Annotated in this window: 114 protein-coding genes and 2 tRNA genes (2 of these 116 running past the window's edge); 91 read left to right on the top strand and 25 right to left on the bottom strand. The window is 44.9% G+C overall.

Going from position 1 to position 113,031, the window contains the following annotated elements:
- Both yidC and jag read left to right on the top strand, forming a co-directional pair.
- On the top strand, positions 1–1,489 hold the 3' portion of the coding sequence (gene yidC, locus ACQY3M_RS01140; RefSeq protein ID WP_428065424.1) for a membrane protein insertase YidC. The gene continues 113 nt to the left of window position 1, outside the view; the window shows 1,489 of its 1,602 coding nt (coding positions 114–1,602); the start codon falls outside the window, past its left edge; the stop codon is at positions 1,487–1,489.
- Positions 1,490–1,498: 9 nt separating this feature from the next.
- Positions 1,499–2,971 carry an RNA-binding cell elongation regulator Jag/EloR gene (gene jag / locus ACQY3M_RS01135; protein ID WP_428065422.1) on the top strand — a complete coding sequence of 491 codons (1,473 nt, stop codon included), beginning with the start codon at positions 1,499–1,501 and terminating at the stop codon, positions 2,969–2,971.
- A gap of 428 nt (positions 2,972–3,399) precedes the next feature.
- Here the strand turns inward: jag and ACQY3M_RS01130 are convergent, their stop codons facing one another.
- A complete protein-coding gene (locus tag ACQY3M_RS01130) occupies positions 3,400–4,713 on the bottom strand; it encodes a thymidine phosphorylase (RefSeq protein ID WP_428065420.1) in 1,314 nt (437 codons plus the stop codon).
- Positions 4,714–4,944: 231 nt separating this feature from the next.
- Here ACQY3M_RS01130 and ACQY3M_RS01125 point away from each other — a divergent pair, with 231 nt between their 5' ends.
- Positions 4,945–8,370, top strand: coding sequence for an acyl-[ACP]--phospholipid O-acyltransferase (locus ACQY3M_RS01125; protein WP_428065418.1), 3,426 nt, complete (start codon positions 4,945–4,947; stop codon positions 8,368–8,370).
- Between the two features lie 69 nt (positions 8,371–8,439).
- On the opposite strand, the gene ACQY3M_RS01120 is transcribed toward ACQY3M_RS01125, so the two are convergent.
- The gene (locus tag ACQY3M_RS01120; protein WP_428065416.1) at positions 8,440–9,078 is read right to left on the bottom strand and encodes a carbonic anhydrase; all 639 of its coding nucleotides are present in this window, start codon (positions 9,076–9,078) and stop codon (positions 8,440–8,442) included.
- Between the two features lie 251 nt (positions 9,079–9,329).
- On the opposite strand from ACQY3M_RS01120, the gene ACQY3M_RS01115 reads away from it, so the two are divergent.
- Positions 9,330–9,845 (top strand): peptidylprolyl isomerase, encoded by a 516-nt coding sequence (locus ACQY3M_RS01115; protein WP_428065758.1) that lies wholly within the window; start codon positions 9,330–9,332, stop codon positions 9,843–9,845.
- A 284-nt stretch (positions 9,846–10,129) separates the two neighbouring features.
- Here the strand turns inward: ACQY3M_RS01115 and ACQY3M_RS01110 are convergent, their stop codons facing one another.
- The 6 genes from ACQY3M_RS01110 to ACQY3M_RS01085 all read right to left on the bottom strand — a co-directional run bounded on the left by ACQY3M_RS01110 (position 10,130) and on the right by ACQY3M_RS01085 (position 15,229).
- Positions 10,130–11,149: a tyrosine-type recombinase/integrase gene (locus tag ACQY3M_RS01110; protein WP_428065414.1), complete on the bottom strand. Its 1,020-nt coding sequence runs from the start codon at positions 11,147–11,149 to the stop codon at positions 10,130–10,132.
- A 167-nt stretch (positions 11,150–11,316) separates the two neighbouring features.
- Positions 11,317–12,759 carry an ATP-binding protein gene (locus tag ACQY3M_RS01105; RefSeq protein ID WP_428065412.1) on the bottom strand — a complete coding sequence of 481 codons (1,443 nt, stop codon included), beginning with the start codon at positions 12,757–12,759 and terminating at the stop codon, positions 11,317–11,319.
- A gap of 31 nt (positions 12,760–12,790) precedes the next feature.
- A complete protein-coding gene (locus ACQY3M_RS01100; RefSeq protein WP_428065410.1) occupies positions 12,791–13,216 on the bottom strand; it encodes a hypothetical protein in 426 nt (141 codons plus the stop codon).
- An 8-nt stretch (positions 13,217–13,224) separates the two neighbouring features.
- Positions 13,225–14,064 carry a type I restriction enzyme HsdR N-terminal domain-containing protein gene (locus ACQY3M_RS01095; protein WP_428065408.1) on the bottom strand — a complete coding sequence of 280 codons (840 nt, stop codon included), beginning with the start codon at positions 14,062–14,064 and terminating at the stop codon, positions 13,225–13,227.
- A gap of 59 nt (positions 14,065–14,123) precedes the next feature.
- Positions 14,124–14,780 carry a S24 family peptidase gene (locus ACQY3M_RS01090; protein ID WP_428065406.1) on the bottom strand — a complete coding sequence of 219 codons (657 nt, stop codon included), beginning with the start codon at positions 14,778–14,780 and terminating at the stop codon, positions 14,124–14,126.
- Between the two features lie 119 nt (positions 14,781–14,899).
- Positions 14,900–15,229, bottom strand: coding sequence for a hypothetical protein (locus ACQY3M_RS01085; RefSeq protein ID WP_428065404.1), 330 nt, complete (start codon positions 15,227–15,229; stop codon positions 14,900–14,902).
- 10 nt (positions 15,230–15,239) lie between these two features.
- On the opposite strand from ACQY3M_RS01085, the gene ACQY3M_RS01080 reads away from it, so the two are divergent.
- The 45 genes from ACQY3M_RS01080 to nrdD all read left to right on the top strand — a co-directional run bounded on the left by ACQY3M_RS01080 (position 15,240) and on the right by nrdD (position 44,033).
- Positions 15,240–15,455 (top strand): hypothetical protein, encoded by a 216-nt coding sequence (locus ACQY3M_RS01080; RefSeq protein WP_428065402.1) that lies wholly within the window; start codon positions 15,240–15,242, stop codon positions 15,453–15,455.
- Positions 15,456–15,652: 197 nt separating this feature from the next.
- Complete coding sequence (locus ACQY3M_RS01075; RefSeq protein WP_428065400.1) at positions 15,653–15,835, top strand: helix-turn-helix domain-containing protein; 183 nt, start codon at positions 15,653–15,655, stop codon at positions 15,833–15,835.
- 8 nt (positions 15,836–15,843) lie between these two features.
- The gene (locus ACQY3M_RS01070; RefSeq protein WP_428065398.1) at positions 15,844–16,071 is read left to right on the top strand and encodes a hypothetical protein; all 228 of its coding nucleotides are present in this window, start codon (positions 15,844–15,846) and stop codon (positions 16,069–16,071) included.
- Between the two features lie 78 nt (positions 16,072–16,149).
- Positions 16,150–16,272 carry a hypothetical protein gene (locus ACQY3M_RS01065; RefSeq protein ID WP_428065396.1) on the top strand — a complete coding sequence of 41 codons (123 nt, stop codon included), beginning with the start codon at positions 16,150–16,152 and terminating at the stop codon, positions 16,270–16,272.
- Positions 16,273–16,425: 153 nt separating this feature from the next.
- Positions 16,426–17,025 carry an ERF family protein gene (locus ACQY3M_RS01060; RefSeq protein ID WP_428065394.1) on the top strand — a complete coding sequence of 200 codons (600 nt, stop codon included), beginning with the start codon at positions 16,426–16,428 and terminating at the stop codon, positions 17,023–17,025.
- Positions 17,022–17,813: a DUF1351 domain-containing protein gene (locus ACQY3M_RS01055; RefSeq protein WP_428065392.1), complete on the top strand. Its 792-nt coding sequence runs from the start codon at positions 17,022–17,024 to the stop codon at positions 17,811–17,813. The genes ACQY3M_RS01060 and ACQY3M_RS01055 overlap by 4 nt, the downstream gene beginning before the upstream one ends.
- Positions 17,814–18,218: a hypothetical protein gene (locus tag ACQY3M_RS01050; protein ID WP_428065390.1), complete on the top strand. Its 405-nt coding sequence runs from the start codon at positions 17,814–17,816 to the stop codon at positions 18,216–18,218. It abuts the gene before it with no gap.
- A gap of 9 nt (positions 18,219–18,227) precedes the next feature.
- Positions 18,228–18,500 carry a hypothetical protein gene (locus tag ACQY3M_RS01045; RefSeq protein ID WP_428065388.1) on the top strand — a complete coding sequence of 91 codons (273 nt, stop codon included), beginning with the start codon at positions 18,228–18,230 and terminating at the stop codon, positions 18,498–18,500.
- A gap of 266 nt (positions 18,501–18,766) precedes the next feature.
- Positions 18,767–19,246, top strand: a complete 480-nt coding sequence (locus ACQY3M_RS01040) for a hypothetical protein (RefSeq protein WP_428065386.1) — start codon at positions 18,767–18,769, stop codon at positions 19,244–19,246.
- The gene (locus ACQY3M_RS01035; protein ID WP_428065384.1) at positions 19,243–19,632 is read left to right on the top strand and encodes a VRR-NUC domain-containing protein; all 390 of its coding nucleotides are present in this window, start codon (positions 19,243–19,245) and stop codon (positions 19,630–19,632) included. The genes ACQY3M_RS01040 and ACQY3M_RS01035 overlap by 4 nt, the downstream gene beginning before the upstream one ends.
- The gene (locus tag ACQY3M_RS01030) at positions 19,629–20,333 is read left to right on the top strand and encodes a hypothetical protein (protein ID WP_428065382.1); all 705 of its coding nucleotides are present in this window, start codon (positions 19,629–19,631) and stop codon (positions 20,331–20,333) included. Before ACQY3M_RS01035 ends, ACQY3M_RS01030 begins: the two co-directional genes overlap by 4 nt.
- A gap of 3 nt (positions 20,334–20,336) precedes the next feature.
- A complete protein-coding gene (locus tag ACQY3M_RS01025) occupies positions 20,337–21,029 on the top strand; it encodes an ATP-binding protein (RefSeq protein ID WP_428065380.1) in 693 nt (230 codons plus the stop codon).
- A gap of 204 nt (positions 21,030–21,233) precedes the next feature.
- Positions 21,234–21,515, top strand: coding sequence for an ASCH domain-containing protein (locus tag ACQY3M_RS01020; RefSeq protein WP_428065378.1), 282 nt, complete (start codon positions 21,234–21,236; stop codon positions 21,513–21,515).
- Positions 21,512–21,682: a DNA N-6-adenine-methyltransferase gene (locus tag ACQY3M_RS01015; RefSeq protein ID WP_428065376.1), complete on the top strand. Its 171-nt coding sequence runs from the start codon at positions 21,512–21,514 to the stop codon at positions 21,680–21,682. Before ACQY3M_RS01020 ends, ACQY3M_RS01015 begins: the two co-directional genes overlap by 4 nt.
- A 29-nt stretch (positions 21,683–21,711) precedes the next feature.
- A complete protein-coding gene (locus tag ACQY3M_RS01010; RefSeq protein WP_428065374.1) occupies positions 21,712–22,803 on the top strand; it encodes a DNA cytosine methyltransferase in 1,092 nt (363 codons plus the stop codon).
- Positions 22,790–24,880 carry a Shedu anti-phage system protein SduA domain-containing protein gene (locus tag ACQY3M_RS01005; protein WP_428065372.1) on the top strand — a complete coding sequence of 697 codons (2,091 nt, stop codon included), beginning with the start codon at positions 22,790–22,792 and terminating at the stop codon, positions 24,878–24,880. The genes ACQY3M_RS01010 and ACQY3M_RS01005 overlap by 14 nt, the downstream gene beginning before the upstream one ends.
- 458 nt (positions 24,881–25,338) lie before the next feature.
- Positions 25,339–26,658, top strand: coding sequence for a DNA methyltransferase (locus tag ACQY3M_RS01000; protein WP_428065370.1), 1,320 nt, complete (start codon positions 25,339–25,341; stop codon positions 26,656–26,658).
- Positions 26,659–28,263: a hypothetical protein gene (locus tag ACQY3M_RS00995; protein ID WP_428065368.1), complete on the top strand. Its 1,605-nt coding sequence runs from the start codon at positions 26,659–26,661 to the stop codon at positions 28,261–28,263.
- Positions 28,241–29,209, top strand: coding sequence for a hypothetical protein (locus ACQY3M_RS00990; RefSeq protein WP_428065366.1), 969 nt, complete (start codon positions 28,241–28,243; stop codon positions 29,207–29,209). Before ACQY3M_RS00995 ends, ACQY3M_RS00990 begins: the two co-directional genes overlap by 23 nt.
- A 3-nt stretch (positions 29,210–29,212) precedes the next feature.
- On the top strand, positions 29,213–30,163 hold the full coding sequence (locus tag ACQY3M_RS00985) for a hypothetical protein (protein WP_428065364.1): 951 nt from the start codon (positions 29,213–29,215) through the stop codon (positions 30,161–30,163).
- A 153-nt stretch (positions 30,164–30,316) separates the two neighbouring features.
- Positions 30,317–31,012, top strand: coding sequence for a hypothetical protein (locus ACQY3M_RS00980; protein WP_428065362.1), 696 nt, complete (start codon positions 30,317–30,319; stop codon positions 31,010–31,012).
- Between the two features lie 3 nt (positions 31,013–31,015).
- Positions 31,016–31,441 (top strand): hypothetical protein, encoded by a 426-nt coding sequence (locus ACQY3M_RS00975; RefSeq protein WP_428065360.1) that lies wholly within the window; start codon positions 31,016–31,018, stop codon positions 31,439–31,441.
- A 4-nt stretch (positions 31,442–31,445) separates the two neighbouring features.
- Positions 31,446–31,607, top strand: a complete 162-nt coding sequence (locus tag ACQY3M_RS00970) for a hypothetical protein (RefSeq protein WP_428065359.1) — start codon at positions 31,446–31,448, stop codon at positions 31,605–31,607.
- Positions 31,594–32,442, top strand: a complete 849-nt coding sequence (locus ACQY3M_RS00965) for a hypothetical protein (protein ID WP_428065357.1) — start codon at positions 31,594–31,596, stop codon at positions 32,440–32,442. Before ACQY3M_RS00970 ends, ACQY3M_RS00965 begins: the two co-directional genes overlap by 14 nt.
- An 8-nt stretch (positions 32,443–32,450) precedes the next feature.
- Complete coding sequence (locus tag ACQY3M_RS00960) at positions 32,451–32,726, top strand: hypothetical protein (protein ID WP_428065355.1); 276 nt, start codon at positions 32,451–32,453, stop codon at positions 32,724–32,726.
- Entirely contained in the window at positions 32,726–33,202 is a 477-nt protein-coding gene (locus ACQY3M_RS00955) for a hypothetical protein (RefSeq protein ID WP_428065353.1), read from the top strand. Before ACQY3M_RS00960 ends, ACQY3M_RS00955 begins: the two co-directional genes overlap by 1 nt.
- A complete protein-coding gene (locus tag ACQY3M_RS00950) occupies positions 33,195–33,620 on the top strand; it encodes a hypothetical protein (protein ID WP_428065351.1) in 426 nt (141 codons plus the stop codon). The genes ACQY3M_RS00955 and ACQY3M_RS00950 overlap by 8 nt, the downstream gene beginning before the upstream one ends.
- Entirely contained in the window at positions 33,617–34,552 is a 936-nt protein-coding gene (locus ACQY3M_RS00945) for a hypothetical protein (RefSeq protein ID WP_428065349.1), read from the top strand. The genes ACQY3M_RS00950 and ACQY3M_RS00945 overlap by 4 nt, the downstream gene beginning before the upstream one ends.
- Positions 34,553–34,981 carry a hypothetical protein gene (locus ACQY3M_RS00940; RefSeq protein ID WP_428065347.1) on the top strand — a complete coding sequence of 143 codons (429 nt, stop codon included), beginning with the start codon at positions 34,553–34,555 and terminating at the stop codon, positions 34,979–34,981.
- Complete coding sequence (locus ACQY3M_RS00935; RefSeq protein WP_428065345.1) at positions 34,971–35,363, top strand: hypothetical protein; 393 nt, start codon at positions 34,971–34,973, stop codon at positions 35,361–35,363. Before ACQY3M_RS00940 ends, ACQY3M_RS00935 begins: the two co-directional genes overlap by 11 nt.
- A gap of 81 nt (positions 35,364–35,444) precedes the next feature.
- The gene (locus ACQY3M_RS00930) at positions 35,445–36,569 is read left to right on the top strand and encodes a hypothetical protein (RefSeq protein ID WP_428065343.1); all 1,125 of its coding nucleotides are present in this window, start codon (positions 35,445–35,447) and stop codon (positions 36,567–36,569) included.
- On the top strand, positions 36,569–37,201 hold the full coding sequence (locus tag ACQY3M_RS00925; protein WP_428065341.1) for a hypothetical protein: 633 nt from the start codon (positions 36,569–36,571) through the stop codon (positions 37,199–37,201). Before ACQY3M_RS00930 ends, ACQY3M_RS00925 begins: the two co-directional genes overlap by 1 nt.
- Positions 37,201–37,458: a hypothetical protein gene (locus tag ACQY3M_RS00920; RefSeq protein WP_428065339.1), complete on the top strand. Its 258-nt coding sequence runs from the start codon at positions 37,201–37,203 to the stop codon at positions 37,456–37,458. The genes ACQY3M_RS00925 and ACQY3M_RS00920 overlap by 1 nt, the downstream gene beginning before the upstream one ends.
- On the top strand, positions 37,448–37,894 hold the full coding sequence (locus ACQY3M_RS00915) for a hypothetical protein (protein ID WP_428065337.1): 447 nt from the start codon (positions 37,448–37,450) through the stop codon (positions 37,892–37,894). The genes ACQY3M_RS00920 and ACQY3M_RS00915 overlap by 11 nt, the downstream gene beginning before the upstream one ends.
- Complete coding sequence (locus ACQY3M_RS00910) at positions 37,881–38,207, top strand: hypothetical protein (RefSeq protein ID WP_428065335.1); 327 nt, start codon at positions 37,881–37,883, stop codon at positions 38,205–38,207. The genes ACQY3M_RS00915 and ACQY3M_RS00910 overlap by 14 nt, the downstream gene beginning before the upstream one ends.
- Positions 38,204–38,512 (top strand): hypothetical protein, encoded by a 309-nt coding sequence (locus ACQY3M_RS00905; protein ID WP_428065333.1) that lies wholly within the window; start codon positions 38,204–38,206, stop codon positions 38,510–38,512. Before ACQY3M_RS00910 ends, ACQY3M_RS00905 begins: the two co-directional genes overlap by 4 nt.
- A gap of 3 nt (positions 38,513–38,515) precedes the next feature.
- Positions 38,516–39,325, top strand: a complete 810-nt coding sequence (locus ACQY3M_RS00900) for a hypothetical protein (protein ID WP_428065331.1) — start codon at positions 38,516–38,518, stop codon at positions 39,323–39,325.
- Positions 39,322–39,858 (top strand): hypothetical protein, encoded by a 537-nt coding sequence (locus tag ACQY3M_RS00895; protein ID WP_428065329.1) that lies wholly within the window; start codon positions 39,322–39,324, stop codon positions 39,856–39,858. The genes ACQY3M_RS00900 and ACQY3M_RS00895 overlap by 4 nt, the downstream gene beginning before the upstream one ends.
- Positions 39,858–40,715 (top strand): hypothetical protein, encoded by an 858-nt coding sequence (locus tag ACQY3M_RS00890; RefSeq protein WP_428065327.1) that lies wholly within the window; start codon positions 39,858–39,860, stop codon positions 40,713–40,715. The genes ACQY3M_RS00895 and ACQY3M_RS00890 overlap by 1 nt, the downstream gene beginning before the upstream one ends.
- Position 40,716: 1 nt before the next feature.
- Positions 40,717–42,282 (top strand): hypothetical protein, encoded by a 1,566-nt coding sequence (locus ACQY3M_RS00885; protein ID WP_428065325.1) that lies wholly within the window; start codon positions 40,717–40,719, stop codon positions 42,280–42,282.
- Positions 42,279–42,545 (top strand): hypothetical protein, encoded by a 267-nt coding sequence (locus tag ACQY3M_RS00880; protein ID WP_428065323.1) that lies wholly within the window; start codon positions 42,279–42,281, stop codon positions 42,543–42,545. Before ACQY3M_RS00885 ends, ACQY3M_RS00880 begins: the two co-directional genes overlap by 4 nt.
- On the top strand, positions 42,538–42,972 hold the full coding sequence (locus ACQY3M_RS00875; RefSeq protein WP_428065321.1) for a glycoside hydrolase family protein: 435 nt from the start codon (positions 42,538–42,540) through the stop codon (positions 42,970–42,972). The genes ACQY3M_RS00880 and ACQY3M_RS00875 overlap by 8 nt, the downstream gene beginning before the upstream one ends.
- Positions 42,969–43,280 carry a hypothetical protein gene (locus ACQY3M_RS00870; RefSeq protein WP_428065319.1) on the top strand — a complete coding sequence of 104 codons (312 nt, stop codon included), beginning with the start codon at positions 42,969–42,971 and terminating at the stop codon, positions 43,278–43,280. Before ACQY3M_RS00875 ends, ACQY3M_RS00870 begins: the two co-directional genes overlap by 4 nt.
- Complete coding sequence (locus ACQY3M_RS00865; RefSeq protein ID WP_428065317.1) at positions 43,264–43,782, top strand: hypothetical protein; 519 nt, start codon at positions 43,264–43,266, stop codon at positions 43,780–43,782. Before ACQY3M_RS00870 ends, ACQY3M_RS00865 begins: the two co-directional genes overlap by 17 nt.
- Before the next feature lie 26 nt (positions 43,783–43,808).
- On the top strand, positions 43,809–44,033 hold the full coding sequence (gene nrdD / locus ACQY3M_RS00860; RefSeq protein WP_428065315.1) for an anaerobic ribonucleoside-triphosphate reductase: 225 nt from the start codon (positions 43,809–43,811) through the stop codon (positions 44,031–44,033).
- A gap of 68 nt (positions 44,034–44,101) precedes the next feature.
- On the opposite strand, the gene ACQY3M_RS00855 is transcribed toward nrdD, so the two are convergent.
- The 3 genes from ACQY3M_RS00855 to ACQY3M_RS00845 form a co-directional block, all read right to left on the bottom strand.
- Positions 44,102–44,173, bottom strand: a tRNA-Asn gene (locus ACQY3M_RS00855).
- Positions 44,174–44,360: 187 nt separating this feature from the next.
- Entirely contained in the window at positions 44,361–45,437 is a 1,077-nt protein-coding gene (locus ACQY3M_RS00850) for an NAD(P)H-dependent amine dehydrogenase family protein (protein ID WP_428065313.1), read from the bottom strand.
- A gap of 134 nt (positions 45,438–45,571) precedes the next feature.
- Positions 45,572–46,672 (bottom strand): linear amide C-N hydrolase, encoded by a 1,101-nt coding sequence (locus ACQY3M_RS00845; protein WP_428065311.1) that lies wholly within the window; start codon positions 46,670–46,672, stop codon positions 45,572–45,574.
- A 206-nt stretch (positions 46,673–46,878) separates the two neighbouring features.
- Between ACQY3M_RS00845 and ACQY3M_RS00840 the strand changes: the two genes are divergently transcribed.
- The 5 genes from ACQY3M_RS00840 to ACQY3M_RS00820 all read left to right on the top strand — a co-directional run bounded on the left by ACQY3M_RS00840 (position 46,879) and on the right by ACQY3M_RS00820 (position 53,718).
- Positions 46,879–47,328, top strand: coding sequence for a type IV pilin protein (locus ACQY3M_RS00840; protein WP_428065309.1), 450 nt, complete (start codon positions 46,879–46,881; stop codon positions 47,326–47,328).
- A 167-nt stretch (positions 47,329–47,495) separates the two neighbouring features.
- Positions 47,496–48,143, top strand: a complete 648-nt coding sequence (locus ACQY3M_RS00835; RefSeq protein WP_428065307.1) for a CerR family C-terminal domain-containing protein — start codon at positions 47,496–47,498, stop codon at positions 48,141–48,143.
- On the top strand, positions 48,140–49,477 hold the full coding sequence (locus ACQY3M_RS00830; RefSeq protein ID WP_428065305.1) for a TolC family protein: 1,338 nt from the start codon (positions 48,140–48,142) through the stop codon (positions 49,475–49,477). Before ACQY3M_RS00835 ends, ACQY3M_RS00830 begins: the two co-directional genes overlap by 4 nt.
- 1 nt (position 49,478) lies before the next feature.
- A complete protein-coding gene (locus ACQY3M_RS00825; RefSeq protein ID WP_428065303.1) occupies positions 49,479–50,582 on the top strand; it encodes an efflux RND transporter periplasmic adaptor subunit in 1,104 nt (367 codons plus the stop codon).
- A gap of 13 nt (positions 50,583–50,595) precedes the next feature.
- Complete coding sequence (locus ACQY3M_RS00820; RefSeq protein ID WP_428065301.1) at positions 50,596–53,718, top strand: efflux RND transporter permease subunit; 3,123 nt, start codon at positions 50,596–50,598, stop codon at positions 53,716–53,718.
- A gap of 220 nt (positions 53,719–53,938) precedes the next feature.
- Here ACQY3M_RS00820 and ACQY3M_RS00815 read toward each other — a convergent pair whose 3' ends face one another.
- Entirely contained in the window at positions 53,939–55,483 is a 1,545-nt protein-coding gene (locus tag ACQY3M_RS00815) for an L-aspartate oxidase (RefSeq protein WP_428065299.1), read from the bottom strand.
- A gap of 8 nt (positions 55,484–55,491) precedes the next feature.
- Positions 55,492–56,655: an AlbA family DNA-binding domain-containing protein gene (locus ACQY3M_RS00810; RefSeq protein WP_428065297.1), complete on the bottom strand. Its 1,164-nt coding sequence runs from the start codon at positions 56,653–56,655 to the stop codon at positions 55,492–55,494.
- Between the two features lie 55 nt (positions 56,656–56,710).
- On the opposite strand from ACQY3M_RS00810, the gene ACQY3M_RS00805 reads away from it, so the two are divergent.
- Genes ACQY3M_RS00805 through ACQY3M_RS00790 form a run of 4 tightly spaced genes read left to right on the top strand, consistent with a single transcriptional unit; the run spans position 56,711 to position 59,899 of the window.
- Positions 56,711–57,562 (top strand): CBS domain-containing protein, encoded by an 852-nt coding sequence (locus tag ACQY3M_RS00805; RefSeq protein WP_428065295.1) that lies wholly within the window; start codon positions 56,711–56,713, stop codon positions 57,560–57,562.
- A 7-nt stretch (positions 57,563–57,569) separates the two neighbouring features.
- Positions 57,570–57,992 carry a dUTP diphosphatase gene (gene dut / locus ACQY3M_RS00800; protein ID WP_428065293.1) on the top strand — a complete coding sequence of 141 codons (423 nt, stop codon included), beginning with the start codon at positions 57,570–57,572 and terminating at the stop codon, positions 57,990–57,992.
- 10 nt (positions 57,993–58,002) lie between these two features.
- Positions 58,003–59,247: an aminoacetone oxidase family FAD-binding enzyme gene (locus ACQY3M_RS00795; RefSeq protein WP_428065291.1), complete on the top strand. Its 1,245-nt coding sequence runs from the start codon at positions 58,003–58,005 to the stop codon at positions 59,245–59,247.
- Positions 59,210–59,899: a toxin-antitoxin system YwqK family antitoxin gene (locus ACQY3M_RS00790; RefSeq protein WP_428065289.1), complete on the top strand. Its 690-nt coding sequence runs from the start codon at positions 59,210–59,212 to the stop codon at positions 59,897–59,899. Before ACQY3M_RS00795 ends, ACQY3M_RS00790 begins: the two co-directional genes overlap by 38 nt.
- 216 nt (positions 59,900–60,115) lie before the next feature.
- Here the strand turns inward: ACQY3M_RS00790 and ACQY3M_RS00785 are convergent, their stop codons facing one another.
- Both ACQY3M_RS00785 and ACQY3M_RS00780 read right to left on the bottom strand, forming a co-directional pair.
- Positions 60,116–61,282, bottom strand: a complete 1,167-nt coding sequence (locus ACQY3M_RS00785) for a hypothetical protein (RefSeq protein ID WP_428065287.1) — start codon at positions 61,280–61,282, stop codon at positions 60,116–60,118.
- A 190-nt stretch (positions 61,283–61,472) separates the two neighbouring features.
- A complete protein-coding gene (locus ACQY3M_RS00780; RefSeq protein ID WP_428065285.1) occupies positions 61,473–61,631 on the bottom strand; it encodes a hypothetical protein in 159 nt (52 codons plus the stop codon).
- 143 nt (positions 61,632–61,774) lie between these two features.
- Here ACQY3M_RS00780 and ACQY3M_RS00775 point away from each other — a divergent pair, with 143 nt between their 5' ends.
- From ACQY3M_RS00775 to ACQY3M_RS00690, 18 genes are all read left to right on the top strand, one after another.
- Entirely contained in the window at positions 61,775–62,788 is a 1,014-nt protein-coding gene (locus ACQY3M_RS00775) for a hypothetical protein (RefSeq protein WP_428065283.1), read from the top strand.
- 434 nt (positions 62,789–63,222) lie between these two features.
- Complete coding sequence (locus tag ACQY3M_RS00770) at positions 63,223–63,759, top strand: OmpA family protein (RefSeq protein ID WP_428065281.1); 537 nt, start codon at positions 63,223–63,225, stop codon at positions 63,757–63,759.
- 127 nt (positions 63,760–63,886) lie between these two features.
- The gene (mnmE, locus tag ACQY3M_RS00765; protein ID WP_428065279.1) at positions 63,887–65,233 is read left to right on the top strand and encodes a tRNA uridine-5-carboxymethylaminomethyl(34) synthesis GTPase MnmE; all 1,347 of its coding nucleotides are present in this window, start codon (positions 63,887–63,889) and stop codon (positions 65,231–65,233) included.
- Positions 65,234–65,238: 5 nt separating this feature from the next.
- Positions 65,239–67,011 (top strand): tRNA uridine-5-carboxymethylaminomethyl(34) synthesis enzyme MnmG, encoded by a 1,773-nt coding sequence (gene mnmG / locus ACQY3M_RS00760; RefSeq protein ID WP_428065277.1) that lies wholly within the window; start codon positions 65,239–65,241, stop codon positions 67,009–67,011.
- Positions 66,995–67,645: a 16S rRNA (guanine(527)-N(7))-methyltransferase RsmG gene (locus ACQY3M_RS00755; RefSeq protein ID WP_428065275.1), complete on the top strand. Its 651-nt coding sequence runs from the start codon at positions 66,995–66,997 to the stop codon at positions 67,643–67,645. The genes mnmG and ACQY3M_RS00755 overlap by 17 nt, the downstream gene beginning before the upstream one ends.
- Positions 67,646–67,648: 3 nt before the next feature.
- Entirely contained in the window at positions 67,649–68,788 is a 1,140-nt protein-coding gene (locus tag ACQY3M_RS00750; RefSeq protein WP_428065273.1) for a peptidase MA family metallohydrolase, read from the top strand.
- Positions 68,785–69,666 (top strand): 16S rRNA (cytosine(1402)-N(4))-methyltransferase RsmH, encoded by an 882-nt coding sequence (gene rsmH, locus ACQY3M_RS00745; RefSeq protein ID WP_428065271.1) that lies wholly within the window; start codon positions 68,785–68,787, stop codon positions 69,664–69,666. The genes ACQY3M_RS00750 and rsmH overlap by 4 nt, the downstream gene beginning before the upstream one ends.
- Positions 69,663–69,941 carry a hypothetical protein gene (locus tag ACQY3M_RS00740; protein WP_428065269.1) on the top strand — a complete coding sequence of 93 codons (279 nt, stop codon included), beginning with the start codon at positions 69,663–69,665 and terminating at the stop codon, positions 69,939–69,941. The genes rsmH and ACQY3M_RS00740 overlap by 4 nt, the downstream gene beginning before the upstream one ends.
- Entirely contained in the window at positions 69,916–71,571 is a 1,656-nt protein-coding gene (locus tag ACQY3M_RS00735) for a peptidoglycan D,D-transpeptidase FtsI family protein (RefSeq protein ID WP_428065267.1), read from the top strand. Before ACQY3M_RS00740 ends, ACQY3M_RS00735 begins: the two co-directional genes overlap by 26 nt.
- A complete protein-coding gene (locus tag ACQY3M_RS00730; RefSeq protein ID WP_428065265.1) occupies positions 71,568–72,917 on the top strand; it encodes a UDP-N-acetylmuramoyl-tripeptide--D-alanyl-D-alanine ligase in 1,350 nt (449 codons plus the stop codon). The genes ACQY3M_RS00735 and ACQY3M_RS00730 overlap by 4 nt, the downstream gene beginning before the upstream one ends.
- 9 nt (positions 72,918–72,926) lie before the next feature.
- Complete coding sequence (gene mraY, locus ACQY3M_RS00725) at positions 72,927–74,015, top strand: phospho-N-acetylmuramoyl-pentapeptide-transferase (protein ID WP_428065263.1); 1,089 nt, start codon at positions 72,927–72,929, stop codon at positions 74,013–74,015.
- A gap of 4 nt (positions 74,016–74,019) precedes the next feature.
- The gene (locus ACQY3M_RS00720; RefSeq protein WP_428065261.1) at positions 74,020–75,174 is read left to right on the top strand and encodes an FtsW/RodA/SpoVE family cell cycle protein; all 1,155 of its coding nucleotides are present in this window, start codon (positions 74,020–74,022) and stop codon (positions 75,172–75,174) included.
- A gap of 1 nt (position 75,175) precedes the next feature.
- On the top strand, positions 75,176–76,282 hold the full coding sequence (locus ACQY3M_RS00715) for a UDP-N-acetylglucosamine--N-acetylmuramyl-(pentapeptide) pyrophosphoryl-undecaprenol N-acetylglucosamine transferase (RefSeq protein ID WP_428065259.1): 1,107 nt from the start codon (positions 75,176–75,178) through the stop codon (positions 76,280–76,282).
- Between the two features lie 125 nt (positions 76,283–76,407).
- The gene (locus ACQY3M_RS00710) at positions 76,408–77,298 is read left to right on the top strand and encodes a DMT family transporter (RefSeq protein ID WP_428065257.1); all 891 of its coding nucleotides are present in this window, start codon (positions 76,408–76,410) and stop codon (positions 77,296–77,298) included.
- Positions 77,295–78,143, top strand: a complete 849-nt coding sequence (locus tag ACQY3M_RS00705) for an HAD family hydrolase (RefSeq protein WP_428065255.1) — start codon at positions 77,295–77,297, stop codon at positions 78,141–78,143. Before ACQY3M_RS00710 ends, ACQY3M_RS00705 begins: the two co-directional genes overlap by 4 nt.
- Complete coding sequence (locus tag ACQY3M_RS00700; protein WP_428065253.1) at positions 78,137–78,724, top strand: cyclodeaminase/cyclohydrolase family protein; 588 nt, start codon at positions 78,137–78,139, stop codon at positions 78,722–78,724. The genes ACQY3M_RS00705 and ACQY3M_RS00700 overlap by 7 nt, the downstream gene beginning before the upstream one ends.
- A 31-nt stretch (positions 78,725–78,755) precedes the next feature.
- Entirely contained in the window at positions 78,756–80,354 is a 1,599-nt protein-coding gene (locus ACQY3M_RS00695) for a hypothetical protein (RefSeq protein WP_428065251.1), read from the top strand.
- Positions 80,355–80,433: 79 nt separating this feature from the next.
- On the top strand, positions 80,434–82,887 hold the full coding sequence (locus ACQY3M_RS00690) for a hypothetical protein (protein ID WP_428065249.1): 2,454 nt from the start codon (positions 80,434–80,436) through the stop codon (positions 82,885–82,887).
- 347 nt (positions 82,888–83,234) lie between these two features.
- Here the strand turns inward: ACQY3M_RS00690 and ACQY3M_RS00685 are convergent, their stop codons facing one another.
- The 3 genes from ACQY3M_RS00685 to ACQY3M_RS00675 are packed head-to-tail and all read right to left on the bottom strand — an operon-like array spanning position 83,235 to position 86,920.
- Positions 83,235–84,041, bottom strand: a complete 807-nt coding sequence (locus tag ACQY3M_RS00685; RefSeq protein ID WP_428065247.1) for a TIGR00730 family Rossman fold protein — start codon at positions 84,039–84,041, stop codon at positions 83,235–83,237.
- A 12-nt stretch (positions 84,042–84,053) separates the two neighbouring features.
- Positions 84,054–85,904 carry a 1-deoxy-D-xylulose-5-phosphate synthase gene (gene dxs, locus ACQY3M_RS00680; protein ID WP_428065245.1) on the bottom strand — a complete coding sequence of 617 codons (1,851 nt, stop codon included), beginning with the start codon at positions 85,902–85,904 and terminating at the stop codon, positions 84,054–84,056.
- 14 nt (positions 85,905–85,918) lie between these two features.
- Positions 85,919–86,920, bottom strand: coding sequence for a polyprenyl synthetase family protein (locus ACQY3M_RS00675; protein ID WP_428065243.1), 1,002 nt, complete (start codon positions 86,918–86,920; stop codon positions 85,919–85,921).
- Positions 86,921–87,076: 156 nt separating this feature from the next.
- On the opposite strand from ACQY3M_RS00675, the gene ACQY3M_RS00670 reads away from it, so the two are divergent.
- A complete protein-coding gene (locus ACQY3M_RS00670) occupies positions 87,077–87,526 on the top strand; it encodes a hypothetical protein (protein WP_428065241.1) in 450 nt (149 codons plus the stop codon).
- Between the two features lie 76 nt (positions 87,527–87,602).
- Here the strand turns inward: ACQY3M_RS00670 and ACQY3M_RS00665 are convergent, their stop codons facing one another.
- On the bottom strand, positions 87,603–88,427 hold the full coding sequence (locus ACQY3M_RS00665) for a hypothetical protein (protein WP_428065239.1): 825 nt from the start codon (positions 88,425–88,427) through the stop codon (positions 87,603–87,605).
- 35 nt (positions 88,428–88,462) lie between these two features.
- On the opposite strand from ACQY3M_RS00665, the gene hydF reads away from it, so the two are divergent.
- The 3 genes from hydF (at position 88,463) to ACQY3M_RS00650 (ending at position 91,778) form a co-directional block, all read left to right on the top strand.
- Positions 88,463–89,662 carry a [FeFe] hydrogenase H-cluster maturation GTPase HydF gene (hydF, locus tag ACQY3M_RS00660; protein WP_428065237.1) on the top strand — a complete coding sequence of 400 codons (1,200 nt, stop codon included), beginning with the start codon at positions 88,463–88,465 and terminating at the stop codon, positions 89,660–89,662.
- A 102-nt stretch (positions 89,663–89,764) separates the two neighbouring features.
- A complete protein-coding gene (locus tag ACQY3M_RS00655; protein WP_428065235.1) occupies positions 89,765–90,763 on the top strand; it encodes a hypothetical protein in 999 nt (332 codons plus the stop codon).
- A gap of 139 nt (positions 90,764–90,902) precedes the next feature.
- Positions 90,903–91,778 (top strand): DMT family transporter, encoded by an 876-nt coding sequence (locus ACQY3M_RS00650; protein WP_428065233.1) that lies wholly within the window; start codon positions 90,903–90,905, stop codon positions 91,776–91,778.
- On the opposite strand, the gene ACQY3M_RS00645 is transcribed toward ACQY3M_RS00650, so the two are convergent.
- Genes ACQY3M_RS00645 through ACQY3M_RS00635 form a run of 3 tightly spaced genes read right to left on the bottom strand, consistent with a single transcriptional unit; the run spans position 91,765 to position 93,748 of the window.
- Positions 91,765–92,418, bottom strand: coding sequence for a phosphopantothenoylcysteine decarboxylase (locus tag ACQY3M_RS00645; protein ID WP_428065231.1), 654 nt, complete (start codon positions 92,416–92,418; stop codon positions 91,765–91,767). The genes ACQY3M_RS00650 and ACQY3M_RS00645 overlap by 14 nt on opposite strands.
- A complete protein-coding gene (locus tag ACQY3M_RS00640; protein ID WP_428065229.1) occupies positions 92,415–92,951 on the bottom strand; it encodes a flavoprotein in 537 nt (178 codons plus the stop codon). Before ACQY3M_RS00640 ends, ACQY3M_RS00645 begins: the two co-directional genes overlap by 4 nt.
- Entirely contained in the window at positions 92,948–93,748 is an 801-nt protein-coding gene (locus tag ACQY3M_RS00635; protein WP_428065227.1) for a type III pantothenate kinase, read from the bottom strand. Before ACQY3M_RS00635 ends, ACQY3M_RS00640 begins: the two co-directional genes overlap by 4 nt.
- Before the next feature lie 218 nt (positions 93,749–93,966).
- Between ACQY3M_RS00635 and ACQY3M_RS00630 the strand changes: the two genes are divergently transcribed.
- Positions 93,967–94,953: a hypothetical protein gene (locus ACQY3M_RS00630; protein WP_428065225.1), complete on the top strand. Its 987-nt coding sequence runs from the start codon at positions 93,967–93,969 to the stop codon at positions 94,951–94,953.
- A 70-nt stretch (positions 94,954–95,023) separates the two neighbouring features.
- Here the strand turns inward: ACQY3M_RS00630 and ACQY3M_RS00625 are convergent, their stop codons facing one another.
- Positions 95,024–95,749 (bottom strand): sugar isomerase domain-containing protein, encoded by a 726-nt coding sequence (locus ACQY3M_RS00625; protein ID WP_428065223.1) that lies wholly within the window; start codon positions 95,747–95,749, stop codon positions 95,024–95,026.
- 101 nt (positions 95,750–95,850) lie between these two features.
- On the opposite strand from ACQY3M_RS00625, the gene ACQY3M_RS00620 reads away from it, so the two are divergent.
- Genes ACQY3M_RS00620 through ACQY3M_RS00610 form a run of 3 tightly spaced genes read left to right on the top strand, consistent with a single transcriptional unit; the run spans position 95,851 to position 101,594 of the window.
- The gene (locus tag ACQY3M_RS00620; protein ID WP_428065221.1) at positions 95,851–96,999 is read left to right on the top strand and encodes an efflux RND transporter periplasmic adaptor subunit; all 1,149 of its coding nucleotides are present in this window, start codon (positions 95,851–95,853) and stop codon (positions 96,997–96,999) included.
- 10 nt (positions 97,000–97,009) lie between these two features.
- Positions 97,010–100,222, top strand: coding sequence for an efflux RND transporter permease subunit (locus tag ACQY3M_RS00615; protein WP_428065219.1), 3,213 nt, complete (start codon positions 97,010–97,012; stop codon positions 100,220–100,222).
- Complete coding sequence (locus tag ACQY3M_RS00610) at positions 100,215–101,594, top strand: efflux transporter outer membrane subunit (RefSeq protein WP_428065217.1); 1,380 nt, start codon at positions 100,215–100,217, stop codon at positions 101,592–101,594. Before ACQY3M_RS00615 ends, ACQY3M_RS00610 begins: the two co-directional genes overlap by 8 nt.
- 166 nt (positions 101,595–101,760) lie before the next feature.
- Here the strand turns inward: ACQY3M_RS00610 and ACQY3M_RS00605 are convergent, their stop codons facing one another.
- On the bottom strand, positions 101,761–103,551 hold the full coding sequence (locus tag ACQY3M_RS00605; protein ID WP_428065215.1) for an LTA synthase family protein: 1,791 nt from the start codon (positions 103,549–103,551) through the stop codon (positions 101,761–101,763).
- Positions 103,552–103,646: 95 nt separating this feature from the next.
- Here ACQY3M_RS00605 and thrS point away from each other — a divergent pair, with 95 nt between their 5' ends.
- The 7 genes from thrS (at position 103,647) to ACQY3M_RS00570 (ending at position 110,699) form a co-directional block, all read left to right on the top strand.
- Positions 103,647–105,392 (top strand): threonine--tRNA ligase, encoded by a 1,746-nt coding sequence (thrS, locus tag ACQY3M_RS00600; RefSeq protein ID WP_428065213.1) that lies wholly within the window; start codon positions 103,647–103,649, stop codon positions 105,390–105,392.
- A gap of 268 nt (positions 105,393–105,660) precedes the next feature.
- Positions 105,661–106,701 (top strand): hypothetical protein, encoded by a 1,041-nt coding sequence (locus ACQY3M_RS00595; RefSeq protein ID WP_428065211.1) that lies wholly within the window; start codon positions 105,661–105,663, stop codon positions 106,699–106,701.
- Positions 106,702–106,743: 42 nt separating this feature from the next.
- Positions 106,744–106,825, top strand: a tRNA-Leu gene (locus ACQY3M_RS00590).
- 126 nt (positions 106,826–106,951) lie between these two features.
- The gene (locus tag ACQY3M_RS00585; RefSeq protein WP_428065209.1) at positions 106,952–108,154 is read left to right on the top strand and encodes an ABC transporter permease; all 1,203 of its coding nucleotides are present in this window, start codon (positions 106,952–106,954) and stop codon (positions 108,152–108,154) included.
- Positions 108,147–108,812 (top strand): ABC transporter ATP-binding protein, encoded by a 666-nt coding sequence (locus ACQY3M_RS00580; protein ID WP_428065207.1) that lies wholly within the window; start codon positions 108,147–108,149, stop codon positions 108,810–108,812. Before ACQY3M_RS00585 ends, ACQY3M_RS00580 begins: the two co-directional genes overlap by 8 nt.
- Positions 108,813–108,894: 82 nt before the next feature.
- Entirely contained in the window at positions 108,895–109,701 is an 807-nt protein-coding gene (locus ACQY3M_RS00575) for a hypothetical protein (protein ID WP_428065205.1), read from the top strand.
- A gap of 164 nt (positions 109,702–109,865) precedes the next feature.
- Positions 109,866–110,699: a hypothetical protein gene (locus tag ACQY3M_RS00570; RefSeq protein WP_428065203.1), complete on the top strand. Its 834-nt coding sequence runs from the start codon at positions 109,866–109,868 to the stop codon at positions 110,697–110,699.
- A 1,349-nt stretch (positions 110,700–112,048) separates the two neighbouring features.
- Here ACQY3M_RS00570 and nifJ read toward each other — a convergent pair.
- Positions 112,049–113,031 carry the 3' end of a pyruvate:ferredoxin (flavodoxin) oxidoreductase gene (gene nifJ / locus ACQY3M_RS00565; protein WP_428065201.1) on the bottom strand. It continues 2,560 nt past the right edge of the window, so only the last 983 of its 3,543 coding nucleotides appear in the window; its start codon lies beyond the right edge, outside the window — the gene reads right to left on this strand; its stop codon occupies positions 112,049–112,051.

Below are 113,031 nucleotides of genomic sequence, written 5' to 3'. Positions count from 1 at the left end.
AGAAGAGCAGGCTGCTTCAAATAATCCAAAAATCAAAGTTACGGCTTCCAACTCCCAACAAGAGGAAGAGGAGCGGCTTTACACTTTGGAACTTAAAGATGCGGATATTACGTTTTCTTCCAAAGGTGCGGCGATAAAGACCTACGAGTTTAAAGACACGGTAGCTAAGCTCAATCTTACGCCATACGGCGGGGCGGGCTATTTCGCCACTATGCCGGAACTTAACTTCAAGAAGGTTGACGACGAGTCTTGGGATATGGCTTTTGAGGCCGTTTTGCAAGATACCTTGAGCGTTAAGAAGGGGTATTATTTCGATAAGGACGGCGGGTTGAACAAGCTGTCTTTGACGGTAAAGAACATAGGCGACAAGAATATCGAAATTTCCGATGTATTTGTCAATATGGGCCCCGGTTTGGCGACGGTGGAAAGCGAAATGAGCGAAAACTCCGCCAATATGCGCGCCATCTGCCTGATAAGGGAAGCGGGCAAAAAGAACGCCACGGTAAACGACATAACGGAAAAGATGATGCAGAAACCCGCCAAGCTGGAAGAAGAATGCTCAGGCTGGGAATGGGCGGGCATAGACAACCGCTATTTCCTTACCGCTTTTATTCCGCGCAGCTGGGAGCCTGCGGCGTCCGATTTGAAATTCAGCAAGCAATACGTATACAGCCAGCCTAGTTTTTATGGGCTTTTCGGGCAAAAAGCGGTAAAAGGGCCTAAGCTCGACATCAAACTGCCGATGAGCTTGGCCGCGGGGCAGGAGTTGACCTTCGACGCGGATTTCTATATCGGCCCCAAGGATTATGAAGAACTCTCCGCCGAGCCTTACGACTTGCAGCGTTCGATACAGTTTGGGTTCTTCGGACAGTTCGGCAAATGGGCGAGGAACTTGCTCGAATGGCTTTACGGATACACCCACAACTACGGCTGGGCGATAATCATAATGACTTTGATGATACAGCTGGTAATGTTCCCGCTGACGTACAAACAGCTTAAATCTTCGGCGGTAATGCAGAAGATACAGCCCCAGATGAAGCTTATCCAGGAGAGATACAAGAACGATCCTATGACGGCGCAGCGCGAGATGATGGCTCTTTACAAAAAATACGGTGCCAATCCGTTAAGCGGGTGTCTGCCGCTGTTTATCCAGCTGCCAATATTTTTGGCGCTGTTTAACGCGCTTAGGACTTCGTGGTCCCTGCACGGCTCGCCGTTTATATGGTGGATACACGATCTTTCGGCTAAGGATCCGTATTATGTACTGCCCATAGCTATGGGTATAATGATGTTTATCCAGCAGAAGATGACCATGCCCGATATGGCAAAGGACAATCCGTCGATGGCGATGATGAAGTGGATGCCTATATTTATGACTTTGATATTCTTAAACTTCCCGGCGGGTTTGACCTTGTACTGGTTCGTGAGTAACTGCATAAGTTTTGTTATAAATTTAATATTAAAGAAAAGGCTGGCTAAAGCCTTTTAGGAGATTTCCATGGCAAGAAGAGAAATACAATCTGAAGGAAAAGACGTAGCTACCGCTATAATACGCGGTCTTAACGAGCTTGGGCGCAGACGCGACCAAGTGGAAGTAACAGTAATACAGGAAGAAAAGAGCGGCTTTTTGGGCATAGGCGGCCGCCCCGCCATAGTGCGGATTATAGAGAAGAAATGGGATTCCGAACATTCCACGCCGATGAAACCCAGGAGCGCCTCGAAGGAAAGTTCGTTTGGCGGCGGCAAAGGGCGCGGCGGACGCAAAGGCGGCAAAGACTTTAAGAAAGGCGGCCGCAAGAGCAGAGCCGAAAGAGTCAAAACCCCCAAAGAGAACGAGCCTCAAAAGCTCCCTTCGGCCGAGATACAAAACGCCATAGTGCCCGAGGATATGAAACCCGCCTTGCAAAGCGCGAAGGAAACTTTGGGCAAAATGTTGAGTTCCATGGGTGTACAGGCCGAAAATCTCAACGTGTGGTGGGACGGCAAACAACAGAGGATTTTGCTTACTTTCGACTGCGACCACCCCGCGATAGTAATCGGCAAAGAAGGCAAGACTTTGGAATCGATACAATACATAATAACTTTGGTAGTCAGCCGCCAGTTCAATACGCCGATTTCGGTAATGGCCGATACCCAAAACTATTGGCGCAAACTGGAAGATAAGATAAACAATGAAATTGACAAAGCTCTTTCAATGGTAAAACGCACAAAACGCGTATACCGCTTCCGCCCGATGTCCGCGCAGATGAGGCGCTATATACACCGCTTCTTGGCCGATAATCTTGAGATAACGACGATATCGGAAGGCGAAGGCAAATGGCGCAAAGTGGTAATCAAACCCGAAGCGCGCCAAGCGCCCGCCGAGCAAGACAATACCAAAAAGGCTTTTGTCGAGCAGGAAGTCAGCGAGGGCGATATAGCCGCGCATTGCCACGACGGTGAACATGCTGAAGCCGCCCAAACGGAAGAAGTAAAAACCGAAGCGGCACCCGTTGAACAATCTTCCTGCGCCTGCGGCAATAAGGAAGGGGAAAACGCTTGCCCTGAATGCACTTGCGGCAAAGCCGAGCAAGCTCCCGCGGCGGAAACGGAAGTAAAAGCGGAAGAAGTTAAAGCCGAAGCGACACCCACGGTGGAAAATCTCCCCGCCGAGCAAGCGTCCGCACCCGCGGAAAATACTACCTGCGACTGCGTTTTGACGGCGGAAAGCACCTCTTGCGAATGTGCGGGCGGCGATAAGATCGAAAATGAAGCCTGCTCTTGCGGCAATAAGGAAGGGGAAAACGCTTGCCCCGAATGCACTTGCGGCAAAGCCGAGCAAGCTCCCGCGGCGGAAGTGGAAGTAAAAGCGGAAGAAGTTAAAGCCGAAGCGGCGCCTGCGGCGGAGAATACGCCCGCGGATCAAACTACGGCTGAAGCAGCACCCTCAGCAGAAGGGGAAGAAAAAGCTCAGCCTGCCGAAAATAAATAAAGTTTAATAAACTCGTTTAAATCCCCCGTTGAAAGCGGGGGATTTTTATTTTGCGTTAATTTGAAACTATAAAAAAGAGCAAAGACCTAAAATTATCTATTTATCTGGAATTACGTGTAAGAAGAATATATCTTAAGTATCAAATGAAGCTAATCTTTATCAGCCTTTAAAATATCCCAAGGCGGTGTAATAGAGAGTTTATCTTGCGTGTATATAAGGAGGAAACCCTTTGGATATTTCCGTAAATTTTACCTTATTCAATACGGATAATTATAAAACGGTTTAATATTTGTCCGATTGAAATCATTTAAAAATACTTTTAATAGCTTGTTTTTGAGGACTAAATCCCGCCAATCGCCAAAAGCGCCTAAAACGGCAATAAAAACCCCCGCCGTAAAGCGGGGGGAAAATATCGTTTGGAACCGAATTTATTTTATTATTTCTTTTACTATTGGCTCTTTCTTTACTTTTGCGTTCTTTATCGCAAGCGCTTTGTTAAAGAGTTCCACGCCCGCGGCAAGGCGCTTCTTGTCGGAAGCATAAATTTTGGCGATTACGTCGCCTTTTTTGACTTGGTCGCCGTATTTCTTTTCCAGCCAAATGCCTGCGTCGTAGTCGATTTCATCTTCCATTTTATCCCTGCCAGCGCCTAGCAGTACGGCGGCCTGTCCGCAGAGTTTTGCGTCCATCTCGGCGATATAGCCGTTCTTTTCCGCTTTGACAAGATGCTCAAACTTGGCGTTTTTAAGGTATTTTTCGGGATTGTCAACTATATCGGGGTTCCCGCCCTGCCATTTGATAATTTGTTTGAATTTTTCGGCCGCTTCTCCGTTTTGCAGATAGGTTTCCAAAAGCGCTTTTGCCTTTTTGACGTCTTTGGTTTTGCCGCTTATCAAAAGCATTTGGGCGGCGGTTTCCAAGAGAAGATCATAGAAGTCTGGCGCGATATTCTTATCACCGTTTAATATCTTTATGCTTTGCAGCATTTCGTTGCTGTTGCCGATAGCCCTGCCCAAGGGGCGGCGCATATCGGTAATCAGTGCGCGGCAGTTAAGGCCCATAAGTTTGGCCGTACGTACCAGGCCTTTGGCGAGTTTTTTGCTGTCTTCGTATTTCTGCATAAACGCGCCCGAGCCGAATTTAACGTCCATAAGCAGACTGTCGACGCCTTCGGCGTATTTCTTTGAAAGAATACTGGCGGTGATTAAGGGCCTGCTTTCCACCGTGCCGGTAGCGTCCCTGAGGGAATAGAGTTTTTTATCCGCGGGCGCCAAATCGGCCGTTTGCCCGAACATACAGACGCCTATCTCTTTTATCTGTTTGTATATTTGCTTTACCGGCGTTCTTACGTTAAAATTTTTAATAGATTCCAATTTATCCAGCGTACCACCCGTATGGCCAAGCCCACGGCCCGACATCATCGGCACCGCCACGCCCGCACAGGCTACAAGCGGGGCCAGCGGAATGGAAATGCCGTCACCTACGCCGCCGGTGGAATGTTTGTCTGTTTTTGGGATTTTGACGTCTTTGAAGTTAAGTCTGTCGCCGGAGTCGGCCATGGCTTTGGTAAACATCGCCGTTTCCTTGTCGCTGAGAGGATTTGCGAAAGCCGCCATAAGAAAAGCCGATAACTGATAGTCCGGTATGGTTCCTTTCGCCGCGCCTTGCGCTATAAGGTTGAATTCCTCTTGGTTCAGAGGAAGCCCGTCTCTCTTCTTGATGATTATGTCTAACATTCTCATAAATAAACGCTCCGTTGCTTTAAATAATAAACATTAACGACACTACCGGTAACAAGCAGTCTAACATTTATTTGCACAAATTACCACCCCCGACGTACTTCCCGTTGATAATTTGTGCAAAGCGGCAAGCTTCAAATTCTTGCGCTTAAAACAAAATGACGCCTGCAGTTTTTATATAAAGGAAGTTCTTTATTTTATACAATCTTATATAATAGTGGCAAGGGAGGACTCGTGCGCAAATTACTTAAGGTTTTTGTCAAAAAGGATTATATCTCTTTGTTTTGGGCTTGCTCGGCGGGCTCTTTCGGCGACAATATGCTTAGGACGGCTTTCGCCGCTTTTATAGCTTTCAATCTTAATTCCTTGGGATACAGACAATATACTTTTTACATAGCTGCGGCATTGATGTGTTATATGCTGCCGTTTTTTATTTTTTCTGGGCTTAGCGGGCAGGTGAGTGATAAATTTTCCAAGGCGAAGGTAATTCGCACCGTCAAGTTTACGGAGATACTTTCCGCCCTTTTGGCCGCTTTCGGATTTTATATAAAGAGCCCCGCCTTCCTGCTGGGCGTTATTTTTATACTAGGTATGCAAGGCGCGTTTCTTACGCCCGTAAAATACGCCGTAATCCCGCAGATAGTAAGGCGCGAGCAATTGGTATACGCCAACAGCATAATAGAGGCGGGGCGCTATCTTTCCATTTTGGCCGGGACATTGCTGGGGCTTTTGTTCGCCAAAAGCCCGAGTTTGGGCCTTAACGTTGCCTGCCCTACGATGATAGCGGTATCTTTTGCGGGTTTTGGCGCTTCTTTGTTTATGACGGCGAAAGAAGGTTCCAAGACGGATCTTCAGCTGGACGTAAATATCTTTAAAAGTTTGTACAAAACCGCAAAACTGTGCTTTAAGGATAAGAACATTTTTCTTTGTATGCTGGCCATAGGCTGGTTTTGGGTATTGGGCGCGATATTTATAATGCAGCTGCCGGATTTGTCCAAGAGTATTTTGCACGCTGACGATAAAGTGCTTAATTATATGCTGACCCTTTTTACGTGCAGCGTGGCTTTGGGCGCGCTTTTGTGCAGGAAACTTCTAAAAGCCTCAATAAGCGTTAAATATTTGCCTTTGAGTATGATAGTAATGTCGCTTGCGATGTTGGATTTGTCTTGGGCGATACTTAACGCGCAGAGTTCTATGGAAGTGATAAATCTGCGTTCTTTTATTTCCACTTTCGGCGGGCTTAGAATATCTTTGGATATATGTCTTATCTCTTTATGCGCCGGCCTGTATATAGTGCCTTTGATAAGTTTGCTCCAGGTCTTTTCTTCTTCCTCTATGCGGGGCAGAGTCTTTGGAGCGAGCACTTTTTTAAACGCTTTGGCGGTTCTTTTGGCCAGCCTGGCCAGTTTGATACTTTTGAGTTTCGGCTTTGGCACCCCTTTGATAATAGTTATACTGGCGTTTTTAAACATAGTCGGCGCGATATATATTTGCAAATTGCTGCCCGATTATGTTTTGCGCTCCGCGCTGTTCTTTATTTTAAACTCGCTTTATACGATAAAAGTAAAAGGTATGGACAATTACCGCGCGGCTGGCGGGCGCACCTTGATTATAGCCAATAACAACTCTTTTCTGGACCCTCTGATAATGGCCGCCTTCCTGCCCGATGATATTGCCTTTGTGGTTGACAGCACCGTCGCCAAGAGGTTTTGGGTGAGGATATTCCTGCGTTTTATCCGCCATTACCCAGTGGATCCGACGAACGCGATGTCGGTAAAGACGATAATAGACGAAGTGAAAAATGGCCGCAAGGTGATAATATTCCCAGAAGGCCGCATATCCACTACGGGCGGCGTGATGAAGATTTACCACGGCCCCGCTATGATAGCAGAAAAGAGCGGCGCCAAAATATTGCCTATGTTTGTTCAGGGTACGCAGTATTCCCGTTTTGCCTATTTTGGGCGCAAATTGAGGCATAGGCCCGATGTCGAGTTTTCCTTGAACATAATGCCCGCCGTCAAATTAGATTTGCCGGGCCACCTTAAGAGCAGGGAGCGCCGCTATAAAGCCGAAGATAAAGTTTACGATCTTATGACCGATATGCGTTACAGAAGCGCCAATATAGACATTACTTTGGTGCGCGCTCTTATGGAATCGACCGATTTCGCGGGAAGAGGCCTCAGAGCTTTGGAAGACGTCAACAGAAAAAGTATAGATTTCGCCACGCTTCTTACGGGTATGTTCCTGCTTGGCAAGAAATTTACCGCCTTTACTTCCGCAGGCGAATTTATCGGCGTACTTCTGCCCAACGTGAACGCCTGCGCCGTAACGATATTCGGGCTTATGGCTTACGGACGGGTACCCGCTATGATAAACTTCTCCTCTGGCGTAAAGAACATACTTTCAGCCTGCAAGGCGGCCGATATTAAGACTGTTATAACCTCAAAACTGTTTATAGTTAAAGGCGGATTGGAAAGCGTGCGCGACGCAATAGAAAATGCGGGCGTAAAGATGGTCTATCTTGAGGATCTTCAAAAGGAAATAACGCTGTTTGACAAGTTAAAGGCTTTGGTAAAATCCAATTTCCCGTATTTTTCCTACAAACGCGCCTGCAAAAATCAGGATCCAAACAGCCCCGCAGTAGTACTTTTTACCAGCGGCTCTGAAGGCGTGCCGAAGGGGGTGGTGTTAAGCCACCGCAACATAAACGCCAACAGGTGCCAGCTTTCAAGCGTAATATCTTACGGATTGGAAGATAAATTCTTCAACGCTCTGCCGATGTTCCATTCCTTCGGGCTGGTATGCGGCTTGTTTATGCCTTTGCTGAGCGGGGCCTCGGTATTTTTGTATCCTTCGCCGCTGCATTACAAAATAGTGCCGGAACTGGTATACGACAGGAACGCTACGGTAATTTTCGGGACGGATACTTTTCTCAACGCTTATGGGCGAACGGCGCATCCTTACGATTTTTACAGCTTAAGATACGCCGCCGTAGGCGCGGAAAAACTGAAAGATGAAACCTTCAAATTATGGTCGGAGAAGTTCGGCATAAGGATATTGGAGGCTTACGGCGCGACGGAGATGTCGCCCGGAATTTCCTTCACCACGCCAATGTATTTTAAGAGGGGGACCGTCGGAAGGATATTCCCGGGCATAGAGTACCGCCTGGAGAAAGTGCCCGGCATAGAAGATGGCGGACGCCTTTGGGTTAAGGGCGATAATGTAATGCTTGGATATTTGAAAGAAGACAAGCCCGGCCTAATACAACCGCCGGATGACGGTTGGTACGATACCGGCGACATAGTGGAATTTGACGACGACGGCTTTATAATCATAAAAGGCCGCGCCAAACGCTTCGCGAAGATAGCGGGGGAAATGGTGTCCTTAAGCGCGGTGGAAACGGCCCTTACCCAGCTTTGGCCGCAGTATATGCAGGCGGTGGTGCGCGCGCCAGACGCAAAGAAAGGCGAACAGCTCGTCGCCTATACCACCAATCCCGATGCCAAAACCGCAGATATACAGGAGTATTTTAAAGAAAACGGTTTTAGCGAACTTTGGGTGCCCAAACGCTTAAACATAGTGGAGAACCTGCCGATAATGGGCAACGGCAAAGTAGACTATGTGACCTTGCAGGAAAAGACCGATAAGGAAAACGTGTAAAAACGGCTTTAATATTAAAATAACCGTTTCTTGCCGCGTTCGGACTTTATGTTTGTCCGTGCGCGGCTTTTATTTTATAAGCTCAAAAACGTCTTTGGCGGGATCGTAAAGGCTTAAGGAAAATTCCTTTATATCGAACATCATCGCGTGTATTTGTAACTTCTTCTCTGCTGCGGCCTGCGCCACGCAAGGAAAAGTAAGAAGATTCTTTATGGATATTTTTAAGGCTTCCCGTTCGCATAATTCGGCTTTTTGCTCGGACGGCAAGTTCTTGTACGAAGATTCGGCCGCGGCCAAAGCGGGTTTTGCTATTTCCATCCACTTATCGATAAAATCCGTATGAGAATGCTCCTTATTTTGACGTTCTATTAAAGCCGCTATGCCGCCGCAGCCTTTATGGCCCATTATTATGATATGTTTTACTTTAAGGTGCAGTACGGCGTATTCTATGGCGGCGCTTGTCGCGTGATAGGAAGTGTGGCTGGTGTCATAAGGTGGGACAAGGCCCGCTATATTGCGGGTAATGAACATTTCGCCCGGTTCCGCCTGCATTATGATATTGGGTACAACTCTGGAATCACAGCAGGATATTACCAGCGTCTGAGGATTCTGTCCGAGATGCAAGTCATGAAAGAACTCCTTTCTTAAGGCGGAGTTTTCTCTAAAAGACCTGTATCCTTTTAACAACTTTGTAAAAGCGTCTTCCATAAATATATTTTACCTTTTATCTGCCATAATGCTGTGGGTTTTAATAAAAATATTAAATAAAAAGGGGAAAATATATATAATAAAATGATTGGGAGGTGCCTATGCATAAAACCATAAAACTTATTTTTGCGTTTTCTTTAATAGCCGTTATGACGGCGGCTTGTGCCAAAAAGGATAATGTCGCGCCTGCGGAAGAAAAGATTCCGGCCGCGGCTCAGGTACAAGCGGATAATAACGCGGAGGAGAATACAATGTACGTACTTTTAAAAACGAGTAAAGGCGATATAGTTTTGGAACTTGACTCCAAAAATGCGCCTGAAACTACGGAAAACTTCGTACAATACGTCAAAGACGGCCATTACGACGGTACGATTTTCCACAGAGTGATAAAGGATTTTATGATACAAGGCGGCGGAATGGACGCTCAAATGAAGGAGCGCCCCACCAGAGCCCCTATTATGAACGAAGCCGACAACGGCCTTAAGAACAATAAATATACCATAGCGATGGCACGTACTTCAGATCCAGACTCGGCGACGTCGCAATTCTTTATCAATACCAATGATAACGATTTCCTTAACTTTAAATCCCAAACGATACAAGGTTGGGGTTATGCGGTATTTGGCAAAGTGGTAAGCGGCAGCGAAGTCGTGGATTCGATAGAAGTTGTGCCTACTACCAGACGTTTCCCGCATGACGACGTACCCGTAGAACCGGTTGTAATTGAGAAAGCGGAAATACTTGAGGATTATACTCCCGCTAAATAATGCGTTTTTACAAGAAAATACCGCGCGCCTTATAATTGGGCACGCGGTATTTTTTATATAAGGAAAGGAAGAGGCTTTTTAGAAGAAAATAAAAAAGCCCGCCGTAATGACGGGCTTTTGAAATCTGGCTCCTCGGATAGGAGGGTTCCGTCGGAAAGTAAATCTTAGAGGAAAATAGCCTCTTAAACCTTGTTTTTCGTCGAGAATAATAAGGAATTTAAGGAAAGTAAAAAATACTAACTTATACTAACAACAGCCACACCTTACGGCCACACCTGTAATTGTTATAAAGAGGGTAAGCGATCTATGGTAGTTTCTGTTTTTATTTTGCCCAAGTGGCTGTATTTTTCCGTCATTTTAATGCTACTATGCCCCATAAGTTTGCTTAAGTCGTATAAATTACCGCCGTTTTGCATTATCAAGCTGGCAAAAGTATGCCTTAGTTTATGGATATTGCCGTTTATGGAAACATCTTCTCTTTGTAAAAAACGGGCAAAAAGCGTTGTCAGCTCGTCAGGGGTGTAAGGCCGACCGTCTTGTTTTGCTAAAACATAGAGACTTTGGGCTTTTTCTTTTAATGCCTTTAAATGGTTCCCCAGCTGTTTGGCAAGCGGAATATGACGGACTTCAAAATCTTTTGGGTGCCAATTATCTTTGGGTGTTATTGATAGAACAGCCTTTTTAAAATCTATATCTTGCCATTGAAGATTTGCGATTTCCCCGCGGCGCAAACCCGCTTGGCAACCAAGTAAAATTAGAGTCTTTTCAAACAGTTTAGCGCATTTAAGCATCTTTTTTAGTTCCGCAACAGTATAAAAAACCACGCGGTGTTCCACTTCCTTAAAACTGCCGACGCTTTGCCACTTTTGTGGGGGGATATAGCTCCAGTCTTCGGCTTTGCGCAACATCGTTTTTAAAGCCCTAAGCCAGCGGTTTATGCCAGCTTCGCCTTTGCCTTGTTCTTTCAGCTTGCTTTTTAATTGCTGTAATTTGAGGGGCGTTACTTCGTTTAGATATTTGGGGTTGATAATGTCTTCCAAATAAAAACAAGCCCGTTTAAAGTGATTTATGGTGGTTTTGGTGCGTTCCGGGGTAATTGTTTCTATAAATTTGTCTTTAAAGGCCTTCCAAGGAAGTTTTGAGCTGTTGCCTGAGAGAGCCTCCTTATTTTGTATGATCTCGGCAAATTTGATTTGGGCTATACGTTTATCGCGTGTGTGTAGAGACGGACGGCAACGTTTGCCGCTGTCGTCAAAGTAATTGGCGTGATATATGCCCGTTTTCGGGTGTTTAAATATGCCCATATATTATTGCCTTTTTAATTACATAACAGTTATATAAACTTTTTCGTCAGTAACAACCTAAAAAAATCTTGTTTTGTTATATAATAGTTACATAAGAATTCAGTGGGTTGTATAGGGGGCATAGCCCTTTAGAAATCTTTTCAGTTACATAACAGTTACATAAGAAATTATCCCCAAAATGGGATATATTTTGCATGCTTTCGTGATTTATTTGTTGGATCTGATAGCTTAATCTTCCCATCCGCTATTGTATCAGCGATAATTCTAGATATCATTGGATAATTCTTCTCTTTTATATGAAAACGTTCTCTTAAAGATTGATTTGTCATTCTTTCTCCGCTTTCAAATCTAAGACAACAATGTTGATAACATGCTCTGATTTTATCTGCTTTTTCCATGCCTCGCAGAGTAGTAGGGGCAAATAGAATCACTTTTACAAAATCATCCCCCGCAATAAAGTCGGGTGCTGGGAGGTGGACATCTTCAATAGCTTTAATAACCTTATCTACCCCACTTCCTCTTTCCTCACAAATACAGCATCGTCGCATTAAGGTTGCTAGTTTTTCGTTTCTAGAGCGGGGCGGATGATCAATAAAACGTAAGATGTCTATGATAGGTGTTCCAGGATTGGAAATTTCAATTCTATTGCTGAAAATTTCTACCATAGGCCCTGCTCCTGAAACATAGAAGTCTTGGTGAATTAATGCATTAGCTAATAATTCACGTATAGCTATTGGGGGAAAAGTATGGGAGGAATCTCGCAATGGGGAGGTTATATTTTCCTCTATGTTTAATGATAATAAATCAATAAAGCTATTTAAGCCAACAAAACCTGTTGCATAGCCTCTTTGACCGACTTGTTCTTTCAAAGTATGAGTTCTGTCTTTACCCTTATATAAGATTACTCTAGCTGCTTTGCGAGCCAAAGAAGGAAAGTCTTTTAGATTTTTAGCGAATAAAATTGCTCCTAAGTTGGTAATAGCAAAATGTTTCTTTTCCTTAACAACTAGTTGTTCTTGAATAAGTTTTTCTATAATGGATGTCAATTGGGTAGGTATAGGTTGTTTAGTAAGGTTAAAATAAGATTCATATTGTAATAAGTTGGGAATATCCTCTATATTTAGATTGTTTTTTGCTATACCGTTTTCAAAGGAGTGGGCGTTTCTTTTATCCCATAGTGTTTTTTCCTTTTCTGGATAGTCTTTAAGGCTTTGTTTAGAAGACCCAACTCTAATTTGTTCTTTCCCATTAAAACGGATAGGACCTTGTGTTGTTGCTGGAATAATAAAACAAACGATAGTTTTTCCATCATAATCAAGTTCTTCTATCCGAAAGTTAATTCGTGGCAATAATTGCCTTTCCAACCAAGCAATAAGTGGCATATTTCCTTTAGTTTCTTTTTGGGGAAGAAAGGACGTGCCAATTATTTGTTTGGTTTTATCTTGAATTCCGTATACTAAAAAGGCATTCTCTTTATCGTGTAGACAGGCTGAATTGGATAATGCAGAAATATATTCCCCGATTTCTTCAGGATTGTCATTATTTTCCTTAAATTCCAACCATTCGCATTCTTCGTATTGTAATAGACTATCAATATCATTTCTATCCATATTCTTCTCTTTTTATTCCCTTTTAAGCTATCTAATCTCGTACGGAGTAGGATCTTACAGTAGATGTCGAACCAAGAGTGTTAATGTAAGAATAGGGCTGAAGTTCTTTGTAATATGTAACGCCAAATAAATCGTTGTCTACCAGTCTTTTGGAAGAGCCCTCAAATATTATATGTTCAAAGTTATCGTCGCGGCACTGGCCGTATTCCCAACGATAGGTTATATACTTCTTAATTCGGCAAGCCAAGACTTCGTTAGGACCGATTACTTGTATTACTTTATATGGTATTTTGGCCAATTCGTAAGGGTATTCTTGCTTGACCGAAAAGGAATAGCCCGAAGGGGCTTCTTTCCTATATTGTTCTACTTTGGCTTTGTAAGTTTTATCTTTTGACAAAGCGAAAGGAAGGGTACACCCGGTAAGAAAAATCAAACTGATTGTTATAAGTTTTTTCATAATATCCTCTAATTACCGGTTGGGGTGGAATCATTGTCAGAAGAAGATGGGATGTTTTCCTCCTCGGAGTTATTCGGCGAAGCGGCTGGGGAGGCGTTTTCTTCCTGTTTTTTTGTTTGCTTTTTGTAAAAGCGTTTTATTTTGCTTTGTATCTTTGTAGCTTCTTCGCCTTCAAAAATATCACGCTTAAGAACTTCTTGTCGAATAATTTTTTCTATTTCCTCGGTATCTACTTTTAAGCCGTTGGCGAATTTGCGTATTTCCCGTCGTATTACGCTTATAACCGGTTCACTTAAGATAAAGCCGCCTATTACTATACGGTTTAGGCATTGCCTTTTTTCGTAATAATCTTCGCGAGTATCTTTTGATAATCCTTCTTTACATAGAAGGAAAAGTTTATCTTGGTCTTCCTCTTTTTTGGGGTTTATTTCCAAAATATTGATTTTGCAAACTAAGTCGTGGCTGATTGGTTGCTCGAATTTTATCTTATGAATTTGCCATTCTATTCCGTTGGTTAGCACAATCCACGGTATCCCGTAATTGGCGCCGTAGTTTGCGGCTTGGGTCAAATGATTGTCCTTTAGTTCCGTACCTACGGATTTACATTCAATAAGGTACTGAACTTTTCCGTCCGACTTTATCGCCAAATCGCAGAAAGTACCCCTAATGGCAAGTTCGCTGGTAACTTCCATATATTTATCATAACCAAACATATCAGCCAGCATATCGGTAATTATTGATACAGTATCGCTTTCGTTCCGATCTGCATCTTTTGCGTTTTGCAAAACATTTTGGAATTTTTTAATCTCTTTATTAAATCTCTCAATTACTCTTGCAGGTAAAGCCATTTTAAACCTCCATATTTGATTATAATTATTTTGTATTACTAATATTATATTATTTAATCCTAGTTGTTTCTTTCTTTCTTGGCGCGAACAGGGCGGTATACGTCTATAACCTTGCCGACGATAAAGGTGGCGCCGGTGCGAATTATCGGGGCATATTCGGGATTATCGGGAACAAGGCGGACTTCCTCGCCATGGCGGTACATACGTTTGACGGTGCTGTATTCGCCGTCTAATCGCGCGACGATTACATCGCCGTTGCGGGCCTCCACGTCGGGATCAACTATGACATAGTCGCCGTCATATATGCTATTGCGCGGATCGTCGGGATCTACCATACAATCGCCTACAATTTTGATAGCAAATTGATTTGGGCCGCTTTTTTTGAAAGGTAAAAAGGTTTCGGTTTCCTCGAGGATAAATTTCCCGCCGCTGGCCGACGATAGCCCGCGAACTGGTATATATGTAAGCTCTATTTTGCCATCTATTATATTGTTTTGGTTTTCTTTTTCTGCGTTGAAAATTTCTCTTATTTCCTCCTCTGATTTTTTAAAGATTTTTGCCATTTTTTTAATAGCCGCTTGTCCAGGTTTTAATTCCCCTTTGGCCCATCTAGAAACAGTTACTTCAGACACATTCATTTCTTTAGATAATTTTGCTTTTGCGCCGCGTAAAGCCTCATTATTCCAAGTTTCTAACATCTTTTCAAACTTTGTCATTTCTTTTTTCCTCGTCGTCAAAATAGGGAAAATAAAATATCCCTTGACTTTTAATCTAAACTTATCTAAACTTTAGATAAGAAAGGCGTAACCCAAGGTTTTAACCGGGTCTTTGAAAGTTAGAAAGTACCACCAACAAACACGGGTTTTACCCTTGTTGTTTTTTGGTCCAACTCTAAGGGAACGGTAAACGAAATACGGTTATATTCCGTTTGCTGTTTATCCTGTGCACTTTGGCCGGAAGAGCCAAGTTTAAGCACAGAGGCAACCCCTAAACCAATACCGCCTTCCGTTTTAGCGGTTTTGGAGTGAGTGGCCACGATGCCCAGTTCAAAGGATACTTGGATATGCCCTTGGCTGACATACTGGCCCTCCAACGCTTTACGGATTTGATCCAGCGTGTTTTTAACAAAGCATTCTACGCTGATTAAATCTTGTTCAGTTTTCATAGGAGGCTCCTTGTTTATTTTGTTTGCAAGCCAAGGAAAAATCCTTGGGGTCTTTCAAAGACAAAAAATAGTTTCGGCTATTTTCAACGGCAAGAAAAAACAAACCACCGTGATTTGTGAAATAGCAGGGAAAGAACAAATATTTATCTTTCCGTCCGAACTAAAAGATTTTACAGATTTCACTGTAAATCTTTGTGAAATTTTACCCCGGGTTAAACCGGGTTAAGCTTAAATCCGCAATGTGCGGCTTAGATATAGCAAATAGCAAATAGTTTTAAAATTTTTAGCCTGCCGCTAACAGGCTAAAGTGGAATCCAACAAGGAAACCGCAGCTATATCTAAGTCCGTATAGGCCCAACTTAAGAGAGGAAAGGCCTATACGGTTTTATTTTACCAAATTAAAGTAATTAAAGAAGGTTAAAAATGATTAACGAATATTTATCGACGAAGGAAGCGGCGCAATTGGTGGGGTTTACACCACAATGGTTGCGTTATTTGGCCAAGCTGGGCAGGGTGCCGGCCGTAAAGCCTTACCCCGGAGCGAGGAAGTACTTTTTTAAGCGTTCCGATATGGAAAATTTAAAAGTCTCGGCAAAGGTAATTTAGGGGGGAATATGAGGCCATACGATATAGAGCTTGATATAGGCGGCCTGACTCTTGAAGTGTCGGGTTATTACACCCCGCCGACTGCCGAGAATAAAAGCGGGCACCCCGATACTTGGGCGCCGGCAGAGGCCGGCGAATTAGAAGTTATGGAAGTTGCCGCCGAAGGCAAGCCGCTGAAATGCGATTTGCGCGCCTTTGAAGAGGCGTGGGGCGATTATATATGGGAAAAGCTGTAAGTTTTCTATTTGTCACGCCTTTTGGCGCGACGGTGAATGTAAGGCTTGCTTTTAAGTGGGCCTTTAAGGAGGGGTACGATGTTAAAAGCTATCAGCGATAGTTTAGAAAATATATTGGATTTTTTGATTATGGCGCTGACATTAAGTTTCGCCGTAAAAGGGTTAATACTGTTTGGTTTTGTTTTTGGATTTCTTCATTAAAACCCTCCTTAAACGAAGAAAGGCCGGCGGGCGGCCGAAAGCCCGCAAGATTGCTAAAAAGTAGAGCCCGAGGGCACGGGCGGATATAAATATGCTTTACGGACGCGAGCGGGGCGGCGTAATGTCCCGCACGATTAAATAAAGGAGATGAAAATGGAAAAAAAGATATATAAGGCCATTTTGGATACAATGTCCGATTTGGTCAAAGTGGGCATATCTAAGGATAGACGGAATGCCCAGCAGGGATATAACTTCCGAGGGATAGACGATATGTACAATGTCGTAAGCCCAATCCTCGTAAAGAATAAGATCGTGATTCTGCCCGAAGTCATTGAATGGAAGCAAACGGAACGAACGACTAAAAGCGGAAACGGTCTTATTTATACTGCAATAAAAGTTTCATACCACCTTATATGCACGGAAGACAATTCCGAGCATATAATTACCACTTACGGCGAGGCTATGGACAGCGCCGATAAGTCCACAAACAAAGCTATGTCGGCCGCATATAAATATGCCTTTATCCAAGTCTTTTGCATTCCCACAAAAGGCGAAGATAATGACGCCGATTCTACTACGGCGGAGGAAAGCCTTCCGCAGCTGCCTAAGGAGTTTTATCACGAGGCTGATCAAGCAAAAAGTCTAATTGAATTGCAGGCCGTGTGCGTTGAGTGGAAGAAACATCTATCTCAAGCCCAACTCTCGGCTCTGCGGGATTACTATCACAAACGTGAGCAGGAGGGATTAAAATGATGGAATTTAAAGTCGCGCTGGCGCCGCTGTCGCCAATTACGGCCAATTTGGCCGAAATAAAAGGATATTGCGAGAGAATATCCGCTAAATACGATAACGCCATATATGGCGAAGATGAAATAGCTTTTGCCAAGGCCGACAGGGCCGATCTGCGTCGTCTGCGCCTTGAAATAGACGAAAAGCGTAAAGAGGTAAAGAAGCAATGGTTAGTTCCTTATACTACGTTTGAGGCGCAAATAAAAGATATTTTATCCGTTTTAGATAAACCGATATTTCTGATAGATAAACAGATTAAAGAATCGGAAGCGCGCTCTTTGCAAAAGCGGACTGAGGAATTAAAAAAACATTTCGAGAAGATCAACAAAATGGGCGAAGTTATTTCGTTCGAGCGTTTTATCGCCGGGGAGAAATGGTTGTTGTCCTCTTACCGTCTTGCTCGCGCGCTAAACGAAATGAACGAAAAAATGGAAAAAACGCAGGCGGATATAGGGCAGCTTGAGCAAATTATCAAACCGGAGTTTCGCACGGAATGTCTGCACACATATTCAGAAACAATGTCTGTTACACAGACTTTGGCAAAACAAACCTTGTTAATCTCCGAAAAAGAAAAGCAAGAGGCCGCTTTGGGGGCAGTGGAAAATCCGCAGGAAGTTCAGCTTTTTAATGATTTCCCGCAAACGGAAAAGAGTGTGATTTTCCAATGTTCAATAACCGCTACTCCGAGCCAATTCGCCCAATTAAGAGCTTTCGCACGTTCTTTGGGGATAAAGATACGGGAGGTGGTTTAAATGTCGATAGTATTTGACATATCCTGCCAAAAAGAACTTGCCCCGCTTTGCTTAACGATTATGAAAGCGGTAAATAAGGGCAGATTCGTTACCTGCGAAGTAAAAAGCCGAGCAAGTAAGAGTATGGAGCAACTCGGCTACTATCACGGCGTTATATTGCCGAGGGTTAGGCGGTTCTTTAGAGAAGACGGTAACGAGTACAGCTTGGCGCAATTAAACACCTTTTTTAACGATTTGTTCTTTTATCGGGAAGAGGAAATCGCCGGAAGGTTGATAAAACTGCCGCGCAGTAAAAGCGGTGCAAGCAAAGACGAAATGGCGGAGTTTTTGGAAAAAGTGCTTCGCTGGTGCGGGGAACAGGGTATAGAGATTCCCGAACCCGATAAAACTTATTTTTTGAAATAGGAGAAAGAAATGGCAAAACCTTGTAAAAGTTATAAACTCGGCGCTATTGAATGTGCCGTATGGGCAAATCAGACTGCGGACGGGAAACCTTATTTTAGTTTTTCGTTCCAAAAATCTTACAAAGACGTAAACGGCGAATGGCAGCAAACTTCTTTTTTTAATAAAAGCGATTTGGCCTTAATCGCCGCGCTTACTTACAAAGCATGTTTGGCGGAAATAGATTCGAGGGTCCCGCCTAGTGGAGAATCCGAACAATCCAAAAACAGCGACGTTCCCTTTTAACGTCGCCGCGGGGGCGGAATCATCTCCCCGTCCCCGCGTATAGGAGAATATATGAAAATATCTAAAGAATCCAAACTCTTTTATCAAAAACAACAGGCGCAAACCATAGAATGGTGCCTGCGTCAAATTCTTACTCCGGGAAAGAAAAATGAAGCGTAATAAAAAAATCAATTCAAAAGGGTGGAGCCCGTTTTTCAAAACAAGCACCCCAACCAAAATGGGCCGAGTAAAAGTCGGCGAATTTAAGATTTATAAGGTGGTTCAATATGCAAATAACTAAGCTGAAAATCAAAGGGAACGAAACCGAAATCCACTATACGAGCGATTCGGATCGGACAAATAGTAAAACGACTGTGTACAAAAGCTTTGACAAACAAAGTTCGGAATTTTTAAACGCCTTGCAAGAGTTTAAACCTTACCTTTTGGAGGTTTTGGATTTAGACGAAAAATATGGCGAGGGTATGACGATAACGGGGCTTACTTTGAAAGAGGAAAACCCAGCCGCTGAAGATTTTGCAAACTTTGGGATCGTAATAAGCGCGGTAAAGAGTTTGGAAAATTCCAATGCGCCGCTATGCTTAAACACGCCGTATATCCCGCCTTACCGAAATGAAAACAGCGTTACCGTTATGGACGCTTATTTAGCTAAAGATATAGTCGGCATAATTGGCTTTTGCGAGCGTTTTATCTCCGGTAGCGAGAGGGCGCAGGGAGAATTGTTTAGCGTTAAAGAGGTTACAAAATGACGAGCGAATATACAGTGCAAACGCAGATCTGCAATACCTTGCGTGCATTGGGGGTTACCTTTTTCAAGGTGGCGAATGAGCAGAAATTCCGGCAGAAGAATCCCGCAGCATATTTCGCTAAGTTGAAAAGAGAGGGATACTGCCCCGGCGTTGCGGATTTGGTGGTTTTATTAAACGGCGGTAGAACGGTATTTTTTGAGGTAAAAAAGCCTAAGGAATATACTATGGGCAAGAAAGGCAATCCCGTATGTGTAAGCCCTGCGGGTAAACAAAGCCCCGCACAGGCGGCTTGGGCGGCGCGGGTAAAGGCTATGGGTTTTGATTATTACATAGTATACTCCGCACAGCAAGCCGCAGATATAATCAATGGAATTAGGGGCGAATGAGCATGAAAATTCCTTACATCAAGATATACACGGCCGATTTGCTGGCCAAAAGCCGTAAACTGACAGCAGAGCAAATCGGTTCCGCCCTTATAGGCATTTGTGAACAGGCCTTTGAAAACTATACCGATTATATAGCTAAAACAGAATCGGAAGAAGCCTTTTACGAAATGCTAATGGGCTGGAAAAATGAGAGTGTTTTCTCGCTTAAACAAAAGAAAAAAGCGGGGCGTTTGGGAGCTAAAAAAACAAATGAGAAACGCAGACTTTCAGACGGCGGCACCGCCGTTTTATCTGCCGACGGCATACCTAAACGGCATACAGAAACAGAAACAGATACAGAAACAGAAATAAAAGAAATACAAAAGAAAGCCGATTCGGTAGAAAAACAAAGCGCCATAGAAATTGCTTTTGATCAATTTTGGACGGTTTTCCCCAAACAAAGAATAGGGAACAAAGATAAAGCCCGATCGGCTTTTATCGCCGCCGTGAAGCGCACAGGCACCTCTCCGGATCAAATTATAGAGAAATCTAAAGACTACGCCCGAAGTAATGAAGTAGCTCGAGGCTATGCCAAGGGGGCGGCCGCATGGTTGAATGACGATCGCTTTCTTATCGATTATGCGGATTTGGACGCTAAACGCGTTCAACATTTTAACAAAGGCAACGCTTTGCCAAGCCCTTTGGAAAAATACGAGGCTTAAAGTATGGAAAATAGAGAAATCGATTGGCAAAAAATTCAAAAAGAGGAAGAAGAACAGGAGCAGCGTAGGGCGTTAATGGCTATGGGATATAAGCCTGAGTTTAAAGATTGGACTTTTGAAAATTACAACGTTGATTTCAAAAATGCTGCCGCCTTTGAATCCGCTCTTAAATTCAGCAAAAAACCATTTAATCTATTCATTTACGGCACCCCCGGGAACGGGAAAAGCCGATTAGCTTGGGCCGCCGGTTATAAATATAAGCAAGACTGCGCCGCAGCAGGGAAGTTTATTGATATGCTTTTCTTACCAATATCAGATTTTAATTCTAAGGCGATAGAGGCAAGAAAGAGTAATTCTAAGGATTTTATCCAAAAACTATTGCGGAAAGATGTCCTGATCCTTGATGATTTAGGATCCGAAGAATTATCTAAAAGCGGAACCGATACTTTGACGGAGTTATTAAATCAATGGCTTTGGTTAAAGAAGACGGGGTTAATAATTCCGTGCAATTATTCGATTAAAGAGTTGGCATTGCTTTTAAACAACGACAGGATTCCCAGCCGCATTTCCGGCGTTATGGACTTATTCGTCGAAAACCTGTCCGAGGACTTCCGCACGAAACATTTAAAAGCTAAGACTTTGCATTCCGGGCAAGATTTTAAAATTAAATCCGCCGAACTCGGATTAACAAAATAATTTATTAGAACAATAGCTAGAACGCCAATGTAAAATTAGAACGTCTAAACGGCGATGAACGGCGTTAAGTATGACTTTTGTTCTATGTTTTTGGAGGAGTTGTGAATTACGGGAATGAATGTCCAGTATGCGGGTGTCTAACCGAGTATTCTGTAAATATAGATTGTGAGGTTTGTAAATTTTTCGGGTGGAAAGGCAACTAGTATGAAAACGATTGTATTTTTTCTGACGCGCAAATGGTTTGACTTGGTGGCTTCCGGGCAGAAAACGAGCGAATATCGGCGCGTAAAGCCCTTTTGGACGCGTCAGCTTAAAGACGCCAGAGCGGGAGACCGTATAATCTTCCGGCGCGGATATAGCCACGTTGAAACGGTGCTCACCCTTACGAGAGTAACCGTTGTGGAGGGCTGGCAGCTGCCTGAGGCGGAAAGGGAGTTCTTCGGCCCATGTAATGACGTTAAATTCTACAAGGTGGATTTCAAATGAAAAAGAGATATTGGCTTACCCCGCCGGAAGAATTTAAGAAGCTGAATCAAGAATTTGCTTTTGACTTTGATCCGTGCCCGTGCCCGCGCTCAAGGGATTTTTATACTGAGAGGGAAGAAGGTTTAAGCCATTTTAAAGAAACTTGGATAGATTTTAAACAAAATTAATAATTTGATATGATAAAAATGAGGGCATTATGACTGATATGTTACCTAAAAAAATTGTAGCTATTGATTTATTTTGCGGAGCCGGCGGATTAACTACCGGGCTAAAAGCTGCAGGCATAGAAATTATTGGTGGCGTTGAATTTGATAAAGACGCAGCCAATACTTATAAAGCAAATCATCCTGCCACGCACTTATTTCAACAAGATATCAAGTCCTTGTCAGGTAAAGCTATTTTAGATACTTTAGGTATAAAAGAAATAGATTTATTAGCAGGGTGCCCCCCATGTCAAGGGTTTTCAAGTTTAACTTTTAAAAATAAAAAAGAAGACCCAAGAAATCTATTAATTTTAGAGTTCTTACGGTTAGTGCAAGAATTAAAACCTAAAATGATTATGTTGGAGAATGTCCCCGGTTTAGCTAAGCGGGGAAATTATTTATTCCGGCGATTTATAGAAGGAATTGAAGATCTGAAATATATCCCTGATTTTAAAGTGCTTCAAGTAGCGGATTTTGGTGTTCCTCAAAAGCGAAAACGTTTGGTAATGTTGGCCGGTAAAAATTTTAAAATTCCAATTCCTAAGCCTGAATATGCTGAAAATCCTAACGGTACATTTAAAAAATGGATTTCTTTAAAGGACGCGATTGGAAATATGCCAAAGCCTGCATTTGTGTCTGATTTAAAAGGGCGCAACTATGCTTCTGTTAATTGGAATGTTGCACGTGATTTATCTGATATTAATTTAAAACGATTACGCTCTTTAACGCCCGGAGCCTCCCGCTATGCTATTCCAAAAGCTTTGCGTCCATCTTGTCATAAATATTCTAACAGCGGATTTGGAAATGTTTATGGCCGTCTTAAATGGGATGAGCCTTCTGTTACCATTACGCGGGGATGTATTACGCTTAGTATGGGTCGCTTTGGACATCCAGATCAAGACCGAGCTCTTTCTGTTAGAGAAGCTGCAACCATTCAGACTTTTCCCAAATATTATAAATTTGAAGTAAATAATTTAGAAAAAGTTTGTCTCCAAATAGGAAATGCGTTCCCTTGTTTATTGGCTAAGCAACTTGGGGAGCAAGTAGTAAAATACTATCAGGAGAATAATTATGGCAAAAAATGATTTGCATTTGGTTTTTGAACATAACATCATAGAGCATTTAGGGGTAAAACTATACCAGAATCGTCCTACTAATGTATTCGCAGAGCTGGTCTCTAATAGCTGGGATGCTGATGCAGAAAATATTTGGGTTACCACTTCCCCTGCCCTTATTACATTTTCAGATGATGGGCGTGGTATGTCTTATGAAGATATCCGAGATACATATCTGCATATAGGTAAAACCACACGAGATTTGACTGATTTGACCAAGAGAACAAACGGCAAGAAACGTCCGATTATGGCAAAGAAAGGGATCGGAAAGTTAGCTGTGTTTGGCATAGCCAAAAAATTAACTCTTCTTACTATTAAAGATAAGTTGGTGAATATGGTTAGCATTGACTTGGCTTCTATTGAATCTAAAATGAAAGAAGGGAAAGTTGATTATCAGCCAGAATTAATTATATATAAGCAACCATTATCTAAAGATTTAAATTCTGTTTTACCTAAGGACTATGCATATGTAGATGCAGTGAATAAATTTTACACTCGATTATATTCTTCTGAACATAAAACTGGTTCATTATTGATTATGTCAAATTTATCTACAAAAAAAGATCTGTCAGAAAAACAAATTTCCGATTCATTAATTAAACGCTTTTGTGGTATTTTTGATAAAAATGAAACTGATCATCTCACTTTATTTTTCAATGATGTGGACATTTATTCTCCATTAATTTTTGATTTTAGAATTCCTGAGAATGGTTATACGGAACATACCTTTGATGATGGCAACAAAATTAAATATTATATTGGTTTTAAGATGAAGCCGGAATGGTCAACAGAGCAGGCTGGAATTGGCATTTATACTAATCAAAAAATTGCACAAGATAGATTCTTTGCATTTAATGTGAAGGGCCGAGAGATTTTTACTAGATATATGTTTGGCGTTATTCAAGCAGATTGGTTAGATTTAATAAAACCTGATCTTATCTCGACTGATAGGACTAGCTTGGACTGGGAAAATCCTGCTTTGACTAGCTTGTATAATTGGGGAACAGAGATGGTTAAATCTGCTGTTAATAAGTTTCAAGAATATAGAGAGAAAATCGATAGAGATAATTTTGTAGCAGAATTAACTAAAGCCCGTTCTGCTGGCAAGTTGATCCCTCAGTTATCTGCACAAGAAGAAGGAGATGTAGCTAGTATCATTGCAAAAGTGACAGCTTCGATTCCAGAAGAAAAAAAAGAGGAAATTCAAGAGCTTGCACTATCTTCTTGGATAAACGAACCAGCGTGGAGAAATTTACTTGATACTTGGAAAGAATTATTAAACTCCGATACTTTGTTTGCAGATAAATTCGTTCAGCTAATGAAGAGTTTACAAGAAAAAGCTGTATTCTGTTCTATGACGGTGGCTATGGTTGTCGCTCAGAAAATATATGCCCTAGCATTACTGCAACAGATGTGTAATAAATACAAGGAACAAGATTTACAGCGATTATTAGAAAGTTATCCCTGGATTTTACACCCAACTTATGATAAATATCAGGCAAACAAGGCCATTAAAACTTTTGCTTTAACAGCATATAAGCAACGTTACAATGTTGCTGCTTCTACAGACAATGATTCTCTTAAACCCGATTTTATCTTCTACAGCGAAAGTGAGAATGATATTCTTGTTGTTGAACTGAAACATCCTAACGAGGATCTTATTCAAGAAAACTATACGCAATTATCTGTATATATAGATTTGCTTACTGAAAAATATCCTACTCGCGAGATAAAAGGTATTCTAATTGGACATAATGTAGCAGGGATTAAAAATAAATCACCACAAGCTATTATCGTTAAGGATTGGGATGAAGTTATTAAAGACTCTTTTACCTTGCATTCTTCTGTCTTGAAAACCATTATAGAGAAAACTCCTGTTTCTGGCAAAGATAGTCGTATCGATAGATTAATTCTTCTATTTAAGGAAAAAAATATAAAAGAATTTTTACAGGGAATTAAGAAGTTAGGTGATCAACATGTTTTAAATGTTTTATCCAAGTTTGATGATTACTTAAAAGATGATTCTAATGATTCTATTGAAAAATAGCATCTCTTTAATTATTTCCTTCTGTATTTAGGACTGGAGTTAATTTGATTTCACAATTTTCCCAGTCCTATTTTTTTATATTTGTTTATATTATTTTTGCCCTTGACTTTTTGAAAAATTAAAAATAGACTAATAACAGAGTGTATAGGTAGCCGCAAAGCTGTTCGTACACTCTTTTTTTGTGGCTGATTTTTTTAGGACTTTAAAAAATGAAAGCCGGCAAAAAGAAAAGAAAGAAAAAATCTATTAAATATAGAGGAATACTACGCCGATTCTTAAGGCATATTGTTAAATCTTGTATATCCGGTATTATTTGGGATTGGATTAAAAGCATTATATCCTTGCTTTTTTGGTAAAAATTAGTAAAAATATCTTTAGATATAGCTGTTCCTGTTAGTGTTCCATCACTTTCGGGGCGGCTTTTTTATTGCCTAAACCCGGGTGCTTAGCACTTTTTAATGGGTATAAAAACTGAATTTTTAAAAAATATTCCGCTTAAAAATCTTAATCTGTGGGATAAAAACTTCCGCGATATTTCGCCGGAGGCGTTTGCCCGTCTTAAAAATAAAATAAAAGAGCTTGGAGTTTTTAAACCCCTTTTAGCCATTGCCGGCAAAGAGGACGGCACTTACCAAATTATCGGCGGGAACCAGCGTTTGAAAGTGTATAGGGAGCTTGGTTTTGAAACGGCCGATATTATTCTGTTCCCCGATTTAACTGACAATAAAATAATTACCAAAATAGCTTTGGCCGACAATCAAAGCGACGGCACCACCGATATGGAACAGCTTTCGGCTTTACTGGCGGAGTATGATTTAACCGCGGCGGATTTAACCGATTATGCCGTTTCGGACAAAAGCATATATTTAAGCGATATTATTTTGGACGGCGATAAGCCTGCCGAAATCGTGGAAGTTGATTTGCCCGAAGAAGAAGAAATCACTCCGCGCGTTAAGGAAGGGGATATATGGCGTTTGGGCGAACATCTCTTAATTTGCGCGGACAGTACCGAACGTAGCGCAATTAACCTCTTAATGGGCGGTTTAGGCGCGGATTTGGTGCTTACGGACCCGCCTTATAACATGAACTATCAGGGCGCGGGTAACAGCGAACCTCGCAGAACTCAAAAAATTAAAAACGACCATTTGCCGGCTAAAGAATTTGAAGCCTTTTTAGCGAAAATTTACCAAAACATTTTTGCCGCTTTAAAAGAAAAGGGCTCTTTTTACGTTTTCTATAAGGAACTGGGCAAAGGCGTATTTATCACGGCTTTGGAGCGTTCCGGGCTGAGCTTTAAACAACAGCTTATTTGGCTTAAAAATCAATTTGTTTTGGGCGGGGCGAAATACCAAAACATATATGAGCCTTGCCTCTTTGGCTGCAAGGGGAAAAGCATAGGGACGTGGAACGGCGGGCGCAATAAGGCAAATGCCATTGAAGATTTTGATTTTATGAATGAGGAGGAACTGCGCTCTGCGATAAAAGATTTAATGGCCTTTTTAACCCCAGATATTATACGCGTGGATAAACCTCTTAAAAACGATTTACACCCGACTATGAAGCCGATAAAGCTATTGGCGCACTTTATTGAAAACAGTTCCAAAAAAGGCGATATAGTTTTGGATTTGTTCGGCGGAAGCGGATCCACTTTAATTGCGTGCGAGCAATTGCTTAGAAGGTGCCGCGCGGCGGAGATTGATCCGCACTATTGCGACGTAATTTTAACGCGTTGGGAAAAGTTTACGGGTAAGACGGCCGAACGGGTAAAGGGGGCGTAAATGCCCCGCAAAAAGAAAAGTGCCAATAAGAGTGTAAAGGCGGGCAAGGGCGGGATTATCCCTCCGAAAGAGCATAGATTCAGCGCCGTAAATCAGCCCAGCCCGCAGGCAAAAAGCGAGGGCCTTAGAAAGTGGCACGACCGTAACCGTTTGCTCGACAATATAGCCGAGGAGTTTGCCGAGGAAATAACTTTGGCCGACGGTACTAAAATGATCGGGACCAAAGCCTTGGTTTTTAGGCTGAAGAAAACACTTTTAAGTTCCAAGACGGACAAGTTGACGCTGGAACAGGCCAAACTGGCTTTTAAGTTCTTTGACATTATGAGTAAGCCGGGCAGTTATATCCCCGAGCGTGAAGAGAAAAGCCCGGATAGTGCGGCGGGCAAAGTTGATTTCGTTCAATTTTGCCTAAATGCCTGCTATCCAAAACCCTATCCGAAGCAAATTGAAATGAAAGATTTCGCTTTGCAAGGCGGGGCGAATATGATTTTGGGATCTCGCGGTTACGGTAAGACGGATTATATAAGTATTTGCGGCGTGGCTTATGCGATATATCTAGATCCGCTTTTTACCTGCCTATTGGTCACTAAGGAAAAAAGCCGAGGCGCGGATATATGCCTTGAGGTGGCGAATGTTTTGGAGGCAAACGGTATTATTTTGGCACGGAAATCAAGCAAACAGGTGCGGGTGGCGGGGCTTATCGGTAAGGACGCTAATTTGACGGCTTTACCTGTAAGGTCAAAAGGGTTTAGGGGGAAACATCCTAAATTTATCCTCTGCGACGACATAATAACCCCCGACGACGACAGTAGAGCCGAAAGAGTGCGAGTGGACAAGGTTGTAGACGAACTTTTTAAACTGACGCCGAATATAACTTTACTTGGGCAGCCTGTCCACAGCAAAGATGTTTACGCTAAATTTCGCAGACAACAGGGTGTTAGAAAAATGGAAGTGCCGTACGGCTCAATCGCGGAACTCGACACAGACTTGGAAGCACAGCGGGCCGCGGGGGTAAGCGAAAGGAGTATTCAGGCTTCGTACTTTTTAAAAATAGAGGATATGGACAGGATACCTTTTGCGAAAGTGCAATTTGCGGATTTTTTCCCGAAAGGGACTTGCGCCGGCTTTATTGATCCCAGCCACGAAGGCAACGATTATACCGCTTTTGCAATGTGCGCGGCTAATTTTGATCAGTTGATTTTTGTCGGATTCGCATGGCAGAAGGCTTGGGACGACTGCTTAGACGATATTGTAGAGGTTATGAAAGCCTTTAATTGCGTGAAATTTGCTTTTGAAACGAACGGGGTAGGCAAACACCCGGTTATGGTTTTAAGGCAAATGGGCGCCAATGTTAAAGGGTGGAAAAGTACCAATAATAAGCATGCGCGCATTATGAACGCGGCTATGTATAGGGATAATATCAGATTGTGCAATACTTTGCCGCCGCTTTTAAAGAGGCCTGCTTTTCAAAACGCGCAAAAGGCTTTTAACGATATGGTGCTTGAATATGAATATAATGCGGAACACGACGACGCGCCTGACGCGTTGGCAAATTTAATGATGTATATAGGAAAAATAACAGATGAACATAAAGGGAATTTTTAATTTTCAGCAGAACAGAACGGCAACGGATTATTCCGTATCATTGGCGTTCCCGCTTGTTTACGGCGGGAAAGACGCGGAGTTTACGTCCGTTTTTGTTTTTCAATTTTTCCACAAGATTTTGACTGATTGTTTTAGTTTGGCGGGTGATTTCCCGGAAGAAAAACAAAAAGCATTGTGGGACAGCGTTGTTTCTACCTCGGCCAGGCAGGGGCTGATTACTTTGCTTGCCAACGGCATGTTAAACCGCACGGGTTCGCTTTATTTGGTGTACGACGGCGGTTTCGTACGCGTGGCCAATAAGAGCGAGGAGCGGGAAATTGACGATAATCCCGCCGGGAAAAAGGGCGTGAAGATTTCTTTCTCAAATTTTAAAAAGGCGACGATTCTTTTGGTACTCGCTTCATTGGTGGAGAGCCTTCTGGTAAACGCAAATACCGGCCTTAAAATCAGCCAAAGCGTGCTTTTAAGAATAGCTGGGCTGAGAGATTCGGTATCAAACCAAAATGCCGAGGACGCGATTAAACAGGCTAAGGCGATAGAGAAAGGCCTTAAAGAGGGGAAAGGGGCATTGTTGGACGCTTCCGATGTGGTGGATTTACCCAAATTCGACAGCGAGCCCATGGAAGTCGCGCTTGACGTTTTGTTTGGATTGATGTCTATGGTAAGCGGTTTGCCTAAAGCCTATATTTCGGGTATTTTGACGTCTGGCCTTAACAATACCGGCGAAGGCGACGCCGAGGCCGTTGAGCGGGGGTTAAGATATTATTTTAATTCCATTTTTAAGCCTGTCTGCGACAGCCTTTTGGGAACACATTTGATTTTCAAGACTTCCCGTTGGCGAAAATTTGCCGAAATTGCAAATCTGTTGCCTGTTTTGGAAGCGGTGGGAGAAGATTTGTTCCCCAAAGAATACAAGGATAAGCTGATAAAAGAAATTATGGGGTAAGCTATGGGCGAGAAGTTTTATCCCGACAGATTTTTAAAGCAGGTAATGCCCAAGAGTTTTTACACGCAGGGCCTTGTGTCTAAAAACTTTACCCTGCAAAAAGGCGCGATAAGCGCGATAAACCGCGCAAGGTTTGCTACAGGCAGGCCCATAGATAAGACGGTTTATGATGTTCTTTTACAATATAAGGCCAAATATAAAGATTTGCTATCGGGGGATTGGGGTAAGGCTCAGGCTTTTGAGCAGGCTTTAAACGGCGAAAATCTTTTAAGGCAAAGAATAGAGCAGGCCGTAATTTACGACGAGATACAAAACCTTAAAGCCATTCATAAAGGGGAGTTTTACAGATGGCTTCCCAGCAGTGCCGAAAACCCCGATCCGGAACACCAACTGCTTTACGGTAAGATTTTCCGCGTCGGCGAGGGCGACAAGCAGGGCAATATGCCAGGCGAGCGTTACGGCTGCCAGTGCGGCATTGAGTTTTTAAATGAAGCGGAAGATTTAATTTTGCTTAATACATCTGCCAAGGTTATAGAACGTACTCGTCAAATGTTTAATATGGCTGTAGCAGGGCAAAGGCTGGAAGACCGCTCAACAGATTTTATATTTGGGAAAATTTCTGGAAAAAGGTGGCATAGGATTAAACGCCAAACCGGACTTGATTTGAAAGGATATTCCGAGCAGTTGAGGGTGGAAGGAATTAGGCACGCATATTTGCATCACGGATCTGCGGAAATTGAATCGGCAAGAAAGCAAAAAGCTGTTACTGCTGAAGATATAGCGATAATTCCGCATATAACAAAGTATTTTGACAATGTTGTATTGGAAAAGAAAAGAGCGGGAGATAGATTACTGTTTGTCAAGAAAATCAATAAGAAAACATATAAATATGTAACAGGTATTTCCCGCAAACAAAAAATGCTTATAAATAAAACATTTTTTATTAAGCAATAAAAAATCAGACCCACAGGAATATTCGGCACTTTGGCTTTCCCGGTGTCGTTACGGACAGAGGCCTCTGCCGTAACCTAGGTCTGATATAGATAGTATAGCTAAAAAACAATGAAATTTCAACGGATTTTAAATTAAATCAATAAGGAGCAGAAAATGAAAAGACTTTTAAGGATATGGCAGGACAGGGTTCTGATGGATAAGGACGGAGATCCCGCACCGGGCGGAGGAGGAAGCCCCGCACCTAATAATGATGTCGCCGAACAAATTGCCGCATTAAAAGCGGAAATAGCGGCCCTTAAAAAAGGCGGCGCGGAGCCCGCACCCGTCCCCAGCGATGTGGATAAAGTCCGTAAAGATTTGCAGGATAAAGCCGCTAAAGAGGCCGCCGTAAACAGAATGCAGGAGGCTATACGCTTTAATTTGTCCGCCGGGAAATTCGTGGAAGAAAACGGCCAATATATAGGGGAATTGTCCAAAGGTTTATTTAAAGAGTTGGATTCCAAACCTTTTTCGGACGAAGAGAAGAAGGCCTCCGCGGTCAAGAAGGGGCTTATGGATTATTTCTTCAGTCTGCAGGAGAATATAGACGCCGCTCCCGAGGAATTAAAAGGCAGAATTATGACCTATAAAGCCCTCGCCGACGATGAGAAGGAAAAGCAGTCCGTAAAATATTGGGATTGCCTTACCTTGACGGTAAATCAAAAGAAAATGTCCGCACAGATAGAGGCGGCCAAACGCGCCAACGGCGGCGCCAAACCATTTGAAGAGGGAGATGACTCCCGCAAACAATACAATGACCGGGTTTTTGCTTTAAAAAGCCATTACCTCGGCGCGAAACAAGGAGAATAAAAAATGAGTAAAAGATTAGCTACGCCTTACACCAGAGGCAAAAGCGACGTAATTGATAATGCCGCCCCTTACAACGGTACACCGGTTGCCGAAGGTTTGGCGGTTTGCAAGCATAGCGACGGCTCGATAAAGGCCGTATCTTCCGCCGCGGATATAGTGGTGGGAGTTGCGGCTGTGGCCGAACACAAAAGACAGTCTTTCGTAAGATGCGGGCTTGAGGTATATGTCCTCTTGGCCGAAGACGCCCAACCGCAGAAAGGTGCGGCCGTATACGTGGACGCGCAAGGTAAGTTCACCGAGAAGGCCCAAACCCAAGAGACGGATAATATCGCGGTTAATGCTGTTTTCGCCTCGGAAAAGGAAACTTGCCTTAACAGCAAAGGCGAAAATTCTTTTGCCGCGGCGATAGACTTCCCGGGCGGACTGTAAGACTATGGGCAAAAAAGCCAATAAGGAGCGTCAGAACGACGTTTGCGAGAATATGACCTTGCCGGCGGCAAACAGCGAAAGCGAGACCGTCAAAGCCCCTAAAATAAAAAAAGGGCTTCGCAAATTATTAAAGTTTAAAGGAGCTAAAAACAATGTCAAGCGATAATATTTCGGCTGTTCCCACAAGAGAACAGTTAATGCAAAGCGTAATTTTGGATTATGCGCCGTTTTATACCGTTTTTCAAGGCGAGCTTAATGCGGCAAAAATAGAGAATGTTAAGTTTACCACGATCCGCGGAGACGACGAAATCGTGGCCAAAGCGATGAATGCCCAAGATACGGAGCGCGCCCACGTAAAAAGCGGAGCCTACTCCAAATATTACGCGAAGTTTTTTAAAGGCGTCCAATACGCCGAGAATATAAGGCAGGCAAATTCCGCTTTGCCCACTATTAACAACAAAATTATCAAGGCCTTTCACAAACAGCTGGATTTGGAAATATGGAACGGCGTGGACAATAACGGCGTTTTGATTTCTAACGACCCGAACCATATTTTAAATACGGCCGCGTCTTTGCCTGCGACTATAAACGGCAATAACGGTGTGGACGCCCTTGTTTCTTTGGTTAGCGATTTAAAAACGCAGGTGGAGAATACTTCTTCCTCTTCCAAGTTTAACTTGGCGTTTTATGGCAAAGATTTAAAAAAGTATTTGCTTAAAACCTTGAGCAACGGCACGACTTACGGCAAAATACTGCGCGATTCACTAAGTAGCGGGATTGGCTTTTTGGACGTGCCTTCCAACTTGGCCGCAAACAGCAACGGTATCGTAGTAATTTGCCCCGATATCGTGAAGCTGCAATACACGCTCTTGCCGCAGGTTGAGGCAAGCGGCGAAGATCAGAGAAACAATGAAGTGTGGGTTAACTATATTTACGGAACCGCTATGGTCGACGTAAAAGAAAAAGGCGGCATAATAGCCCAACCGGTAAATATAGCTTAGGATACGCCATGAGAGAAGAGCTCGATAATATTTTGGGAGCGATAAGCGCGCCTTACCTTACCGCAAACGAGTGGTGCGAGGCCGCGCTTACGCTTAACGGCGGAACTACGGATAAGGATAAGTATCGGGCTCTTTTCTCGGTACTTTATGCGCGCGGGGGGCAAGGAACGGATATTGAGAACTTACACGCTTATTTTGCCGCCCGCGGGCTTAGCAAGGCCGATTTGAGCCAAAAGCAGAGAGAGGGGTTTAGCAATATTTTTATAGGGGGGCCTTTAGACTGATGTTTAGCGTGGAAATGTTAAAAATCAAGGACGAAATCAACAAAAAACTTGAAGGCTATACCCTTGAAGTCGGCGTGCTTGCGGATATTCCTGCCAAATTCGCGAGAAAAGAGCAAAAGCCTTTTCACGGCGGAGTCGCAAATAAAAAAGGGAAGGACAGTCCCGTACCCTTAAGGGCGGTTTTGGAAAAATTGGACGCAATATACAATATACTGCTTGGACCTTGGGCTAAACGAGATAATATGGAAGTGGCTCTGACGGTAAGGGAAATGATTGCGGATATGAATAAAACAAGCGCGGATAAACAGCGCTTTCTTAACGCGGCGCAGGCCGTAGTGAGAAAACCAATCTTGAGAGGCGAATACGGCGATAACAGCCCCCAGACGCAGGCCGTAAAAGGTTTTAACCGTTTGCTCATAAATACCGGCACGCTGTTTGAAAATTTAGAAACGAGGCTTGCGAAGAAAAATGTTTAAAAAGGCCTTGGAACGCGACCTTAAAGCGATTTTTAAAACAAAGAAAATAGTATTCCAGCGGATTGAAAACGCACTGGAGCAAAATATTCTTTATGTCGAAATTTCTTCGGCAAAGACGACGGTGCGCCGCGGCGCGGAGTTTGCCACGGTAAGAGGGAGGATAGGGATTGCGGGGCCGCTTGCCGGTAATCCTTTTGGATTTTTCCATAAAAAATTGGAAGACGCGCCCAATGCTTTGGAGAAGAGATTCCATTTCGGTAAAACGGAATGGCAGAGCGAGAATCTGCCCGGATGGGAGATAAAAACCCAAACAATTGATTTTATGTATTTTTACGCCAACGAATATTATCCCGTTAAGGGGTTTATAACGGGTATTAAGTGGATTTTTAATTATATAAAAGGAGCGATAAAACAATGAGAGACACTCTGTTGCAATATGTATTTAAAATAAATGTGCATACTCCGTCCGCAAGCCCGGATACTTCCTATATCCGCAATATTTTGGCCGTGGTCAAACCTTTGAGCGAAGATACACCAGCCCAAATAACCCGCTGTATCAGCGAGGCCGAGATATCCGCCTTGACCAATAATCAAGAGGCGGCTCAAATGATAAAAGGGGGTAAAAGTTATGTATATGTTTTGCCCACGCAAACACTGGATATAGCGGATATTTTGGATAAGGCTGATTACAGATTCTTTACCATATTTGCAGGTTCGGAGTTTGACGACGAAGATTGGGCGGGGAAAAACTTCGGCTCTTTTGACGGCGTATTGGCCCGTGCTTTTAGCGACAGGGAGCAAGCCAAGAAATTTTCGGCCGTAAAAAATCAATGCGGGTTTTTCGCAAATAAAGATAATGGCGGCAAGAACGCCGCTTTTGCCTTCGGCGCTTTGTTGGGCGGCGCGAAATGGAGTAATTGCCAATATATAGATATGCCGCTGTCCGACGGAGTGAAAGATATCGGAACTGCGGAAAGCCTCTTTGAAGATAGAGTAAGCTTCGTTTTAACTTCGCCGGAATACGCCAACTGCCTGGCCTTTTTTGCGGCCGGCAAACAGGCCATAACCGCGCCCTACATTACCGAGGAAATCCGCACCCGCCAGCAAGGCAAGGCCTTAAATTGGATAAGGACGAATAATCCGGATTATACCTTGGTGAACGCGAAATTGTTGGAAAAATGCCTTCAAAAGGAATTGGACGACAATTACGTTAATACCGGGCTTGTGGAAAGCGCCAAGATAAGCGTGGTTTTAAGCGGGGATAATTTCCTAGCGACGGGTAATATCGCCATAGCGGAACCTAAGGCCTTATGGCGCTTGCAGGGCAATTTGACTCAGGAGGCAAATTAAATGTTATTACAGTTAAGGAAGTGTGACTTTGGAATCATTTATAACGAAGTAAAATACGATTTCACGGAATATGTGGACGGCGTAACGATAGAGGATACCGAAAGTAAACATCTTGTGCGCGGCAGAACGGGGGTAAGCAAAAAAGGCCTTATATACAGCGAAAGTTTAAACACCCCGAAAAGAATAAGTGTATCTCTAGTGGGGCTGAGGAAAGATTTCTTTCCCGTATTTCGCAAGATATATGCCGAAGAAGACAGAGTGGAAGTTTACTGTATTGACCGTAAAACGGGCAATAACAGGGTATTTAAGGACGCCGTTTTGACCCAAGAACCTGAACAGCTGACGATGACCGACGGCGCGGAAGAAATGAATCTTACCCTTGTGTTTGAAAGCTTCGCGGTGGAGAACGGAGAGGATAATGACGATTAAACTGCTTCCTTTAACGGGTTTGAAATCGGTCCACGCTTTATGTGCGTTTAACGCTTTGCTTTTCGGCGTGCATTGTACGCCTGCGCACGCCGCAAAAAGCGAGGAGGAGTTCTATCGCTGGTTTGACGATTTAAAAAGGGAAGATAAGGAAAAGACGATTCGTTACGCCGTAGGCCTTTGCAAACTTGGCGAGGACGAAATGCTGGACCTTTTGGCCTTTGCCCAAGACCCTAACGGCCTTGCCTACGGCGCGGCCAACGCCGCCGGTTTAAAACCTGCGGAAATTGTGGATATAATAACCGCGGTCTGCCTTAAAATCAGCGATATTAAACTTAAAAGCGTAAGCGAGGAATTAAAAAAAAACTCCCTCCCCATAGCGTAGACATTATGGCGGAGGCTTACCGTTTGAAAAACGGATTTACTTTGGAAGAGGCGATAAATTTCGCCGTTTACAGGGCGGTATATGGCACAGGGTTCTTATTTGGCGTTAATTAAGTTTCAGGGCGATACTTCTTCCATGCAGAAAATGGAAAAGGATTTAAACGGACGTTTTACAAAAATCGCCAAAAGGTTTGGGCAGGGCTTGCAGAAAGCGGGGAAAATGCTTAAATTCGGCGCTTTCGCGGCGACGGCGGCCGGTATTATTTCGCAGATATTAAATCCCTTGCAAGAAATTAACACCGCTTTGGACGCCATATTGGCCAAAAGCGGCAACATTAAAGACCAAGCCGACGCAATGAATACTTCCGTAGGGTTGTATGCCGCTTTGCAAAGCGCGGCGGCCGCAAAGGGCGTGGACGAGGCGCAATTTAATCTGATGGGCAATAGGGTTATGGAGCTTATCGGACAGGCAAAAACGGGAGATAACGATTTGCTTAAAAATTACGCCAATGAAAGCGATATGGCGGTAGCTTTGTATAAAGTCGTTTCCGCGCTAAAACAAATGGGGCCGGGCGCGGAACGTACTCGAATGGCGAGTGAGATCTTCGGGCAAAGGGTAACGGGCCGTATGGCCGCTTTGCTTAATGACGGCTTTGACGAACCTTTAAAAAGAGTGCTGGACGGCTTAAATATCGCCGATTTGCAAAAGGCTATTTTGGGGCTTGATTCAAAAGGCGATTTACAGGACGTTTTGCGTCAAAGGCTTAATTTGCGGGATTTGATAAATAAGGACAAGGTTATTACGCCCGCCGCAATTTACAATCAAAACGATATGGAGAAGCAACGTCTCAACAGAGAAAACCTTCTCTTAAAACAATATAAGGATTTGGCGCAAATGAGCAACAGCATGGAAGAGCTTAAAAACGCAATTTTGCAATACGTTTTGCCGATTATGCCATTATTGGCCAAAGGCGTAAAATATTTCGTAGAGACTTTGGGGCCGATACTTCAAAACGCATGCTGGGTCGTATCCGAAACGGCAGATATCGTAAAGTTGATCGCGGGGAAAATAGGGATATCTTTTGCGAAAACGCCTTCTGTGCAAAGAGATATTATCAACACGGGTAATCCGCAAAAGGCGCCTAAAGGCCTTGCCGCTTGGAAAGAAAATACCCAAAAGGAACGTTACGGCGGAGGGGGCAAATAATGCTTAACAGCTTATATCCGGTACTGCTTTTTTACACAATATCCACGGAGAAAGACGGGAAAAGAGACTTCTTGCCGCCAATACCCATATATCTTGACGAAGACTTGACGCAAATATCCGTGGAGAGCGAAAGCGAAAGTTTGCAAATAGCTACGGAGAGTTTGGCGGATATAGATAAGGAAAACGGGCTTGAAATTGTGCAAAAAGGGATTAGCCAAACCGTCATATTGGATTTGGCGGCGCGGGAAGATTCGCCCGCTTTGAGCAAAATACTGCCCTTGCTTAAAATGATTGCGGTAAACGTGATAGGGCAGAACAACTATAAAGTGGCCTATTTTCACAAAGATATCCTTATTTTTGACGCGAAACTTCTCGGCTACGACAAAAGGCCGGAAAGCGGCACGAATTTGATTAAACTTTCCATAACTTTGGAAATAAAGCCCGACGAAGAAAAAGAAAAAACGGATAAGGATTCGGTTACCCCGTTGCCGTATTCCTCTCAAAATCCGTATGACGCGATAGGCGCAGACGGCGAAGAATTGAAAAAAGTTACCTTGATACCCGCCGAGCAAGGAGGGGCTGGTGTGGATATTTATTTCCCGAAAGTGGTGCAGAGGGAGGCTTCTTTATAATGTGGAAATTTTTTAAATTGTTAAACGTAAAATTTTTGGAAGAAACCCTCACGCCCGACTATGCGGCCGTATATGATTTGGGAAAATACGGGAAGAAAGAAATCCGTTTTATAAAGGCGCAAAAGGCTTATTTGCTGATTTGGGAAGGATATTTGTTTTGCCCCGGCCTTAACGGCGTTAATCCGATAATAAAAGGGGATAGGCTCGCGGCTTTGGATTCTAAAGGGGATATTTGGATAGGTCGTTATGAAAATTAACTGCGATCACGGCTATTATAAATTTTACACTTCTTCTACGGCGGATTTGTTCCGTTTCCGTGCCGCGTTTGGCGTAGAGCTTTGCCCTAAGCAGGATTATTTTACTTTTGAGGAATTATCCTCGTTGGAGCCTTTTTCTTTTAAAAATCAGCCCTTTGGCAATTTGACCGCCAAAGCCAGTATTTGCGCCGATTACGGAGATTTGTTTAAAGCAAACGGTTTTGTTTTTGATTTGGGAGGCAAAAAGCTCGCATTCTCCGAAGATATAAAAACGGAGCTCAAAAGTTACCGTTCTTGGAGCGGAAGTTTAAACCTGAGAGGATTGCCGCAGGCGGGCGGGATAATAAAGGGCAAGAAATTATTAAGTTTTAGCGGTATTTTTGACGAAAGTTTTAAGATTTGCGAGATATATGGGGAGGAATATGGATCGCTGTAATATTTTTAATGCCGATTGTAAAAGCGGAATTGTTTATGTAAACGGTAAGGTTGTAGACGGCGTGGAAATAGCCTCGCAAGGTCAGGCCGCCAGCAAAGGGTTTATGTTCTTAAACGGCGAGAAGAAGGTATATTTTGCCGTGCCGATAGAAAGCTTAAAAGAAATTTTAGACTTGCTAAGAGAATTGTCCGGTATAGTTTCCAGCGGAGTATTGCCCAAGAACGGCGGCGGAGACATTACAGCGCCCGATTTTGCCGCAGCTATGGCCGCTTTATCGGAAAAGGCAAAGGCATTGAAGGAGGCTCTTCAATGAAAGATATAACCGAATTTAAAGGCAAAGATTTGGAAGTGGTGAATGTGCAAACGCATAGAGCCTATAATCTTTTTACCACTCAACTTGGCGCGCTTTATTACGCCAAAGAGTGGGGGATAGATTTGGAATTTTTCCTCAATCCGGATTTTAAAGTTCAAAACTCCAGCTTCGAAAGTTATTTATCGCAAAAGCTTGCGACATGGGGCTTTAATGTCGCCGATTTTAAAACAATAAAAGAGAATTTTAGAAATATTTACGACTTCGTTTTTTCCAACGAAGATATAAAAACTATGATAAGAGGTTGATTTATGGCATATTCAGAAGGCGGATATATACCAGCTGATTTTGAGGATATTTTAAGCAGGATTATCGTCCGCGTTAACGAGGAGTTTGGCACGGACTATACGAGGCAGACATTTATTGGAACCAATTTCTATAAATGTTTTTACCCTATAATACAAGAGTTGATTTCCGTTGAAGCGGACTTCGCTTTAGCTTATGCGAAATTGACCGATTATATACGCTCCACAAATGAAATGTTGGCCGTAAGCAAGACAGCCGAAGAGGCTTTGATATCTGTTTTCAAAAAAAATGGCTATACCGTCAGCCTTGAAAGAAACACCCTGCAGAATGCCGGTACGATAGGGCTATGTGTGGACGTAGACTCCGCCGCGCAAGATTATGCAGGCATAAAAGCGGATATTTTGGAACTTTTAAAAAATAATACCGTCGCGGGAATATCTTTTAAAGGCGCGGAAAGGGGATTTAGGACCTTGAGCAACGGGCAAGATATGGAATTTGCTTACGATCTGCCCAATAAAACCGATATATATTTAAAATTGACCATAACTCTTTCCAACGATACAAATATTTTGGTGGACTCCGAGGAAGAAATTAAAAATAAATTGATTGATAATATCGGGCAAATGTACGCGCTGGGGCGGAAGTTCGAACCTGCAAGATATTTCACGGTTTCGCGCGACGCTCCGTATGCCGCGGATGTTTTGCTTGAGTACAAAAAAGAGGGGGAAGAAACCTATTCTTCGCAAGTTTATCAAAGCAAATATACAGATTTGTTTGTCTTTGCCAAAAATCGTCTGGAGGTGATAATGCAATGAGCCATCAAAATTTTAACGGCGACAATTTGGAAATGAAATTCTGCGGGGCATTCGACGCGGTTTTTGACGACATCAAATCGGCCTTAACGCAATTTATTGAAAAATGTTATGGAGCAAAAGCCTTGGGGTATACCCTTTACGACAGCGGCGCCGCCGTTTTGGACGGAGTGGTTGCAAGAGATGTCTTTGCGGATTATTACGACGATATCTTTAGGCAATTCCCTTACGGCGGCACTTTTGAGAGCTATCTTTTTATACTTAAAAGGATTTTCGGCGAGCAAGCCGAAATAAGTTTTGAAATTTTAGCCTCGGCCGCTTTGAGAATCAATATAAAAAGCGATAAAAACGCTTTCTTTAAGTGGGTGGAGAGTATTCTTTCCGAAACGGGCATATCCGATGAAAATGGAAATGTTATTCATTTTCGCTGGGCTTTGGGCGATATGGATTATTATAAGGTGCGATCCGTCCTTAATATTTTTAAAAATCCGGGAGTATATTTGGAATTTAACATCATACTGAAGGAGGAAGAATAATGAGCGAAATAACAACAATATCCTCTCTGCCGGCGAAAACGGCGCTGTTAAGCAGTGACAGCCTTGCCGTTGACGACGGAGTTCATACCTATAAAATTAGCGGGGAGCAATTGCGGGAATTTTTAAAAATAAATTCCGCTCCTATCGGGACGGTATCGTTTAGTCAAAGCCGCAAAATTGAGGATAATCCCGGCAGGTTGCCGTTATTTAGCGGAGACACTATCGTTAATGCGGATAAAATATATCCAGATTTTTTTAATTGGCTAAAAGCCCATGGCGAGCTTTGCATTGCTCTTACCGCGTATGAAGATAGTTTGTCCAAATATGGCGAATGCCCATTTTACGTTATCAATACGGAAACAGGCTCTTTGCGACTACCTGTTTTAAAGAATTTTATTAAGGCCGCCACTCCGGAGGGGGGCATTAAAAGCGTTGCGGCGGGTTTGCCAAATATAACGGGCACGGTGCTTACTTTAAGCGGAAAAGGCGGCAGTGAAATGACGGGAGCTTTTTACGATACGGGCCGTAAAATAAACGGTAATGCCCATACCGATAATCAATCCGACCCGGTGGCAGGTTTTGACGCGTCGCGATCTAATGCGGTTTACGGCAATAGCGATACGGTAACGCCGGCGCACACAACTCTATATCCGTGGGTCAGCGTGGTAAATTATGCCGTCCCCGCAAGCGTTGCGCAAAATCAAGCGCTTTTGGATATTTTGCTTGATACTGGCGGAGTCTTGGGAAGGATTATCGCTTTGGAGCAGGAAATAGCCGCTTTAAAGGAAAATACGAAAATCGTCGCGGGCGATAATGTCACGATTGAGGAAATCTCACAGGGAACGGAGGATAAGTAATATGACTGAAGAATTAAACATTTTGGGAAAGACTTTAAAAATTTCGAGCTCGGGCGGCGGCGTGAGCGAAGATTTAAGCGGCGCTTTGATAGAGCTTTCCGCGACCGTTACCGCCGGCAAAAAACTGTTGGCGCAAAGCCTGCAAAATAAAGGCGTTGAAAATATCTCGCATACCGATAATCTTTCCCGTATGGCGCAAGCAGTTGACGCCTTGGACGGCGCCGGTAACGGGCTTGATCCCAAAATACCTTTGTTGATACTGCCAAAAAGCATAAATAATGCCATCGGCATTGACGATACCCAGCTTACCTCAACCAGCAGACAATGGCGCAAATTGCCGGGCAAGCCAAATATAATTTGGCGCAACTATAATGCCGGAATACGCCTTGCCGATACCCTAGGCAAAACATTTGACGGCACCGAACCCGTAGATTTGGATATACCTTTAAGCGCGGTAAGAACCGCTTTGGGCCTGGCGGCTTCCGAGCTTACTTTTTCAAGTTACCCTAAGTTTTTTTACGACGCGGCGACGACAAGTTTTATCTTGATAAGCAATGACCTAAAAGCCGTGAAAATCGCCATAACTTTTAACGATGTGTTGGCCCAAAGTACATGGTCGGCGCAGATTTTGCAAGACTCTTTGACATCGGCCGACGGCAACACGATGAGCGGCGGCTTGACCCTTATTGCTTATAATTCGCAAAAAAATAAAGCGATAGTTAATACGGCGTCGAATTTCTTTATAGTGGATTTGGCTTTGGGGACTTACAAAAAATTTGTTTGGCCCAAAACCTTAGATGCATACCGCACCCCGCCTATATTTTACGGCTATGAATATAATGGAATTTCAGCCTTTGCTTTTAAGCAGAGCGATACTTATAACGATACGACCCTTACGGTTTTCTTTATAGATTGGGACGCGCCGGAAGAGAGCGGATATATAGACGCGCCGGAAGCGTTTAACCCTCAAACGGGCTTTGTGTTTGATTACGAGAGCGGTAAAATACTTCTCAGCAATTTCGGCGAGTTTGATTTGAGCCAAAGAAAATATACTCCCGGTATCGCGCTGAACAGAAATATGTGCGGCGACGGTGACAGCGGCAGCGGCAGCAGGGACAGAACTTTCGCGCGGATAATTGCCGAAAACGGCGATATTTTACAACTTGACAGCTGGTGTGCTTTCAGCGTTTTTTCCCCGGAGAAAGAACAAAGACTTCTGCCGGGAGAAAAAAGCGGGCAAGTCGCAGGCTACAATTCGAGCTATGGCATGGGGACGCCGTGCGGACGTTTCAGCTATATGACACTCGGGCACCTGATTGGAATTAACAATAAACTTTGTTTTTGCGACGACGAAAAAATATATGAACCGATTATTGATTATACACGCTTTATTTGTTGGCCTTTGACGCGCAACGGCAAAACCGTATATTTAAAGCCAAGCGAAAAATTTACCTTCGACGAGTTTATGGCCGAAGACAGCCCTTTTCTAAGAGAGTCCGTCATTTTGCCCGTTGACATAAGCGAAGATAACGCGAGCGATTTGTCGGCCGAGGGGGGCGTAGAATGATGAAAGAGATTATGGAGTATCTGCCGTTAATAATGGCGCTTGTCACCATAGTCTTGGCGTGGGGGCAGATTAAAGGCGAAATAAAAGCGCTAAAAATCGCAGTGGAGGATTTACGCCGCGATGTTAAAGAAGACATCGGGCGATTGGAAAAGAAGCAGGATAAGTATAACCACCTTCAAGAACGTATGGCGAGGGTAGAGAACAGCACATCTTATCTGCACAAAAGAATAAGCGAGCTCCATTTCGGGAGGCATAATGATTGAAAAATTAACGGAAAGACTGCGGCAAAGCGAGGGACTATCCTTTGTCCCCTATAAATGCCCCGCGGGTTATTTGACCATCGGCTATGGGCATAATCTTGAGGCCAACGGCATTTCTTTAGAAGCGGCGGAACTGCTTTTAAGGCAGGATATAGAAATAGCGTTGAAGCAGGTCAAAAACGCTTTCGCTTGGTGTTCGCAACTTGATGAGGCTCGTATGAGCGTTTTGGTTGATATGTGTTTTAATATGGGGATTACTCGTCTTTGCGGTTTTAAAAAAATGCTCTCGGCGGTGGAAGCGGGGGATTATAAAACCGCCGCCAAAGAAATGCTCAATAGTAAATGGGCGCGCCAGGTAAAGGGCCGCGCTGTGGAACTTGGAAAAATTATGGAAACCGGAGAATGGTATCCGGAAGGAGCGAAAAAATGAACGTGTATGTATTATTATGCCTTGCGGCCGTGGCGGTGGTGGGGCTGATTGAGTGGGTCAAGAACCTGGTGGAAAAGTTTTTGACTGTGCCTGGCTGGGTGTGGTCGGTGGTCGTGCTGCTTGCCTCCATCGGCTGCGGTTTTTTGTCGGTTTACGGCGCCGATGTTACCGCGCACAACCCGCTGATGGCGGTATTATTGGGCCTGGCTATTTTGGCTTTGGCACAAATTGGATATGAAGCGATTAAGAAGGCCATTATCCACCGAGCCGAAAAAGCCCTGGGTATTGAGGGTGAAAAGGTTAATTAGCGTATTAGCCCTGCTGATTATAGCGGGGCTTTTGTTTTCAAACTGGTGGCGCGGGCGGCAGATAGATAAGCTGTCCGCGCAGACCGGAACGCTGTCTGACAAGCAAGCCGCGCGCGTGGAAATAAAGGATAATAAACTGACGGCCACGGTTCGGCAGGCGGACGGCACCGTCAAAACGGAAGTAAAGTACGTGCCGCCGGAAGGGCGTGCCGAGGTGCTGCAGCCTACGGACGGGCCTTCGGAAATCAGCATAAAACGGGCGGGGCTGACTTTTCGGCCCGCGGTGCATGGCCTTGTGGGAAAAGAGTTAAAAGCTGGATTGGGGGCTCGTTTGGCGTATTTTGACCGCTACGGCGCGGGTATCGGCCTGGACAGTGATTTTGAAGGATATCTGTTCGTTGACAGGCGGCTGGACGATTTGACAGGGCTCTTAAAGAATACAACGGTCGGCATATATGGTGGACGTGGGCGGATAGGGCTCTTGGTTGGAGTCTACTTTTAAATGGAAATATTGGCATAGGAGAAAAAATGACAAAACAAGAAATAAGAAGCAAAATTTCCGAACTTAAAGCCGCGAAGAAAGCGGTAAAGGGTACGAACTGCGAAGTATATTCCAGAGTGGTGGGCTATTTAAGGCCGGTACAGAACTGGAATAAAGGCAAGAAGGAAGAATTTACCCTCCGCAAGAATATAAAGCTTTCTTGGCGGAATGGGAAAAAGGAATTTAACTGCAATAAAAAAGAGGCTCACTAAATGAGCCTCTTTTCTAAAATATTCTCTAAGACAGCCACACTTTAAGCCACACCTTAGAGGTAAATCCACTCCTCGGATAGGACTCGAACCTATAACCTATCGGTTAACAGCCGATCGCTCCACCATTGAGCTACCGAGGACTACATAAATATTTTATTATAATTATCCGATTTTGTAAAGTTTTTTGTTTTTTTTAAATATTGTCTCGCCGTCGGATAATTTGTTTATATATTCATTATATCAATTATTTTCTATTTGGGGAAGATCCAAAATAAAAACGGCGCCCGTATTAAGAAATCCGGGCGCCGATAAAGTTTGAGCCCTCCTTTATTTTACATACTCGTTAAGCGGTTTGGTACGATAAACGGGATCGGGCATTTTGTCCGTAGTGATATAGCCCGGCTCCGCGTTGATGACGTCGGGCAGGCGGCCGACTATCGTTGCGCAAGTCAGCTCCACAGTGGCGGGACGGTTGACCGTTATTCTGGTGGAAGGTTCGCCTTCTATCGTCCAGTCGTTTTGATCAAACTCGTCGGGCGCGTATACTTTGCCGATACATTCCGTTTCCAAAACTATGCCTTCTTTGGTTTTTGTAGTTACGACGGCCGACATACCGGTAGCGTGTCCTGCGGGTATGGTCATATTCAAGGTAGAACTTTTAAGTTCAGCATTATGTGTTTGGGGTACTGTTTTCTGCGTTTGTTCCGTTATGGTGAGGCCGAGTTTCTCGCACATCCAGCCGTTTACGTTCCACATATACGAAGGCAGGAATGTGCCGTTTTCTATCATTTTATTGCGTTGTTCTTCGCTGATATTGTCAGAGGCGGATATTTCTTTTGCGAAAGTATCCAAATCCAGCCCCGCGCCGTGCGCTTTGGCCAGGGCTATGCCGTAATCCTCCACGTTATAGCTGGATTTGCCTTTTATTTTCTTTATTGTTTGAGTCGCTCCGGAAAGAGCTGTTATCAAATATCCCCAGAATACGTCTTGGTATCCGCTTCCGCAGAGCGTGCAGTTGTTTTGCTTTGCCAGTTCGTCTAATTCTTTTGTTAGTTTGGGGGAGGAATTCCAGGGGAAGAATGCTTCCTCACAGGTTGATATCGCGTTTACTCCGCTTTGTGCGCATACTTTGAAAGGCTCGTATAAATCGCTGAAGAGGCTTTGCGTGGTTATAATACAGATGTCGGGTTTGATTTCTTTTAGTATTTCGCCTGCTTTTTTCGCGTCGCTTACTTTGACGCCTTTCTTGCCGATGTCGGCTATCTCGCCGATATCTTTTCCGATAACTTCGGGGTTGATGTCGAAAGCGGCTACTATTTCGGCCCCTTTCTCATAGACGTAGCGCATGGAGTATACCGACATTTTCCCGCAGCCGTATTGGGCAACCCTCAATTTTCTTTCCATAAAGAACACCCTCCTTTACTGCTTTTTGGTTTACATAAAAAGTTTACGCCATTTTTCCCAAAAAACAAATATATAAAAAATATCCCCCGCAAAAAGGGGGGATATTTTAATAGATTTTCACAGTCGTTCTAACTTCAATTAAAGTATATTTCCTTAAATACCGGCTCAAGCTGGGTTTCCAGCGGGAATACCGTTTTTTGCGCGGTTTCAAAGTCTATTTTTTTCAAGTCTACTTTTCTTACCAGCGGGTTGTACATAGTGTTGTAGTAGAATTCTCTATCCGACAAATTGCTCAAAGCGGTCCATTGGGTTGCGCTGGGGATATTTGGTACTTTTTCGCCGGGCGCAAATTCCATTCCTATGGGTATCGTAAAACCTTTTAAGATCTGAAAAGCTTGCCTTATTCCCTTTTCGGCATTGGGCATTTTAGGTGCGGTGTTTATCGCGAAGAAAGCCCTTACGAAGCGGGAAGGCGGCGTATAATCACCGGGCAGCCCCAAAAGCGAAGATGTCGCCCCGAATGACTTTATCTGTATGCCGTTTGCCCCAAATCCTTTGGCTGTACCGGGTTTTAAGTTTACGTAATTATTAAGATTTGTCACCTGCCACGGGAATTGGGGGGAATTTGTCAGTACGCCGACTTTATTGTCATATACATTGACTTTTCCGCCGTCGGTTATTTCTATTACTATGCTCCCGCCCTGTGCATCGGTAACGCGCCAGTGCGCGGTAGGCAGAGGATTGCCGTTTTTGTCGTATCCTACGGGAACTACTATTATTTTATCAATATTTTTCTTAACTTCTTCCACGGTGGCGAAATTGCTCAAAATCCAAGTGGTGAGGTTCATGTCTATAAGCGATTTGGAATTTTTTCTCTTTTCGTATTTCGCCAAAGAACCGTACCCTGGGAAATAGAACATACCCGCATTGAGGCCGGCTTCGTTCATACCCTCGCCGATATAGGTATCATAAACCAGCGATATGCCGACAAAACCGTATTTTCCCGTCCATTTGTGTCCGTTTTGTTCCCCCAGAGAAGTATAAGCCTGGAATTTTACGCCGCTAGGCATAAGCACGAGATTGCTTTTAAGTTCATAAGCGCCCCATTCTATGCTTCTTGCGGAGAGGAACTTGCCGTCTTCGGTTTTAAGTTCTATGCCGGTGCAGGCCCAAAGGCTTTGCGGCATGATTAATGCGGCTATAAGCGCATAAGACAATAATTTATTTTTTATCATTGTAACCCCCTGTTACAAACTAAGACAAGTATAACTATATAAGCGGACAAATGCAAGAGTTACGGAATGTTAAAATTCATGCGGATAAGACAGCTGTATAAATATAAATTCAATTTGTTGATTTTTTACTATAAAGTATGTATGCTTAATAAATAGCACGGGTAATGCTGAAGATATAACTTTCTATTATTATAGGGATAGAATATATGTTGAATACAAAAGGGTTTACTTTAATAGAACTGTTGGTCGTGGTTCTGATAATAGGCATATTGGCCGCTGTGGCACTGCCGCAGTATTTTAAGGCGGTGGAGCGCTCCAAAGCGGGTGAAGCTCTTTCGCTAATAGGCAGTATCAGACAGGCGCAGGAACGCTATCGTTTCGGCACGCCTAACAATGTTTACAGCGACGACTACGCCGTATTGGATATTACTCTTAACAATATTGACGGTACTGCCGCGTCGGGTACGAGCTTAAGGACGAATAATTTTACGATAGTCCTTGGCGAAGACTCTGTGGTAGCCACTCGCGTAATAGGCGCTGGCGAGAGCTATGTTCTTTCTCAAAATTACATAACGGGCATAACGACGTGTACGGAAACGGGCGTATCGATATGCGATAATCTTAAAGTTTCAAAAGGCGGCGCGGGGGGAGATTAATTTGCTATTTTGAATTTTTGCCAAAATGCCCGGCCTGTATTTGGACGGGCATTTTTTGCGCCGCAGTTTGGGGAAAACTCGAGATAAAATCAATCGTTTGATTGATTTTATGCCGATTTTTTGTTATATTATTTTTGTCGGCCAAAAATGGAAAAATCGGTACGAGAATGAAAGATTCCAAAAATAAACTTTTGAAGACGGCTTTTGAACTGTTCGCGCTTAGAGGCATGGACGGTGTATCCACGCGAGAGATAGTACGCAAAGCAGGGGTAAACATTCACGCGATAAGCTATTATTTCGGCGGGAAAGAAGGCTTGTACGAGGCGGTTGTCGACTATGTTATCGACTTTATGAAAGCTGAAACCAAATCCGTCCTGCATTTTAAGGAGTATTCCGAGGGGATAGAAGATTTGACGGCGCCTCAGGCGGAGGAAAGGCTTTTGCGGGTATTGCGGGATTTTATAGATTTTGATTTTATGCCCAAAAATAAATATGTGGCGCTGTTTCTATTGCGGGAGAATTTTTATCCCAGCAAATACAACAAGCGCTTTCGCGAGAATATAATATCTCCTTCCAACGAGATAATATTAAAATGCGTAAGCAAGATAACGGGCCTGAAAGCGGACGACGCCAAAACGGCATTGCTTTCGCATATGATATTTGCGCCGACGATAGGTTTATGGCACGAGAAAGATAAATTTATGAAGATTTTATCCAAGAAAGAACCTGATGAATATATAATACAAACGGCCAAGGAATTGGTGGAGAGGAATACCAAAGCGATTTTAAACGAGTATAAAAAGGAGCGAAAATGAGGAAATACATAATTATTTCGGCCATGCTGATGTTATCGATAGGGGTAAACGGCTGGGATATCTTCGGAGTGTATAAGAACGAACCGCCGCAGGAGTGCAGCGGCGTGGATATAACCGCGGAAGACCTTACCTTGGAGGATTTAACCGCTGTGGCGATATGCAATAATCCCGCGTTAAGCGCGGATTATATGGCGTTAAAAGCCAAGGAAGCGGCCTTGGGCGCGGCGAAGTCGGGCTATTTGCCTAGTATAGAGGTCAACGGTGAAGGTTCTTTAAAGGGAGAGATGGAGGAAGATAAAGACTCAGTCCAAAACGAACCTTACTCCGCCGGGGTGGCTTTAAGCTGGCTTATATATGATTTCGGCGGGCGGTCTTCCAACATTAAGCTTAACAAAGCGTATTTGACCAGCGCCGAACACGCCTATGACGCTTCTTTGCAGGAAACAGTATTAAAGGTGCACAGCGCTTATCTTAGGGTATTGGGGGCGCAGGCTTCTTTGGAGAGTGCGCAGTCCACAATGAAGACCTACCGCAAATCTTTTGAGGAATCCTCCAAGCGTTATGAGCTTGGCATGGTATCTTTAGTGGACAAATTGCAGGCCAAAACCACTTATGAACAAAGCGTATTAAGCGTAACGGAAGCGGAAAACACTTTAAAACAGAACGAGGGCAATTTGGCTGTACTGCTGAATTTGCCGCCCGATACTCCGCTTAAGCTTAAAAAGATGTCTGCCGACGACGCTGTAATAGAATTAGAATCGGGCAACGATATAAAAGAGTTAATGAATTTTGCCTTAAAGAACCGCCCGGAAATCAAACAGAAACAAAGCGACGTTGACGCGGGTAAAGCGGGTATAACTTCGGCGCGTTCAAGCGGATTGCCCAGCCTTTCCGCGGTGGCGCAAGGCTCTTACGACGATAACTGGAAGCGCGATTTGCCCTATAAGCGGGGCAGCTCCGTGGGGCTTAAATTATCTTGGCCTATATTCAGCGGGTTCAATACGTCGTATTCCGTAAGCAAAGCCAAGTATGAATATGAGCAATCCAAGGAAAATTTGGAAGACACGAAGATAAGTGTTTTAAATGAAGTATGGTCTTATTATCAGAACTATAATACGGCGGTAAAATCCTATGAGATAAGCAAACAGATTCTCGCCACGGCGGAAGAAAACGAGCGCGTGGCGTTCCGTTATTACGAAGTCGGTAAGATAGACATACTCAATTTGCTTATGGCTAACTCGCAGTTGGCCGATGCGAGGCAAGGTCTTGTAAATGCGTTTTACGGGCTTTTGATAAGCAAAGCGGATTTATACAGAGCGATAGGGAGATTCTAAGATGAGCAAGAAGATAAAAAAGGACAATATAGTAGCCGCGGTACTTATATTGGCGGCTTTAGCTGGCGGATACTTTTTGGGGAAGGAATTTTCGCAGAAGAGCGCCGCGGTAATGCCGATGGGGCAAGGCGACGTATACGTAACGGTAAAGCGCGCGGAGAAAAAGAACATTGCGCCCGCCAAGAAGTATATAGCCCGAGTGGAAGCTATTAATGCGGTGGACATAAGACCGCAGGTTTCGGGGTATATAGAGGAAGTCCTTTTTGAGGACGGCTCTTTCGTAAAAGAGGGTGATACCTTATTTAGGATAGAGCAGCGCAAATATAAAGCTAATGTAGCCAGCGCGAAGGCTACGCTTTCGCAGGCGCAGAACGACTATGACAGGCAGTACTCTTTGTATAAAGACAAAATGTTGCCCGCGGCTGAATTGGAAGTGGCGCAAACGGCCTTGGAACAGGCCAAAGCTAATTTGGAATTGGCCTCGATAGATTTGGAACACAGCGAGATAAAGGCCCCAATATCGGGCAAGATAGGCAAGAGTTTGATAACCAAGGGTAATTATGTCGACAGCTCTACATCAAGTTTAGCGCGTATAGTGCAGATAAATCCGGTAAGGATAAGTTTCTCTTTGACGGATAAGGAACGTCTTGAAAGCTTGAAGTATATCGGCGAAGACGGTGAAAATAAAACCAATGTACAGTTTTTGCTCGCCAATGGCCAAATAATAGACGCCAAAACGCCCAAGATATATCAGGATAATGAAATGAACCCGGAAACGGCTACGATTTCAATGTATGCTGAATACGATAATCCCGATTGGCTTTTGGTGCCTGGCAATTTGATAACGATATTGGTATCTCCCTCCGGCTTGGAGGAGGCTTTACTGGTCCCGCAAGTGGCGGTGGCGCAGGATTCTAACGGCAAGTATGTAATGGTTGTTGATGATGATAACGTAGCGCAGCAAAGGTATGTCAGCTTGGGAGAGAGCTACGAAGACAATTATATTGTAAATTCCGGAATAGAACCGGGCGAGAAGATAGTAATATCGGGCGTGCAGAAGGTAAGCAACGGTCAATCCGTAAAGAGCACGATAGTCGCACAATAGAGAGGGGCGGATAATGTTTTCTAAATTTTTTATAGAAAGACCCCGTTTCGCGGTAGTAATATCGCTGATAATCAGTTTGGCGGGCATAATATGTTTGTGGACCTTGCCCGTGGCTTTATATCCGGAGATAACCCCGCCCGAGGTAAGGGTATCGGCGAGTTATCCCGGCGCGAGCGCGGACGTAGTGGCTACGACGATAGGTATCCCGTTGGAAGAAGAACTCAACGGCGTGGAAGACATGATTTATATGAGTTCCACCTCCTCCGACGGCCGTTATTCTTTGACCATCAGCTTTAAATCTGGTACGGACCCTGATATGGCGCAGGTTAAGGTGCAGAACCGTATTCAGCAGGCTACGGGGCAGCTTCCTACGGAAGTTACCAGAAGAGGAATGAGCGTAAGGAGAATGTCATCTGGCATGTTGGGCTTTGTGAGTTTTATGTCGCCCAACGGTACTTATGATACCAACTATATCAACGACTATCTTGAAAATAACGTAAAGAAAGCCTTGATAAAAGTAGACGGCGTAGGCGATGTCGGTATACACGGCGCTAAGAAGAGTATGCGCATTTGGCTTGACGCCGATAAGATAGCCTCTCTCAATTTGCCGGTATCCAGCATAAGGGCGGCGATAGAATCGCAGAACTATCAGCCGACTTTGGGCAAAATCGGTTCATACCCCAACGAGAGTGATGAGCAGTTGGTATATTCTCTGCAGACGCAGGGGCGTATAAACAATGTCGAGGATTTTAAGAACATAATCGTAAGGACGGACGAGCAGGGCGGATTGGTGCGCCTTGGCGATATCAGCAGGATAGAGATCGGTATGGAAAGTTACAGCGCGGCTTCCGAGTTTAACGGCAGTCCGGCGGTAACGATGTCCTTAAGTATGGTATCTGGGGCGAACGCTCTTACTACTATGGACGGCATTAAAGAGGAGCTTAAAAGGCTTTCTGCGTTTTTCCCGGACGATTTGGTCTACAATATCAATATGGATACAACTCTCTACATCAACGAGTCTATCAGCGAAGTGGTTTGGACTTTGATACTTACATTCGTATTGGTTGTGTTCGTATGTTATTTATTCCTGCAGGATTGGCGTTCCACATTGGTTCCTTCGGTGGCGATACCGGTATCTTTGCTTGGTACTTTTATAGTAATTAAGGTATTGGGCTATACGATAAATATGTTTACGCTGTTCGGTTTGGTATTGGCCATAGGCGTTGTGGTGGACGACGCTATCTGCGTGGTGGAACGTGCGGTACTGTTGATAACAAGGGAGAAAATGCCCCCTAAAGACGCCGCGATTCAAACGATGAAGGAAATATCAGGCCCGATAGTAGCGACCACTTTGGTATTGTTGGCGATATTCGTTCCGATAGGATTTTTGGGCGGCATAACGGGCAAGATATACCAACAATTCGCGGTAACCATATCTACGGCGGTGGTATTTTCGGCGATAAACGCGCTTACCCTTTCGCCTGCGATATGCGCGACTATGTTAAGGCCGCTTACTCCTACGACGTTCAAACCTTTGGTATGGTTTAACGCGATAGTGGCGGAAGCGTCCGTAAAATACCGCGCGGTGGTACGTATAATAGCCAGGAGCAGTATTTTTATAGCGGTAATATTCGTGATATTCGTCTTATTGGTATGGGGTACGCTAAAAGTAAGCCAGACGTCGTTTATCCCTGGCGAAGACCAAGGCGTGGTAATGCTCAACATACAGCTGCCGGAAGGCGCCTCTTTCAAGAGGACAAAAGCGATAGTTGACCAAGTTACTCCGATACTTAAAGCCGAGGAAGGCGTAAAAGGCGTAATGAGCGTAACAGGGCACAGTATGACCGGCGGCAGCGGCGAGAATATGGCTATGATAATAGTCAGCCTTAACGAGTGGAGCGAGCGCAAAAGCGACGAATTGTATTCCACCAATATCTTAAATAAACTTAAGGCGAAGGTGTCCAATATACCGGAGGCGGAATTCCAATTTATGGAAATGCCGGCTATACCGGGCTTAGGTTCGGCGGGCGGTATGGACTTGAAGATACAATCTTTAAACGATGCCGATTACAATAAGCTTGATACGGTAAAACAGAACTTCCTGGATGCTTTAAGGCGTAATCCGAATATATCTTTCGCGTTTTCCAACTTTACGGCTAAAACGCCGAACGTGTTTTTGGATATAGACAGGACGAAAGCGGAATCCATGAACGTGCCTTTGACCAATATCTTCTCCGCTTTGGAAAATTATCTGGGATCTGGCTACGTAAACGACATAAACTTCGGCACTCAGGTAAACAAAGTTATGATACAGTCCGACTGGAAGTACCGCCAGAATTTGACCAGTTTGGACAATTTATACGTACCCAATCAAAGCGGTATGATGGTGCCTTTGAGGGCTTTTGTAGACTTTAGGGATATACTTTCGCCCAGAATGATAACGCGTTACAACCAGTATCCTTCCGCTACGATAAACGCGACGCAGAAGAGCGACATAAGCTCGGGCCAGGCGATGGCCGCGGTGGAGGAATTGGCAAAGCAGGCTTTGCCTGAAGGTTACGCTTACGAGTGGTCTGGCATCAGCTATCAGGAAAAGCAGAACAGCGGGCAGATAGGATACTTGATTTGGCTGGCTATATTGTTTGCGTATTTGTTCTTGGTGGCGCAGTACGAAAGCTGGAGTATCCCTATGGCGGTGTTGATGTCGATAGTAGTGGCCTTGCTTGGCGGATTATTGGGCTTGATGGTAATGGGTTTATCGCTTAGCATATACGCCCAGCTGGGCTTGGTGCTGCTGATAGGTTTGGCCAGCAAAAACGCCATATTGATAGTGGAGTTCGCCAAAGAGGAACACGAGCGCGGCGCTTCGGTGGTGCAGTCCGCGTTGAAGGGCCTTTTTGAAAGGTTCCGCGCGGTACTTATGACGGCGTTTACGTTCATATTGGGCGTATTCCCGCTGATTATAGCTACGGGCGCGGGCGCGGCGAGCAGAAAAGCGATAGGCACGCCAGTGTTTTTCGGTATGCTTCTCGGCACGGTGTTGGGTTTGTTGATAATACCGCTATTCTATGTTTTGGTGCAGAATTTGGTTGAAATGACGGCGCGCGGCAAAAAGAAGGCCGCCGTCAAGCATTAACTAGGCGGGAACATTGATACAGTTATGCGGGGCTCCAATCGGGGCCCCGTTTTTTATTGGTTTTTATGTCGATAAAAACCTTTCAAAAAACGGATTTTGGCGGGTTAAATTTATCTTTAGCGGCGGGTGAATTTTTTTGGGGGAAATTTAAAAGTTTTTTTGGTACGCGAAAAAACGCCGCTTTAAAGCGGCGTTTTTAAATTCCATATAGGGGGTATTGTCAATCTTCCCTGTAATGGGTGCCGCAGCTCTGCTTGTTTTTAAGGGCGGCGTAAGTTATCAGGAGGGCGGTTTGGGCCGCGTTTCTGAGTTTAAGCAAGTCTTCGGTTATTTTGTAGCCCTTATAAAAGACGGAAATCTCGTTATGAAGGTGCCTTAATATTTTTTCGGCTCGGTTTAAGCGCGCGGAGCTTCTTATCAAGCCGACATAATTCCACATCGTGCTTTTTATTACGGATATGTCTTGCAGGATAAGGTTTTTGTCGGGCAGGGCTTCCGGGCTTTTCCAGTCTTTGGGTTTGGGAATATAGAAAGATTGTTTTTTGATTTCCGCAATATCTGCCTTGGCCGTAAGCGAGGCGGAAGCCGCGGCTTCCAGCAGGGAGGTGCTGGCCAAGCGGTTTGCGCCGTGAAATCCGTTGCAGGCGCATTCTCCTATCGCGTTTAAGTTAAGGATATTCGTCCTGCCTTTAAGGTCGGTAAATATGCCGCCGCAGAAATAATGCATAGCCGGCACTACGGGGATAGGTTCTTTAGTTATGTCCACGCCGGCGTCCAAGCAGGTTTTGTATATATGCGGGAAACGCTGTGTAATAAATTGGGGCGTCATTGAAGATAAATCCAGATAGACGCAGTCCGCGCCAGTTTTAAGGCGTTCGTGTTCTATCGCGCGGGAAACTACATCTCTGGGCGCCAAATCCTTAAGCGGGTGATAATCCGCCATAAAGGCTTTGCCTTTGGCGTTAATCAATACGGCGCCTTCGCCGCGCACCGCTTCGGAAATCAGCGCGCTTCTGCCTTTGGCGAATACGGTGGGGTGGAATTGGGTATATTCCATATTTATCACTCTCGCGCCTATTCTGTATGCCATGGCGATACCGTCGCCGTAGATGGCGGGCGAGTTGGTGGTGTATTTGTAAATCTGGCCTATGCCGCCGGTAGCGAGTACGGTTTTCTTTGCCGTTACGGCGAAGACTTCCAGCGTTTTGTTATCAAGTATATAAGCGCCGAAGCAGGTTAAAGGTTTATAAATGTCGTAATAATTCTGCGAGTTGTGCGAAAGAGTAAGCAAATCTATGGCGTTGCATTGCGGCAGAATTTTTAGATTTTTTACTTTTTTTAACTTCTTCTGCATCGCGCTTATTATGGCTTGGCCGGTAGTGTCTTTACTGAAGATAATTCTTTTTTTGCTGTGGGCGGCCTCTTTGGTAAGAAGCAACTCTCCTGTTTCGGAGCGGTTGAAATCTGTATCAAACTCTTTGATGAAATATTTTTCTATGTCTTTAAAGCCTTCCGAGCAGGCCGAGAGTACAGCCTCTTCGTTGCATTTGCCGCCGCCGGCGTTTTGTATGTCTTTAAGGAGAGCTTTAAGGTCGGGGTGTTTTTCGTAGATTATTCCGCCCTGCGCCAAGGAACTGTTGCAAGTGTCTATATCCGCGCTGGAAACAAGCACGCATTTAAGGCCGGCCTTGGCGGCGATATAAGAATATAAGGAACCTGCTATTCCGCTGCCTATTACCAGGCAGTCCGCTTTGATTATCTTCATATATACAATTATATAATTTTACATTCGTCCAAAATGCTTTGCGCTTTGGAGAGGCCGTCATTTTCGCCTTGCATAGGCAGATTGAGCGACCAGGAAAGCTCCTCAAGCAGTTGGGCGCAAAACTTGGCCATATCGCCAGATAGCAGCATAGGCTCGACGTTGCGGTCTATCCTGACATAATCTTCTATAATCTTCCTTTCACCTTCGGGCGAGAGTATTATCGAGCCCCTCGCATTGGATATTTTAACCCTTAGCAACAGCGGGCTGATATAGCCTATCGCCTCATAAAATCTTGCCGCGGTTTTGAAGAACAGCACGCATTGAAGATAAAAATTATTTAGGTCTATATGGTTATTTTCGTCGGCCAGCACCGTTTTGCTGGAGATCAGGCCGTAACAGTTAAATTCCCAAGCGTTTAAAGTGCCGGAAGGATTTAACACGATACCGTCCTGCACGCTGTTTACCGTACCTTCCCGCGGCCATTTTTCTGTGCGGTAATCAAAGGAGGCCTGTTTAAGGGTTTGCGGCAGTTTTTTATAGTCGGTAATCGGCGTTTGCGGATAAAGGGGCAGCAGGGTAAAGCCGCATACGGCGTGAGCTGATGAGGGCTCTTTATTTTGCGAACGCAGGAAATTATTGAAATGCGCTTCCGCTTTGTCTATAAGAATGTGGCGCAGGTTTTGGCTTTTTCTGCGGTTGTCCATAAGCCAGGGCAAGGTGTCGGGGTGTACGATTACTTCCGGCCTGGAGGCCTGCCCCGTGCGGATATAAGCTCTTTTTAGCCTGCCGACCAAATGCGGCGTTAGATTGCTTTGCGGGATATTGACCACCACAAACATATTATTGCTGTTTGGGTCCTTGCAGGTGGCGATGTCTACGAAGACGATAGGGTCTATATAATTTTGGATAATGCTTTCTATTTGGCCGCGTATTTTGCCGTGGAAGGCGATGCCGGAAAAGGGCGGTTTGGGTTTATCGTGTTCGTCTTTTACGCCGATTATCACGGTACCGCCCATGGAATTGGCGAAAGCGGCTATCGTTTTAGCGAATTTTTCATTGTCTTTAGGCAGCATATATTTATAGTCCAGCAGGGTGTTTTCCGGCACACCCTGTTTAAGAAAGTGAACCACGTCTTGAAAGGTAAGACGCGCGATAGGTTTTGTAAAGTACATAATCGGCCCCCATGATAGATTTTGACACCGCTTTGCAATATACTATAATTTATTAATGTTTGATACAATGCAGCACAAAAGCAGCGGCTCGAAAATGCTGGAAGAATATATAGCCGCGAGCCCGGATAAGGCGGCGCGTTCGGTGGAGGAAATGGCGCTGAGCGAGGCCGTATTTTGGTTTTCGGGCTTGAGGGCTTCTTCGATAATAACCTGTCTGGAGCATATGAACCCCAAAAAAGCCGCTTTTCTGCTCAGGCGTTTGCACGTCAAGCAGGCGGCAAGAATAATGCAGGGGCTTAACGCGCGGCGCGCGGGCGAGATAATGCTTAATCTTCCGCCGCACTATAAAAAGCGTCTTGCCGATTCCTTGGAAGCGGGTCAAATAAAGGCCTTGCAGGAAGTGCTTAACTATCCGCAGGGCAGCGCGGCAAGACTGATGAAAAACGATTTCCTTTCTTTTAAGACCGACGCCAAAATAAAAGATCTTGTAGCCAGATTGAAAACCTTGCCCGCAAACAAAATGCCTTTATCGGTATTCATATTGGATAAAGGGGGGAAGTTGTGCGGGGTTATAGCTACGGGGCAGCTGGCGTTTTATCCACAGGAGAGTTTGGCCGGTTCTGTGATGAATGTAGAATTTGTAAGGCTTAGCCCTTTCGACGATATCGCCAAAGCGCGTGATATTCTGTTGAAAAACAAACTCGCTCTTTTGCCCGTAACGGATGGTGATAATACTTTGCTTGGAGTAGTATCCTTATGGGATCTCAGAACCGTAAATTCTAAAGCGGAAAAGAAAACCGCCTTTGAAGAGCCTCCAATCGCCAAGAAGAATTTAAAGCCCGCGCTCGCGGCGGCGCTGTTTGTTTTGGCCGTGATAATATCTTTTATAATTTTCAAATTTAGCTGAGGTTTATATGAAAATAAAAGTGAAGAAACTTCACTTCGACGCAAAACTTCCTTCTCGTGCGCACGAAACGGATTCCGGCGCGGATTTGTTCGCTTTGGAATATACTGAAATAGGGCCTCGTTCAAGCGCTAAGGTGCGCACGGGCATAGCGATAGAATTGCCCGATGGTACAAGCGGCTGCATATGGGGCAAAAGCTCCGTAGAGAGCAAAGGCGTTAAAGTGATGGCGGGCCTGGTCGATGCGCCGTACAGGGGCGAGATAATAATATGCATGTACAATTTGACCGATAGGCCGTTCGTTTTTGAAAAGGGTCAAAAAGTAGCGCAACTTGTCGTATTGCCGACTCTTTACCCCGCTTTTGAGGAAGCCTCCGAACTTTCCGACACGCAAAGAGGGGAGGGCGGTTTCGGCAGTACCGGCACCAGATAAGGAAAAGCAAATGTCTGTTGATTACGATGTTACGGTAATAGGCGGCGGGGCCAGCGGAATGATGTGCGCTTTAAGATGCGCGCGCGCGGGCCTGAGAGTACTGCTTTTGGAAAAGGAAATTTTGCTTGGCCGCAAGATACTCGTTACGGGCAACGGGCGGTGTAATTTTACCAATATAAACGCAAGCGGGGATAAATATTACGGCGACGGAAAATTCGCCGAAACAGTGCTGAAGATATTTCCCGCGCGCGCCTGCCTAAAGTTTTTTGACGATTTGGGGCTTTTATACAGGGAAGAAGGTGAAGGCCGCTATTTCCCTATTACCGGCAAATCGGCTTCGGTAAACGATTGTTTCGCCGCGGCACTGCTTTTTGCGGGCGCGGATATAAAATGTAAATGCGAAGCGCTTAAAGCCTATAAGACGGAGGGCGGCTTCAAAGTGGAATGTTCCGACGGAGCCAAGTATTGTTCTAAGTTTTTGGTTTTGGCTTGCGGCGGGGCGGCGTATCCGCAGGTTTCGGGCAGTATGAAGGGGTATGATTTGGCGCGTTCTTTCGGGCATAAGATAATAAATCCGCGCCCCGCTTTAAGCGCGATAGATTTAAAAGAAAACGCCGTATCTCGTTTGGCGGGGCTTAAACTTTATTGCGCGGCCTCTTTAAGCGATAATCCCCAACAGCGGGAAGAAGGGGAAGTAACGTTCGGCGCCAAAGGCGTCGGCGGCAATAATATTCTTACTTTAAGCCGCCAAGCCCAAAGCGGCGATAAATTGATTTTGGATTTTATGCCTCAGTTCAGCGCGGCGGAATTTAAGGCATTGTTAAAGGAACGAGCGGCTAAGTATCCCTCCTTTAAAATAAAGGAATTGTTTACGGGCATATTGCCCGCTCCGCTTTATAATCTGCTTATGGATTATGCCGGGCTTAGAAAAAATACGCTTTTAGTTGAAATAAACGATAATATTTTTGATAGAATAGTATCAACGGTAAAGGGCTGGCCTTTTACGGTGGCGGGCATTAGGAGTTTTAAGGAAGCTTCCTGCACGGCGGGCGGAGTATCGGCGGGGGAAGTTTCTCCCGAAAGATGCGAGTCCAAACTTGTAAAAGGACTGTATATTACCGGCGAACTTTTGGATATAGACGGCCATTGCGGCGGATACAATTTGCAATTTGCTTGGGCGAGCGGATATGCGGCGTCCGAAGCGATAGAGGTAGAATATGGAAAATCTAATAGTAAGAAAAACAAAGGCTCTTGACGGGGCGGATAAAGGGAAGTTTTTGAGGGTCTATTTGCTTGAAGGGAAAGAAGTCTATACCGAAAAGCTGGACGAAAATTTGGAAATTATAGAAACGACTGGCCGTCTGCCCGACGGATTGGTAAAAGAGTTTTTCGAAAACGGATTGACATATTTCCAGTGCTATTTTAAGAACGGCAAACGCAACGGCAGCAGCAAGATTTTCTACGAAAGCGGCAAATTGAATGTGGAGAAGGAATACGTCGACGGTATGCTGCATGGGCGCGCTTTCGTCTATTATCCCAACGGCAGGCTAAGGGAAGAGTTTTCCTATGTCAAAGATATAGAAAACGGCCGCCGCTTGAGATACTATCCCAACGGCAAGATATTGGAAGTGGCGGAATATGTCGACGGCGATATGGACGGCGTATGCAAGGCTTATGACGAAGACGGCAATGTAATGTCGGAAAGCACTTACAAAAAGAACAATATAGTCGGCGACAAAATTTCCTATCACAAGAACGGCACTATCGCGATGATAGCCCCACACAAGAACGGCAAAGCGCACGGCGTAACCAAGAAATATTCCGAAACGGGCGATCTTCTTGAAGAATGGGTTTTTGAGGAAGGCCAGTTAAAGAGCAAGAAAGACTATACTCTTAAAAATCTGTAATAGTTTTTAAATTTAAAAAGAGCCCCGCATTATCGGCGGGGCTCTTTTTATTCTGCCCACTGATAGAGGGGCTTTTTTAAGGTTTTGGATATATAAATTCCCGCGGTTTAGCGTCCGCGCTCGCCATTAAGAAGGGCTAACGCTGTATTTGGAGTAATAAACGCAATAATGAATTTACAAAAAGAAAGCCCCCGTTTTAAGGCGGGGGCTTTTAAGTTAATCGTTGATCAGATTATAAATGGCTTTAATGGCGGCGTCGGCATAATATTTTGCCGTATCGTCTTTGGCGCGGTTGGCCAATTTGCCCAGCGGGGCGATAAGTTTTTTGACGCGCTGTTCCTCTAGCTGGGGGTTTTTGTAGTATGGGGTTTTATTCTGGAGTATTTCGGCGACGGAAAGGACAACCCTCGCTCCGTTTGCCTGTTCATTGGCGTTGGAGCTTTGCAGATATTTGTCTATATCGTCGAAATGCTCTCCGCCCAGCAGCGCGTAGGTCATAACGGAGGTGGCTGCGGCTGAAGATTGCGGTGCGGACCTCATTTCCTTTTTGAGTTTCGCTTCGATAATATCGTAGTTGGAGGCCAAAGCGTTTGCCGCGGCCGAGATCGTGGAAGCGTCATCGTAAGATAAAGAGAATAAAGCCTCGAGCGATTTTTTATCGCCGTCGTCGCCTATCCATTCCACCGCCGAGAAGCGGGTTATTTCCTCTTCATTTTTAAGGGCGGTTTTCAAGGCGGAATAAAGCTCTTTTTTCTTTAGGCCCGTATTTTGATAAGCTCTTAAAGCGAAGGCTTTGTCAAAGCCGTAGAGCGTTATAATATCGTTGATAAATCTTGTTTTCGTATCGGGTATAAGCAGAGCGTAGGCGGCTGCCGCATAGGCTTTAAGTACTGGGTCCTGCGCGGTTAAGGCCGGGTTTAGGAACGGAGTATATCCGCTGTCCACCGCGTTTGAGGCCGCCAATATGATTACGGCCAAGGTTTTTTTGTAGTCTTCCTGATTGGCGGAAGAAACTATATTGAATAAGGCTTTATTGTAAGGCGCAAGTTCTTCCGATACGGATACCAAAGCCGAAGCCGCAGCAAAAGCCGTCGGAGCGTCATCGGCGTTTTTTAAGATGTTTACCGTTTGGCTAAGCGCGTAGGAAAGATTATTTGACTTTTGCAGAGCCGTAAGAGCTTCCATTATATGGGTGGGATTATCCGATTTTAGAAAATCCTTAAGACATACGGTTATTCTTTCGTTATCCTCTGTTGTTGATATGGCTTTTTCATAGATGAATTTTTGACTTTCGGAGCCAAAACACTGCGCGGGCGTTTTAGCGGCGGCGTTAAGCTGCGATATTAGGGTGCATACAAATAAGGTTAATATATATTTTTTCATAAAGTCATTATATAAAAGAATAAGGGAAAAGTCGCCCAGGGCAAACTCGGCGGAGAAAAGAGGCAAATCCTCCGGGCGCGGTATTTTGTTTTGTTCTGATGGCCGGCGGATTTTAAATGGATTTATATGTTTAAAATAGAGATAAAAAAACCGCGGTTTTTATACCGCGGAGGAGGGAGTTATGAGAAAATCATATTCTTGAACTCAGACATGCGGCAAATTTCTTTAGGTTTGGCTTTCTGCCGCAGCAGGCGGAAACTTTCCCGTAAAAAGAATCCCGCCCGTTTTTTGAAGTGGCTATCAATTTGCCGTTGCCTAGCACGAGCATAAATTTAAGAGTATTATTCATAAAAAAACACCATATCAATATCAGTCTATAATAAATTGTATTCTTATTTTTTGCTTTTGCCCAGGGCCATAAGGCCTATTTAAAGCGGAATTAGTGCCTATTTTTTTATGGGACTTGCATATTATTTTTTGTAAAATGGAATTATGAGAAAACTGAAATTATTCCTAAGCCTTATGTTTTTGGCGGTTATTGTTTCCGCCCAGGTGCGAATAGTCCCCGTTTCGACGGAGGGGGATATGCGCATATTCAATAAAGAGGGGGAGGACGTTATAGTCTATTTCCCTTCCGAATATTTAAAATACGAACCTAAAATAAATGTGGTGTTCCCTAAGGATTACGACACAGCCGAAACGCGGTTTTGTTCCGTATACGTGATAAATAAGGAAGAACTTCCGCGCGAAGCGCTTTATAAAGAATTTGGAAACAGCGCCGCGGAACGTTGTCTATATATAAACGTACGTTTTAACGCAATACCGTCCTCGGCCGAGCTGGAAGGCTTTCTTACTCGTGAGCTTCTGCCTTATATAGAGGTTAATTACAAGGCGGAAAATCAAGAGGAATACAGAATTCTTTTGGCGGGTGAGGGGTACAGCGCCTCCGTATTGAACGCTTTGCCGGGATTGGGTAATTATTTCGGTAATTTCGCTTTGTCCTTTTACGTTAATACGGCTATGCCAGGCAATTTGGAAGGTATAAACAAGAACATAAGCCTGTGGGCTTTGGGCAGCAAGGGCAATATGATAAGGCTGCAAAGCGTTTTGGAAGGAAACGGGCTTAAATTCTTTGACAATTTCGCCTATTTAACCGTGGATAACAGCGGCAATAAGGAGCCGTCTTTTAAAGATATTTTCAATTTGGGCTATTTCCTTGACAAGGCGAAAATCCTTCCGCTGAAAGCCAAAGGCGTTTTTGGGGTAAAGAGCGCATCGGCCACATCGGAGGAGCGCTTCGGCTTTAAGCTGGAGGTAAAAGGCAAGAAAAATTTTAAAGCGGAATACATACCGTCCTCCTTAAAGATTGCGCCCCCGTTTTTATCTTGGGACTTTGACAAAGGCCTTATGAACGTGATTTTTGGCGCTCAGCCAGGCAAGGTAAAAGTCACCGGAATGGCGGGCGATGCGGTATCTTTTGACGCTTCGTTTAAAATAAGCAAATAAAGGTTAATTTATTGCGGGCTCTTATATTCTTTTGGGGATTAAGGGCCCGTATTTTTATGGGTTATCCACAAAAAAGGCCTCGGGCAGCCAAAAAAAGAAATAGTATCGTTTTTTTGGGGATAAAAAGATAATTCTCCGTCGGGGATAGGGCGGCGATGTCCAATGGTGACGGAGCGCAAAAGCGGGCGTATGCGGAATAGTTATCCACAAAAAACGGCAGTTATCCACAGATTTATTTCCAGGTAAGAAAAAGGCTAAAAACTATTTTTAGAAAAAAGGTCCTTTTTTAATAAATAAAAGGCAAAAAGCGGTAAAAGAGGCTCCAAGTGTGGATAAATGTGGATAAATATTTCATACGGTTAAAATCCCAAAAATACGGATTGAAAAAAGGAGGGGATTTGCTATAATATTTTTGATAGCACGGAGGATAATTTATGAGATTTCTTTTTATAGTACCGGTTTTGGCGATACTGCTTGGCGGTTGTTATTCTGCCGAGCGCAAAAATAAAGAGGTAAAACGCGACAGCGATTTGTTTACTTTAAGTGCCTTGTGTCCCGAGCGCGCCAACGAGGAAAAATGGCGTAATCAAACTGTGGACGAAATGCGGGCGAGCCGCAAGATACCCAGCGTGGATTTTGAATTTGACGGCATAGTATTGGTACCCAGCTCTTATGAGGTTTTGGATAAGGTGGCTGCGATAATGGTTGCCGACCGCTCGATGAAGTTGATAGTGGAAGGTCATACGGACGAAGTCGGTTCCGACGAATATAACGATTGGCTTTCCAGCGCGCGTTCCAATGCGATAAAGAGCTATTTATGTTCACGCGGCGTGCATCCAGATTCAGTCAAAACGTACGGGCACGGCAAAAGGCGCCCTCTTATCAAGATAGACGATTCGCCCGAAGCCAGAGCCTGCAACAGACGCGTGGAATTTACTCTTACCACCCGCGAATGGAATACGGTATATTGATCTGTTTTTAGGGGATAATTTAAGAAACCGGCCTCTTTTAGGCCGGTTTTTTATTTGCCGGTGCGCTTTATGGCTCGGATTGAAAAAAGCCATATTATGCGCGCAAAGAAAAATGTAAAATATATATATGGATATTTTTGCCAAAGATACGATAGCCGCATACGCTACCGCCGCGACAAGCGGGGCTGTTGCGGTATTGCGCGTGAGCGGGGGCGATAGTTTAAGAATACTTAAAGCTCTTACCGGGCGCGGCGCTTTTGAAGCGCGCCATGCGTATTTGGTAAAGATACATGACGGGAAAGATATTTTGGATACCGCGGTCGCTTTATATTATCAAGGGCCGGCGAGCTATACCGGCGAGGATAGTTTTGAGTTAAGCGTACACGCCGGGGAATACATAAAAGCGCGGCTGCTTGAGCTTGTGTTTTTACTTGGCGCGAGAATGGCCGAAGCGGGCGAATTTACCATGCGCGCATACCTTAACGGGAAGATGGATTTGGCTCAGGCGCAAGGGGTGGCCGATATAATAGCGGCCAAAAACAAGAGCGCGCACCGCGCGGCGTTCAATATATTAGACGGGCGTTTGTCGGAGCGATTTAAAGAAATACGCGCGGGCCTTACGGAACTTTTGGCTAAGATAGAAGTCCGCATAGACGACGCCGATGACGAAATGGCGCCTTTGCCCGAAGTTGAAACACGGGAATATATAGACGGGATAATAAAGAAACTTGAGGCTTTAAGTTCCACTTTCAGCGCGGGGCGCTTGGTAAAAGAGGGGATAAAAACGGCGATAGTCGGGGTGCCTAACAGCGGCAAGAGCAGTCTTTTAAACGCTTTGCTCGGTTTTGACAGGGTGATAGTATCGCCCGTAAGCGGGACGACGCGCGACACCGTAGACGCCTCTTTAAGGATAAAAGATTTTAATTTGGTGCTTACCGATACGGCGGGGATTAGGGCTGACCATGCCGACGATGCCGAAGCGCAAGGCATAGAACGCAGCCGCAAAGCGATGAATAATGCGGACATAATAATATTCTTGGCCGATTCGGACTTGGACGCCAAGGCCCAAGCCGATATTTTGGCTCAGGCGCAAGCGACGGGCAAGAAAGTTTTGAAAGTTTTAAATAAGACGGATTTAAAAAGTGAGGGAGAAATATCGCAAAGCGGGGAATACGACTGCCTTATTTCGTGCAAAAGCGGGGCGGGTATAGAAGCCCTGAAAGATAAAATAATAGAGGCCATCGGCCTCGCTAAATTAGGAGATGACGATATTCTGATAACCTCTGCCGCGCATTACAAGGCTTTGAAAGATGCGGAACGGGAACTAAACCGTGCCAAGGCGCGCCTTAAGGAATTGGAATTGATGGCGGAGCATATAAGAAGCGCGGTTCTAAGTTTAAGAAGATTGATAGGGGAAATAACCCCCGATGACGTATTGGGGGAAATATTTTCCAAGTTTTGCGTAGGGAAGTAGATTAAATGTTTGTATACGATGAGATTTTTGACGTTGTTGTAATAGGCGGCGGGCATGCGGGCTGTGAAGCGGCTTTGGCCAGCGCGCGCCTTGGCGCCAAGACGCTTTTGATAACACAGAATTTGGATACGATAGCGCAGATGTCGTGCAATCCCTCGATAGGGGGGATAGCCAAAGGGCAGATAGTTCGCGAGATAGATGCTCTTGGCGGCGCGATGGGCAAAGTAACCGATGCGGCGGCCGTGCATTATCATATGCTCAATACGGGCAAAGGGGAGGCGGTCTGGTCGCCCCGCGTACAATGCGACAAGAAGATTTATCAATATACCTACAAACATTTTTTGGAACTGCAAAGCAATTTGCACATAATCCAAGACGAAGCCAAGAATTTGGTTTTATCCGATAATGCCGTAACGGCGGTGGACACCCTGCGTCAAACCAGATACAGAACCAAAACTGTAATAGTGACGCCGGGCACTTTTATGAAGGGGACGGTGCATATCGGCAAACTGATGTTGGAAGGCGGGCGCTATAATGATGTGGCAAGCAATTTCTTAAGCGCCAGTTTAAAGGACTGCGGCATAAAGATAGGCCGTATGAAGACGGGCACGCCTATGCGTATTAACGGGCGGACGGTGGATTTTAGCAAGTTTACGCCGCAGCCTTCGGATAATCCTTATACGCCGATGTCGGTTTTCAACAGGCCGCAGGACAGAGAATTTTTACAATGCTATATAACACGCACCACCGATAAAACGGCCGAAGTATTAAAAGAGCATATGCTGGAATCGGCTTTATATTCGGGCAATATTCACTCTATCGGGCCTAGGTATTGCCCGTCGATAGAAGATAAGGCGGTAAAATTCCCCCAGAACAAGCACCACCCTTTGTTTTTAGAGCCGGAAGGCCTTAATACGGAGGAATATTATATTCAAGGCTTTTCCACCAGTTTGCCGGAATATGTGCAGTATGAGCTGTTAAAATCTGTACCCGGTTTGGAAAAGGCGCAAATAGTGCGCGCGGGCTACGCGATAGAATACGACTATGCCGATCCTACGTGCCTTAAAGCCTCTTTGGAAGTAAAGAATATAAGCGGATTGTTTTTTGCGGGGCAAATCAACGGTACTACGGGTTATGAGGAAGCTGGGGGGCAAGGAATAATGGCGGGCATAAACGCCGCTTTGAAGGTACAGGGTAAGGAGCCTTTCGTTTTAAGGCGGGACGAGGCCTATATCGGCGTTTTGATAGACGATTTGATAACCAAAGGCGTAAACGAGCCTTACAGAATGTTTACCAGTCGCGCGGAATACAGGATAATCCTGCGCACGGACAATGCCGACTTGCGTTTGAGCGGATACGGCTTGAAGCTGGGTTCCCTGCCGGCAAGTTACGCCAAAGGGTTCGAGGCTTATAAAGCGGCGGTGGAGAGCTTGATACAAGACGAAAACGCCCCGATAGAGGAAAGCGCTTTAAACCCATGGAGTTTGGCTTCGGCGCGCAATACGGCGGCGGTTCACCGCAAGTACGCCGGTTATTTGGAACGGAATTTAAAGGAAGCCAAGGCCTTGGCCAATGCCGACAAGATAGTTATACCGGAAGGCTTTGATGTTGCCGCTGTAAAAGGCATATTGATAGAATCCAGCCAGAAGTTGGCCAAGATACGGCCTTCTACTTTGGGGCAGGCTGGTCGCATACCGGGCATAACACCGGCGGATTTGCAGCTTATAGCCATACATATAGAGAAGTACCGCAGGGAGAAAAATGGAATTAAGGCATGATTTTTTAAAGCAAAACGGTATTGAGCTAAGCCCCGAGCAAGAACAAACGCTGGCGGATTATGCGGCTATGGTATGGCAAAAGCGCGGTGATTTGAATTTGACCAGCGTTTCAAGCGGGCAGGAAATCTGGGATAGGCACATAAGCGACGGGCTTATGGCAGCGGCTTTGATAAAGAAACTCGCCGCGGGTCTAGACAGCTATTCGTTGGCCGATTACGGCGCGGGCTGCGGGTATATAGGGCTGAGCGCGAAGATAGCTTTGGGGTCTTCCTGCGAGCTTACTTTGGTGGAAACTTTGGGCAAGCGCTGTATGTTTATGGACTGGTGCATAATGAAGCTGGGGATAAAAGGCGCGAAGACATACAATATAAGGGCCTTATCCAAAGGCGGGCAGAGCGGGCCGTTCGATTTTACGCTTGAACGCGCTATGGGCAAGATAGACGATATCCTGCCTATATGTACGGCAGATTTGAAGCGCGGCGGGTATTTTGTGGCATTTCAGACGGAAGAAGGCAGCTGGGGGGAGGCCTCTTTAAAGGCGGCCGATTGCAAATACGATAAGAACGCAAGCCTGGCGTACAAATTGTACGGGGAAGAAAAAGAAAGACATTTGTGCGTATTTGGGAAAGAATAAAATATGGATATAACGAAGAAATTATACATATTGGCGATATTTTTGGTGGCGGCATTGGGTTTTTTTGCTTACCACGAGGGCCTTCTTACGGAAAGCGGCGATAAAGATTTAGCTTTAAAGCAGGCGCAGGTATCGCAGAGTTTAAAAGAGGTAATAAAGGCTGAAAAGAGCGAAAACAAGGACAGCTTTTTAAGCCAAGTTCCCGATATGCGCGTGGCTAGCAAATACCGTGCGGTAAAAGACGAAGAAAGAAAGGAGTTCAGCGTAAAGCGGCGCAAGGACGCTAAGAAGATAAATATAGATTTGCCCTTGGGCGAAGACGACGCGGACCGGGAACTTAAAGAACGTAATGAACGGATAAAGAACGTCCAGGCCGTTCTTTCCCAAATGAGGGAGGAACCCGTCCCGCCGCTGCCGGAGGGCTTTTTCTCCGCGAAGGTAAACCCGTATTTGATGTATAGGGAATATTACCCGATGACGGACGATTTTAAGGCTTTAATATCCACTATGCACACCAGCTTTTTAAGGAAGGTGGCGCCGTTTTCATTGCTTACGGACGTAAAACGTATTTTTATGATGATATTCAAGACGCGCGGCATGTACAGCGCGTATACGAAACGCCCCGATTGGAGCGGCGGCTCTGCGGACGTGTTGGGGCAGTCGATATATCTTATGGAGGGCGCTAACTTCAAGAGCAATTTTATGCACGAGCTTACCCACATCTATTACGACGGCTTTTTTGAACCGACGGCAACGCCTCGCTGGCTCAGCGAAGGGTTCGCGGTATATGTGCAGTCTTTATACCAAACTCCGCAGGAAAACGAATGGCTTAACGTATTTAGGCTTAAATTCGCCAAAGAGGAATACATCGATTTTGAGGAATTTTTAAAAGTTAAGACATTGGACGGCTACGAAAAGCCCGATGTCGCCATGTGGTACGCCCAATCTTACAGTTTGGTGAAATTTCTTTTTGAGCATTACGGCAAGGACGGCTTTTATCAATTCAGCAAGAATTTGAAAGAAGGCCTGCCGCTCGGCCGCGCGATGTTCAGGGCGTACGGTATGCCATTAAACAGCGATAATGCTTTGGAGATAGCGTGGCAGTCCAATTTAAGAAAGAAGATGGAAGGGCCCGCCAAATGACGTCATTTATCCATATCCCGATATTGGCCGAGGCAATAACGGAACTTTTGGTCCGCGATGCAAACGGCATCTATCTTGACGGAACTTTGGGCTTGGGCGGGCACAGCGGCCATATAATAAAGCGTCTGGGTGCGGGCGGGAAGGTTATCGGCCTGGATAAAGACGCCGAGGCCATAAAAATGGCACGCGAAAACGTAAATGACGAACGTCTTAAAACTTTCAATTTAAGCTATACCGAAGCGCCCAAAGCCTTGGCTTTGGCGGGCGAGAGCGGCGTTGATGGCGCTTTGTTTGACTTGGGGTTGAGTTCTTACCAGCTTGACGACGCTCAGCGTGGTTTTAGTTTTTTAAGGCAAGGCCCTTTGGATATGCGCTTTGACGGGCGCGGCGAGCTTAGGGCTTACGATATAGTTAACAAATATTCGGCCGATAAACTTACGGATATATTTGAAAATTACGGGGAGGAGCGCCAAGCCTCCAAGATAGCTTTGGCGATATGTATGGCCAGGCGGGAAAGCCCGATAGAAACGACTACGGCTTTAGCCGCTCTGATAGAAAAGACTGTCGGCCGAGGCGGCAAAATACACCCCGCGACGAGGGTATTTCAGGCTTTGAGGATAGCCGTAAACGACGAACTTGCCTGCGTTAAGGCCGCGCCGTACGTCGCTAAGGATATATTGAAAGTTGGAGGGCGGGCGGCGTTTCTGACGTTCCACTCTACGGAGGATAGGATAATCAAACGGGCTTTTAAGGAAATAGTTTCAAGCGGGGATTACAAATTGGTGAACAAGAAAGTAATAGAACCCTCTTGGGAGGAAATCAAGAAAAATCCGCGCGCGAGAAGCGCGAAACTAAGGGTAATGGAGCGGGTGAAATGAAAGTTTTTTATATTATTCTTCTCTGCGGTTTGTTCGTACTTTTTATAGCGATGGAACGCGTGCAGAAGGAAAAGACGGGCTATCAGGTTGCTACGGTTATGGAGGATATAACCTTTAAGGAAGCCCGCAACCAATATTTGCGTTATAAGATAGGGATATACAAATCGCCGCACAAGATAATAGCGGCGGCGGAGGAGGCGTCCATGCGTATAGCGGCGCCTTCGGAAGTGATAGTATTGAAGGCGGAAGATGAAGACGGTAAAAGCAAGAATTAAACTTTGCGCTTTGTTGTGTTTGCTGTTGAGCGGCGCCGTGGCAATTAGGCTGTTTTATTTGCAGACCTTTAGGCACGAGGAACTTTTGACGAAGGCGGAAAAGCGGGTTTATACTCAGACCGCGCCCGATACGGTGCGCGGGCGGATACTCGATAAGAACGGCGTAGTGCTGGCGGAGAGTTTAAGAACGTATTTTGTGGCGGTAAGCAAGCGCAACGTAAACGATAAGGACAAACTTTTTAAGGTGCTTTCCAAGGCTTTGGGCGTAAGTCGTGCGCAGCTTAACAAAACTTGGAACAGCAAGGGCAATTTTTTCTATGTAAAGAAAGACGTTACTCCTCTGGAGTACGAGGAACTGGAGAAACTGATAAACCAAGAGCGTGTGCGCGGCATAGAGATAGAGCCGCATTATACCAGGATATATCCTTACGACGGCATAGCGCAGGATATACTGGGCGCGACGAACTCCAGGAATAAGGGGCTTTCGGGCATAGAGCTTATGCATAACGACGAACTTTCCCGCCAGACCAAGTCTAAACGAGTCAAGAAGGCGCGCTACGGCGGGATAATATATGATAAAGAACAAATAGAATTTTTGGATATAGCAGATGTATATCTTACGATAGATTCTTTGGGGCAATATTATACGGAAAGCACCCTGAAGAAATACGCCGAGCAATACAAAGTAAAAAGCGCATTCGCCATTGTGCAGGACCCGAAAACGGGCAATATATTGGCGGCGGCATCGTATCCTTCCTTGGACGGGCGCAGCTTGCCTTTGCAGTTTGTCTATGAGCCTGGCTCGACCTTTAAGACGATAGCGGTGGCTGCGGCATTGGACAGCGGTGCGATAAAAATTACCGACAGATTTTCCATGGAGAATAACAAGTGGAAAGTGGACGGCATAACGATAAGGGACCATCAGGAAAAGCCGAGCCTAAGTGTACAAGAGATAATGGAAGTATCCTCCAATATCGGCGCGGCGAAGATAGCGCACGGCCTTGGCGCGCGGACGATGTATTCTTACGTAAAGAAATTCGGCTTTGGGGTAAAGAGCAATATATCATTTTTGGGTGAGCCCGCCGGAATTTTAAGGGACCATACCCGCTGGAAGCCCATAGATACAGCTAAATCCGGCTACGGCTATACGATAGCGGTAACGGGCATACAGCTGGTGTCGGCCTATTCGGCGATAGCCAACGGCGGGGCTTTAATGCAGGCGCATTTGCTGGATAAGATAAAATACGCCGACGGTAAGGAAGAAATATACGCCAAACCTTCCAAAGTAAGGCAGGTAATCAGCAAAGATACCGCCGATAAAGTGAAAGATTTATTGATAAACGTAGTGGAAAACGGCACCGGCAAAGGCGCGCGGATAAAAGGATACAGCGTAGGTGGAAAGACGGGTACTTCCGAGAAGATGTCTCAAGACGGGAAGTATCAGAGGAGCGCGCATATAGCGTCTTTCTGCGGATTTGTGCCGGCGTCCGATCCGAAGTTTACGATACTGGTTGTCTTAGACGAGCCCGAACGGGCTTTGTTCGGGGCGGTATCGGCGAGGATATTTTCGGAGATAGCGTCAAAGTTCCTTACGTTATATGCGGTTGAACCCGATAAGGAGATAGAATGAAACTCAATATAAGTTACGAATCTTTGTCTAAAATTTTGGACGGCAAATTAACGGCGGCCAACAATTCGGCCGTGCTTAATTCCTTAAGCATAGACAGCAGGACCATAAAAGAAGGGGAAGGCTACCTCGTAATCAAAGGGCAGAAACACGACGGCCACAAATTTATAAAAGCGGCCGCGGAAAAGGGGGCGAGCATTATTATCGCCGAGGAAGGCCGCGGGGAAGACGCCTTAAAAGCGGGCGTGGCGCTGCTGGAAGTCAAAGACACTTTAAAAGCCCTTCAGAAACTTGCTTTGCACCACAGGCTTAAACACAATATAAAAATAGCCGCCGTAACGGGTTCAAACGGCAAGAGCACAACCAAACAAATGTTGCTTTCAATATGCGCCCGCGCGGGTAAAACGTGCAATACTAAAGGCAATTTCAACAATCAAATAGGAGTGCCTTTGTCTATACTTGAAATCAACGAAGACGATAAATACGGCGTTTTTGAGCTTGGCGCCTCGCACAAAGGCGATATAGACGAAATCGCCTCCATAGTGCGCCCCGACGTCGCTATAATAACCAATATATCGCCCGCGCATTTGGAGTTTTTCGGCGATATGGAAACGATATATCAAACCAAGACGGAAATAATAAAATCGATAAACTCTTACGGCACTTTGATTTACAATAACGACGACGCCATGCTGCGCCGCCTTAAAACGGAATACGACGGCCGTACTTTAAGTTTCGGCTTCAGCGAGGATTCCGATATTAAAATAAAAGGTGTTGCGCCGTTCGTTTTTGATTATAGGGAGGCTTTATTCAAATCTGACATAACTTTGGAACGCCATAATGCTTTAAACGCGGCGGCGGCGTGCGCCGGCGCGATAGCTTTGGGGCTTTTCAAAGACCAAATAGAAAAGGGCATATCGTTGTATGAGCCCATGCCGCTTAGGCTTGAAGAGCACGAAAAGAACGGCTCCACTTTTATTTTGGATTATTACAACGCTAATCCCGCCTCTATGTCCAATGCCTTGGAGATATTGTCGCGCCGCGCCGAAAAGGAAGGCCCCGCCGCGGCCGTATTGGGCGATATGCTTGAGCTTGGCGCCCAATCCACCAGGTACCACAGGGAGATAGGCGAGAAGATAAAAGCATTGGGTATTAAAGAAGTTTATTTGGCGGGCAAAGAAATGAAAGCTGCCTATGAGGTCTTGCAAGGCGGGGCGGTCAAAGCGGAATACGCCGAGAATAAAGAGGCGCTTATCCCCGCGCTGAGGGAGCGCTGCAAGAAGGGCGGGCTGATACTTATGAAAGCATCGCGCGGTTTGAATTTTGAGGATTTATACAATAATCTGTAAGGAGAAAAAATGCTTTACTATCTGTCTAACCTAAAAGAGAGTTTAAGTTTTTTAAACGTATTCAACTATATTACCTTCCGCTGCGGCGCGGCCGTTCTGACGGGCCTTTTAATCAGCCTGTTGATAGCGCCTCCTATAATCAGGAAGTTAAGAAGCTATAAGATAGGCCAAGTGCAGAGGCAGGACGGCCCCAAGAGCCATCTTAGCAAAAACGGCACGCCGACGATGGGCGGGATAATAATAATAATAAGTTTGCTTTCCACGGTGCTTATGTGGGCCAGGCTGGACAATAGATTTGTTTGGTTATTGATATTTGTATCTGTAATGTTGGCTTTTGTGGGTATATTGGACGACTATACAAAACTGGTCAAGAAGAACCCCAACGGCGCGCCCAGCTGGGTAAAGCTGGTGGTGCAGATTATAACGGCCGTGGCGGTGGTGGGTTATTTGGGGGCGTATCCGCCGAACGCGATGTATCCCGACGTATTGACTATACCGTATTTTAACGGGGCTTTTATGCTTTCTTTGGGCGGATTTTATTTGGTGTTTGCGATGTTGATGGTGATAGGATCCTCAAACGCTACCAACTTGACGGACGGTTTGGACGGACTGGCGGCGGGCAGCGTGATATTCTGTGCGTGCGCTTATGCCGTATTTGCGTATTTGGCGGGCAATATCGGGTTTGCGGAATATCTTAAAATAATATACGTATCGGGCGCGGGCGAGATATCGGTATTTTTGTCGGCCTTGATAGGGGCGTGTATGGGTTTTTTGTGGTACAACTCATATCCCGCGCAAGTGTTTATGGGTGATACCAGCTCGCTTTTCCTTGGCGGGGTGATAGCGACGGCGGCGATATGCGTAAAGCAGGAGCTGATATTGCCGATAGCGGGCGGGATATTTGTTATGGAGACGCTTTCGGTAATAATACAGATGGGCTATTTCCGCGCGACGGGGGGGAAGCGGTTTTTCAAGATGGCGCCGCTTCATCATCACTTTGAGCTTAAGGGAGTGGCGGAGCCGAAGGTAATAGTAAGGTTTTGGATAGTGGGAGTAGTGCTGATGCTGATAGCTTTGGCTTCGCTTAAGATAAGGTAACTATATGGCTAGTATATTTTTGGAAAAGACAAATCTTACCAAACGCCACCGCGGCGCGATAAAGAAGAAGAGTATATTTCTTCCTCTGGACAAGACTTTGCTTTCTTTTACGGCGATAATGATAATAGCGGGTTTGATATTTACCTATTCTTCCAGCGCTTTTGATTCCTTGGCTTACTTTAAAAGGCAGATAATATTTGATGTTTTGGGCGTTTGCGCGATGTTGTTTTTGTCGCAGTATTACAGCGCTTTGCAAAAGAAATTCAGTTCGGTATGGATGTTATTTATAACTTGGGGCCTGTTGATATGGGCATTATTGCAGCCGGAGGCGGCAAATGTAAGGCGGTGGATAAATTTGGGATTTTTCAATATACAGCCTTCGGAAATAGCGAAGATGGTCCTGATAATATATTTATGCGCCTATTTGTCTAAACTGCCCGATAAACGGCGTGATAATATGCTATTGATAACGCCGGTGCTATATACGGCGATAACGGTGGCTTTAATAGTGGCGGGCAAGGATTTGGGAATACCGGTGCTTATAACCACGGTGGCTTTGGCGATATTTTTTATAGCGGGCGCACCGGTGTCGAAATTATTATATGCCGTTTTGATTCTTATACCGGTAGTTGCGATAGCGATATGGCGCCAGCCTTACAGGTTAAAGAGGGTTGTATCATTTTTAAATCCGGAGGAAGTGGCGGGCACAACCGGATATCAGCTGGTGCATTCGTTTTACGCGATCGGCTCCGGCGGCTGGTTCGGGAAGGGTTTTGGCGGATCGGATTTGAAGTTGGAATATTTGCCGGCGGCGCATACGGACTTCATTTTCGCGATAATGTGCGAGGAAGTGGGTATGATAGGTGCTTTTTTGATATTGGGCGCTTTTGTGTGGCTGTTGATACACGGCGTTAGGCTGGCGGTGAACGCTAAGGACAAATTCAACTCTTATTTAATAGCGGGCATAACATTGTGCATAACATTCCAGGCATTTGTTAATATGAGTGTTGCTTCTGGCTTGGTGCCGACGAAGGGTTTGCCTTTGCCGTTCTTTTCGTACGGCGGGTCTTCGGTAGTGGTTACGCTGGCGATGATGGGGATATTGATGAACTTATCTGCGATAGAGAAAAAGGAAGCTTTAAAGGAAGCGGGGAGATAGAGTGGAGAACGTATTTATGATAGCGGCGGGCGGAACGGGGGGACATTTTTATCCCGGTTTTGCTTTGGGCAAGGAATTGGCGTCAAGGGGGCGCGACGTAGTATTTATAATCAAACGCGGCAGCGCGAGCGCGAAACTGCTGGAGGAGAACGAGCTTTTGTATCAGGAGATAGACTTCGTTTCCATGCCGCGCGGCAAAAATATCTTTAAATGGATAGATTTTTTGTGGAAGCTTCTTCTAAGCATATTGGAGATGAAACGTTTTATAAAGAGTTATAAACCAGCCGTATGCATAGGAATGGGCGGGTACATATCTTTCCCGCTGATATTTACGGCGCATTTGATGGGTGTAAAGACGGCTGTGCACGATTCAAATGCCAAGATAGGCCTGGCAAACAGGATATGCTCGAGATTTACGGATATGTTTTTGCTTGGCCTGCCGGTGGAGAAGAAGATAAAGAACTCCTATTTGGTCGGTACGCCGATAAGGGAGGAGTTTCGCCTGAAAGCCTCTGTGGAGGAGCGCAACTATTGGACTTTCGTTACGGATTTCGCGATAAATATCTTGATATTTGGCGGCAGCGGCGGGGCGCGGTCATTGAATTTGGCTGCGGCGGCTACGGCCAAGGATTTGCTAAGCAAGACGCAGCGCCTGCATTTTCTGCACGTTACCGGCGTCCGCGACTATGAGGAGATAAAGAACATTTACGGTGATATGGAGCATGTGGAAGTTATTTCCTACGCGGAGGATATCCACGCTTTAATGAAGGCCGCCCATATAATAGTGGCGCGCGCGGGTGCGAGTTCGCTGGCGGAGATATATTCCATGGCCAAGCCCGCCGTAATAATACCCTATCCTTACGCGAGCGAAAACCACCAATATTACAACGCCAAAATTTTCGCCGACGCAGGCTGCGTGAAGCTGCTTAAGGATAGCCCCAATTTGGCCGCAGACTTGGATAGGGCTCTGCGGGAAATATTGTCATCTCCGAAGGTGATAAAGGAGATGTCTGCCAATTTCGAGAAGTTAAATCTCCCCAATCCGCTCAAGGCGGCGGGGCGCATAGCGGATATGGCCGAGGCTCTGGCAGGTGCGCGGATAAGATAGCTTTGCAATCCATTTAGGCAATTGGCGTTGACGGCAAAACTTGGATTGCGGCCTCTAGTGTAAACTAGCCTTGGAAGCTGAAAGTTTATCGGCGGGGGCATTCGCCTAAAATGTTATAATTAAATATGTCTTACATAACGCCATTGCAGGCATTATGGTCGTCGGTAATAATAACGGCGATATATCCGGTGGTCGGGAAGCTGGCTGTGGGGAGCGTTTCTCCATTGGCGATAGTTTTGCTCGGTACTTTGGGTACGGCGCTGATATATGTCCCGTGGCTGTGTAAGAAAGGTTATTGGCGGCTTTTGTTTAGGCGGGATTTGTTTTTTAAATTTGCGGCGGTAGGTTTATTCGGCACGGCTTTGCCGTATTTGCTGATATTCATAGCCTTAAATTATACGACGCCCGCGAACTCGGCGATACTCAATCAGACGGAAGTTATATACTCTTTGATACTTTCGGCTGTGTTTTTAAAGGAGTATCCTTCAAAAAAACAGCTTTTTGGCACTGCGGTGCTTATTTGCGGCGTAGGGCTGCTTTTGGCGGGCGAGGGCTTAAGCGTAAAACTTAAGGGCGATTTGATAATTTTGGCTACTGTGTGGATGTTTCAGGTATCGCATATAGCGGCCAAGAAACTGCCCGCCGATATACCGGATAATCTTATAGTGTGCGCGCGGGCTTTGTTCGGTTTTCTATGTACGGTGCCGACGGCTTTTATTCTGACGCGTTTTGACGTACCGTTTTATTGCGGATTTTCGCTCAAGAGCGTTTTGATACTGCTGTTTATGGCGGTATTCAACAATTTGATAGGCAATATATTCTGGTATAAGGCCATAAGGAATATGGCTTTGGCCAAAGCCACGGCGGTAATATTGGTGTATCCGGTATTTACGTATTTATTGTCGGCGGCATTGGGATACGATAAATTGAAGATGACACAGATTTTGGGGCTTTTGCTCGCGATGGGCGGGGCCTATATGGTAACAAACACAATAAGGAAAGGTACGGAAAAATGAAACTTGTACTATTTGATATAGACGGAACATTGTTAAACACGGGCGCGTTCGGCGTGCCGAGCTTGGCAAAAGCGGTTGAAAATATAACGGGCAAAACGCCGAAATACGATTTAAACGAGCTTATAGGAGTATCGGATAAAAAGAATTTCGCTTATATGTACAAGTGCGCGGCAGGCAAAGCGCCTACGGCCAAGCAGCTAAAAGAGGTTAAGGAAGAATATTTAAAACTGCTGCCGGAGGAATTAGAATCTTTGCAAAAGAGCAAAAAATATAAAGCCGCTAGCGGGGTAGAAGATTTTATAAAGACTTTGCTTAAATATCCCGATGTGAAGCTCGGGCTTGCCACTGGTAATGTGGAAGAAGCGGCGAAGATAAAACTGGAGTCTGCCGGCCTTGCGAAGTATTTTGTTACGGGCGGCTTCGGCTGGGACGCGGAAAAACGGCCTCAGCTTTTGGCGGCCGCGGTAAAACGCGCGGGCAAAGAATTTAAACACGCTTTTAAGCCGGAGGAGGTATTTGTAATAGGCGATACGCATTTAGACGTAATGGCTGCCAAGGAGAACGGATACCACAGCGCGGTGGTAAAAGAAGCGGGTTTAGCCGATAAAGAACGTCTTTTAAGGGCGGCCGCGGAGGCGGAAGTGGAAGACTTTAAAGACCAAGAGGTTCTGCTTGTATGGCTTGATTTAAAACAGGACCCTAAGGGAGTAGAGAAAGGCTCGTACATAATGCCCGCAAGCGCGATAGAGCATGTGTTTTTCAGCCGTACGGGGATAGACGAACAGCGTCTGAAGATGTTTAGAATAAAGAAATATTCTGATTTGGAGTCTGGCAAGATATGGTAAACAATTGGCAAAACGGAGCGGAAAGTTTTATAGACGCGGTGTCATCGGGCAGCGCTACGCCGGGCGGCGGGGCTGTGGCGGCGTTTTCGGCTGCTAGTGGGTGCGCGCTTACGATGATGGCTATATCGGTAACTATGAAGATGAAAAGCACCGCCCCTCAGAGCAAGAAGGAACTAAACGAGGCTTTGGACGAATTTATATTGCTTAGGGACGCTTTAAAAGAGTGCGCGGAAAAGGATGCCGACGCTTATGAGGAATATATCAGCGCCAAGAAGCTGCCCAGCGGCAGCAAAGAGCGTGAGGAGTATGTAAAAGCCGCGTTGGAACAATGCGCGAAAGTGCCTTTGGAAACGGCCTTAAAAGCGGTTAAAACTTTGCAGATGACGGAGGAAATCTCACCCAAGATAGCGCCCGTGATAAAGCCCGATATAGAATGCGCCAAGATAATGCTTAGGGCGGCGATAGCGTGTGGCGTGGAAAATATAAAAGCCAATATGCCTTATATTAAAGAAGCGGACTTTAAAGAGGAGTTGGAGAAGAATATAAATTTCCTTAAACCGTTTTATGAAAGCATTTCATAAACGGCGCAAATGTAGTATATAATATATAAGTATGAAAGAAGAGAAATCAGTCAAAACGTTTAATGCGGAAGAAGCGGTTTCCGGGGTGCTGCCGAAAGCGGGCGGATTGGAAATCGGCCTATTGGCTATGCGTTTTACAGACGGGGAAAAAGTCGCGGCCATGAGCAAGACCGTAGAAGAAATACGGCGCGATATACTTTTGCCCGAAGGGATCGAAGGCGATTATATAATAGCCAAAATATTGTTAAACGAGATTTCTCTAAAGGCGGGGCAGGCTAGGGTGGAGATATTGCTTTCCGCCCGTGCGGTATCTGAGCTTTGCTCCAAATTGTCGTTGGACGCAAAATACTTCAGGTTGCTTTTAAACGCTTACGGGAGCGTCTGCTGCGAGAAGAATTTCATAAAGCGCTGGGGGGAGCTGTCGGCCTCTTTTGAGGGGGAAATAGATTTTAATTCTAAGGAAGCCTCCAAGATAGTCGACGCAATGCTTGCCGAAGCCGAAAAATTGGAAGAGCAATCTCCCTCGGTAATAGAAGATAATGTAAAGTATCTTAAGGCTTTGGCGGAGAGCAAGAAATTATCTTCCGCCGCGGTGAATGCGTTATCGGACTATTATACCCAGCCGTGCTGCAAAGCGCTAAAGCCAGTATTTGAAGAGGCTTTGCAAGAGATAGCGAAAGCCAACCCCGATTTTGCCTGGTCGCACGAATTTGCCGCGCGCGTATTGCTTTTGAAAATGACTTCGCAGGAAGCCGCCGGCGCGGCCGTTTTGGCTAAAGAGATAAAATATAATATTTTGCCGGACGATTTGCAGCTTCTCGCCTTTAAATATTTGAAGTTGAAAACCCCCAAAGAGATAGCGGAAACTTTGGACGCCGTCTTAAAGCGACTTCCGTATGCTGACTATCCCGAAGAGAATTTGGCGCTTGCCTTTAAAGTTATGACGGACGCCAGCAACGACACTTTGCTTGCGGCGGAGCGGGAAGCGAGTTATAACCGCGGCAAGAAGCTGTTTTTGCGTTCGGTATCAAGCAATAAATATTTCAACGGATATGAGGATTTGATAACGTCTGCTTTTTACGGCAAGACGGATAAGGAAGGCGTGGAAGAGCGGTTCGTTTCTATTTTGAGGAATTTGCCGCATAATAAAGACATATACGAAAATGCCGACATCGGCGTAAAAGTGCTATTGGGCAAGATAGCCGAAGCCGACGGCGAAACACAGGCTTTGTTTAGGAAGGAAAATAAAGTTTTGTACAGTGCAGGCAGTTTGGAAAGCGAGGCGGTGGAGCGTTATTTGGGGACTAAAGACCGCGGCGAAGTGTTGGCATTTCTGCGCGGGCGATTGGCGGGCTATGATTTTTGGAAGAGCGACGAATCCAAATACGGTTACGCTTTAAGTTTGCTTGTAGGTGAACTAAACGGAAACATAACGGCTTTTGCGGCGTCGGTGGGTTTGGATATGCTTCAAAAGGGCTGGCCGGAGCAAAGTGTAGATACGACGATAAAAGCTTTGCCGGTCAACAGTAATTTTACCAAGCAGAGCATATTATCGGCTTATGAAAAATTTTACAAAGTATCAACCGATCACGAGGACGCGGCGAAAAGAGTTGCAAATATGCTTCAATAAAAGGAAGATATTATAGAGAAATTTAACTGATAATTTGCTAAACTGTTCTCTAAGGGAAATTAAAACAGCAGAGGGAAAAATGAGATATTGGGTATATATAAATGACGAGGTATTACCGCAGCCGTATGAAGCGGAAGCGCTGTCAAGCATACCGGGCTTTGACGCACAGACGTTAATCTGCCCGGAAGAAACGCCTGAAGGCGGAAATCAGGAATGGACGTCCGCTGGCGAACTTATAAATTACGGGGCACAGGATGCCGTTCAGCCGGAAGAAACCGTGGAAACGGCCCAAAACGACGAGCAAGATATTTACGATGCTTCAGGCGAGTATACGCCGGAACCTTTGCCGGAATCTTACGGCAGGGAAGATAGTGCGGAGGCGTATTCTCAAAAAGAACAAATTTTGCTTGACAAAATAGAGTACCTGATAAATGAAGTGGCCGAACTTAAAAAAGATATAGCAAATTTAAACTATACGGCTTCTATGACGATGTATAATTCCTCGACCTCTGCGGGCGAGAAGAAAAATGTCCCTTTAGTAAAAGACGCGCTTGCTTTGAAAGCCTTTCAGGAAGAGCCGCTAATCCCGATGAACGAGGGCGATATCCCAGAAGAAAAAATTGCTCTTTCCAAGATACATCAAACCAATGAAGGCGAACCCGTTGTTTTGAAGGCCTCTGCGGACGATAATTTACCCAAAGAAATTCCCGATAGCGATGATATATTGGAATCGGCGATAGAGAATACGATGCGTCTAAAAGCCGTGCCCGCAAACAGCGGTGCGCCGGTGGCTTTTGATTTGGCCTCTAAAGAAACGATAGAAATATCTTCGCCCGAGGAAAAAAAGTCCTCTGAGGAAGAAAAACCGGCGGAAGAGCCTTCCGAAGAGAAAAAACAGGAAAATAAAGTTGAGGGAAAAACTTTAAAGGAGAAAGAAGTAAAGGCGGAAGAAGCTCCGCAAGAGGAATCGGAACCTGAAAAAGTTGAAGAGGAAAAAGAGCTTCCCGCCAAAGAAACGACGGAACAGGAAGACACTGTGACCGATGTTAAATCCGAGCCCGAAGATGTTGAGGCCGAAGCCGAAATATTGGAAGTAGCTTCAGTCGGCAATAGAGAAGAAGAAGCGATTTTAAAGACTTTCGCCGAAGAGAAAAAGGAAGAGGAAAAAAAGAAAGAAAAAGCGGACAAAGAGCTTGAAGAAATTGAAAAGAGCTTGGAGCGTGATATCGATGCTATAGCCGAGCCCGTAGAAGAAGAATCCAAGGAGCCAGCTTTTGAGCAATTATCTGCGGAAGAAGTTGAGACAACGGAACAGTCATACCCCGCAGCGGAAGAACATCCACAAGAGGAAGCCTTTGAGCAGGAAACACCCGTAGAGGAGCCCGCTTTGCCTGTCCAAGAGGAAGCAGTAGCCGAGCAGGAAGAAGTTCCCGCTCAAGCGTCGGCCACGAACGGAGAGGAAGAACAAGTAAATTCCCTTGAAGAACTTACGACCCCGCCGGCAGGCGAGCAAGTTTCTCAGCCTGAGCAAGGGGAAGAGCCTGCCGGTACTATGCAAGTGGATAATGTGGACGACAAATTCCTTAAAACTTTTACCAGCAGTATAGAAGAAGTCTTTTTGGATCAGCCTACGTCCATTATATCTGACTATGTTCCGCCGACCATAGCTTCGCAGGATAACCCTTTGTATGACGAAAACGACGCGACCGCGCCAGCCGCTCCCAAGCCGGGAGTGGAAGCCCAAGCCGGAATGGCAGATTTAAAAAATCAACCTGCCGCCGCGGAAGACAGTTCTTCCGTCAGACAGGTTAAGAGAATAAAACCCGCGGCTATAAAGACGGTTCCTATGGTCGCGGCCGGTGATCCTATCGGCGCAGATTACAATACTCCCAACATAGAAGAAGCTATCGCTGAGCTTAGCAATCCCTCGCCTTTTATGAAAGGGCTAAAGGCTTTCGGTTTGATGATGGTTCTGCTGTGTGCGGTATTGGGCTTTGTGGCGGTATTGGCCATGATGGGCATATTGCCAAAAGAGATGAGCCCTGTCCATTATATAATAGATAAAGTTTCCGGCCCCGCCGTAGAGGAAACGCTGGACTTGGAAGGAGAGACGGCCGTTCAGGAAGAACCGGAAGAAAGCCCTGAAGAAATGGTAGCCAACAATATAATTGCCAACGTAAAGAACTATACTTTTGTTGACGGTTCCACGTTGGAACAGAAAATAAACGCCGCGCATAGTAATTTCTCTCAGTTAATACAATGGAGCGCGGAACCCTCCGTAGATCCTTCTTATTATTCGATAGCGGTAAAATTGCCGCCAAATAATGAAGGATACAGCTTGACATATCGTTTCAGCTATAATACTACCGACGGCAGTTTAACGCCGACGACTTCGGAATCGAATAATATAATGACGTTTATCGTTCCGCCCGCTATGATGCAGCAACAAGCGGCAAATACGGCCGCAGCACCCGTTGCGGCGGCCCAGGCGCCAGCAGGCGGGCCTAGGCCTTCTTCCGCCAGAGGCAGATAAATAAAAATAAAATATTATTTTAAAAGCCGCGTTTAAAAGACGCGGCTTTTTTATTTATTGTGAAAATCCCAAGCTAGGCCTATGGATTTTTATTTTATTTGAAAAACAGTTCACTTTTCAATTCCGCACTTTGAATTAAACTATTTCTTGATAGTAAATTCCGTTTAACTCCTTTTGAAATAGATATATAAGTGTATTTTCTCGAATAATTGAGTTTTAAAGGGGAAACCTTGTCTGTTATAATGTGGGGAGGCGTCTTATAGGATATTTTGTATGATATTGGGAAGTTGTGAAGTCCAATAAAAAACGCGCCGCTTATATTAGCGGCGCGTTTTTTTGTATATCTATTATTTTATTTTATAGCATTTGGCTATGATGTCCCAAGCCTCGTGAGGTGTTTCGACTACTTGAAACTGGTCTTCTTTGGAAATTACTCCATACTCGGCCACTTTGTGTATTTTGAAGATATCGTTCCAAAATTCTTTACCTACGAGTATTATCGGTATTTGGCTTTTTTTGCCCGTTTGCACCAGGGTAAGAATTTCAAACATTTCGTCAAAAGTGCCGTATCCGCCCGGGAATACCACAACCGCTTTTGACCTCATTACCAAGTGCATTTTGCGTATTGCGAAGTAATGAAACAAAAACGCCAAACCTTTTGTTATATATTTGTTGGGGAATTGTTCCATCGGCAGAGTTATGTTAAACCCTATGCTTTTGCCGCCGTTTTCAAAAGCGCCGCGGTTGGCCGCTTCCATAATGCCGGGGCCGCCGCCGGTTACTATGGCAAATCTGTTTTTGCCTTTCTTTACGGCCAAGGCCGTAAATTCTCTGGCATAGTCGTAGTATTTGGCAAGTTTAAGCAGGCCTTCGGCTTCAGCCAGACGATGTTTTAAAGCGGCTTTCTTAGGTTCTTTTTTTATTTGTTTCTTTATGTCTGCTATGCGCTTTAGAGATTCTTTTTCCGGCCTTATTCTCGCGCTGCCAAAGCATACTATACCTTCTTTTATACCCGCTTCATGCAGTACGACTTCGGGTTTAAGAAGTTCCAGCTGCAGCCTTACGGAGCGCGCCGCATCGCTTTTTAAGAATGCGATGTCTTCGTAAGCTTTAGTGTAGGAATTTATAAACGGTGGTTTCTTTTCTTTTTTCATTTATATGCCGTCCTATTTAAATTTTTTCAGCGCCGCTTTAGCTATTTCCTGCGCCGAGAGGCCGATATCTTCGTAAAGTTCGGCCTGTTTGCCGTGTTCCACAAATTCGTCTTTAATGCCTAGCCTTAACAAATTGGCCTGCAGATTATTGTCCGCCAGCGTTTCGGCTATGGCCGATCCGAAGCCGCCCGCCAGAACATTATCCTCAACGGAAATCAAATTCGGCGAGATTTTCAAAGCGTCTTTTATTATCTTTACGTCCAGCGGTTTGGCAAAGCGCATATTTATCACGCCAGCGTTAAGCCCATGCTTTTTAAGCAGATCAGCCGCTTCAAGCGAGGGGTAAACCCTGTTGCCTATGGCGAGTATGGTAAGATCTTTGCCTTTTTTTAGCCATACCCCTTTGCCGATTGGCAGAACTTTCATTTCCTCGTCCAGGGCGACGCCTTCGCCCGATCCTCTGGGATAGCGGAGTATGAAAGGCTTTTTACAGTCGAAAGCCGTTTTCAAAAGGTGTTGGAGTTCGTTCTCGTCAGAGGGCGCGGCGATTATAAGATTGGGAATATTCCTAAACAAACTTAAATCGAACACGCCGTGGTGCGTGGGGCCGTCCTCGCCGACTATGCCCGCCCTGTCCAAAGCAAATACAACAGGCAGATTTTGCAGGCAGATGTCTTGTTGGATTTGGTCGTAACACCTTTGCGAGAAAGAAGAATATATGGCCACTATCGGTTTTATTCCCTGCGTGGCTAAGCCCGCGGCGAAAGTGGCCGCGTGTTCTTCGGCGATGCCAACGTCGTAATATCTGTCTGGGTGTTCGTCGCGGAAGGCATTAAGGCCCGTGCCTTCCGGCATGGCGGCCGTAATGGCGGTGATGTTCCTATCTTCTTTAGCCAGCTTCAGCAAAGCGTCGGAAAAGGCTTTTGTATAGGTTATCTTATCGGATTTGCCGATGGTTTCGCCGGTTTCCGCGTCAAATATGCCCAAACCGTGGTATTTTGTCGGTTTTTGTTCGGCGGGGGGATATCCTTTGCCTTTCTTGGTTACAACGTGCAATATGACTGGGCCCGGTATATCCTTGATTTTTGAAAGTACGTCCGTCATTTCCGCTATATCGTTGCCGTTGACGGGGCCGTAATATCTAAAACCCAATTCCGCAAACAGCGCGCCCGAAAATAATATCGATCTTGCCCTGTACGCCAATTTAAGGGCATTGTTGCCGATTTCGAAATTGCTCATAAATTTTGTCGCTTCCGTTTCGGCCGCGGTAACGTATTTTGCCGTAAGAAGTTTCGTAAGGAAACTGCCCAAGGCTCCAACCCTCTTGGAGATAAACATTTGGTTATCGTTTAATACTACCAACATATTGGGTTTTAGCTGGCCCGCGTTCTGCAAAGCCTCATAGGCCAGGCCGCCCGTCATACATCCGTCGGAAACTACCGCCACCACTTTATGGTTTTGCTTTTTTTGGTCTCTGGCCATGGCCATACCCAATGCGGCCGATAAAGCGGTGGAAGCGTGCCCCGCGCCAAAGGTATCGTAAGGTGATTCGTAAATCTTTAAAAATCCGCTTAGGCCGCCTTTTTTGCGGATAGTGTTGAACTTAGCCAGCCTGCCCGTAAGTATTTTATGGGCGTAGGCCTGATGGCCTGTATCAAATACTATTTTGTCTTTCGGAGTGTTAAAAACGTAATGAAGCGCCGTAATAAGCTCTACCGCGCCAAGGCTCGAGCCCAAGTGCCCGCCCGTTTTGCTGACGGTATTTATAATCGTTTGGCGGATCTCTTCGCACAGCTGCGGAAGGAGGTTGGGGTCTATCATGCGAAGTTGTTCGGGTGATTTTATGGAATCAAGGATTTTCATTGTAGGTTCTCCGTTTAATAAGATCTGCTGACGATAAACTGCGCCATATCGTATAAAGGTTTAAGTTTATCTTTCTTTGCCGTTTTAAGAGCGTCTAAAGCGGCGTTGGCGTCTTTTAACGCTTTAAGGGCGGCTTTTTTGCTTTCTTCCAACCCGTAAAGGGTGACGTAAGTCAGTTTCTTGTTTTGAGCGTCGCTGTTGGATTTGCCAAGCTGTTTCTTGCTGGCGGTGACGTCCAAAATATCGTCTACCACCTGGAACGCGAACCCTATCGCGGCGGCGTATTTGCCGATCAGTTTAAGGTCTTTCTGCTCCGCGCCAGCAAGTATCGCGCCCATTTCCACCGCGGCCGTTATTAAAGCGCCCGTTTTATTTTTGTGGATATAGCTTAACAGGGATTGGGCGGAAACGTCTTTGGCCTCGCTCGGCAGTAAAAAGTACTGTGGGGTTTTCCCTTTGAAATATTTAGTCGCGGTAAGTTTTGAAGCGCGCTTGCTCTTGCCTTCCAAAATGCCTTCCGCGTAAACGTCGGCTACCTGCCCGCCTATCATTCCGCTGACTCCTCCATAGTAGGATAAAGCGTATGCGGCTTTAGCGGCCCTTTCGTATCCTACGGATTTATTTGCGCCGTTTTTTAATGCCGTTTGAAAAGCGTAAGTCAAAAGAGCGTCGCCCGCCAAGAGGGAAAGATCCTCACCGAACACCTTGTGATTGGTGGGTTTGCCTCTTCTTAAATCGTCGTTATCCATAGCGGGGAGATCATCGTGTATTAAGGAATATGTGTGCAGCATTTCCACCGCGCAGGCGGCGGGCAGTACGTCGGTATTTTTCAAACCGAAAGCCTCCGCCGCGGCCATAAGAAGTATCGGCCTTACGCGTTTGCCGCCCGCGTTTAAGGAATAAGACATTGCGTCTATTATTATCTGCGGAGCGTTTTTTATTTGTTTTATGTTTTTGCTGAGAGCGTTTTGTACTACAATAGCCCTCTTGGCGAGGTATTTTTGAAATTGGTTCATTTGCTTCTCCTATATGGTATACCTAAATGTATTATATATAAACTGAGGGAAATAGGAAAACAGTTTTTTTTGCTTTGACAATTAAATAACCTTTTTATATTATATTTTAAATTCAGTTTTGTTTTAATCGGGACTTATTTAAAAATTGGAGAAGATATGAAGGTAATAGCATTAAGGGGAAAAAGCAATACCGGCAAAACAACCGTGAGCAGGAAATTGGCGGAAATATTGATTTCAAACGGGGCCTCTTACAAGATGTATCCCAATAAGATTGATAAATATTTACAAGGGGAACTATCTCCTCTGCCGAATGGGATATGGCCAAGAGTGGATTTTATTATGGAGTGTTCTTTTAAAGGCAAAGAAATAGGTTTGGCCAGTGTAGGAGATTATTCGGAATATTCCATGGCGATGTTGACTTTTTGGAATAAACGGGGGAAAGATTTAATAGTGCTATGCTGCCGAAGCAGGGGAAGGGCGGTAAATCGGATAAAAGAGGAAAAAGATTATGCCTTTGTAAAAATGGAGAAAGTGACGGGGGGTGAAAACTGGCAGGCTTACTGTTTGGCGAAAGCCACCGAGATATTTGAAAAATATATCGCCTAAATTAAGTTTTGCTTTATTCCTGCGATAAAAAACGCGGCCTTTTGAGGCCGCGTTCTTTGCTTTTTAAAACTATGGTCTAGAAAGTTATACCTACTTTTAAACCGTATTCCCTTGTTTCGTTTTTCGGCTCTATAAAGCTGTAAACGTAATAAGCGTCGGAAATTAAAACCTCTTCTGAATTTTGGATATGCCAGTATCTTATGAACGGCTCTACGAATATCCCGAATTTGTCAAACTGCTTTTCCAACTTGACGCTGCCTCTTAAGCCATAGCCTTCTTCTTGATCATTGTATATATCAACTTCGGCTATTCCTTTTGAGGCTTGTTTTCCTGAAAGCAAAACGTCCAACTGGCCGTTGGCAGAGAGGCTCCACCCCTTGGAAAAATCCTGCTTTAAATTAAAGCCTACAGGCAGGTAGATATAGGTGGATTCCCTTCTGTATCCGCTGTCGCCCAAGTCGTCTAAACGGTCTACCAGATGCCTGGCGCCCAAACCCAAGTATGGCCATAAAGAAAGCCCATTTTGCGTTAAGTCATAAACCGCACCGGCAGTTACAGCGCCTTCTATATAATAATCGCCTATATTGCTGCCTTTAAATGGTGTTCCGTCCTGTAAAAAACCGTCATAGTCGGTGTCACCCTGCATATAGCGCAGTTCCAAACTCAAGAAACTTCTGTCTGAAGAGAAATCTTCCGCAGAATCCGAGAACAAGCCTCTGCCGGTATATTTCGCAGAAACGCCGTACATAGTTCCTGTCCAGTGCGGCGGATATTCTATGCTTGGTTCTTTATAGCTGTAATCTGAAGTTTCAAATGACAGCGCAAAATTATGCTTTTTATTTTGGGCATTAGCAGGTGCTATGACCAATAAAGCCAAAATGGCAAGTAAAAGTTTTTTCATTATTTTATCCTCCGATAAAATTATACAATATAAATATGGATAAACTGCATATAGGCATATACGGAAGCATAAACAGCGGGAAAAGTTCCCTAATTAACAGATTAAGCGGGCAAAATACCGCCATAGTTTCGCCGGAGCGCGGCACCACTACCGATCCGGTCCGCAAACTTATCGAGTTGGACTCTTTGGGCCCATGCGTCCTTACCGATACCGCGGGTATAGACGATAATACTGTTTTATCGTCCCAGCGTGTGGGTAAGACTCTGCAAACTCTGGAACTGATTGATATTGCCATTTTGGTTATAAGCTGTGGAGTAATAGGCAAAACGGAGCGAAATCTTTTGGATTTGTTTGCCCAAAAGAATATACCTTTTCTGATAGTCAACAACAAAAGCGATTTGCCAAACTTTAAAGCCCCCGATGAATTTAAAGATAAGACCGTAAATTTCAGTGCGTTAAAGTCGCCCGACGTTAAGGATATACTGTCGGCTTTGGGGCGGCTGCGGCCGAGTGCGGGCAAAGACGTCCTCCTTGACGATAAAATCTCACGCGGCGATATAGTCGTTCTTGTCTGCCCCATAGATTCCGCCGCCCCTAAGGAGAGGTTAATTTTACCCCAAGTAAAAGCTATAAGAAATATTTTGGACAACAATGCCGTAAGCGTAGTATTGCAGACGGGCGAGCTTGACGGATTTTTAAAATCCAATCCCAAAGTTAAGCTGGTGGTTACGGATTCGCAAGCCTTTAAGGAAGTGAGCGAGATTGTTCCTCAAAATATACCGCTTACCAGCTTCAGCATGCTTTTTGCCAGGCTTAAAGGGAATCTGGATTTGTATTTGGAAGGTGCGGAACATTTAAGCGGGCTTAAAGACGGCGACAAGGTGCTTATATTGGAATCGTGCAACCACAGCGCGCTTACCTGCGAGGATATTGGGCGCGTCAAATTGCCCAAACTCATAAGCGCCAAGAGCGGTAAAAAGCTTGAATTTAAAATAATACCCGGCCTTGAGCCTCTGCCGGAAAATCTGAAGGAATATGCTTTGGCTGTTCAGTGCGGCGGCTGTATGGTGACCAAAACGCAGCTTTCGCGGCGTATTTCAGCCTTAGTTAAAGCTGGGGTTCCCGTAAGCAATTACGGAGTTATGATAGCTTTGTGCAACGGTATATTGCCCAGAGTGTCGGAACTGTTTAGGAAAAAACATTCGACGAAAAATAATATCCTTGATAGGGCTTGATTTTTTTGCTAAATTTAAGAATAACTAAAGTATAAGGTGTATTGCGTGAAAAGTAGGGCGTCGCTTGGAATTTCGTTTATTTCTTTGAAAGAAGGGAACTTTATGAAAAAATATATTTTTATTTTGGCATTATTGCTTCTTGTAGGGCCGGTTAATGCCCAACGCGTGGTAAAATATATAACGTTTTACCCCGTACCTTACGGCAGCCACGAAAGACTGAACGTGGAAGAAGAATTTATGGTTAATATGGGCAATGATATGACTTCCGAAGTCGGCGGAGAGGTTTATATTGACGGAGTTTCTGATTTTGAGGGATTTCTTGATATATCTGCCGGTTCCGGCGCCAATACCGTTTCTACCGGTACCATAAGAAGCGGGAACGTAAGCGGCAGTGTCTACGGTACGGCGGATTTACAGGGCAGTACATTTATAACGAATGTCAATACCAACAATACCTTGTTCAGCGCAAATGTAGCCGGCGTATCAATGTTGATGTCAAATACCCTTGTCGGCGGCAAGAGTATAACTAATTTATTGAACTGTTCTTCTCCTTCTTGGAGATCATTGAGAGTAAAAGGAAGCGAGGAGTGCAAAACTTACTTGACGTGCGGCGGAAGCGGCGACACCGGCTGTGCCGAACCGCCTGCAATTATTTGCGAAACTAATTACTGTTTGGATTCAACCAATACTTGCAGACCTAAACCCTCTACCACCAGATCTTGCGTCGGAAATGTTGCCAATGCCATAAGCGGAACGCAGTATCGTACTACCGCATGTTCTCCAGGAACTGGGTGGTCTTTGACCATGTGGAGCGGTACTTGTACTTGTGCGTCGGGCTATGAATGGTCCGGAGGTCTTTGCCTTAAGAAGGAAACTTATTCGACAAAATGTTATAAGCAGGACAGTTATTTTTGGTGTAACTTGATGGGTAACGGAGGCGGTAACTGTATTGGTCTCGAACATGGTCCTTCTTATTCTTGTATACCGTACGGAGATTCTTCTCAACCTACGTCCACCTGCCAAGATCATACAGGTTGTTATGCCTGCTTCTGTACTGCTGATGGCGTAGGGAATGAGGGTTTTAAACCGGCAATTATATAAATATCGACTTGTAATGCTTTTTAAACCGGCCTTTTATAAGGCCGGTTTTTTTATTGGCTATAAGCGCTCTCTTGAAAATTTTCCTCTCAAGATGCCGTTTGATCAGGAGAGGCATCTTTAAAATTGATAAAATATAAATATGAAATTTTCACCCAATCAAGCCTTGTGGCTTGCCCTTTTTATAACGGCGGGCTCGCCGATAGCCGGTAAATTTACCGTTGACTATATGTCGCCTTCGTTCGTTCTTATTTTTGGAACTTTAACAACCCTTTTGATTTATGCTCCTTGGCTTACCAAAAATAAACTTTGGGGCAAATTGTTTGACAAAGAGATCAGAAGCAGGCTTTCTGTAATGGGCCTGTTCGGTACGGCTTTGCCGTTTTTGCTTTTATTGATTGCGCTTAGGTGGACGACGCCTTCAAATTCAGCGATATTAAATCAAGCGGAAAGCGTGTATTCAATAATATTCGCTATGATATTCCTTAAGGAAAAGCCCGTTTTTAAACAAATTATCGGCACCTTGATGATAGTTTCCGGCGCGGTTTTAATATTGGCGGTAAACGGCTATACTCCCATGTGGAAAGGCGACCTGTTGGTTTTGGCTACGGTATGGATGTTCCAAGTATCACATATCGCGGCCAAGAAGCTGCCCGCCGACATCAGCGTGGATTTTATAACCGCGGCGCGTGGGTTTTACGGATTTATTTGGAGCGCGGTTATCGCTTTAATCGGCCTTCCTTTGGGTATGGATATAACCTTTAAGATATCGGGGCCTTCGTTTATTTCGCTGTTGTACATAGCGGTATTTGTTTACACTTTGCGCAATAAATTCTGGTACGAGGCGATAAGAAATATGCCTCTTGCCAAAGCCACGGCCGTAATACTTTCCTACCCCGTGTTTACTTATGTAATTTCGCTCGCTGTTGGTTTTGACGAGATACGGCTATATCAGATTTGCGGGCTTATTTTGGCTTTAAGCGGAGCGTATATGGTCACTCTGCTTAAAAAGTCTTAATTGCCAGAGTTCGGGCCAATATTGTATCGGGTAACTTCGCAAGCGAGCAAGTCTTTTGCTTTACGACGTTCTTATAAATGGTAAAACTCCTTGATTTTTGCGTTATTTGCGTCAAATCGTTATGGACTACGAAATCCGCGCCCTTCACTTTTGACACCGCTTCGACAACAGACTTGCCTTTTGCTCCGTTGGTCAGCTTAAAAGCGACGAGTACGGGTTTATTGGCGGCATAGTCTTTTATTCTTTCGACTATTTTAAAATTACTTTTTAATACTATTTGCAAATCTTTGTCGGATGGGAGCTTTTTTACGTCTTTGGGCAGCAGCTTCTTATCGCCGCAGATTATCACTTTGGGCGAGAAATCGCTTACCGCGGCAAGGTGAATAATCAAGTCAAAATTTTCTTTTTTTATAGTTTTCTTTATCAGTTTGTCTAAGGAGTCAAAATCCGTAAAGAAATCTTTTCGGCACGAACTCGGCAGATATTTTGCCGTTTTGGCACATAACGCTAGGACTTTATGTCCTTGCTTGTGCAAAGAATCGGCTAAAAAACTACCCGTCGCGCCAGAGGAAAAATTGGTGATGAATCGAACTCCGTCTATCGGTTCGGCCGTAGCGCCGAGCGTTATCAGTATTTTCATAATCGTTCTTTAAGGAAAGCCAATATTTTTTCCGGTTCTTCCATTCTGCCTTCGTCGCAGTCGCCGCAAGCCAGCTGGCCTTTTTGGGGGCCTATAAAAATTACGCCTCTGTCCTTAAGCGTTTGGACGCTTTTTAAAGTGGCGGGGTTGCGATATAAATTGACGTTCATTGCGGGCGCTATAAAGAACGGCTTTTTATAATCGTGCGCGGCCAGCAAAGTGGAAACGAAGTCGTCCGCTATACCCGCGGCCGTTTTGTTGATGATATTGGCGCTTGCGGGGCATAGCAGGGTAATATCGGCCCATTTGTTAAGCTCTATATGTTTAAGATAAGTGTCGGAAGTAAACATATCGAAGAAAAGTTTCCTGTGGGTGAGGCCCTCAAGCGTGGCTTGCCCTATAAAATTAAGGGCGTTTTTTGTGGCGCAAGGCTGCACCTGCGCGCCGCTTTTGACCAAAGCCGAAATAAGCGAGCAAGCTTTAAAGCATGCGATGGAGCCGCTTAGTACAAAGAGGATTTTTTTGTCTTTCATTTGGAGGCCCTTTTCTTTTTCTTTTCTTGCGTTCGGTTGACTTCCAGAGCATATTTTATGCCTTCAAGCAGGAGGTCCGGGTCATAGCAGTCGAAGACTCCGCTTTTTTCAAACATTCTGGCAAAGCCGCCCGTAGCGACGACAAGGGCGTCTTCGTCGTTGAAACATTCTTTTCTAAAGCGGAATATATATTCCTTAATCATACCTAAATGACCGTAGTATAGCCCGGATTGCAGTTGATGTTCGGTAGTGCAGCCGGCGGCTTTTCTGGGTTTTATTATTTCGACGTTTGAAAGCAGGGCTGTATTCCTGGTAAGCGCGTTTAGGGATGTCCCTACCCCTACGGTAATGGCGCCGCCTTTGTATTCTTTGTTTTTGGAAATGGCGTCAAAAGTATTTGCGGTTCCGAAGTCCACCACGATTAGATTTTGATTGGGGAAGCGTTTAACTGCGGCCATACAATCGGCGACCCTGTCCGCGCCGAGTTTGTCGTAAGAGGCGGGTATTTTTATACCGGTCTTTATTCCGGCTTCTACGATAAAAGGCTTTATGCCGAAGTATTTCGCGCAGCAGTTTGTAACCGTTCTTAAAAGGGAAGGGACGACGGAAGATATGGAAATATCGGTTATTTCCCTGGGGTTTATTTCGTGTTCTCTGAGTATGGCGGTGAGAAATATGCCCAGTTCGTCTGAGGTTATGGAGCCTATCGAAGTCTTGCGGAAGCGTGCTTTAATGGTATCGCCGTCAAATACGCCGGCGAATATTTGGGTATTGCCTATGTCTATGGTGAGGATCATAAGTCTCCTTGCTTTAGTTCCCCAAAGGGTAACGTAGCCGTTAATGTTAAATATAGCGCAAGTAACCATAATTAAATTGGTTCCTGCAAATATATTTTAGCATTTATTAGGACTTAAGGCCTAAGTGGGGGAGGGCCTTTTTCCTCTTGAAACGGCAGGGTATAAAGAAATACAATTAAATAAAAGGCATTTTTTCTTAAGGAGAAAAGGAGATCGTAATGATAAGAAAAATTGGGATAATAGCAGTTTTATTGATGTGTGGTGTATTATGTTTTGCAAATGATATATCTTCATATAATATGTCCATTTCGGATTCAGCCTCGCAAAAGCTGGACGCTTCTTTGCAGCAACATCATCAGAAATATGCTTCCCAGGGTGCGTCGGAAGAGGGCGTTGTAACTTTAAAATTTGATATAGACAAAACGACTACCGGCATAGACGATGCAGGCCATGCCGGCGAAGTTGTACATTTTTTTGACACTACCCGCAAATGCTCTCTTATCAAGATAGACGATAATTGGCTTATAGGGTCTTCCTATTGTTTTAACTTTGATAGATACGAGGAATATAAAACCTGGACATTTAACGGCGATACCGTAAAGGAAATAAAGAATGTTCGTTTAAATGGGGAGAAAATAACCTCCATAATCAAAGACGGCTCCGTAATTTACGGCAATAATAAAAAAGGGCTTACTCCGTTACCTTTATATTTGCAAGGCGATATAATGCTTGTCTATATAGGCGCCAATGCCGATTTAAAGAAAGAATACGCCGATCTTCCGAAAGCCAATATATATATACCCTCTAAGTCGGAATATAGCGTAGCTGATTATAAGGGCTTAAAATTTTACGTAAGCAGAAAGAGCGTTGTATTCGGTATAAGGGAAAAACAAGAGCGTGAGATAGGCGAATATTGCAGCGATACCAAATGCATAAAATTGAAATTCGGATTATTCCATGCCGAAGCGATGTCCGGCGATCCTCTTTTTGCCGTAGCGCCGAACAATATGGAATTTATCGTAGCGTTTAACACGGGCGATTTTAAAAAGGACGAAGACCAAAAACGCAGCCGCTACTTTAAAGAGCTTAACAACGATTCTTATAAAGCCATTGAAAAGATAGTAAGCTCTAAAGATGCCGCTGCCTGGCGCAGAATAAAAGTAAAGATAGCGCATACTCCCAATTCTTTCGTAATAAAGAAATAGGCAATTTTTATATGGAAAAAGCCGCCTCTTAAAAGGCGGCTTTTTTTATTTTCGATATAGGTTTAATTGTCTAATGCAAGTGGAGTATTCTGTTTTTGTATTTCTCCGCTAGTAAAGTGTTAACTTTATCGCCGCCGTCGTTGCTGCTTAGGTAAAGCGGCAGCGCGACGCCTTTTTGCGCCAATATTTCCGCCGCCTGATACATTGCGGCGTTTATTATTGCCGCGCCCGCTATGGTGGATACGGGGGCGATGTCTTTGCCGTCTAGTTTTAAAGCGGTTTCTTGTTTTGTGCAGCAATTGTCGATTAAAGCGTCGGCCAAGTCGCGCAGCATTTTTCCGCTTGAGTGTCTGGACTTTGTGTTTTTATGGGCTTGTACGGCGGTTATAACTATGACTTTAAGGCCTTTTTCTTTTGCAAATAAGGCGGCGTCAATGCCGGCGGGGTTCCTGCCTGAATTGGAAATTATTATAATACAGTCCTTTTTCGTCAAATTATGCCTTTTAAGGATAATGGGGGAAAGGTTTTCCAAGCGTTCCATATCGGTCGCGGCGTGGGCCGAAGGCATAAAGGCGAGGGAAGGATCAAGTATCGCGCTTACGCAGGCGGGGCAGCCGCTTCTGTGAAAGTTTTCCACCGCGACGCTGTGGCTGTGTCCCGCGCCGAAGGTATAAATGATGCCGTCGTTTTCTATGGTGTCTGCCAAGATTTGGGCGGCTTTTGAAATATTGTTTTCTTGTGTTGTATCAATTAGGGACAACAATTCCGCTATCTTATTTAAATATGGGTTTTTCATAGAATAATTATAACTGTTTTTGATAGTATAATGGTATAATATTTTCGTTCGAGTCCCATTTGGGGGAACAATAATTTTATTATAGAAAAGAGGATAATTTAATGAAGAAAAAAATGACTTTAGGTATTTTTTCTTTGGCCGTCTTGGGTCTGGTTTTGTGCGGCTGCGGGGAGAGCGCGGCTCCATCTGTCCAGGAAATACTGGTAAACGGTATAACGGTTACCAGGCAAGACGCGCCTTTGAATATAGAGTATCCCGCGCAGATAGACGGCTCTTTGAACATAGACGTCAGGGGGCAAGTCGGCGGGATATTGAAGGAACGTTTGTACACGGAAGGCTCCTATGTGGAAAAAGATACTCCTCTTTTCATAATAGATCCTCAGCCCTATGAAGTCGCTTTGGAGAAGGCTAAAGGTTCCTTGGCTCAAGCGCAGAGCGAGGTCAAAAGGACAAAACGCGACTATGAAAGAATGGCAAAACTTATAAAAGAAAATGCTGTAAGCGCCAAAGAACACGACGATGCCCTATCTGCCTACGAGCGTGCGCAGGCAAACGAACAAGTGGCAAAAGCCGGTTTGGAAGAAGCCGAAATCAACTTGGGTTATACCACGGTCAAGGCGCCTATATCGGGTATAACCGGCAAAGAGGCTCAGTCGGTAGGCAGTTTGATATCACCGTCCTCTCCGGCCTCAAGTTTATTGACGACAATGGTGCAAACCAATCCTCTTTATGTCAATTTTTCGGTACCCAGCAGGGAGTGGGACAATGCCCCCAAACTCAGAAAAGCGGGGGAAATTAACCTGGCGATGGAAGAAGTCGGGGTAGAAGTATTGCTTAACGACGGCAGCGTATATCCGGAACTTGGCAAGATATTCTTCGTGGACAGCTCCGAAGATGTCAAGACTTCCTCCGTAGCTATAAAAGCGCAGATCCCCAATCCGGACAGGTCGCCTTTATTGATGCCGGGCAAATTCGTAAAAGTTCGCTTGACTAATATATCATATAAAAACGCTATTTTAATACCCGTTTCCGCTTTGGTACAAGGCGATAATGGATATTCCGTTTACGTGGAACGCAACGGCGTGGCGGAATCGGTGCCGGTAAAGGCGTCGATATCAGGTTCAAGGGCTTTTATAAACGAAGGCTTAAAATCGGGCGATGTGGTGATCACCGAAGGTCTGGTGAAAATAAAACCCGGGCAGAAAGTCAGAGTCAATATAGTTGCCAATGACGTTTTGAGCGAAGAATAAGGGGTAAACAATGTTTTCCAAATTTTTTATAGAACGTCCGATATTCGCAACGGTAATATCGCTGTTTATCCTGCTTGCGGGTATAGTATCGATAACCAACTTGCCCATAGCGCAGTATCCGGAGCTTACCCCGCCTTCAATAGCGGTAAAGGCTCAGTATCCCGGCGCTTCGGCCGAGGTCATAGCGGAATCCGTCGCCGCGCCGCTGGAGCAGAAGATAAACGGCGTGGACAATATGATTTATATGAACTCCGTATCCTCATCAAACGGGGATATGAACTTGACCGTTTACTTCAATATCGGCACGGATGCCGATCAAGCGATGATAAACGTAAACAACAGGGTTCAGTCTGCACAGTCGTCCTTGCCGGAAGACGTAAGGAAATACGGCGTTACCGTAGACAAAAAATCCAGCTCCATTTTACAGATAATATCTATAACTTCGCCCAATTCCACCTATGACACCACCTATATGGGCAATTACGCTTTGGTAAACATCGTAGACGATTTAAAACGTATTTCGGGCGTGGGCGACGCGCAGGTAATGACTGCCAACGATTATTCAATGAGAATATGGCTCAAACCAGACGTAATGGCCAAGCTGGGCATATCCACAAGCGAGGTGGCAGCCGCGATACAGGAGCAGAATGCTCAAAGAGCGGCGGGCAAAATAGGGCAGCCTCCTTTGGATATCAAGGTGGACAGAGTATATTCCATAGAGGTTGAAGGCCGTTTAAAAACCCCGCAGGAATTTGGCAACATAATACTTAGGGCTAACCCGGACGGTACCTCTTTAAGGCTCAAGGACATAGCGGATATAGAGTTAGGCTCCCAGACTTATGAATTTGTGGCAACCCAGAACGGAAAGCCGGCGGTACCGATAGGCGTGTATTTATCGCCTGGCGCGAACGCGGTCGCTACTGCCGAAGCGGTGGATGCGAAAATGGCGGAAATTGCGGCCAATTTCCCGCCTGATATGACATACAATGTTCCTTACGATACGACGATATTCGTAAAAGTATCCATAGAGGAAGTAATCCATACACTTATAGAAGCCATGATATTGGTATTTGCCGTGGTGTTTTTGTTCCTGAAAGATTGGCGCGCCACTTTGATACCGTGTTTGGCAGTGCCCGTATCGATAGTAGGCGCGTTTGCGGGAATGTTGCTTTTCGGATTTTCGATAAACACTTTAACCTTGTTCGGCTTGGTGCTGGCGATAGGTATCGTGGTTGACGACGCGATTATCGTAATAGAGAACGTGGAGCGTTTAATGCACGAGCGCGGCCTTAGCGTAAAAGATGCTACGATAGAGGCTATGAACGAGGTTTCCGGCCCGCTGGTAGCGATAGTGTTGGTGCTTTCTGCGGTGTTTGTGCCGGTATCGTTTATGGGCGGAATGACGGGCGCGATGTACCAGCAATTTGCCATAACGATAGCGGTATCTGTGGTTATATCGGGCCTTGTCGCTTTGACTTTGACGCCCGCTTTAACGGTATTGATATTCAAAAAGCCCGAACATAAAGACAGCGGCTTTTTCGCGTGGTTTGACAAGAAGTTTGAATCTCTTACGGAAAAATACGTATCTGGCGCTAAGTTTTTTGTCCAGCACGGTACGGTGGCTTTATGCGCTTTCGCCGTTGTGCTGCTGCTGGCGGCGGGGCTGTTTAAAATTACGCCTACTTCCTTGGTGCCTGACGAGGACCAAGGCATAATGATGACTTCGGTGATGTTGGACCCGGGTTCCTCTTTGGATAAGACGGAAAGCGTCGTTTCAAAAATGGGCGGGATAATACAGCAGGAACCGCAAGTTGCCAATATATTGGCCTTTGGCGGATTTGATTTAATATCCAGCTCCATGAAGAACAATTACGGCGCGTTTTTCATAACTCTTAAAGATTGGAAGGAGCGCGAAAGCCAGGATTTATCCGTCAGCGCGCTGATAAGGTCGATATATATCGCGGGCATGCGGGATATCCCCAACGCTTTGATATTGCCCTTTAATATGCCGCCGATATCCGGTATGAGTACGACTGGCGGGCTGGAAGGGTATATCCAGAGCAGGGGCAGCAATGCCACCAGCGTGGATTTGGAGCAAAGCGTAAGCAAATTTATAAGCGCGGCCCAGAAAGACCCGTCCGTACAATCGGTTACCACCACGTTCAGCGCGAGCGTACCGCAGCTAAAATTAATGGTGGATACGATAAAAGCCAAGTCGATGGGAGTATCGCTTAACAGCCTTTTTGCTACGCTGCAGGCGACATTTGGCACTTATTATATAAACGACTTTACCAAATTCGGCCGCAGCTTTAAGGTAATGATGCAGGCGCGCGGCGATTACAGGGCTCATAAAGAGCAGATTAACGGGATATACGTAAAATCGGACAGCGGTGATATGGTGCCTTTGTCGGCTTTGGTATATTTTACCGATATAAAAGGCGCGGACACCGTGGAGCGCTTCAACCTGTTTAAAGCGGCAAAGGTTTTGGTGACCCCGGCCAGCGGATATTCCACCGGCCAGGCGATGGCCGCTATGGAAAGAACCGCCAAGGAAGTATTGGGTACGGATTACAGCTTGGCTTGGACGGGTTCGGCCTATCAGGAAAAGCTGACTGGCAGCGCTTCGACAATGGCTTTGCTGCTGGGCTTGTTGGTGGTGTTTTTGATACTTTCGGCGCAGTACGAAAAATGGTCCTTGCCGATAGCGGTGATGATGGCGGTTCCCTTTGCGATATTCGGTGCCTTGGCGGGGGTGTATATAAGAGGTTTGCACTTCTTGCCGAGCGATTTGGCGCAGAAAATATCCTATATATCTTCCGGCGCTTTTATATCGACGCTTAATAACGATATTTACTTCCAGATAGCCTTGGTGACGCTGGTGGGATTGGCGGCGAAGAACGCCATATTGATAGTGGAATTTGCGGTAATGATAAAGCAAGAGGGCAAGAGCGCGGCGCAGGCCGCGATAGAAGCGGCTAAACTGAGATTTAGGCCGATAGTGATGACTTCTTTGGCGTTTATCTTGGGCTGTATGCCTTTGGCTTTGGCGGGCGGCGCGGGTGCGGCCAGCCGCCATTCAATAGGTACGGCGGTGGTAGCGGGCATGTTGGGTGCGACTTTATTGGCGCCTTTATTCGTGCCGTACTTTTTCGTGCTGACCTCGGGCAAGGATAAGGGCCCGAAAACCGTTGAAGAAAAAAAGGAAGGGGGCGAAAATGCGTAAAGAATTGACGGTTTTAACGGTATTTTCTTTATTGTTTAGCGGCTGTCTTATGGGGCCGAATTACAAAAGGCCGGAACTCTCTTTGCCTGAGGGGCAGGAAGAGGATTTTGGCGTATTTGTAAGCGAGAAGTGGTGGGAGATGTTTAACGACCCCGTCCTCAACGCTTTGGAGGAAGAAGCCCTTGCCAACAATAAGGATTTGACTGTCGCAATGGCCAAAGTGGAGGAAGCAAGAGCGAAGCTTGGCTTGGCTTATGCCGATCAGCTGCCGACTTTGAACGCTACGGGCTATGCTCAAAGGACGGGCGTTTCTACGGGCCACCCTTGGGCGCAGTACAATATCGGCTTGACGGCGGCTTATCAGTTTGATTTTTGGGGCAAATACAGAAGGCTGAGCGAGGCGGCGCGCGCGGAACTGTTAAGCACGGAATCACAAAAGGATACAGTAAGGCTTACCTTGACGGCCGATGTAGCCAATTATTATTTTTCCTACATCACTTTAAAGGAACAAGTTGAAATATCCAAACGCACTTTACAATCGAGGAAAGAGAGCGTAAGGATATATTTGGTCAGATACAAAAACGGCTATTCGACGGAGTTAGATTTAAAGAGAGTTGAAGCGGAAATGGCCGGGGTAGAGGCTTCATTGGCGGAGTTTGAAAGGCAGTTTGCTTTATCTCAAACGGCTTTGTCGATGCTTTTAGGGCGCAGCCCAAAGGAGATAATAGAAGGCAAACTAGAAGGCACGCCGCTGCAGGAAGTTAAAGTTATTCCTGAAGTTCCTTCGGGTATACCGGCAGATTTGTTAAGGCGCCGCCCCGATGTCAGAGCGGCAGAGGGCATGCTGATAGCGGCCAATGCCAATATAGGCGCGGCGCGGGCGGCGTATTTCCCCAATATAGTATTGACAGCCTCGGGCGGATATGCCAGCGACCAGTTGGGTACATTGGTGGCGCCGGGAACCTCTTTTTGGAATGCGGGCGCCGGTTTGATACTGCCTGTCTTCCAAGGTGGCAAAATAAAGAGCCAAAATAGGCAGGCCAAAGCCGTGTACAAACAGATGTTGGCCTCATACGAGAAGGCGGCGCAAAACGCCTACCGCGATACTTACGACGCTTTGACTAATAATCAGTTCTACCGCAAAATAGTCGTGGCTAACACATCGCAGGTAAAGGCTTTGGCGCGCAGCTTGGATTTGGCGCAGAAACAGCAAAATGCCGGCCTTATAGACATTTTGGACTTGCTGGATGTGGAAAGGAATTTGTTAAGCGCGGAAACGAGCCTCGCGGCGGCGCGGCGCAACCAGCTTAGCGCATTGGTGGCGATAGCGCAGGCTTTGGGCGGCGGCTGGCAGGAAGCGCCCGAGAACTGATTTTCTTAACTTTCCGAATAAAATCCCCGCCGTTTCCTAGCGGCGGGGTTTTTGTTTTTTATTTTGCGGTAAAGATGTTTATAATGGAATACTTTAACGGGCGGATATTTATTTGTATCTGATTTTCTAAAAATTCCCTTACAAGATTTTATATGTGGAAAGCCTTTTAGCTGTCCTTTTTCATTTCGGTTTCTTTTTCTTGGGTTAATACGCCGTATAGCAAATGTATCAGCGCTTTATCTTCCTTATTGCCGGAATTAAGGGGTACAAACCTTGTGCCTGAAGCATTTTTGACCGCAATGTAATTATCCTTGATATTAAACACCGTGCGGGGGGTGTCCTCAAAAATGCTTCTGCCGAACATCCCTTGCGGCGCCGGTATGCCCGCAAGAGCGAGTATCGTCGGGGCTATATCCTGCTGGGATTTGAACGGATCGGGCGATATATTTTCCAAAATGGGCTTTTGGGATATAAATATCATTGGGACTTCGTCAAAAACAGGGTGATAATCTTTAAACAGCCCGCCCGTATCCAAGTTCGCAAAGAAGGGGTGGTCGGCAGTGATTATCAAAAGAGTTCTATCATCGAAGATTCCCGCGTCTTCCAAGGCTACTATAAAAAGGCTTAAATCGTAGTTGTAATTGCCAAAAGCCCGCGGCATATTGGGGCGTTTATACAAATCCTGTAAATCCTCATTGTCTTGAGGGGTGGTTAAAGGTGGGTATTCCTGCCCCAGATAATCGTTCCTGCCGGTAGGGACGTGAGTGTCTACCGTTAGAATATTCATAAATAGTTTTTCGTCTTTATGCTCTTTTAAATACTTTACTGCATAATCAAAAAGTTGCCTATCCGTTAAGCCCCACCAAGCGATATACGGGGCGTATTCGGGAATGGTTTCAAAATATTTAGCGCCGTAAATCTCATCAAAACCCGCGGATTTTAAGATTATATGTTCGTCCATATACTCTTCATTCGCGCCGCGCAAAAATACAGTTCTGAAACCTTGTTCTTTTAATATCTTTGCCACTGATAGCGGATAATCATTGTTAAAACTAAGTTCCGCGTTTGGGTGCCCGGAAAATATTACGCTTAGCCCATACAGCGTAGAGAGCGTTACCGATTTTAAAGAGGCGAAGGGATAATCTTTTATCAGCAAATCGAAGGTATCGCTAGCATCCGAGGGGATTTTCGGGTTAAACGTTTTGATGAATTTATTGGAAAAGGCTTCCGTAGTCAAAAGTATTATTCTGTCGTAGGTGTTTTTATTGGTAAAATTAGTGGGTTTAAAGAGGTTGTATTTATCGGCCTCTTTTTGCAGATCTTCGGGGAGGATATCCATTTGCTTATACTGCGGTTTCTGCGTCAGCAATTCTTTTATTATTCCCGCGACGGTGGTATCCATAAGATGCTGGGAGAAGAATACGTCGTATCCTTTCATAAAATTAAGAGGAGTAAACAGCGCCAATACTACCAAAAGCACAGCCGAGAGCGCTATTTTCTTCGCGCTTGCGTGGCGGCCGGGTTTGTGCCACATATTTTTTATCGCAAAGAATGGGAAAAGGTAAAGGAATGCCAAATATAAAAGCATACGAATATCCAGCATAAACTGATATTGCGCTCCGCCCAAGGTCATAAGGTATTTTACGCCGAATCGTTCTTTAAAATAGACCAAGAGCACTATATCGGCCGATATAGTTACATAGTACAGAAAAAGTATTAAGGCAAAGAAGGCTGCCCTCGTGAAGCCCATCACGTGAAAAAGGCTGACTATTACCGAGATGGTAAGAAATTCTACGGCGAATTTGTTTAAACCGCCCAAAGTGCAGGCCGTCCACGTCATGGCGTCCAGCTGATACAGCCCTACAAAATAGAATATAAGGCCCGGCAACGAGAGTAAAGCATATAGGAAAAAATCCTGTTTTAAAAGGGAAAGATATTTTTTGATAAAAGAAGTCATAAATAATCCGTAATATAAAAAAATGATAAAATAATTATACATTTTAACAGCAGTGACATGAAAGCGGGAACGTTTTTCCCGCGGAGGTATAGCTTATGGATAATATTGAAATGAAACGCCATTCCTGTTCGCACGTATTGGCAGCAGCCGTGCAGGAACTTTTCCCCGGCACCAAACTGGGAATAGGGCCGGCGATAGAAAACGGATTTTATTACGATTTTTTGTCGGATCATAAATTCACGCCCGAAGATTTGAAAACCATTGAAGACAAAATGAAGCAAATCGTCAAAAGCAAGGAACCTTTCGTTCGCAAAGAAATAAGCAAGAGCGAGGCGGAGGCCTTGTTTAAGAGTAAAGGCGAGGACTTTAAGGTAGAACTTATCTCCGAGCTTCCCGAAGGCGAGATCAGTATATATACCAACGGTTCTTTTGTGGATTTGTGCCGCGGGCCGCACGTGGAGCATACGGGTGTGCTCAATAATTTTAAACTTACCCATACCGCGGGGGCCTATTGGCGCGGCGACGAAAAACGCCCGCAAATGCAGCGTATATACGGCATAGCTTTCGAAACGAAGGAAGAACTTAAAGACTATATCAAACAGCAGGAAGAAGCCGCCAAACGCGACCACCGCAAATTGGGGGCTGAACTGCAGCTTTTCAATATCAATGACGACGTCGGCCCCGGTTTGGTGCTTTGGATGCCTAAAGGCGGTATGCTAAGAAAGGTTTTGGAAGATTGGATTAAAGAAGAAAACCTTAAAAGGGGTTATGGCCTAGTTACTACGCCGCATATCGCGCGCCTTCACCTGTGGGAGAAATCCGGCCACGCCAATTTCTATACCGACAGTATGTTCAAACCGATAGAAGTAGATGAACAAAAATATCAATTAAAGCCGATGAACTGTCCGTTCCACATAGCGATATACAATACCGCTTTGAGAAGCTACCGCGATTTGCCTTTGCGCCTTTTTGAACTAGGTACTGTGTACCGCTATGAAAGGTCGGGCGTAATGCACGGGCTTTTGAGGGTGAGGGGATTCACTCAGGACGACGGCCATATTTTCTGTGCGCCGGAACAGATTGAAAAAGAGGTGCAGGATTGCTTTAACTTTGCCATGCATATAATGAAGACTTTCGGCTTTGAAAAATTCAAGGTGGAACTGTCTACGTGGGACGAAAAACATCCTGAAAATTATACGGGTAAATCCGAGGATTGGCATAGAGCGCAGGCCGCTTTGGAAGACGTGTTAAAGACTAACAACATCCCCTATACGGCGCATGCTGGCGAAGCTGCTTTCTATGGGCCGAAGATAGACATTAAATTGATAGACGCCATCGGCAGGCCGTGGCAGCTTTCCACTATACAGTTCGATTTCAATTTGCCCGAACGTTTTGATATAACCTATGTCGCTGCGGAAGGGCGCAAACGCCCGTTGATGGTACACCGCGCTATGCTTGGCTCCGTTGAGCGTTTTATAGGAATATTGATAGAGCATTATGCGGGCGTATTTCCGCTGTGGCTTGCCCCGGTTCAGGCAAAGGTTCTTACCTTGACCGACGCTCAAGTCCCTTACGCAAAAGAAGTATGCGATAAGCTTACCGCGGCGGGTTTAAGGCCGGAACTTGACGATAGGGGGGAAAAGCTCGGCGCGAAAATCCGCCAAGCGCATTTGGAGAAAGTCCCCTACACCGTAATCATCGGTGCTAAAGAGGTGCAGGATAGGACTGTAACCATACGCTTAAGAAGCGGTAAAAACGTCGAGAATGTCAAATTGGAAGACTTTATTTCTAAACTTAAAGAAGAAAACGATACCAGAAGTCTTGCAAATTTGTATAATTAGGAATACCAAAAAAGAAAAGGCCGTCGCAGAAGCGGCGGCCTTTTTTGTTTTTTAATTAAAGCGGCGCCGGTATTTTATTTCAATTTTATTTTTAGATTATTATTTGTTTTAACCAAGCGGCGGTATAAGGGACGAAAGGTCCTATATGAAAAATGGGTCTAATTGCTCTTGTGAGCAAGAGGATTATCTTTTAGAATTTACTTATTAAAAGTAAAGGGAAATAAAAATTAAGATAAACAACTGTTTCTGCAGCAAGATAGGAGGAGCTATGTTAAAGAAAATCATATCAATAGCGCTAACTGTATTTATGATGATACAGGGCATATCTACGCCGGTATTTGCTTCCACAGGCACGGGAAAAAACAATAATGTGACCTTGGAAGATATTGAGCAGCTTCTTGCAAGCCAAGAAAAAGAATTTAACAAGAAAGTATATGTATACGGTGCGGCCGGTGCGGCAGGCGCGGCCCTGATTGGCGGAGGAATATACGTATATTACACGCAGAAGCAAATTGCAATGCTCAAAAAACGCAATTTGGTATTGTCTTATAAAGTCTCTAAGATAGAGAATATGATAAACAATGCTATTAAAGACGATGTTTCAATAAACAGAAAGGTGGCGAAAAATACCAAACTTGTTCAGACGAATAAAGCTTATATAGACGAATTGGTAAAATATGTAGAGGAAATTATAGGGGCGTTGAATTCGCACAGTGAAGCGATAAATTCTTTGGCGGAAGAAGCGGCGGAAGAAGCTGCCGAAAATGCCGTTCCTCCGCGCCGCCCGATAGGGTTTAATGCTGCCAGGGAAGCGTCCGAAGAAGCAGCCAAAAAGACTGAAGCCCAACTGACCAAAGGTCTGCAATCCGTTAAAAATATAGGTAAAAAAGCAGGTGTACTTGGTATTTTGATAGCGGGAGTGGTAGCGGCGTCTTATGTTTATCATTCTTCCGAAAAATCCCAAACCCCTATAAGCAGCAAACGCATCGCATATAAACGCTATTTGGAAAATGCTTACAAAAACAACGAGGGATTTTTTATCTTGGACGTGTTGGCGTTAAGCGGCGAGGATAGAGCCATAACAGCTTCCATTTTGCACGAGAGTGTAGGTACGGATAGTGATTATTACGAACTTTTTGTAAAACAACAGCAATCTGCCAAAGAAGCTGCCTCCGAGGCCAAAGCAGTGGAAGATATAAGGGCTTTCTCCGACGAGGTAAAATCGGATAATGATAAATCGATAGCGGATTTTTCTGCATTGTTTAAAGGTTCTGCCGTAAAAGATTATATAAATGGTTTTGCAATATAATCGATATATGGTATAATTTATATGTTGAAAATTTAAGCAGTCGCGCAGGTGGCGGAATTGGTATACGCGTGCGTTTGAGGGGCGCATGCCTTACGGCTTGGGGGTTCGAGTCCCCCCCTGCGCAAGAACGATTTTAGGCCGGGGCAACCCGGCCTTTTTATTTGGATTAAAAATATTGCTGTTTTTAGAGCAAATGTTTCCTTGCTTTCTTAAATTCTATCTTTAAGTAATATTTAATATAATTGTTATTATGAGGTTTGAAACTTTCATCGCGATTAGATATTTGCTTTCCCGCAGTAAAGGGGTGTTTACCGTTATTACAACGATAATAGGCATACTTGGAGTATGCGTCGGCGTTGCGGCATTGGTAACGACTCTGGCGGTAATGAGCGGATTTCAAAACGATATTAGAAACAAAGTAATAGGCGCGCAGGCGCATATAATGGTTTTGGGTTCTATGCCGCAGGGCAGATATGAGAAAGTCCAAAATATAATATCTTCCGTTAAGCACGTAAAGGCCAGCGCGCCCAATATATTAGGGCAGGCGATATTAAATTATTCCAATTATTCCCAAGGTGTAGTAATACGCGGTCTTGACGCCGAACAGGAAAAGAACACCAGCGATTTGCCCAAATCCTTGATAGAGGGGAGTTTCGAGCGGGAAGGGGTTGAAGCTCCTTTAGTATTGGGGGCGGAACTCGCGAATAATATGGCTTTAGATATAGACGATGATGTTGTATTGGTATCACCCAGGTCCTTGGCGGGTGGATTGCCGAAAATGAAACGCTTTAAAGTTACGGGCATTTTAAAGACTGGTTACTACGAGTTTGACAACACGATAGTTTATACCGATATAAAATCCGCCTCGGACTTTTTAGGCCTTAAAGGGGGGGTGACGGGCTTATCGGTTAAGCTGGACAAACTTGACAATGCCGATGAGGCCGCCGCTTTAATAACTGAAGCTACCGATGGGCAATATATTGTCAGAACATTTATGCAGTTAAACAGTACTTTGTATGCGGCCTTAAAGCTGGAAAAGGTTATGATGTTTATAATACTCTCTCTGATAATATTGGTTGCGTCTTTGAATATAACTTCAAATTTGATTTTATTCGGCACGGAAAAGCTTAAGGATATAGGGCTTATGAGGGCGATGGGGGCTAGTCCTTCTCGGATAAGGCGGATATTTATTTTAGAAGGTTTATATATAGGCAGTGCGGGGGTAATATCGGGTATAATATTGGCCTTGGTATTATGTTGGGCTATAGCTACTTTTGACATAGTGGAACTCCCTGGCGACATATATTATCTTACCAAGGTGCCGGTAAGCCTTCAGCTGTGGGATATATTAAGCGTAGTGGCAGGGAGTTACTTTTTATGCTTCCTTTCGGCGATATACCCCGCGTACAGGGCTTCTAAGGTAAATCCAGTGGACGCTATAAGATATGGATAAGATATTGGAAATAAAGAATTTGACGAAGATATATAATGACGCCGGCGGCGAAATAAGAGTGCTGGACGATATTTCTTTGGATGTAGAGCGGGGCAAGTTTATAGTATTTATCGGGCCCAGCGGCAGCGGGAAGAGTACTCTTTTAAATCTTATCGGTCTTTTGGACGGGGCTACAGCCGGTTCAATACTCTTTGAGGGGAAAGACATTCTGAAGCTTAAGGAAGAAAAGAGGGCCAAACTCCGTTTAAGCAAATTTGGCTTTGTATTTCAGTTTGACAGCCTTATGCCGGATTTTACTGTTTTGGAAAATGTTAATTTGCCCGCCTTGATAAAGGGGAGAAACAACTTTGCTTATGCTAGGAAATTGCTTGCCAAATTCGGTATAGAGGCATTAGCCGATAAAATGCCGCCTTCAATCAGCGGAGGGGAAAAGCAGAGGGTTGCAATAGCAAGGGCTTTGATAAACAGCCCCAAAATTCTTTTGGCCGATGAACCTACTGGCAATTTGGACGGCGAACGCAAGGAACAGGTGTTTAAGGATTTTGCGATGGCAGCCTCGGAAGGCCTTACCGTGCTAATGGTAACGCACGATATAAAAGCGGCGGAATATGCCGACGAATGCTATAAAATAGCGGACGGCAAAGTGAACAGAATTTAAATTCATTTTGCTTAAGTTGGTATTTCGCGAGTAATATTTATATAATATTTGTGGCAAAATGTTAGATTAGAGGTTAAAGGTTATGTTAAATAGGAATTATCTGTTATTCACTCTGCTTTTCCTGGGAATGTTTACGGCATCTGCTGCCGCACAATTTCATGGGGCTTATAAGGACAAGCAAGGGCTGGTTCAATATAAATATACTGCCGATGACGAATGCGGATATGAGACATCGACAAGAACACTCTGCAACAACGGAGAGTGGTCCGAGTGGGATCAGCCGTGTCCCGATAATATATGTTCCAACAACGAATGTTGGAATGGAACCTCGTGCGAAAGCAAACCCGCGGCTCCCGTTTGTTTGAAAGATCTGAGTTCCAAACCTTACGAGCGAGATTTATGGGGCAAACAATGCACGCAATGGGCCTGTAAGGAAGGGGAGGGCTTTGTCTGTATGAAGTACAGGGAAATAAAAAATAGTATAACATATTATTTTAAAGATGGAGAGATATCTCTCGCTATCCCGTCCGGTAATGTAATCAATAGCGGATATTGGTCAGGATTGTACCCTTGGGATGACTGTGCTGGTAAGAACTGGTGGCAACAATTATGGAGCGATTGCGACCTCTACTCTTATTATGAGCCCAAATATGGCATTACAAAATCAGACGTGTGTCCATCGGGACACCCTTATGTAGAAACAATGTGTCACCAATATGCCCCTTCAAAGGGAATAACGGTTAAGAATTTTTGCGGGGTTTCCTACATCGAATCCGTTTCCAGTTGGGGCTGTTACCAGGAGGATCCCGACGGCGGATGGGCTGTCGCCAGGTGCGATTCCTTTGCCAACTCCAGCATACAAGAAAAAGACGGCCCGATATATTACTAAGTTTTCACCTGTATTATGATACGCCCCTTGCTTTACGAGGGGCGTTTTTATAGTAATATTAAATAGAGATATTGTAAAATATGGAAACTGCTTTAAAATATTATTATATCCGAATATTGTATATTGAACATTTCTTTGATTAAAAGGTTAGTTAAGGAGGGGATATGGATTTTTTAGTAAAAAAGACAGTCTTGATGCCATTTGCTTTGACGGTCTTATGTTTTTTTTGTTCATTACCGATAAAATCTAATGCACAGCAATTGGTTCAGATTGGCTGCAATACCGTGGGAGCTGTCGAGTACAGATATAGCCCTCAAGGCGAATGTGGCACTAAAGAAGAGAAAAGGACCTGCTGCGGCGGCGGACAAACTTCTAGCGGATTGTTTGTGCTTCAAAATTGGAGCGGCTGGAATGAGGATTGTCCCGAGCTATGCGTAGATAAAAATCCGTGTACGAGCGACGCCGATTGCTGTGGCGGTAAGGTTTGCAGCCAACCTTCCGGAGTCGGGGCTAGTTTAAGATATTGCGCATATGTCCAGCAGGACGAATGTTTGGAATCCGAAAAGCCGACATGTTCTATACCTAACGGTACTTGTTCTTATATATGCACATGCAGTAATGGCAAATGGGTAAATTGTACGAAGCGTGTCGTTTGTAAAAGCGGTTTTATATTGAAAGGCACAACAGATTCCCCTTGCTGTGAAAATGTAAATTGCGGTAAGACAGGCCCCAATAACTGGCAATATCCATGCTATTGTGCCACTATGGGAGCATTAGATTACGGTTGGGTTTTCCAAACGGACAGGCATAGTTGTAATATGGCTTCAGGCGGGACAGATCCCACTGTCGCATGCGGACAATGTAATGCTTCCATGAAAGGTGCGGAGTGTACGCTTCGCAATGATGGTGGCGGCTTGGTAGGTGCGCCTGATATAAATAACGGTTGGAATTGCACTTTGTACATCTGTCAATTTGGCGGCGGCGTAACCTGGAACTAAGCAAATCATAAGTATTTTTAAAACCCCTCAATATTTTGTATTGAGGGGTTTTCCATTTTGGCAAGACAAATAAGCGTAAAGTGTAATAAAATAAGATTTTTTCATTGAAAAGTATAGAAAAAATTATATTAATAAGCTAATATATTAATACGCAGGTAAAATATATAATATCTGCTAAAAAGGTTAGTTAGGGAGAAAATATGAATTATTTAAAACGCAAAATAAGTTGTGTTTTGATGATAGCCTTCGCTGTTATTGTGGCAAATACTTTTCCGTTGGCTGTTTATGCGCAAAATCTTGTTATAAACAATTGCAAACCTGTAGGGGCGGTGGAGTATAAGCCTAACGGTTGCAGCACGTCTATGCGGACCTGTTGCCAGGGTGGGCAAACCTCTAGCGGATTGTTTGTGCTTCAAAATTGGAGCGGCTGGGATGAGGCTTGTCCTACTCTATGTGTAGAGAAAAACCCGTGTACCAGCAATGCCGACTGTTGCGGCGGGAAAGTTTGTAAAGCAAGCAGTTCCGGTGGCATTGTAAGGAAAGTATGTCAATTGGCCGCTGTTGAAGATAATTGCTTGGAATCGCAGAAACCGACGTGTTCTTTATCAAACGGAACATGTAAATATAATTGTACATGCAGTAACGGTAAGTGGACAAATTGCACTAAAGTAGAGACCTGTAATAGCGGTTATAGGAGTGTTAAAGCGTCAGACGGCAGTATTTGTTGCGAAATTGCAAACTGCGGAAGAGAAGGCCCAAACGGTATGATTGCTAGGTGTATTTGTGCAACGGATATCAAGGATGAATTGGGCCATAGGTGGGAATATTTGGGAACGAGCTATAACTGTACGGGATTTTGTCCCGTAGGGACTCCGTCCGATGGGGCCACTTGCCCTGATCATTGGGCGGGCGCATTCTGTACGACTCACCATTCTTGGACGAACAGAGGAGAAGAAATCTGTAATCAATACTATTGCAGATAAAACATTAAAGACATCTTTTAATTAGCCCCGGTTGATTATTCAGCCGGGGTTTTATTTTATATAAAAGCAGTTTTTAAATAGATTTTCTTTCTATGTATCTTAAAAGAGTTATTATCTGGGATTATCCAATAGCTTTTTAACACAGTAAATGGCGTAATTGGGAAATCGAGTATTTGCTGTTATAATGCTTTGCGATAATATATCATAATTCTATGAGATAACTATTATTGCCAGCGGATATATTTTGATTTTGGCAGTCTAAAAGATAAACAAAGAATTTTTTAGGGGGAGGCTCTTTATTTATTACGATGAGATAAAATAAAAAACCCGCGCTTTAAAGCGCGGGTTTTTTGCTTAAATAAGCGTTTATTTCTTGGCTTCTTCGCCATCGCCGGGCAGGGCGGCAAGCTCTTTATAGAGTTTGCGTCTGTAAGCGTATTCCTGCTCGGCTATCTTGAGCAAGCGCTCAGCCCTTTCGGGATTGTTCTTCATCAGCGTTTTGAACCTATTTTCGCCGGACATAAAGTCTTTAAGCGCGATTGTCGGTTCGCCGCTGTCGATTTTGAGCGGGTTGAGGCCCTGTTCCTTCAAAGCCGGGTTATAGCGGTAGAGTATCCATCTTCCGCTCTGTACGGCTTTTTTGGCTTCCAAGAGGCCTTTGCTCATATCGATGCCGTGCGCTATGCAGTGTGCGTAAGCGATTACCAAAGCGGGGCCGTCGTAAGCCTCGGCTTCGGCGAGGGCTTGTACCGCCTGGTTCATATTCGCGCCCAGGTTGATTTGCGCCACATAGATATTGCCGTAGGTCATAGCGATCATACCGAGGTCTTTCTTCGGCATAGATTTGCCCGCCGCGGCGAATAAGGCCACCGCGCCCATAGGCGTCGCTTTTGACATCTGACCGCCGGTATTGGAATATACTTCGGTATCCATTACCAATATCTTTACGTTCTTGCCGCTGGCCAATACGTGGTCGAGACCGCCGTAACCGATATCGTAAGCCCAGCCGTCGCCGCCCAATATCCATACCGATTTCTTTACCAAGTAATCGGCCAAGGCGAGCATTCTCTCGTCTTTGGTGAGGGTTTTGAGTTTGGCGACTCTTTCTCTCTGGACGTCAATTTCGGCGGTGGTGTTTTGCTTGGCGGTTAATATTTCGTCAACCAAAGTGTCGTTGCCCAAGGTCGGTTTCAAGGCCGTAAGCTGGGCGGCCGCATCGCTGAAGAGCTGATCGTAAGCCAAGCGGATACCCATACCGAATTCGGCGTTGTCCTCAAAGAGGGAGTTTGCCCAAGCGGGGCCTTTGCCGTCGTCGCGTTTGCAATACGGGGTAGTCGGCAAGTTGCCGC

Source organism: Candidatus Proelusimicrobium volucris (genome assembly GCF_959605025.1).
Taxonomy (GTDB): Bacteria; Elusimicrobiota; Elusimicrobia; order Elusimicrobiales; family Elusimicrobiaceae; genus Proelusimicrobium; species Proelusimicrobium volucris.
The sequence above is the reverse complement of the archived record's forward strand: the minus strand, read 5'-3'. Positions and strand labels throughout refer to the sequence as shown.

Excerpts from the sequence above, each read along its gene's own strand:
- jag (WP_428065422.1), top strand. The coding sequence starts at position 1,499 with ATGGCAAGAAGAGAAATACAATCTGAAGGAAAAGACGTAGCTACCGCT.
- ACQY3M_RS01130 (WP_428065420.1), bottom strand. The coding sequence starts at position 4,713 with ATGAGAATGTTAGACATAATCATCAAGAAGAGAGACGGGCTTCCTCTG.
- ACQY3M_RS01120 (WP_428065416.1), bottom strand. The coding sequence starts at position 9,078 with ATGGAAGACGCTTTTACAAAGTTGTTAAAAGGATACAGGTCTTTTAGA.
- ACQY3M_RS01115 (WP_428065758.1), top strand. The coding sequence starts at position 9,330 with ATGTACGTACTTTTAAAAACGAGTAAAGGCGATATAGTTTTGGAACTT.
- ACQY3M_RS01110 (WP_428065414.1), bottom strand. The coding sequence starts at position 11,149 with ATGGGCATATTTAAACACCCGAAAACGGGCATATATCACGCCAATTAC.
- ACQY3M_RS01105 (WP_428065412.1), bottom strand. The coding sequence starts at position 12,759 with ATGGATAGAAATGATATTGATAGTCTATTACAATACGAAGAATGCGAA.
- ACQY3M_RS01100 (WP_428065410.1), bottom strand. The coding sequence starts at position 13,216 with ATGAAAAAACTTATAACAATCAGTTTGATTTTTCTTACCGGGTGTACC.
- ACQY3M_RS01095 (WP_428065408.1), bottom strand. The coding sequence starts at position 14,064 with ATGGCTTTACCTGCAAGAGTAATTGAGAGATTTAATAAAGAGATTAAA.
- ACQY3M_RS01090 (WP_428065406.1), bottom strand. The coding sequence starts at position 14,780 with ATGACAAAGTTTGAAAAGATGTTAGAAACTTGGAATAATGAGGCTTTA.
- ACQY3M_RS01085 (WP_428065404.1), bottom strand. The coding sequence starts at position 15,229 with ATGAAAACTGAACAAGATTTAATCAGCGTAGAATGCTTTGTTAAAAAC.
- ACQY3M_RS01075 (WP_428065400.1), top strand. The coding sequence starts at position 15,653 with ATGATTAACGAATATTTATCGACGAAGGAAGCGGCGCAATTGGTGGGG.
- ACQY3M_RS01070 (WP_428065398.1), top strand. The coding sequence starts at position 15,844 with ATGAGGCCATACGATATAGAGCTTGATATAGGCGGCCTGACTCTTGAA.
- ACQY3M_RS01065 (WP_428065396.1), top strand. The coding sequence starts at position 16,150 with ATGTTAAAAGCTATCAGCGATAGTTTAGAAAATATATTGGATTTTTTG.
- ACQY3M_RS01060 (WP_428065394.1), top strand. The coding sequence starts at position 16,426 with ATGGAAAAAAAGATATATAAGGCCATTTTGGATACAATGTCCGATTTG.
- ACQY3M_RS01055 (WP_428065392.1), top strand. The coding sequence starts at position 17,022 with ATGATGGAATTTAAAGTCGCGCTGGCGCCGCTGTCGCCAATTACGGCC.
- ACQY3M_RS01050 (WP_428065390.1), top strand. The coding sequence starts at position 17,814 with ATGTCGATAGTATTTGACATATCCTGCCAAAAAGAACTTGCCCCGCTT.
- ACQY3M_RS01045 (WP_428065388.1), top strand. The coding sequence starts at position 18,228 with ATGGCAAAACCTTGTAAAAGTTATAAACTCGGCGCTATTGAATGTGCC.
- ACQY3M_RS01040 (WP_428065386.1), top strand. The coding sequence starts at position 18,767 with ATGCAAATAACTAAGCTGAAAATCAAAGGGAACGAAACCGAAATCCAC.
- ACQY3M_RS01035 (WP_428065384.1), top strand. The coding sequence starts at position 19,243 with ATGACGAGCGAATATACAGTGCAAACGCAGATCTGCAATACCTTGCGT.
- ACQY3M_RS01030 (WP_428065382.1), top strand. The coding sequence starts at position 19,629 with ATGAGCATGAAAATTCCTTACATCAAGATATACACGGCCGATTTGCTG.
- ACQY3M_RS01025 (WP_428065380.1), top strand. The coding sequence starts at position 20,337 with ATGGAAAATAGAGAAATCGATTGGCAAAAAATTCAAAAAGAGGAAGAA.
- ACQY3M_RS01020 (WP_428065378.1), top strand. The coding sequence starts at position 21,234 with ATGAAAACGATTGTATTTTTTCTGACGCGCAAATGGTTTGACTTGGTG.
- ACQY3M_RS01015 (WP_428065376.1), top strand. The coding sequence starts at position 21,512 with ATGAAAAAGAGATATTGGCTTACCCCGCCGGAAGAATTTAAGAAGCTG.
- ACQY3M_RS01010 (WP_428065374.1), top strand. The coding sequence starts at position 21,712 with ATGACTGATATGTTACCTAAAAAAATTGTAGCTATTGATTTATTTTGC.
- ACQY3M_RS01005 (WP_428065372.1), top strand. The coding sequence starts at position 22,790 with ATGGCAAAAAATGATTTGCATTTGGTTTTTGAACATAACATCATAGAG.
- ACQY3M_RS01000 (WP_428065370.1), top strand. The coding sequence starts at position 25,339 with ATGGGTATAAAAACTGAATTTTTAAAAAATATTCCGCTTAAAAATCTT.
- ACQY3M_RS00995 (WP_428065368.1), top strand. The coding sequence starts at position 26,659 with ATGCCCCGCAAAAAGAAAAGTGCCAATAAGAGTGTAAAGGCGGGCAAG.
- ACQY3M_RS00990 (WP_428065366.1), top strand. The coding sequence starts at position 28,241 with ATGAACATAAAGGGAATTTTTAATTTTCAGCAGAACAGAACGGCAACG.
- ACQY3M_RS00985 (WP_428065364.1), top strand. The coding sequence starts at position 29,213 with ATGGGCGAGAAGTTTTATCCCGACAGATTTTTAAAGCAGGTAATGCCC.
- ACQY3M_RS00980 (WP_428065362.1), top strand. The coding sequence starts at position 30,317 with ATGAAAAGACTTTTAAGGATATGGCAGGACAGGGTTCTGATGGATAAG.
- ACQY3M_RS00975 (WP_428065360.1), top strand. The coding sequence starts at position 31,016 with ATGAGTAAAAGATTAGCTACGCCTTACACCAGAGGCAAAAGCGACGTA.
- ACQY3M_RS00970 (WP_428065359.1), top strand. The coding sequence starts at position 31,446 with ATGGGCAAAAAAGCCAATAAGGAGCGTCAGAACGACGTTTGCGAGAAT.
- ACQY3M_RS00965 (WP_428065357.1), top strand. The coding sequence starts at position 31,594 with ATGTCAAGCGATAATATTTCGGCTGTTCCCACAAGAGAACAGTTAATG.
- ACQY3M_RS00960 (WP_428065355.1), top strand. The coding sequence starts at position 32,451 with ATGAGAGAAGAGCTCGATAATATTTTGGGAGCGATAAGCGCGCCTTAC.
- ACQY3M_RS00955 (WP_428065353.1), top strand. The coding sequence starts at position 32,726 with ATGTTTAGCGTGGAAATGTTAAAAATCAAGGACGAAATCAACAAAAAA.
- ACQY3M_RS00950 (WP_428065351.1), top strand. The coding sequence starts at position 33,195 with ATGTTTAAAAAGGCCTTGGAACGCGACCTTAAAGCGATTTTTAAAACA.
- ACQY3M_RS00945 (WP_428065349.1), top strand. The coding sequence starts at position 33,617 with ATGAGAGACACTCTGTTGCAATATGTATTTAAAATAAATGTGCATACT.
- ACQY3M_RS00940 (WP_428065347.1), top strand. The coding sequence starts at position 34,553 with ATGTTATTACAGTTAAGGAAGTGTGACTTTGGAATCATTTATAACGAA.
- ACQY3M_RS00935 (WP_428065345.1), top strand. The coding sequence starts at position 34,971 with ATGACGATTAAACTGCTTCCTTTAACGGGTTTGAAATCGGTCCACGCT.
- ACQY3M_RS00930 (WP_428065343.1), top strand. The coding sequence starts at position 35,445 with ATGGCACAGGGTTCTTATTTGGCGTTAATTAAGTTTCAGGGCGATACT.
- ACQY3M_RS00925 (WP_428065341.1), top strand. The coding sequence starts at position 36,569 with ATGCTTAACAGCTTATATCCGGTACTGCTTTTTTACACAATATCCACG.
- ACQY3M_RS00920 (WP_428065339.1), top strand. The coding sequence starts at position 37,201 with ATGTGGAAATTTTTTAAATTGTTAAACGTAAAATTTTTGGAAGAAACC.
- ACQY3M_RS00915 (WP_428065337.1), top strand. The coding sequence starts at position 37,448 with ATGAAAATTAACTGCGATCACGGCTATTATAAATTTTACACTTCTTCT.
- ACQY3M_RS00910 (WP_428065335.1), top strand. The coding sequence starts at position 37,881 with ATGGATCGCTGTAATATTTTTAATGCCGATTGTAAAAGCGGAATTGTT.
- ACQY3M_RS00905 (WP_428065333.1), top strand. The coding sequence starts at position 38,204 with ATGAAAGATATAACCGAATTTAAAGGCAAAGATTTGGAAGTGGTGAAT.
- ACQY3M_RS00900 (WP_428065331.1), top strand. The coding sequence starts at position 38,516 with ATGGCATATTCAGAAGGCGGATATATACCAGCTGATTTTGAGGATATT.
- ACQY3M_RS00895 (WP_428065329.1), top strand. The coding sequence starts at position 39,322 with ATGAGCCATCAAAATTTTAACGGCGACAATTTGGAAATGAAATTCTGC.
- ACQY3M_RS00890 (WP_428065327.1), top strand. The coding sequence starts at position 39,858 with ATGAGCGAAATAACAACAATATCCTCTCTGCCGGCGAAAACGGCGCTG.
- ACQY3M_RS00885 (WP_428065325.1), top strand. The coding sequence starts at position 40,717 with ATGACTGAAGAATTAAACATTTTGGGAAAGACTTTAAAAATTTCGAGC.
- ACQY3M_RS00880 (WP_428065323.1), top strand. The coding sequence starts at position 42,279 with ATGATGAAAGAGATTATGGAGTATCTGCCGTTAATAATGGCGCTTGTC.
- ACQY3M_RS00875 (WP_428065321.1), top strand. The coding sequence starts at position 42,538 with ATGATTGAAAAATTAACGGAAAGACTGCGGCAAAGCGAGGGACTATCC.
- ACQY3M_RS00870 (WP_428065319.1), top strand. The coding sequence starts at position 42,969 with ATGAACGTGTATGTATTATTATGCCTTGCGGCCGTGGCGGTGGTGGGG.
- nrdD (WP_428065315.1), top strand. The coding sequence starts at position 43,809 with ATGACAAAACAAGAAATAAGAAGCAAAATTTCCGAACTTAAAGCCGCG.
- ACQY3M_RS00850 (WP_428065313.1), bottom strand. The coding sequence starts at position 45,437 with ATGGAAAGAAAATTGAGGGTTGCCCAATACGGCTGCGGGAAAATGTCG.
- ACQY3M_RS00845 (WP_428065311.1), bottom strand. The coding sequence starts at position 46,672 with ATGATAAAAAATAAATTATTGTCTTATGCGCTTATAGCCGCATTAATC.
- ACQY3M_RS00840 (WP_428065309.1), top strand. The coding sequence starts at position 46,879 with ATGTTGAATACAAAAGGGTTTACTTTAATAGAACTGTTGGTCGTGGTT.
- ACQY3M_RS00835 (WP_428065307.1), top strand. The coding sequence starts at position 47,496 with ATGAAAGATTCCAAAAATAAACTTTTGAAGACGGCTTTTGAACTGTTC.
- ACQY3M_RS00830 (WP_428065305.1), top strand. The coding sequence starts at position 48,140 with ATGAGGAAATACATAATTATTTCGGCCATGCTGATGTTATCGATAGGG.
- ACQY3M_RS00825 (WP_428065303.1), top strand. The coding sequence starts at position 49,479 with ATGAGCAAGAAGATAAAAAAGGACAATATAGTAGCCGCGGTACTTATA.
- ACQY3M_RS00820 (WP_428065301.1), top strand. The coding sequence starts at position 50,596 with ATGTTTTCTAAATTTTTTATAGAAAGACCCCGTTTCGCGGTAGTAATA.
- ACQY3M_RS00815 (WP_428065299.1), bottom strand. The coding sequence starts at position 55,483 with ATGAAGATAATCAAAGCGGACTGCCTGGTAATAGGCAGCGGAATAGCA.
- ACQY3M_RS00810 (WP_428065297.1), bottom strand. The coding sequence starts at position 56,655 with ATGTACTTTACAAAACCTATCGCGCGTCTTACCTTTCAAGACGTGGTT.
- ACQY3M_RS00805 (WP_428065295.1), top strand. The coding sequence starts at position 56,711 with ATGTTTGATACAATGCAGCACAAAAGCAGCGGCTCGAAAATGCTGGAA.
- dut (WP_428065293.1), top strand. The coding sequence starts at position 57,570 with ATGAAAATAAAAGTGAAGAAACTTCACTTCGACGCAAAACTTCCTTCT.
- ACQY3M_RS00795 (WP_428065291.1), top strand. The coding sequence starts at position 58,003 with ATGTCTGTTGATTACGATGTTACGGTAATAGGCGGCGGGGCCAGCGGA.
- ACQY3M_RS00790 (WP_428065289.1), top strand. The coding sequence starts at position 59,210 with ATGGAAAATCTAATAGTAAGAAAAACAAAGGCTCTTGACGGGGCGGAT.
- ACQY3M_RS00785 (WP_428065287.1), bottom strand. The coding sequence starts at position 61,282 with ATGAAAAAATATATATTAACCTTATTTGTATGCACCCTAATATCGCAG.
- ACQY3M_RS00780 (WP_428065285.1), bottom strand. The coding sequence starts at position 61,631 with ATGAATAATACTCTTAAATTTATGCTCGTGCTAGGCAACGGCAAATTG.
- ACQY3M_RS00775 (WP_428065283.1), top strand. The coding sequence starts at position 61,775 with ATGAGAAAACTGAAATTATTCCTAAGCCTTATGTTTTTGGCGGTTATT.
- ACQY3M_RS00770 (WP_428065281.1), top strand. The coding sequence starts at position 63,223 with ATGAGATTTCTTTTTATAGTACCGGTTTTGGCGATACTGCTTGGCGGT.
- mnmE (WP_428065279.1), top strand. The coding sequence starts at position 63,887 with ATGGATATTTTTGCCAAAGATACGATAGCCGCATACGCTACCGCCGCG.
- mnmG (WP_428065277.1), top strand. The coding sequence starts at position 65,239 with ATGTTTGTATACGATGAGATTTTTGACGTTGTTGTAATAGGCGGCGGG.
- ACQY3M_RS00755 (WP_428065275.1), top strand. The coding sequence starts at position 66,995 with ATGGAATTAAGGCATGATTTTTTAAAGCAAAACGGTATTGAGCTAAGC.
- ACQY3M_RS00750 (WP_428065273.1), top strand. The coding sequence starts at position 67,649 with ATGGATATAACGAAGAAATTATACATATTGGCGATATTTTTGGTGGCG.
- rsmH (WP_428065271.1), top strand. The coding sequence starts at position 68,785 with ATGACGTCATTTATCCATATCCCGATATTGGCCGAGGCAATAACGGAA.
- ACQY3M_RS00740 (WP_428065269.1), top strand. The coding sequence starts at position 69,663 with ATGAAAGTTTTTTATATTATTCTTCTCTGCGGTTTGTTCGTACTTTTT.
- ACQY3M_RS00735 (WP_428065267.1), top strand. The coding sequence starts at position 69,916 with ATGAAGACGGTAAAAGCAAGAATTAAACTTTGCGCTTTGTTGTGTTTG.
- ACQY3M_RS00730 (WP_428065265.1), top strand. The coding sequence starts at position 71,568 with ATGAAACTCAATATAAGTTACGAATCTTTGTCTAAAATTTTGGACGGC.
- mraY (WP_428065263.1), top strand. The coding sequence starts at position 72,927 with ATGCTTTACTATCTGTCTAACCTAAAAGAGAGTTTAAGTTTTTTAAAC.
- ACQY3M_RS00720 (WP_428065261.1), top strand. The coding sequence starts at position 74,020 with ATGGCTAGTATATTTTTGGAAAAGACAAATCTTACCAAACGCCACCGC.
- ACQY3M_RS00710 (WP_428065257.1), top strand. The coding sequence starts at position 76,408 with ATGTCTTACATAACGCCATTGCAGGCATTATGGTCGTCGGTAATAATA.
- ACQY3M_RS00705 (WP_428065255.1), top strand. The coding sequence starts at position 77,295 with ATGAAACTTGTACTATTTGATATAGACGGAACATTGTTAAACACGGGC.
- ACQY3M_RS00700 (WP_428065253.1), top strand. The coding sequence starts at position 78,137 with ATGGTAAACAATTGGCAAAACGGAGCGGAAAGTTTTATAGACGCGGTG.
- ACQY3M_RS00695 (WP_428065251.1), top strand. The coding sequence starts at position 78,756 with ATGAAAGAAGAGAAATCAGTCAAAACGTTTAATGCGGAAGAAGCGGTT.
- ACQY3M_RS00690 (WP_428065249.1), top strand. The coding sequence starts at position 80,434 with ATGAGATATTGGGTATATATAAATGACGAGGTATTACCGCAGCCGTAT.
- ACQY3M_RS00685 (WP_428065247.1), bottom strand. The coding sequence starts at position 84,041 with ATGAAAAAAGAAAAGAAACCACCGTTTATAAATTCCTACACTAAAGCT.
- dxs (WP_428065245.1), bottom strand. The coding sequence starts at position 85,904 with ATGAAAATCCTTGATTCCATAAAATCACCCGAACAACTTCGCATGATA.
- ACQY3M_RS00675 (WP_428065243.1), bottom strand. The coding sequence starts at position 86,920 with ATGAACCAATTTCAAAAATACCTCGCCAAGAGGGCTATTGTAGTACAA.
- ACQY3M_RS00670 (WP_428065241.1), top strand. The coding sequence starts at position 87,077 with ATGAAGGTAATAGCATTAAGGGGAAAAAGCAATACCGGCAAAACAACC.
- ACQY3M_RS00665 (WP_428065239.1), bottom strand. The coding sequence starts at position 88,427 with ATGAAAAAACTTTTACTTGCCATTTTGGCTTTATTGGTCATAGCACCT.
- hydF (WP_428065237.1), top strand. The coding sequence starts at position 88,463 with ATGGATAAACTGCATATAGGCATATACGGAAGCATAAACAGCGGGAAA.
- ACQY3M_RS00655 (WP_428065235.1), top strand. The coding sequence starts at position 89,765 with ATGAAAAAATATATTTTTATTTTGGCATTATTGCTTCTTGTAGGGCCG.
- ACQY3M_RS00650 (WP_428065233.1), top strand. The coding sequence starts at position 90,903 with ATGAAATTTTCACCCAATCAAGCCTTGTGGCTTGCCCTTTTTATAACG.
- ACQY3M_RS00645 (WP_428065231.1), bottom strand. The coding sequence starts at position 92,418 with ATGAAAATACTGATAACGCTCGGCGCTACGGCCGAACCGATAGACGGA.
- ACQY3M_RS00640 (WP_428065229.1), bottom strand. The coding sequence starts at position 92,951 with ATGAAAGACAAAAAAATCCTCTTTGTACTAAGCGGCTCCATCGCATGC.
- ACQY3M_RS00635 (WP_428065227.1), bottom strand. The coding sequence starts at position 93,748 with ATGATCCTCACCATAGACATAGGCAATACCCAAATATTCGCCGGCGTA.
- ACQY3M_RS00630 (WP_428065225.1), top strand. The coding sequence starts at position 93,967 with ATGATAAGAAAAATTGGGATAATAGCAGTTTTATTGATGTGTGGTGTA.
- ACQY3M_RS00625 (WP_428065223.1), bottom strand. The coding sequence starts at position 95,749 with ATGAAAAACCCATATTTAAATAAGATAGCGGAATTGTTGTCCCTAATT.
- ACQY3M_RS00620 (WP_428065221.1), top strand. The coding sequence starts at position 95,851 with ATGAAGAAAAAAATGACTTTAGGTATTTTTTCTTTGGCCGTCTTGGGT.
- ACQY3M_RS00615 (WP_428065219.1), top strand. The coding sequence starts at position 97,010 with ATGTTTTCCAAATTTTTTATAGAACGTCCGATATTCGCAACGGTAATA.
- ACQY3M_RS00610 (WP_428065217.1), top strand. The coding sequence starts at position 100,215 with ATGCGTAAAGAATTGACGGTTTTAACGGTATTTTCTTTATTGTTTAGC.
- ACQY3M_RS00605 (WP_428065215.1), bottom strand. The coding sequence starts at position 103,551 with ATGACTTCTTTTATCAAAAAATATCTTTCCCTTTTAAAACAGGATTTT.
- thrS (WP_428065213.1), top strand. The coding sequence starts at position 103,647 with ATGGATAATATTGAAATGAAACGCCATTCCTGTTCGCACGTATTGGCA.
- ACQY3M_RS00595 (WP_428065211.1), top strand. The coding sequence starts at position 105,661 with ATGTTAAAGAAAATCATATCAATAGCGCTAACTGTATTTATGATGATA.
- ACQY3M_RS00585 (WP_428065209.1), top strand. The coding sequence starts at position 106,952 with ATGAGGTTTGAAACTTTCATCGCGATTAGATATTTGCTTTCCCGCAGT.
- ACQY3M_RS00580 (WP_428065207.1), top strand. The coding sequence starts at position 108,147 with ATGGATAAGATATTGGAAATAAAGAATTTGACGAAGATATATAATGAC.
- ACQY3M_RS00575 (WP_428065205.1), top strand. The coding sequence starts at position 108,895 with ATGTTAAATAGGAATTATCTGTTATTCACTCTGCTTTTCCTGGGAATG.
- ACQY3M_RS00570 (WP_428065203.1), top strand. The coding sequence starts at position 109,866 with ATGGATTTTTTAGTAAAAAAGACAGTCTTGATGCCATTTGCTTTGACG.